This window comes from Streptomyces sp. NPDC050439 (assembly GCF_040655335.1).
Classification (GTDB): domain Bacteria; phylum Actinomycetota; class Actinomycetes; order Streptomycetales; family Streptomycetaceae; genus Streptomyces.
Genome location: NZ_JBFAJT010000015.1, coordinates 1 through 115,343 on the forward strand (window position 1 = coordinate 1; position 115,343 = coordinate 115,343).

At 68.0% G+C, this 115,343-nt stretch carries 95 protein-coding genes and 13 pseudogenes (1 of these 108 running past the window's edge); 47 read left to right on the forward strand and 61 right to left on the reverse strand.

Annotated elements, in window-relative coordinates:
- Positions 1–542: 542 nt before the first annotated feature.
- From AB0I66_RS41170 to AB0I66_RS41185, 4 genes and pseudogenes are all read right to left on the reverse strand, one after another.
- Positions 543–1,034 carry a hypothetical protein gene (locus AB0I66_RS41170; RefSeq protein ID WP_363213224.1) on the reverse strand — a complete coding sequence of 164 codons (492 nt, stop codon included), beginning with the start codon at positions 1,032–1,034 and terminating at the stop codon, positions 543–545.
- A gap of 572 nt (positions 1,035–1,606) precedes the next feature.
- Positions 1,607–2,632 (reverse strand): hypothetical protein, encoded by a 1,026-nt coding sequence (locus tag AB0I66_RS41175; protein ID WP_363213225.1) that lies wholly within the window; start codon positions 2,630–2,632, stop codon positions 1,607–1,609.
- 92 nt (positions 2,633–2,724) lie between these two features.
- A pseudogene (locus AB0I66_RS41180) lies at positions 2,725–3,425 on the reverse strand (IS5 family transposase); the annotation flags it as partial.
- Between the two features lie 93 nt (positions 3,426–3,518).
- Positions 3,519–4,391: an immunity 49 family protein gene (locus AB0I66_RS41185; RefSeq protein WP_363213226.1), complete on the reverse strand. Its 873-nt coding sequence runs from the start codon at positions 4,389–4,391 to the stop codon at positions 3,519–3,521.
- A 537-nt stretch (positions 4,392–4,928) separates the two neighbouring features.
- On the opposite strand from AB0I66_RS41185, the gene AB0I66_RS41190 reads away from it, so the two are divergent.
- Positions 4,929–6,377, forward strand: a complete 1,449-nt coding sequence (locus AB0I66_RS41190; protein ID WP_363213322.1) for an MFS transporter — start codon at positions 4,929–4,931, stop codon at positions 6,375–6,377.
- A gap of 1,017 nt (positions 6,378–7,394) precedes the next feature.
- On the opposite strand, the gene AB0I66_RS41195 is transcribed toward AB0I66_RS41190, so the two are convergent.
- The 6 genes from AB0I66_RS41195 to AB0I66_RS41220 form a co-directional block, all read right to left on the reverse strand.
- Positions 7,395–7,784: a hypothetical protein gene (locus tag AB0I66_RS41195; protein WP_363213227.1), complete on the reverse strand. Its 390-nt coding sequence runs from the start codon at positions 7,782–7,784 to the stop codon at positions 7,395–7,397.
- Positions 7,785–7,970: 186 nt separating this feature from the next.
- On the reverse strand, positions 7,971–8,153 hold the full coding sequence (locus AB0I66_RS41200) for a hypothetical protein (protein WP_363213228.1): 183 nt from the start codon (positions 8,151–8,153) through the stop codon (positions 7,971–7,973).
- 49 nt (positions 8,154–8,202) lie between these two features.
- Positions 8,203–8,895, reverse strand: coding sequence for a helix-turn-helix transcriptional regulator (locus AB0I66_RS41205; RefSeq protein ID WP_363213229.1), 693 nt, complete (start codon positions 8,893–8,895; stop codon positions 8,203–8,205).
- Between the two features lie 521 nt (positions 8,896–9,416).
- Positions 9,417–11,081: a tannase/feruloyl esterase family alpha/beta hydrolase gene (locus AB0I66_RS41210; protein ID WP_363213230.1), complete on the reverse strand. Its 1,665-nt coding sequence runs from the start codon at positions 11,079–11,081 to the stop codon at positions 9,417–9,419.
- A gap of 31 nt (positions 11,082–11,112) precedes the next feature.
- Positions 11,113–12,636: an AMP-binding protein gene (locus AB0I66_RS41215; protein ID WP_363213231.1), complete on the reverse strand. Its 1,524-nt coding sequence runs from the start codon at positions 12,634–12,636 to the stop codon at positions 11,113–11,115.
- Complete coding sequence (locus AB0I66_RS41220; protein ID WP_363213232.1) at positions 12,633–13,994, reverse strand: MFS transporter; 1,362 nt, start codon at positions 13,992–13,994, stop codon at positions 12,633–12,635. The genes AB0I66_RS41215 and AB0I66_RS41220 overlap by 4 nt, the downstream gene beginning before the upstream one ends.
- 763 nt (positions 13,995–14,757) lie before the next feature.
- On the opposite strand from AB0I66_RS41220, the gene AB0I66_RS41225 reads away from it, so the two are divergent.
- The 3 genes from AB0I66_RS41225 to AB0I66_RS41235 all read left to right on the forward strand — a co-directional run bounded on the left by AB0I66_RS41225 (position 14,758) and on the right by AB0I66_RS41235 (position 17,673).
- The gene (locus tag AB0I66_RS41225; protein ID WP_363213233.1) at positions 14,758–15,633 is read left to right on the forward strand and encodes an SDR family NAD(P)-dependent oxidoreductase; all 876 of its coding nucleotides are present in this window, start codon (positions 14,758–14,760) and stop codon (positions 15,631–15,633) included.
- A 155-nt stretch (positions 15,634–15,788) separates the two neighbouring features.
- Positions 15,789–16,979, forward strand: a complete 1,191-nt coding sequence (locus tag AB0I66_RS41230) for an acetyl-CoA C-acyltransferase (protein WP_363213323.1) — start codon at positions 15,789–15,791, stop codon at positions 16,977–16,979.
- A 52-nt stretch (positions 16,980–17,031) separates the two neighbouring features.
- The gene (locus AB0I66_RS41235) at positions 17,032–17,673 is read left to right on the forward strand and encodes a TetR/AcrR family transcriptional regulator (protein WP_363213234.1); all 642 of its coding nucleotides are present in this window, start codon (positions 17,032–17,034) and stop codon (positions 17,671–17,673) included.
- Positions 17,674–17,768: 95 nt separating this feature from the next.
- Here AB0I66_RS41235 and AB0I66_RS41240 read toward each other — a convergent pair whose 3' ends face one another.
- From AB0I66_RS41240 to AB0I66_RS41250, 3 genes are all read right to left on the reverse strand, one after another.
- Positions 17,769–19,400, reverse strand: a complete 1,632-nt coding sequence (locus tag AB0I66_RS41240) for a carboxylesterase family protein (RefSeq protein WP_363213324.1) — start codon at positions 19,398–19,400, stop codon at positions 17,769–17,771.
- Between the two features lie 5 nt (positions 19,401–19,405).
- Complete coding sequence (locus tag AB0I66_RS41245) at positions 19,406–20,764, reverse strand: MFS transporter (RefSeq protein WP_363213235.1); 1,359 nt, start codon at positions 20,762–20,764, stop codon at positions 19,406–19,408.
- Between the two features lie 228 nt (positions 20,765–20,992).
- Complete coding sequence (locus AB0I66_RS41250) at positions 20,993–22,759, reverse strand: GAF domain-containing protein (protein WP_363213236.1); 1,767 nt, start codon at positions 22,757–22,759, stop codon at positions 20,993–20,995.
- 1,264 nt (positions 22,760–24,023) lie between these two features.
- On the opposite strand from AB0I66_RS41250, the pseudogene AB0I66_RS41255 reads away from it, so the two are divergent.
- Positions 24,024–24,503, forward strand: a pseudogene (locus AB0I66_RS41255) (GNAT family N-acetyltransferase); the annotation flags it as partial.
- Positions 24,504–24,561: 58 nt separating this feature from the next.
- Here the strand turns inward: AB0I66_RS41255 and AB0I66_RS41260 are convergent.
- Positions 24,562–24,756: pseudogene (locus AB0I66_RS41260) on the reverse strand (arsenical-resistance protein); the annotation flags it as partial.
- Positions 24,757–25,785: 1,029 nt separating this feature from the next.
- Between AB0I66_RS41260 and AB0I66_RS41265 the strand changes: the two are divergent.
- From AB0I66_RS41265 to nhaA, 8 genes and pseudogenes are all read left to right on the forward strand, one after another.
- Positions 25,786–26,088, forward strand: coding sequence for a hypothetical protein (locus AB0I66_RS41265; RefSeq protein ID WP_363213237.1), 303 nt, complete (start codon positions 25,786–25,788; stop codon positions 26,086–26,088).
- Between the two features lie 320 nt (positions 26,089–26,408).
- On the forward strand, positions 26,409–26,630 hold the full coding sequence (locus AB0I66_RS41270) for a hypothetical protein (protein WP_363213238.1): 222 nt from the start codon (positions 26,409–26,411) through the stop codon (positions 26,628–26,630).
- 1 nt (position 26,631) lies between these two features.
- Positions 26,632–27,006 (forward strand): fic family toxin-antitoxin system, toxin component, encoded by a 375-nt coding sequence (locus AB0I66_RS41275; RefSeq protein WP_363213239.1) that lies wholly within the window; start codon positions 26,632–26,634, stop codon positions 27,004–27,006.
- Between the two features lie 1,183 nt (positions 27,007–28,189).
- Positions 28,190–28,322: pseudogene (locus AB0I66_RS41280) on the forward strand (IS5/IS1182 family transposase); the annotation flags it as partial.
- A gap of 101 nt (positions 28,323–28,423) precedes the next feature.
- Positions 28,424–28,861, forward strand: a complete 438-nt coding sequence (locus tag AB0I66_RS41285; RefSeq protein WP_363213240.1) for an NfeD family protein — start codon at positions 28,424–28,426, stop codon at positions 28,859–28,861.
- A gap of 33 nt (positions 28,862–28,894) precedes the next feature.
- On the forward strand, positions 28,895–29,998 hold the full coding sequence (locus tag AB0I66_RS41290) for an SPFH domain-containing protein (RefSeq protein WP_363213241.1): 1,104 nt from the start codon (positions 28,895–28,897) through the stop codon (positions 29,996–29,998).
- A 482-nt stretch (positions 29,999–30,480) separates the two neighbouring features.
- Positions 30,481–32,016: an alanine/glycine:cation symporter family protein gene (locus AB0I66_RS41295; RefSeq protein ID WP_363213242.1), complete on the forward strand. Its 1,536-nt coding sequence runs from the start codon at positions 30,481–30,483 to the stop codon at positions 32,014–32,016.
- A gap of 219 nt (positions 32,017–32,235) precedes the next feature.
- Positions 32,236–33,534, forward strand: a complete 1,299-nt coding sequence (gene nhaA / locus AB0I66_RS41300; RefSeq protein ID WP_363213243.1) for a Na+/H+ antiporter NhaA — start codon at positions 32,236–32,238, stop codon at positions 33,532–33,534.
- Between the two features lie 34 nt (positions 33,535–33,568).
- Here the strand turns inward: nhaA and AB0I66_RS41305 are convergent, their stop codons facing one another.
- From AB0I66_RS41305 to AB0I66_RS41315, 3 genes are all read right to left on the reverse strand, one after another.
- On the reverse strand, positions 33,569–34,165 hold the full coding sequence (locus tag AB0I66_RS41305; protein ID WP_363213244.1) for a hypothetical protein: 597 nt from the start codon (positions 34,163–34,165) through the stop codon (positions 33,569–33,571).
- 68 nt (positions 34,166–34,233) lie between these two features.
- Positions 34,234–35,484: a cation:proton antiporter gene (locus AB0I66_RS41310; RefSeq protein WP_363213245.1), complete on the reverse strand. Its 1,251-nt coding sequence runs from the start codon at positions 35,482–35,484 to the stop codon at positions 34,234–34,236.
- 233 nt (positions 35,485–35,717) lie between these two features.
- Entirely contained in the window at positions 35,718–36,053 is a 336-nt protein-coding gene (locus AB0I66_RS41315) for an STAS domain-containing protein (RefSeq protein ID WP_363213325.1), read from the reverse strand.
- Positions 36,054–36,621: 568 nt separating this feature from the next.
- Between AB0I66_RS41315 and AB0I66_RS41320 the strand changes: the two genes are divergently transcribed.
- Positions 36,622–37,683: a helix-turn-helix domain-containing protein gene (locus AB0I66_RS41320; protein ID WP_363213246.1), complete on the forward strand. Its 1,062-nt coding sequence runs from the start codon at positions 36,622–36,624 to the stop codon at positions 37,681–37,683.
- 85 nt (positions 37,684–37,768) lie between these two features.
- Here AB0I66_RS41320 and AB0I66_RS41325 read toward each other — a convergent pair whose 3' ends face one another.
- The 3 genes from AB0I66_RS41325 to AB0I66_RS41335 form a co-directional block, all read right to left on the reverse strand.
- Entirely contained in the window at positions 37,769–38,938 is a 1,170-nt protein-coding gene (locus tag AB0I66_RS41325; RefSeq protein WP_363213247.1) for a SpoIIE family protein phosphatase, read from the reverse strand.
- Positions 38,939–39,219: 281 nt separating this feature from the next.
- The gene (locus tag AB0I66_RS41330; RefSeq protein WP_363213248.1) at positions 39,220–39,633 is read right to left on the reverse strand and encodes a hypothetical protein; all 414 of its coding nucleotides are present in this window, start codon (positions 39,631–39,633) and stop codon (positions 39,220–39,222) included.
- A gap of 72 nt (positions 39,634–39,705) precedes the next feature.
- A complete protein-coding gene (locus AB0I66_RS41335) occupies positions 39,706–40,215 on the reverse strand; it encodes a nitroreductase family deazaflavin-dependent oxidoreductase (RefSeq protein WP_363213249.1) in 510 nt (169 codons plus the stop codon).
- Between the two features lie 749 nt (positions 40,216–40,964).
- Between AB0I66_RS41335 and AB0I66_RS41340 the strand changes: the two genes are divergently transcribed.
- From AB0I66_RS41340 to AB0I66_RS41350, 3 genes are all read left to right on the forward strand, one after another.
- Positions 40,965–41,588: a hypothetical protein gene (locus tag AB0I66_RS41340; protein WP_363213250.1), complete on the forward strand. Its 624-nt coding sequence runs from the start codon at positions 40,965–40,967 to the stop codon at positions 41,586–41,588.
- 86 nt (positions 41,589–41,674) lie between these two features.
- Complete coding sequence (locus tag AB0I66_RS41345; protein ID WP_363213251.1) at positions 41,675–43,699, forward strand: SPFH domain-containing protein; 2,025 nt, start codon at positions 41,675–41,677, stop codon at positions 43,697–43,699.
- A 106-nt stretch (positions 43,700–43,805) separates the two neighbouring features.
- Positions 43,806–48,674: a DNA repair ATPase gene (locus AB0I66_RS41350; protein WP_363213252.1), complete on the forward strand. Its 4,869-nt coding sequence runs from the start codon at positions 43,806–43,808 to the stop codon at positions 48,672–48,674.
- A gap of 104 nt (positions 48,675–48,778) precedes the next feature.
- On the opposite strand, the gene AB0I66_RS41355 is transcribed toward AB0I66_RS41350, so the two are convergent.
- The 3 genes from AB0I66_RS41355 to AB0I66_RS41365 form a co-directional block, all read right to left on the reverse strand.
- Complete coding sequence (locus tag AB0I66_RS41355; protein WP_363213253.1) at positions 48,779–49,459, reverse strand: hypothetical protein; 681 nt, start codon at positions 49,457–49,459, stop codon at positions 48,779–48,781.
- Between the two features lie 85 nt (positions 49,460–49,544).
- Positions 49,545–50,075: a MarR family transcriptional regulator gene (locus tag AB0I66_RS41360; protein ID WP_363213254.1), complete on the reverse strand. Its 531-nt coding sequence runs from the start codon at positions 50,073–50,075 to the stop codon at positions 49,545–49,547.
- Between the two features lie 35 nt (positions 50,076–50,110).
- Complete coding sequence (locus tag AB0I66_RS41365) at positions 50,111–51,190, reverse strand: PP2C family protein-serine/threonine phosphatase (protein ID WP_363213255.1); 1,080 nt, start codon at positions 51,188–51,190, stop codon at positions 50,111–50,113.
- A 146-nt stretch (positions 51,191–51,336) separates the two neighbouring features.
- On the opposite strand from AB0I66_RS41365, the pseudogene AB0I66_RS41370 reads away from it, so the two are divergent.
- A pseudogene (locus AB0I66_RS41370) lies at positions 51,337–51,477 on the forward strand (MerR family transcriptional regulator); the annotation flags it as partial.
- Here AB0I66_RS41370 and AB0I66_RS41375 read toward each other — a convergent pair.
- The 7 genes and pseudogenes from AB0I66_RS41375 to AB0I66_RS41405 all read right to left on the reverse strand — a co-directional run bounded on the left by AB0I66_RS41375 (position 51,455) and on the right by AB0I66_RS41405 (position 59,574).
- Positions 51,455–51,727: a hypothetical protein gene (locus AB0I66_RS41375; RefSeq protein ID WP_363213256.1), complete on the reverse strand. Its 273-nt coding sequence runs from the start codon at positions 51,725–51,727 to the stop codon at positions 51,455–51,457. The pseudogene AB0I66_RS41370 and the gene AB0I66_RS41375 overlap by 23 nt on opposite strands.
- A gap of 61 nt (positions 51,728–51,788) precedes the next feature.
- Positions 51,789–51,986, reverse strand: a pseudogene (locus AB0I66_RS41380) (transposase); the annotation flags it as partial.
- A 49-nt stretch (positions 51,987–52,035) separates the two neighbouring features.
- Entirely contained in the window at positions 52,036–55,155 is a 3,120-nt protein-coding gene (locus AB0I66_RS41385) for an alpha-mannosidase (protein WP_363213257.1), read from the reverse strand.
- 64 nt (positions 55,156–55,219) lie between these two features.
- On the reverse strand, positions 55,220–56,398 hold the full coding sequence (locus tag AB0I66_RS41390; protein ID WP_363213258.1) for a glycoside hydrolase family 76 protein: 1,179 nt from the start codon (positions 56,396–56,398) through the stop codon (positions 55,220–55,222).
- Positions 56,399–56,450: 52 nt separating this feature from the next.
- Complete coding sequence (locus AB0I66_RS41395; protein ID WP_363213259.1) at positions 56,451–57,308, reverse strand: carbohydrate ABC transporter permease; 858 nt, start codon at positions 57,306–57,308, stop codon at positions 56,451–56,453.
- Between the two features lie 2 nt (positions 57,309–57,310).
- Positions 57,311–58,264, reverse strand: a complete 954-nt coding sequence (locus AB0I66_RS41400) for a sugar ABC transporter permease (protein ID WP_363213260.1) — start codon at positions 58,262–58,264, stop codon at positions 57,311–57,313.
- Entirely contained in the window at positions 58,261–59,574 is a 1,314-nt protein-coding gene (locus AB0I66_RS41405) for an extracellular solute-binding protein (RefSeq protein ID WP_363213261.1), read from the reverse strand. The genes AB0I66_RS41400 and AB0I66_RS41405 overlap by 4 nt, the downstream gene beginning before the upstream one ends.
- A gap of 288 nt (positions 59,575–59,862) precedes the next feature.
- Between AB0I66_RS41405 and AB0I66_RS41410 the strand changes: the two genes are divergently transcribed.
- The 7 genes and pseudogenes from AB0I66_RS41410 (at position 59,863) to AB0I66_RS41440 (ending at position 65,736) form a co-directional block, all read left to right on the forward strand.
- Entirely contained in the window at positions 59,863–61,578 is a 1,716-nt protein-coding gene (locus AB0I66_RS41410; protein WP_363213262.1) for a class I mannose-6-phosphate isomerase, read from the forward strand.
- The gene (locus tag AB0I66_RS41415; RefSeq protein WP_363213263.1) at positions 61,575–62,579 is read left to right on the forward strand and encodes an ROK family protein; all 1,005 of its coding nucleotides are present in this window, start codon (positions 61,575–61,577) and stop codon (positions 62,577–62,579) included. The genes AB0I66_RS41410 and AB0I66_RS41415 overlap by 4 nt, the downstream gene beginning before the upstream one ends.
- A gap of 185 nt (positions 62,580–62,764) precedes the next feature.
- On the forward strand, positions 62,765–63,748 hold the full coding sequence (locus AB0I66_RS41420; protein ID WP_363213326.1) for a LacI family DNA-binding transcriptional regulator: 984 nt from the start codon (positions 62,765–62,767) through the stop codon (positions 63,746–63,748).
- A gap of 100 nt (positions 63,749–63,848) precedes the next feature.
- Positions 63,849–64,220: pseudogene (locus AB0I66_RS41425) on the forward strand (alpha-mannosidase); the annotation flags it as partial.
- Positions 64,220–64,921: pseudogene (locus tag AB0I66_RS41430) on the forward strand (MFS transporter); the annotation flags it as partial. The pseudogenes AB0I66_RS41425 and AB0I66_RS41430, both read left to right, overlap by 1 nt.
- A 133-nt stretch (positions 64,922–65,054) precedes the next feature.
- Positions 65,055–65,314 (forward strand): annotated as a pseudogene (locus AB0I66_RS41435) (transposase); the annotation flags it as partial.
- A 50-nt stretch (positions 65,315–65,364) separates the two neighbouring features.
- Positions 65,365–65,736 carry a hypothetical protein gene (locus AB0I66_RS41440; protein ID WP_363213264.1) on the forward strand — a complete coding sequence of 124 codons (372 nt, stop codon included), beginning with the start codon at positions 65,365–65,367 and terminating at the stop codon, positions 65,734–65,736.
- Between the two features lie 363 nt (positions 65,737–66,099).
- Here the strand turns inward: AB0I66_RS41440 and AB0I66_RS41445 are convergent, their stop codons facing one another.
- The 11 genes and pseudogenes from AB0I66_RS41445 to AB0I66_RS41495 form a co-directional block, all read right to left on the reverse strand.
- A complete protein-coding gene (locus AB0I66_RS41445; RefSeq protein ID WP_363213265.1) occupies positions 66,100–66,972 on the reverse strand; it encodes an NmrA family NAD(P)-binding protein in 873 nt (290 codons plus the stop codon).
- A gap of 59 nt (positions 66,973–67,031) precedes the next feature.
- The gene (locus AB0I66_RS41450; RefSeq protein ID WP_363213266.1) at positions 67,032–67,607 is read right to left on the reverse strand and encodes a helix-turn-helix domain-containing protein; all 576 of its coding nucleotides are present in this window, start codon (positions 67,605–67,607) and stop codon (positions 67,032–67,034) included.
- A 194-nt stretch (positions 67,608–67,801) separates the two neighbouring features.
- On the reverse strand, positions 67,802–69,175 hold the full coding sequence (locus AB0I66_RS41455) for a tryptophanase (RefSeq protein WP_363213267.1): 1,374 nt from the start codon (positions 69,173–69,175) through the stop codon (positions 67,802–67,804).
- Positions 69,148–70,404: a tryptophan dimethylallyltransferase family protein gene (locus AB0I66_RS41460; protein WP_363213268.1), complete on the reverse strand. Its 1,257-nt coding sequence runs from the start codon at positions 70,402–70,404 to the stop codon at positions 69,148–69,150. The genes AB0I66_RS41455 and AB0I66_RS41460 overlap by 28 nt, the downstream gene beginning before the upstream one ends.
- A 348-nt stretch (positions 70,405–70,752) precedes the next feature.
- Positions 70,753–72,105, reverse strand: a complete 1,353-nt coding sequence (locus tag AB0I66_RS41465) for a cytochrome P450 (RefSeq protein WP_363213269.1) — start codon at positions 72,103–72,105, stop codon at positions 70,753–70,755.
- On the reverse strand, positions 72,102–72,707 hold the full coding sequence (locus AB0I66_RS41470) for an ATP/GTP-binding protein (protein ID WP_363213270.1): 606 nt from the start codon (positions 72,705–72,707) through the stop codon (positions 72,102–72,104). Before AB0I66_RS41470 ends, AB0I66_RS41465 begins: the two co-directional genes overlap by 4 nt.
- The gene (locus AB0I66_RS41475; RefSeq protein ID WP_363213271.1) at positions 72,682–73,071 is read right to left on the reverse strand and encodes a DUF742 domain-containing protein; all 390 of its coding nucleotides are present in this window, start codon (positions 73,069–73,071) and stop codon (positions 72,682–72,684) included. Before AB0I66_RS41475 ends, AB0I66_RS41470 begins: the two co-directional genes overlap by 26 nt.
- Positions 73,068–73,466, reverse strand: a complete 399-nt coding sequence (locus tag AB0I66_RS41480; RefSeq protein WP_363213272.1) for a roadblock/LC7 domain-containing protein — start codon at positions 73,464–73,466, stop codon at positions 73,068–73,070. Before AB0I66_RS41480 ends, AB0I66_RS41475 begins: the two co-directional genes overlap by 4 nt.
- Entirely contained in the window at positions 73,463–74,662 is a 1,200-nt protein-coding gene (locus AB0I66_RS41485; RefSeq protein WP_363213273.1) for an ATP-binding protein, read from the reverse strand. The genes AB0I66_RS41480 and AB0I66_RS41485 overlap by 4 nt, the downstream gene beginning before the upstream one ends.
- 519 nt (positions 74,663–75,181) lie before the next feature.
- Positions 75,182–75,574: pseudogene (locus AB0I66_RS41490) on the reverse strand (transposase); the annotation flags it as partial.
- A 171-nt stretch (positions 75,575–75,745) separates the two neighbouring features.
- The gene (locus AB0I66_RS41495) at positions 75,746–77,122 is read right to left on the reverse strand and encodes a hypothetical protein (protein WP_363213274.1); all 1,377 of its coding nucleotides are present in this window, start codon (positions 77,120–77,122) and stop codon (positions 75,746–75,748) included.
- Positions 77,123–77,259: 137 nt separating this feature from the next.
- Here AB0I66_RS41495 and AB0I66_RS41500 point away from each other — a divergent pair, with 137 nt between their 5' ends.
- From AB0I66_RS41500 to AB0I66_RS41530, 7 genes and pseudogenes are all read left to right on the forward strand, one after another.
- The gene (locus AB0I66_RS41500; protein WP_363213275.1) at positions 77,260–77,388 is read left to right on the forward strand and encodes a hypothetical protein; all 129 of its coding nucleotides are present in this window, start codon (positions 77,260–77,262) and stop codon (positions 77,386–77,388) included.
- A gap of 527 nt (positions 77,389–77,915) precedes the next feature.
- Positions 77,916–78,509: pseudogene (locus tag AB0I66_RS41505) on the forward strand (asparagine synthase-related protein); the annotation flags it as partial.
- 116 nt (positions 78,510–78,625) lie between these two features.
- Positions 78,626–79,057 carry a hypothetical protein gene (locus AB0I66_RS41510; protein ID WP_363213327.1) on the forward strand — a complete coding sequence of 144 codons (432 nt, stop codon included), beginning with the start codon at positions 78,626–78,628 and terminating at the stop codon, positions 79,055–79,057.
- 67 nt (positions 79,058–79,124) lie between these two features.
- Complete coding sequence (locus tag AB0I66_RS41515; RefSeq protein WP_363213276.1) at positions 79,125–81,014, forward strand: ATP-binding cassette domain-containing protein; 1,890 nt, start codon at positions 79,125–79,127, stop codon at positions 81,012–81,014.
- 94 nt (positions 81,015–81,108) lie between these two features.
- The gene (locus AB0I66_RS41520; protein ID WP_363213277.1) at positions 81,109–81,525 is read left to right on the forward strand and encodes a DUF6313 family protein; all 417 of its coding nucleotides are present in this window, start codon (positions 81,109–81,111) and stop codon (positions 81,523–81,525) included.
- The gene (locus AB0I66_RS41525; RefSeq protein WP_363213278.1) at positions 81,522–81,785 is read left to right on the forward strand and encodes a DUF6313 family protein; all 264 of its coding nucleotides are present in this window, start codon (positions 81,522–81,524) and stop codon (positions 81,783–81,785) included. The genes AB0I66_RS41520 and AB0I66_RS41525 overlap by 4 nt, the downstream gene beginning before the upstream one ends.
- A complete protein-coding gene (locus AB0I66_RS41530; protein WP_363213279.1) occupies positions 81,769–82,830 on the forward strand; it encodes a BTAD domain-containing putative transcriptional regulator in 1,062 nt (353 codons plus the stop codon). Before AB0I66_RS41525 ends, AB0I66_RS41530 begins: the two co-directional genes overlap by 17 nt.
- A gap of 215 nt (positions 82,831–83,045) precedes the next feature.
- Here AB0I66_RS41530 and AB0I66_RS41535 read toward each other — a convergent pair whose 3' ends face one another.
- Entirely contained in the window at positions 83,046–83,465 is a 420-nt protein-coding gene (locus AB0I66_RS41535) for a hypothetical protein (RefSeq protein ID WP_363213280.1), read from the reverse strand.
- A 540-nt stretch (positions 83,466–84,005) separates the two neighbouring features.
- Positions 84,006–84,893, reverse strand: a complete 888-nt coding sequence (locus AB0I66_RS41540) for a hypothetical protein (protein WP_363213281.1) — start codon at positions 84,891–84,893, stop codon at positions 84,006–84,008.
- A 703-nt stretch (positions 84,894–85,596) separates the two neighbouring features.
- Between AB0I66_RS41540 and AB0I66_RS41545 the strand changes: the two genes are divergently transcribed.
- Positions 85,597–87,120, forward strand: a complete 1,524-nt coding sequence (locus AB0I66_RS41545) for an FMN-binding glutamate synthase family protein (RefSeq protein ID WP_363213282.1) — start codon at positions 85,597–85,599, stop codon at positions 87,118–87,120.
- Between the two features lie 213 nt (positions 87,121–87,333).
- On the opposite strand, the gene AB0I66_RS41550 is transcribed toward AB0I66_RS41545, so the two are convergent.
- On the reverse strand, positions 87,334–89,019 hold the full coding sequence (locus AB0I66_RS41550) for an acetolactate synthase large subunit (protein ID WP_363213283.1): 1,686 nt from the start codon (positions 89,017–89,019) through the stop codon (positions 87,334–87,336).
- Positions 89,020–89,971: 952 nt separating this feature from the next.
- Here AB0I66_RS41550 and AB0I66_RS41555 point away from each other — a divergent pair.
- Positions 89,972–90,217: a YlcI/YnfO family protein gene (locus tag AB0I66_RS41555; protein WP_363213284.1), complete on the forward strand. Its 246-nt coding sequence runs from the start codon at positions 89,972–89,974 to the stop codon at positions 90,215–90,217.
- A gap of 1 nt (position 90,218) precedes the next feature.
- Positions 90,219–90,590 (forward strand): toxin Doc, encoded by a 372-nt coding sequence (locus tag AB0I66_RS41560; RefSeq protein WP_363213285.1) that lies wholly within the window; start codon positions 90,219–90,221, stop codon positions 90,588–90,590.
- A 581-nt stretch (positions 90,591–91,171) separates the two neighbouring features.
- On the opposite strand, the gene AB0I66_RS41565 is transcribed toward AB0I66_RS41560, so the two are convergent.
- The 3 genes and pseudogenes from AB0I66_RS41565 to AB0I66_RS41575 form a co-directional block, all read right to left on the reverse strand.
- Positions 91,172–91,345 (reverse strand): hypothetical protein, encoded by a 174-nt coding sequence (locus tag AB0I66_RS41565; RefSeq protein ID WP_363213286.1) that lies wholly within the window; start codon positions 91,343–91,345, stop codon positions 91,172–91,174.
- Positions 91,346–92,278: 933 nt separating this feature from the next.
- Positions 92,279–92,392, reverse strand: a pseudogene (locus AB0I66_RS41570) (IS630 family transposase); the annotation flags it as partial.
- Positions 92,389–92,871, reverse strand: a complete 483-nt coding sequence (locus tag AB0I66_RS41575; RefSeq protein WP_363213287.1) for a winged helix-turn-helix domain-containing protein — start codon at positions 92,869–92,871, stop codon at positions 92,389–92,391. The gene AB0I66_RS41575 and the pseudogene AB0I66_RS41570, both read right to left, overlap by 4 nt.
- A gap of 676 nt (positions 92,872–93,547) precedes the next feature.
- Between AB0I66_RS41575 and AB0I66_RS41580 the strand changes: the two genes are divergently transcribed.
- From AB0I66_RS41580 to AB0I66_RS41590, 3 genes are read left to right on the forward strand one after another with little or no spacing between them, the layout of a single operon-like run.
- Positions 93,548–94,582 carry a hypothetical protein gene (locus tag AB0I66_RS41580; RefSeq protein ID WP_363213288.1) on the forward strand — a complete coding sequence of 345 codons (1,035 nt, stop codon included), beginning with the start codon at positions 93,548–93,550 and terminating at the stop codon, positions 94,580–94,582.
- A 34-nt stretch (positions 94,583–94,616) separates the two neighbouring features.
- On the forward strand, positions 94,617–95,288 hold the full coding sequence (locus AB0I66_RS41585; RefSeq protein WP_363213289.1) for a hypothetical protein: 672 nt from the start codon (positions 94,617–94,619) through the stop codon (positions 95,286–95,288).
- On the forward strand, positions 95,285–95,935 hold the full coding sequence (locus AB0I66_RS41590; RefSeq protein WP_363213290.1) for a hypothetical protein: 651 nt from the start codon (positions 95,285–95,287) through the stop codon (positions 95,933–95,935). The genes AB0I66_RS41585 and AB0I66_RS41590 overlap by 4 nt, the downstream gene beginning before the upstream one ends.
- Positions 95,936–96,191: 256 nt before the next feature.
- Here AB0I66_RS41590 and AB0I66_RS41595 read toward each other — a convergent pair whose 3' ends face one another.
- Both AB0I66_RS41595 and AB0I66_RS41600 read right to left on the reverse strand, forming a co-directional pair.
- A complete protein-coding gene (locus AB0I66_RS41595) occupies positions 96,192–96,365 on the reverse strand; it encodes a hypothetical protein (protein ID WP_363213291.1) in 174 nt (57 codons plus the stop codon).
- 105 nt (positions 96,366–96,470) lie between these two features.
- Positions 96,471–97,751: an IS701 family transposase gene (locus AB0I66_RS41600; protein ID WP_363213292.1), complete on the reverse strand. Its 1,281-nt coding sequence runs from the start codon at positions 97,749–97,751 to the stop codon at positions 96,471–96,473.
- A gap of 747 nt (positions 97,752–98,498) precedes the next feature.
- Here AB0I66_RS41600 and AB0I66_RS41605 point away from each other — a divergent pair.
- Entirely contained in the window at positions 98,499–99,296 is a 798-nt protein-coding gene (locus AB0I66_RS41605; RefSeq protein ID WP_363213293.1) for a hypothetical protein, read from the forward strand.
- A 485-nt stretch (positions 99,297–99,781) separates the two neighbouring features.
- On the opposite strand, the gene AB0I66_RS41610 is transcribed toward AB0I66_RS41605, so the two are convergent.
- Positions 99,782–100,540, reverse strand: a complete 759-nt coding sequence (locus AB0I66_RS41610) for a hypothetical protein (RefSeq protein WP_363213294.1) — start codon at positions 100,538–100,540, stop codon at positions 99,782–99,784.
- 113 nt (positions 100,541–100,653) lie between these two features.
- The gene (locus AB0I66_RS41615; protein WP_363213295.1) at positions 100,654–100,935 is read right to left on the reverse strand and encodes a hypothetical protein; all 282 of its coding nucleotides are present in this window, start codon (positions 100,933–100,935) and stop codon (positions 100,654–100,656) included.
- A 535-nt stretch (positions 100,936–101,470) separates the two neighbouring features.
- Here AB0I66_RS41615 and AB0I66_RS41620 point away from each other — a divergent pair.
- The gene (locus AB0I66_RS41620) at positions 101,471–101,914 is read left to right on the forward strand and encodes a hypothetical protein (RefSeq protein WP_363213296.1); all 444 of its coding nucleotides are present in this window, start codon (positions 101,471–101,473) and stop codon (positions 101,912–101,914) included.
- Between the two features lie 111 nt (positions 101,915–102,025).
- On the opposite strand, the gene AB0I66_RS41625 is transcribed toward AB0I66_RS41620, so the two are convergent.
- The gene (locus AB0I66_RS41625) at positions 102,026–102,340 is read right to left on the reverse strand and encodes a hypothetical protein (protein WP_363213297.1); all 315 of its coding nucleotides are present in this window, start codon (positions 102,338–102,340) and stop codon (positions 102,026–102,028) included.
- A 748-nt stretch (positions 102,341–103,088) separates the two neighbouring features.
- Between AB0I66_RS41625 and AB0I66_RS41630 the strand changes: the two genes are divergently transcribed.
- On the forward strand, positions 103,089–104,225 hold the full coding sequence (locus AB0I66_RS41630; RefSeq protein ID WP_363213298.1) for a hypothetical protein: 1,137 nt from the start codon (positions 103,089–103,091) through the stop codon (positions 104,223–104,225).
- Between the two features lie 260 nt (positions 104,226–104,485).
- Here AB0I66_RS41630 and AB0I66_RS41635 read toward each other — a convergent pair whose 3' ends face one another.
- Both AB0I66_RS41635 and AB0I66_RS41640 read right to left on the reverse strand, forming a co-directional pair.
- Positions 104,486–105,133 (reverse strand): hypothetical protein, encoded by a 648-nt coding sequence (locus AB0I66_RS41635; RefSeq protein ID WP_363213299.1) that lies wholly within the window; start codon positions 105,131–105,133, stop codon positions 104,486–104,488.
- Positions 105,130–105,306 carry a hypothetical protein gene (locus AB0I66_RS41640; protein WP_363213300.1) on the reverse strand — a complete coding sequence of 59 codons (177 nt, stop codon included), beginning with the start codon at positions 105,304–105,306 and terminating at the stop codon, positions 105,130–105,132. The genes AB0I66_RS41635 and AB0I66_RS41640 overlap by 4 nt, the downstream gene beginning before the upstream one ends.
- 393 nt (positions 105,307–105,699) lie before the next feature.
- Here AB0I66_RS41640 and AB0I66_RS41645 point away from each other — a divergent pair, with 393 nt between their 5' ends.
- Positions 105,700–105,921 (forward strand): hypothetical protein, encoded by a 222-nt coding sequence (locus tag AB0I66_RS41645; RefSeq protein ID WP_363213301.1) that lies wholly within the window; start codon positions 105,700–105,702, stop codon positions 105,919–105,921.
- A 137-nt stretch (positions 105,922–106,058) separates the two neighbouring features.
- Here AB0I66_RS41645 and AB0I66_RS41650 read toward each other — a convergent pair whose 3' ends face one another.
- The 6 genes from AB0I66_RS41650 to AB0I66_RS41675 all read right to left on the reverse strand — a co-directional run bounded on the left by AB0I66_RS41650 (position 106,059) and on the right by AB0I66_RS41675 (position 111,401).
- Positions 106,059–106,937 (reverse strand): hypothetical protein, encoded by an 879-nt coding sequence (locus tag AB0I66_RS41650; RefSeq protein WP_363213302.1) that lies wholly within the window; start codon positions 106,935–106,937, stop codon positions 106,059–106,061.
- Positions 106,938–107,732: 795 nt separating this feature from the next.
- The gene (locus tag AB0I66_RS41655; RefSeq protein WP_363213303.1) at positions 107,733–108,335 is read right to left on the reverse strand and encodes a hypothetical protein; all 603 of its coding nucleotides are present in this window, start codon (positions 108,333–108,335) and stop codon (positions 107,733–107,735) included.
- Positions 108,332–108,958, reverse strand: a complete 627-nt coding sequence (locus AB0I66_RS41660; RefSeq protein WP_363213304.1) for a sigma-70 family RNA polymerase sigma factor — start codon at positions 108,956–108,958, stop codon at positions 108,332–108,334. Before AB0I66_RS41660 ends, AB0I66_RS41655 begins: the two co-directional genes overlap by 4 nt.
- On the reverse strand, positions 108,948–109,199 hold the full coding sequence (locus tag AB0I66_RS41665; RefSeq protein ID WP_363213305.1) for a hypothetical protein: 252 nt from the start codon (positions 109,197–109,199) through the stop codon (positions 108,948–108,950). Before AB0I66_RS41665 ends, AB0I66_RS41660 begins: the two co-directional genes overlap by 11 nt.
- A gap of 445 nt (positions 109,200–109,644) precedes the next feature.
- Positions 109,645–110,337: an HNH endonuclease family protein gene (locus AB0I66_RS41670; RefSeq protein ID WP_363213306.1), complete on the reverse strand. Its 693-nt coding sequence runs from the start codon at positions 110,335–110,337 to the stop codon at positions 109,645–109,647.
- A 680-nt stretch (positions 110,338–111,017) separates the two neighbouring features.
- Entirely contained in the window at positions 111,018–111,401 is a 384-nt protein-coding gene (locus AB0I66_RS41675; protein ID WP_363213307.1) for a hypothetical protein, read from the reverse strand.
- A 320-nt stretch (positions 111,402–111,721) separates the two neighbouring features.
- On the opposite strand from AB0I66_RS41675, the gene AB0I66_RS41680 reads away from it, so the two are divergent.
- From AB0I66_RS41680 to AB0I66_RS41695, 4 genes and pseudogenes are all read left to right on the forward strand, one after another.
- The gene (locus AB0I66_RS41680) at positions 111,722–111,946 is read left to right on the forward strand and encodes a DUF6207 family protein (RefSeq protein ID WP_363213308.1); all 225 of its coding nucleotides are present in this window, start codon (positions 111,722–111,724) and stop codon (positions 111,944–111,946) included.
- A gap of 479 nt (positions 111,947–112,425) precedes the next feature.
- Positions 112,426–112,671 (forward strand): hypothetical protein, encoded by a 246-nt coding sequence (locus AB0I66_RS41685; RefSeq protein WP_363213328.1) that lies wholly within the window; start codon positions 112,426–112,428, stop codon positions 112,669–112,671.
- Positions 112,672–112,702: 31 nt separating this feature from the next.
- Positions 112,703–113,104: pseudogene (locus AB0I66_RS41690) on the forward strand (DUF664 domain-containing protein); the annotation flags it as partial.
- 428 nt (positions 113,105–113,532) lie between these two features.
- Positions 113,533–114,345, forward strand: a complete 813-nt coding sequence (locus tag AB0I66_RS41695; RefSeq protein ID WP_363213309.1) for a pentapeptide repeat-containing protein — start codon at positions 113,533–113,535, stop codon at positions 114,343–114,345.
- Between the two features lie 145 nt (positions 114,346–114,490).
- Here AB0I66_RS41695 and AB0I66_RS41700 read toward each other — a convergent pair whose 3' ends face one another.
- Positions 114,491–114,673 (reverse strand): hypothetical protein, encoded by a 183-nt coding sequence (locus AB0I66_RS41700; RefSeq protein WP_363213310.1) that lies wholly within the window; start codon positions 114,671–114,673, stop codon positions 114,491–114,493.
- Positions 114,674–114,798: 125 nt separating this feature from the next.
- Between AB0I66_RS41700 and AB0I66_RS41705 the strand changes: the two genes are divergently transcribed.
- Positions 114,799–115,343, forward strand: the beginning of a protein-coding gene (locus tag AB0I66_RS41705; RefSeq protein WP_363213311.1) for a pentapeptide repeat-containing protein. 715 nt of this gene lie beyond the right edge of the window; the window shows 545 of its 1,260 coding nt (coding positions 1–545); it begins with the start codon at positions 114,799–114,801; its stop codon lies off the right edge, out of view.

Here is a 115,343-nt window from a genome sequence, read left to right on the forward strand (position 1 = left end):
CGGTGAGGTACACACCGTGGCTGTTCGGGCAGGGCGATGGACCGGGTTCCGAGGCCGCGCGCGAGATGGCGGCCCGACTGGACCGATGCTTGCGTAATGAGTTCCCAGATGTAGAGGCCACCGCCCCCGGCATGTCCGGACCCCAGTACGGAGATCTGTGGACGTCGACGACGCCACCACCGTGGACCCGCCGGCCCCGCTGCAGCCGGTGCCGACGCCGCTCGCCGTTCTGTTGCTACGGCAAGTGGATAGCATCAGGGCCAGAAACCGATACCGCGGATCCGGCCGACCGAGGACAGGGGAGGCTGGTCGACTGCATCGGGGGAGCAGCACTGTCGCACCGGTCATAACCCACGGCGCCCGGGGCGGTCTCGCCCGCCCCCGTCAGGGCGTTGTTCACCTCGAAGCCGAGCTCCGCAAACGAGCAGGAGCATGGCGGTGGTGGTGGCGGTACGAACGCGTATTGGAGCCCCCAAAGTTGAGCGAGTCGGGACACCGTAGGGCGGAAGCGGCAGGCGGGGGAGGGGGTGCGCCCCCGCGACCTACTGCTCGGCGACGCGATAGCTCGCATGGCCGGGATCGGTCTTCATGATGAGCCCGGCCTCAGCTACGTCTCGAAGGGCCTGCCGGGCGCGCTTCTCCTGCTGTCGTCGATCACCGTCTCCGCACCCCGCGTCCTGCAAAGCGGTGCCGGCGCGGCTCGTGTCCCAGGTACCGCCGAGGGCGCGGATGACATCGGCGAGGACCTCCGCGTGCGTCAGGAGGAGAGTTGCCCGCTCTCGCTGCGGGGGCCCGCTCGTGCCGGAGTTGGGTTCACCGAAGGGCGCTGGCCCGATAGCGGAACAGCCGCTCGTGCTGGGGCCACCGGTGGCAACGAAGGCGCTCTTGCGGCCGTCGGGCATGCGGAGGAGTCCCGGGCAGGCGCCTCCGAGATCCACTCGCGACCCTTCGTCGAAGAGCCGGACGCTGCCGGACCAGGTGCTCTCCTCGTCGGACTCGTGGCTGTCCGTGCGCGTCGGGTTGCACCGCAGCACGAGAGATGCGGTGACTTCGACTTCAGGCTCCGTCCGGGAACACGACCGTGGCGGGACCGACGTAGCGGATCCGGCCATCGCCCGGGTGGAAGGGTGCTCGATCCGTCATGGCGGGAGGGTAGCGCCAGGCCCCTTTTGATGACCCCGTAATCGAGAAGGCCGCACGTAACGTTCCGCAAAGCGCGGCGTGTTGGGGGGGGGACAGAGTGGGGTGCGAGGTCCCTTCATCAAACGGTTAAGACGTGAAAATTGAGACGGGCAGGAACTGGATGACATGCCGGCCCTGCTGCCGCAAGTCTGGCTGCACTGGGATCACCAGACCACAGAGGCCGGCGATGCGAGGGCCAACAGCAGTGCATCCGCATGAACTTCCTCATGATGCTGCCCCGACGACAGCGCGTGCTCTGGAAGTCGTCGGAAGCCAGCACTACACCGGTCGCGGCGGAACCATCGCCGACACGCGCAAACACGCCGCCACCTTGGCCGCTGACCGGGACCCTGAGCCTTGCGACCACCCGGCGTCCGGGCGTGCAAGCCCGCACCGTGACGCCCGGCTGCACACCGCGGACGGGCTATGTCATCAACTCGATGTGCGGATGCTCGGGATCCGCCGGGCAGACGAACAGGTGCTGCCGGTAGCCGCTGCCTATCTGGACCCCGGTCGCGTTGTAGCCACGGTGGCCGGGATAGGGTCCGGCACCTGGGTGGGGGTGCGGAGACCAGCTGTCCCCGGCGTCGTCCCCTTCCTCGAACGTGGCGACGGTCATCAAGACCTCCATGCGCGTGCCGCACTGGGAGCAGGGCTGCCTGCTGGGGTCGGTGGAGTCCCAGGCAGGCCAGCCGCCGACCTTCCATCCCGGCGCGTTGGACAGCACACAGTCGTAGTACGTGTCCGGGTCCATGTCTTCGGCTGCTGCCTGCGGCACACTCCACTGCTTGAGCTGCGCCCGCAGTTCTTCGCTCAGCTCCAGATGGTCGGGGTACTCGGTGATCTGCTCCGGTTCGAGCACGCACGGCTCCGGTAGATAGCCGTCGAACTGCACTGCGGGCGGCTCGGGAGGCGTGTCGAGGATGTCGGTGACGGAGGTTGCCGAACGCCAAAAGAGCAGAGTCCTGGGCATGATCGGATGATCGAAGGGGCACCACATGACCTGCAGCAGGTCATTGCCCTCCGGCGGGCTCAGATCGGGCACATCGCGTACGTACAGCTGCGCGACGGGCAGCATCGCTACGGGACCCTCGCACGCCTGCACCGCCAGCCTCACCGGATACGTCCGAGGGGGCCGGATCCGCTCGAGAGTCTTCCGTTCCTGCGCAGTCAGGTCCCGGCCGTGCGCGGCGGCGAAGATCCCTCGCTCCAGACGCAGATCCGCCGGGGACTGGGCCGGGTTGATGCCGTCCACCACATGCGGTTCCTCGCAGTGCGGCCACGGCTCTTCAGCGGGCCACAGCAGCGGCCCGCCGATCGAGCTGTCGTGCCACGTCGGCGCCCCAGGGCGGGGGTGCAGACGCGTCGCCGTGCGGGCCAGCGGGGCCAGTTGGGGAAAGACCTCGACCACGTCGATCGGCCGCGGCGGAGTGACAGGAGTGACATTCATGAACGCAATCTTGCCAACCGCCTCTGACAACAGCCCTCGTGGCCACCCCACGCGGAGCTCCGAAGTGGGTGATCAGGCAGGTGGCGAGGGCCGAGGAGGGCTTCGTGGATATCGTCGCGTCGTTCCCAGCGGATGCGGGGACGGCGGAAGCCGTGCAGCCAGGCGATCGTGCGCTAGACGACGGAACGGAAGATGCCCAGGCCAGAGGCGTGTTCGACCCCTCGTTCGGCGATCACCGGGCGAATGCTGCGCTGCCAGAGCAGACGACGGTACTTGTCGGCCACCGCCGGAAACTTGTCCATCAAGGGCAGCAACTGCGTGATGTCGTTGCGGGTTCCGCCGGTCAGCTACACCGCGAGCGGGATGCCCTGGCCGTCGGTGACGACGTGGTGCTTGCTGCCCGGCCGTGCTCGGTCGGCCGGGCTGGGGCCGTTTTTCGGCCCCGTCGGGCCGCCCGAACATGCAAGGAGTCGATCACCGCCCGGGACCAGTCCAGCTGGTTCTCGACCGCAGCTTCTCCAGCAGCACCGCGCGCAACTCGTCCCAGACACCGGCCTCGTTCCAGGCCGCCCGGCGCCGCCAGCAGGTCATTCCCGAGCCGAAGCCCTACTCCTGGGGCAGGTACTCCCATTGGATACCGGTGCAGCACGAACAAGATGCCGCACAGGGCCTGCCGGTTCGGCACCCGCGGTCTGCCCTGCACCAGTTTGGGTCCCGGCTCGGGCAGCAACGGTTCGGTGAGCGACCACGGTTCATCCGACACGATCCATGGCCGCGACTGACGTTTCGCCACAACCAGACCAACGAGCGGACAGGCCAAGAGTCACATGATCAACCGCTTTTGTTAGAACCAGTTAATGAGGAGGCGCCTTGCGGCCGATGAACGTCATGTGGGGAACTCGCCCACCCAACCGCGCTGCAGCAGGTGCTGGGGCAAGTATTCCGATTCGACGTCGATCGGAATTCCTCCGTCGTAGGCGAGGCAGGCGATGGCCAGCGGTCCCAGGGCAACGCTTCCATCAATGTCCGCTTTCCGGTCATCGTTCAGTGTCCAATAAGCCTTGTGCAGCTTCAGGGCTTCCAGAAGGGCGGGGCTGAAGCCCTCCTCATCCTTACGTATGAGGCGGTAGAAGAGAATGATCGGTGGGTAGAGCAGGCCATCCAAGAGATCGCGCGGAGCGATCCGCGCCACGGCAGGATCCGACGCCTGGAACGTGGCGGTGAGCTTGTCCACCAGTCCAGGCCTACGCAACCAGTAGGTCTGCAGGGTGTCTACCCAGTGGTAGATGTACTCGTCGTACTTTCCCTCGCGTGCGCGCAATCGCTCCAGGGGGATCTCGCACAGTTGCGTCATACGAGGCTGATCACGGCAGATGACAGCAAGCCAGTAGGCCGTCAGCCAGCTTCCCGCATCGGCGGTCGGCATCGGACCCACGGCTGGAAGGGTTCGCATCTTCCGGTTGATGCGGCACTCGAACGGGCCCTCAGTCGTCGTCGTCACGGCAAACAGGGCTGACCCCAGTTGCATCGCATTGACCGTGGCCTCCCATGTCTCCAACGTTGCCGCTCGGGGATCGACCACACAGTGAGCGCGCATCACCAAAAGCCCGGTATCGAAGTGTGAGTCGATCAAGCTCGCGGAACCGGCGGAGTCCGCAAGGTGATCGATGCCGTCCACCAAGTGAGCGCCGAGGCTCTGCGCCAACTGTTCGGGGTCAGGTTCCGCCGACAGGTCATGCCGAAAGACTTCTACGGTCACGAAAGGGTCCCCTTGCTGAAGTCGAACTATCGCGAAGAAGTATTCCTTGCTGCCTTGGGACACCCTTCCGCCAGGTTACGCAGGAGTAAGACGTGGGTGGCCGCCGCTTTCTCGGGCTGGGCAGGGCTCGATCTTGGCCTGGTCGAAGCGTGCGGAGCCGGTACCGAGGCGCCGGGTAAATCCGTTTGCGTCGCCGGCCGGCTGGCCTACTCTGTCGGAGGTCATGTGCGGCGGGGTCCCTGCCGCACCGTTCGGCGCGTAAGGCGTCGATGCGTACCGTGTGCCTGGTCGGGAGGAGGTGGGAAACATGGACTGGAACTGGACAACGAGTGTTGCGGCCATAGTTGCCCCCGGCCGTGTGCCCCCGTTCGGCGCGCGGTAGGACTCTTAGCCCCCCTTTGCGGCAACTCATGGTGGTGTTCGCTGCTCTCGCGATCTGTTGTGTCGCGTCACGGGGTGTAGGACCGCGCGTTGGCTCCTACACCTCCGACACAGAATGTGATCGCCTTGACCAAGCAGTCCTCCCCTGGGGACACCGTGCCCACGCCGGTCCCCGACACCCCCGCGCACGCGGCCGAGTTGCCCGATCCGAAGCGGTGGTGGGCCCTGGCCGTCATCGCGGGCGCCCAGTTCATGGTGATTCTCGACGGCACGATCGTGAACATCGCCCTGCCCTCCGTCCAAAACGGATTGGGCATGTCGGACGCGAACCGGCAGTGGGTGATCACCGCCTACTCTCTGGCCTTCGGCGGCCTGCTCCTCCTGGGCGGCCGGATCGCTGACCTGGTCGGCCGCAAACGCACCTTCATGATCGGCCTGGTCGGCTTCGCCGCCGCCTCCGCGCTCGGCGGCGCGGCCCAGGGTCCCGGGACGCTGTTCGCGGCGCGGGCCCTGCAAGGGGCCTGCGCGGCCGTCCTGGCCCCCTCCGCACTGTCCCTGCTGACGACGACGTTCACCGACCCCGCCGAGCGCGGCAGAGCGTTTGGGATCTACGGGGCGCTCGCCGGGGGCGGCAGCGCCATCGGGCTGCTGGTGGGCGGCCTGCTCACCCAGTACGCGACCTGGCGCTGGTGCCTGTACGTCAACGTCCCCATCGCGCTGGCCGCCCTCGGCGGCGCGCTGGCCCTCCTCAAGGACCGCCCCGGCCAGCGCGGGGTGCGCCTCGACGTGCCCGGCGCGCTGCTCGCCTGCGGCGGGCTCGTGGCGATCGTGTACGCCTCCAGCGACGCCGAATCCGCAGGCTGGGCCGACCCGTTTGTCCTGGCCCTGTTCGCGGCCGGTGTGGTCCTGCTTGCCGTCTTCGTGTGGTGGCAGTCCCACGCCAAGCATCCGATGCTGCCGCTGCACATCGTCAGGGACCGCACCCGAGCCGCGGCGTTCGTGACGATGGGCCTGGCCACCGTCGCCATGTTCGGCGCCTTCCTGTTCCTGACCTACTACCTCCAGGCCATCCTGGACTACTCACCCCTACGGACCGGACTGGCCTTCCTGCCGATGTCCGTCACGATCGTCATCGGCGCGACGCAGATCGCCGCCCGGCTCCTGCCCCACACCGCCCCCCGCAACCTGATGGCCCCCGGCATGCTCCTCGCGGCCGCCGGCATGCTGCTCCTGACCCGCCTGAGTGTGAACTCCGCCTACGGCACCGGGGTGTTGCCCGCGCTGGTGCTGCTCGGCCTGGGCATGGGACTGACGTTCATGCCGCTCTACGCGACGGCGACCGCTGGGGTCGCCCCGAAGGACGCCGGGGTGACGTCCGCGACCGTCTCCACCTTCCAGCAGATCGGCGGCTCCCTGGGCACCGTCTGGTTGAACACGCTCGCCACCTCCGCCGCTACCCGCTACCTCCACGCCCACCCCTCTGGAAGCCGGGGCCAGGGGGAGGGCATGGTGCACGGCTTCACCGTCGCGGCCTGGTGGTCGGCGGGTGTCCTGCTCCTTGCGGCGTTGGTCGCGGCCATGGCCACCACGCCTGAGAGCTCCTAGCGAAATGATCTCCGAGGTGGTGGGACCGCTGCGGACCGGATGGTGTTCCAGGGCATCGTGTTCGCACTTCACACCCAGACCGCCGGGGAGTACCTGCCGCGGGAACTCGGTTGCGGCTCCGGCATGACCTGCTGACGCCGCTTGGCCAAGTGGACCTTGTGGGCCGACGCGGGTGTGTGACCCCGGCTGCACGAGGTCCTCCTCGCCGAGCTCCGCAGCGCGAACGCGCCGGACATCGCGGGCCGGGGCATGTGGTCCCCTGCCCCGCGCCCGGTTGCCGCCCGGCGGCGCCTGGTGGTGATGCTGTGGAACGGAACACGGGGGAGCTCCCGGAGAGGTTCGAAAGGGCCGATGCCTGCCCACCGGCCTCGACCGGCTTGCCGATCACACCGGCCCGACCACGGTGAAGAACAGGTAACGAAGAAGTGATCGGGGTGCGGTAGCCGCTACCGCACCCCGACCACAGAGATCCGGCCGCCACAAGCCGTGGCGATGGTGAGGGATGCGCATCGTTCACGGGGCAGGCGATCAGAGGGCCATCGACCGTGGGCGGTGCGCGTAATCCCTCCTGCGCACCGGCGGATACAGCGCATCGCCCGGAGTGCGCAATCGCGTCGTAGGAGCTCGGCGCCCGCATGGCGATGGCCGGTTGCGGGTGGCCGTCGTTAGGGCTTACCGGCGAGTGCGCAGTCTGCCGACCATCGCGGTCCACGCCCGGCAGCCGGGCCACCGTCGTCGGCTGCGCAATGCTGTGACCTGCGGTGGTCGGGCCGGACGGAGAGTGGGCGGGGCGATGACGGCACCGTGTGGTCGCCCTCTACCACCACCTCACAGGGCGAGCCCCCGTAGGTGACCACTGCGCATCGCGGTGCGCAGCGGAGCCCTTCATGAGGCCCTGTACCGACTGACGGCCGCTGAGCGCCGCATGGACCGCAAACAGCCCCCGCTCATGCGCGAATACGACCTGATCAGTGGCCTCACCGGTCTGGGCGCCTATCTCCTGCCCCGCGGCCGTGATCACGCCCTCGAGCACAGGTGCACCTTCGTGTCGTGCTTCTTGGCGAAGGGCTGCACACACGCATCCCCGCTCGGGGCCCCTGTGATGCTGCCCGACGGGAACGCTTCGTTCGGGCCGCCCTCGCTCTTCTTCATGCCGCCGCTGTTGTAGGAGGAGGCGAAGGCGAACGCGTCACAGTTCAGCTTGTCCGCCGCGTCGTTCAGCGCACTGGCGTCACCGTTTGCCGCAGCCCACCCCGTGGGGCAGATGCGACCCCGGCTCGTGGAGTTCTGCGCACTGTCACCCATGTAGTACAGGGGCTTGCCCTTGGCGCCAGCATGGTTGGGCAGCTGGGTCTGGACGAGCCATGCATGCGCCGCAGCCTGCGGGTATCGCTTGGCATCGAGCACGTAGGTGGGGGCCGAGTTGACGAAGACACAGCCCGTGGTCCCGTACTTCAGCTTGAAAGTATCGCAACGGATGTGGTCCAGATCAGGGTTGCCCTTCGCGTAGCCCTTGCTCCACTGGTGGTTGAACTTCTGAACGCTGCCGGGCGAAAGGACCTGTCCTTCGATCTTGACGTCCGGCTTGAACAGCTAGGACGTGTCCAGTGCGGATGAATCCCAGGTGTACTTCGTGGTCAGCGACGCCCTATGCGTGTCGCCGGGCTTCCAGGTGGTCGAGGCCGTCCAGTCCCCGTCCTGGGGCTCGATCAGCTTGCACGAGCCCTGACAGCTGGGGCCGATGAAGGCAGACAGGCTGATGCCACCGTCGAACATCCGCGATCCTGACACCCTCGAGGGTGAGGGAGCACGCGGGCTCCGACGCCTACCTGACGCCCTTCAGCTGCTCCCAGAAGTGCCCCACGATTTCCTCCAGGAATTCCCGACCCCCGGCCTCGCCCCCCGCGTCACCTGCGCCCCATCCCAGCGTCGCCACCATCTGCCCCTGGTAGTTGGCGTGCAGCCGCGGGAGCACGCCCTCCAGAGCAGTGCGCGGCATGAGCAGGAGCTTGGCGAGCGGGCGTACGTATGCCTGCCAACGGGTCGTCACCGCGCTCTGAAGGAGCTCCGCCAGTTCCTCGTCGCGTCCGGCGGCGGTGGCGAACTGTTGGGCGGACAAGCCGAGTTCGGTGGCGAGTGCGGCAGACTGGCGCTCGGTGCCGTGCCACCGGCGCGTCTCTTCCATCCGTGCGTACGCGTCGACGCCGATCCCGATCCGCTGAGCCAGGTCGGCGGCCGCGAGCCCGCGCGCCGCGCGGTGCTCGCGCAGGGTGCGGGGTGCGTGCTGGAGATCGCCGGAAGCGCACCACAGGACTCCGGCCAGTGCGATCAGTTCACGTGCGTCGGGGGCGTGCATCCCGCGCTCCCAGGCGACCACCAGGCCCGGACTGGCCTCGATTCCGTATTGTGCGTACAACCCGTACGCGACGTGCTCGGGGCCCATTCCGAGTGCCTCGCGCAACCGGCAGGCGGCGAGGCCGTCGAAGGGCAGGGCGTTGAACGGTGTAGTGGGGTGCACGGGCACACCGACCTCTCACTCCAGTTGCCGCGACTGCCTGCAACGCATCCACTCGCCCGGTGGCCCGTGCCTTCGGGCCCGGGGTGACTCACCCTCTCTACGATCACCTCAACACCACCGAGCTGGAGCACGCCGAGCGGACCGCGCACCACCAGGGGTATCCGTACGGCGGGGGCAGGGTTACACATAGGTACTTTTTCGTGGGTTACAGCCTCACAAGCACAGGACCAGGAAGATCTACGAAGGTGGCCCGTACGGCCCACCCGGGCCTGTCCGGCAGCCGTGCGGGGAGATGTGACACAGCTGCTGACCGGCTTGCACGGGTGTCCGTCCCAGAACCGGGCCCGGCGCGCGCGGTGGCGGGCGCATCCATTGGCTGGAAAACGGGGTTGTCGCCCGCCGTAGAACGATCGGTGATTGGTCGCCCTTTTGCCGCGACCCGGTCCGCGGAGGAATCGCGGACCGGCGACGCCCGCCCGCATCCTCGTGACGTGAGGTGCGGGGGGCTGGATGAGAGGTGTTCAGGCGGCGCACTCGAAACTGCTGGCGCTGTTAGGGGCCCCGGTCAGGTATTTCGGCCAGCGGGGGTACTCACACAAGGGGCGAGTGCGACCGTTGGTCGCGTCGGTGACGACGGGGTTCTTGGGCTTTTGGTCTTGTTCGGACCAGGCTTCGAGCGCAGTGAGGGAGTCCCAACTGGCGGCGAACGCCGGGCTGCCGGTGTTTGCGTGGTTGGCGCCGGGGATGACGTAGTACCGCATGAACTGCTGTGCCGTGTCTTGTCCGACCGTGTTGGTCACCCGCGTGTAGTAGTCGCGCGTCGAACGTTCCGAGACCAGTTCGTCGGCTGCGCCATGGAGAAGCAGCAGTTTGCCGCCGGCCTGCTGGAAGGGGCGCAGGTCAGCGTTGTTGCGGTCCTGGATGGTGGACAGTTGGCTGATCCGTGCGAGCCACGGGCCTGGCTGGCTCGGATTGATGGCCAGAAAGTTCTGGGCGGGATTTCGGGTCAGGAAGTACTTGGTCCACTGGTCCCAGTACTGCATCCCGAATCCGCTGGTGAGTGGCATGGGGGTGGAGGGTGCGGTCGTGCCGAGTCCCAACAGCGGCGTCCTCATGTCGGCGCCGGAGAGGAACGGGAATCCGGGGTAGCTCTTCTCCCCGCTGGCGACCTTGTAGGGCCAGCTCCAGGACGAGGAGACGGCGGTAATCGCGGCGATCTGGCGGTCGGACAGGCAGGTCGGGCCGCTGTCGCCACCGCCGGGGCAGCGCAGGGTCTGCGGGGTGAAGTTACAGGACTTCGGGTCCGATATGACCTTGTCGGCGAGTCCGTCCTGACCGTCGCAGGCTTTGATGACGCTGTTGTAGAGCAGGGTCTGCTTGGCAGGGCTGGGGAAGGCGCCGGGTCGGGCCAGCTGCCGCGTCGCGTGACCCAGGTAAAGCGCTTCGGCGAGGTTGTTCCACGCCGGGTAGGCGGAGATCACTCCGTTGAAGGCGGTGGGCCAGCGCTGGGCGACGACCAGTGCTTCGCGGCCGCCGGTCGATCCGCCGGCGAAGTACGTGTGCGCAGGCCCCTGCCGGTAGTGCTGCTTGATCAGGAACTGAGCCGCGTCGTGGGTCTTCTTGAGCGCATCGCCGGCTGAGAAGTTGCGCAGCGCTTCGTCATTGACGGCGAAGGATCCCTCCAGCGACGAGAGGGGGTGCCGGGTGGGGTTTGCCTGGTGGCCGGAGTCGCTTGCGTAGGTCGCATATCCGCGGGACAGCGGGGTGCCGCCGCCAGACGGCCCGAAGGGGACGTTCGCCCGGATGTCGGGGATGGTTCCGTTGAAGCCGCCCCCGCCGAACATCATGGACCGTTGGTTCCAGGTGACCGGCAGCGCGACCCGCATGAGGATGTAGGGGGTGGCGCGGTGGCTCGGGGCGAGCGCGGCGTCCACACGACAGTAGGTGACGCTGGTACCGCTGACGGTCTCGGTGATCTGAGACGCCGCGGTCACTCGTCCGCCCCGGGTGGGTAGGGAGATTACGCTCGCGGGGATCCACACTCCCGTCAATGCCGCACAGCCGCCTCGGGCTGCGGCGGGTCCGGCCTCGGCGGTGCCCCCGTAGATCAGGGCGCCGATGACGGCAGCGAGGGCGGTCAGGGTAATCCCTACCTGTGCTAGTGGACTTTTCTTTCTGGCGTGCATGGCCTTGCTCCTCCGCAGTGGGGTGTGTGCGTCAGGACCTTGCGTGGCGCTGGGCCTTGGGCGGGCGGCCGACTATCGGCTCGGCATCGGTGATGCGTTGGGCACGCAGTTCGGACCTGCGGACCTTGCCGCTCGGATCCCGCAGGGAGTCGTGGACCAGTTCGATGGTCTTGGGCAGCTTGTAGCGAGACAGACGCCCGTCGAGGAAGGCGCGGATGTCGTCCGCTGTGACGCCTGCACCCTGTTGCGTGTGGACGATCGCGTGGAGTCGGTTGCCGGTGTCGGTGTCCGGAAGGCCGATCACGATCGCGGTCAGCACCTGCTCGTGTTCGACGAGTGTGGCTTCGATCTCCGCCGGGTACACATTGACGCCGCCCACCGTGATCATGTCCGAGCGGCGGTCGAGCAGGTACAGGTAGTCGTCGGCGTCGAACTGTCCCATGTCGCCGAGCGAGGACCAGCCGTCCTGCAGGGTGGGTTCGGCGCCGATGTAGCGGTAGGTGGGGTCACTCCCCGGAGTGACCCGCATGTATATCTCGCCGGAGACGTTCGGCTGCGTGATCTCGGCGCCGTTGTGGTCGAGCAGTTTCATCTCGCCCCAGGTCACCCGTCCCACCGAGCCGGGGTGGTCCAGCCATTCGTCGCCGCGCAGGGTGCATCCGGCTTCGGCCTCCGTGCCGCCGTAGAGTTCCCAGATCCGTTCCGGCCCCAGCCAGGTGATCCACTTTCGTTTCAGCCAGGCGGGACATGGTTCGGCGCAGTGCCACACGGAGCGCAGCGAGGAGAGTGCGTACCGCTCGCGAACGTCGTCCGGCAGGGCAGTGATCCGGCGCATCATCGTGGGCACCAGATATACCCAGCTGACGTTGTACTCGTCGATCGCGGCGAGGGTCCGTTCGGCGTCGAACCTGGTCAGCAGCGTCACCGAGCCGCCGAGGAACAGCGTCGAGAGGGCGGTGACGAAGGGGGCGTTGTGGTGCAGCGGCGCGGTGATCAGCGCTTGCTGTCGGGGTTCGATGCCCCACATGCCGGGATCGAAGCCAGAGGTCACCGCGGCGCGGCCGGACAGGATGATTTTCGGGCGGCCGGTGGACCCGCCGGAGGTCGGGGCCTTCCACGACGGGGCGATGGGTGCGTCCACATTGTCGGCGGGCTGCCCCGCCGCAAGGCTGTCGATGCTCACCGCACCCGTGCGTCCGCTGACCTCCCCACCGGATTCGGTGACCACCGCGGCGGGGTCGGAGAGGTCCAGGATCGCGTTCAGCTCTGCCGGTTTCATCCGCGGGGACAGGACCTGGGGGGTGGCTCCGGCTTTGTAGCAGGCGAACACGGCCAGGATCAGGTCCGTCGAGTTGGGCAGCAGCAGGGTCACGATCCGCCCGGTGACCGCCGCGGTCTCCAGCAGACCCCGTGCGACCTGGTTGCTGGCGCGGTGCAACGCCGTCCAGGTAAGCGCGTCGGTGTCGGCGCGCACCGCTACGTCGTCGCCGATCTCGGCGGCGTACGCTCCGGGGATCTCGGCCAGCGGGAATCCGTCCTGAGGAAGAAACGTCACTTGATTACCTCCGGGTCGCGCTCGATGGCGCGGGTCGTGGGGGGAACGGCGGGAGTGGCTGCGCCGTCCTCGTGGCGCAGCGCGCGGCGCAGCGCGAGAGCGAGGGCGCCGCCGATCAAGGACACGACGATGACGATGGAGAAGCCGGAGGTCGGGTCACCCGAATCGGATTCGGCCAGACCGAACAGGTAGGGCCCCACGAATCCGCCGGTCAGACCGATGGTGTTGATGAAGGCGAGGCCGGCTGCGGCGACGATGCCCGACATCCGGGCCATGGCCACCGACCAGATGACGGGCAGCGTGCCGAAGATGATGGCGGACATGACGCCGATCAGCGTGATGCGTACGACGGGCGACGACACGGCCAGGAACAGGGCCGCGATCGCTGCGGGAGCCGCGGCCAGGATGCCGATGGTCAATGATTCGCGTGGGGCGCGGCGGAAGACGGCCGGTACCACGAGCACGCCGACCACGCCTCCTATGCCGGTCACGCCGCTGAGCAGACCGATGAGGATCGACCCGCTCACGTCCAGCGACTCGATGATCGAGGGCACGTTGAACGTCACGCCGTTCATCGTGATCTGGTTGAGGAAGTAGATGAACCCGATGATCAGAATGAAGGGCCTGCCGAACGCCTGACCCATGTTGCCCTTGAGGAGGTGTCCGGCTCGGGGATTGTCCTCCTGCTCCGCCTGCTCGCTCAGCGCCGCTGCTTCGTCCGTGCTCAGCCAGTGCGCATCGGAGGGCACTTCTGGCAGGAAGGCCAGCACCACCAGGCCGATGGCCATCGTGATCAGCCCTTCGGTCAGGAACATCCACTGCCAGCCGTGCAGTCCGGCCAGGTCGTCCAGCTCCATCAGGCCCCCGCCGAGCGGACCGCCCAGGAGCAGGCCGAGCGTGGGCGCGAGGTAGACGAACCCGACCGCTGTCGCGCGGTCCTTCTGCGCAAACCAGCGGGTCACCATGAACATGATCGCCGGGTAGAGGCCGGCCTCGGCCGCGCCGAGCACCAGCCGCCCTATGTAGAAGGTGACGTCGTTGTGGATGAACATCATGAGGGCCGTCACCGCGCCCCAGCTCAGGGCGATGCGTGCGATCCAGCGCCGCGGTCCGACCCGGTACATGATCAGGTTGCTGGGAACCTCGGTGAGCGCGTAGGTCAGGAAGAACAGACCCGCGCCGAGGCCGAAGGCGGCCGCACTGATGCCGACGTCCGCCTGCAGGTGGGTCTTGGCCAGCGCGATGTTCGTGCGGTCGACGTAGGACATGAAGTAGGCGATGCACAGGAGCGGCAACAACCGCAGCATCGCCTTTCGGCTCGCGGCGGCATACAGGCCGCCGACGGCAGGAATCGACATTCTTGTCCCCATGGGGTCAGGCCCGGACCCGGGCACTCAGTGGTTCACCGGCTGCGCGTGTCTGCGGTCTTTGTGACAGCTGATGTGCGTCGTACGGCACAGCCATGTTTCCGGTGAGGTTAGGGCGGCTGGCCCTCCCTGGGAGATGGAAAAGCGTCACACTCTTTTCCGTGGGCAGGTGTGCAAACATCACACCTGTCGAGCTGCGCATGGCACCGAAGGATTGCGGCGCGGCTCACGATGTCGTCGGCGAGCTGACCATCACCCCTGTAGGCCCGGGCAGGTTGCTGATCGATCGCCGAGGGTGGGTGGCGCGCCCATGAGCCGATCGGACACGACCGCAGGTGCTGCGACCTCATGTGGCGCCTTCGAGCCATAGGGATGTCTGTCGGCGCAGCGCCCGCGGGCACGTCTCACCCGCATTCTCGCCAACCCTCGCCTCTGGGGCGGCGGTTGCTAGTGCCGGCTCAGCCGCCGCCCGGACTCATGGCGCCGACCGACCCCGCATCGACGCCCGCCCGAACCGAAAGCAACTTGATCGACAGCTTCCGTGAAGGCCTCGACGACTGTCGTGTGATGACGCCGTAGCTATGGGCGCTAACCGTCGAGAGGTCGCCTCTTCATCCGGCGGCCGCAAAGCAGGTGGTGCGCGCGAGCATCTCGACTGCCCCCGCAACTCTTGACGCTGATCGCCTCCATGAGCATGATACCCAGTAGTATCCCAGGTCAGAGAGGCCGAATTATGGATGGATTCAAGGATCAAGTGGCCATCGTCACCGGCGCGGGCGGGGGGCTGGGCCGTGCTCATGCACTCGCGCTCGCCGAGCGTGGAGTGCGGGTGGTCGTAAACGACGTCGGAGGTGACGGCTCGACAGCCCGTGCCGTTGTTGCCGAGATCGTCGACGCCGGCGGTCAAGCGATGGCCAGCAGCGCCGACATCACGGACGTCCCCGCCGTGCAGCAGATGGTCGAGAACGCCGCGCAGAGGTGGGGACGCATCGACATATTGATCAACAACGCTGGAATCCTGCGCGACAAGAGCTTCGCCAAGATGCAGTTGTCCGATTTCCGCAAGGTGATCGACGTTCACCTCATGGGCTCTGTCCACTGCACGCAGGCGGTCTGGCCGCACATGGTCGAGCAGGGCTACGGCAGGATCCTCATGACCACCTCGGCGTCGGGAATCTACGGGAACTTCGGGCAGTCGAACTACGGTGCGGCCAAGTCCGCGCTGGTGGGCCTCACCAACGTGCTCGCCATCGAAGGAGCCAACAAGGGAATCCGAACCAACGCACTGGCCCCTACCGCCGCGACGCAGATGACAGACGGGCTGATCTCCGACGAGGCCGCTGCCAGGCTCGCCCCGGAGACGATCGCACCCGGCGCGGTCTTCCTGGTGTCCGCGCAGGCACCGAACGGGGTGATCCTCGGGGCCGGGGGCGGCGTCTTCGCGGTTTCGCAGATGGTGGAGACCCAGCCGGTCTTCCTCTCCGAGTCACAGCGCACCGCCGAGGTGATCGCGGCCCGCTGGGACGAGATCTCCGACGTCAGCAACCCCCACGTTCTCGGGTCCGCCTTCGACCAGACGAACCTCTATGTCGAGCTGGCTGAGCGCGAAAGCGATGACACCCCGGCCTGACCGGCAGGCGGGGAAGCACCACGGCAGACAGCTTGCGTTCGCGCACGTGCGCGCATCCGGCGATGCGGCATCACGAGTCGCTCGTCAGACGTGCCTACGCCCGCAAGCTACGGCCACCGGCATCGCGCACCACCCGTTTGGTAGAGGCAGGAATTATGCGAGAAGCAGTAGTTGTGTCCACAGCCCGCACTCCGATCGGCCGGGCCTATCGGGGGTCCTTCCGCGACACACCGGGGCAGACCTTGGCGGCCCATGCCATCGCCGCGGCAATGGAACGCGCCGGCATCGCTCCGGGCGAGGTGGAGGATGTGATCCTCGGCTGCGCCATGCAGGAGGGCTCGACCGGCTACAACGTCGCCCGGCAAGCCGCGCTCCGTGCTGGGCTCCCAGTCTCGGTTCCCGGGATGAGCGTCGACCGGCAGTGCGCGTCAGGCCTCATGGCCATCGCCACGGCAGCGAAGGAAATCATCACGGACGGACTTCGAATCGCGATCGGCGGCGGCGTGGAGTCCATCAGCCTCGTGCAGAACGAGCACCGCAATTCCTTCCGAACGCAGGATCCCTGGCTCGTCGAGCACGGCTCCGACGTGTACGTCTCCATGCTGCAGACGGCGGAGAACGTGGCCGAGCGCTACGGCGTCACGCGCGCGGCACAAGATGCCTATGCTCTGCAGTCCCAGGTCCGCACCGCGGCCGCGCAGCAGGCCGGGCTCTTCGCCGCCGAGATCGTGCCCTTCTGTGGCACCAGGGTCGTCGACGGCGACGACGGCGATCCGGTGACCGAGGAGTTCCGGCTCGAGCTGGACGAAGGCAATCGCCCCTCCACCACCGCGGGTGGACTGGCCTCTTTGCGGCCGGTGCTGGCGGACCACGCCGGCCATGCGGCGACGATCTCGGCGGGCAACGCCTCGCAGCTGTCCGACGGCGCCGCCGCGGTCGTCCTCATGGAAGCCTCCGAGGCCGCGAAGCGTGGCCTGACTCCGCTCGGAACCTACCGAGGCATAGCGATCTCAGGCTGCCGACCGGACGAGATGGGCATCGGGCCCCTGTTCGCCGTCCCCAGACTGCTGGAGCAGCATGGGCTCAAGGTCGAGGACATCGACCTGTGGGAGCTGAACGAAGCCTTCGCCTCACAGGCGCTGTACTGCCGCGACCAGTTGGGCATCGATCCGGAGAAGTACAACGTCAACGGTGGCGCGATCGCGATCGGACATCCCTACGGCATGAGCGGCGCCCGCATGGTCGGACACGCGCTGCTCGAAGGACGACGCCGGTCCGCCCGGTACGTCGTGATCACCATGTGCATCGGCGGCGGCATGGGCGCTGCGGGCCTCTTCGAACTCTGACCCGACCAGTTATGCTGCGCGCCGGCCATGGCAACCACCCCGGAGAAGCACGATGACAAGCGCACAGTTCAGTGTCGACGAGACGGCACGTGACACGGCTCGCACCCAGATCCTCGACGCGGCCGCCGACGTGTTCCAGCGTCTGGGCTTCGACCGGGCCACCATCGACGACATTGCTGATGCCATCGGTGCGACCAAGGGGAGGGTGTACTACTACTACCGGTCGAAGTTCGACATCTTCCTCGCGGTGTACGAGCACGGCATGCGCAGGGTGCGTGAAGCTGTCGAGCCGCTCGCGGCCGGGCCGGGCACCGGCCTCGAGCGGCTGACAGCCATGGCCGTCGCGCACACCGAGAACCTGATGGTCGACCTGCCGTACCACAACAGCGTCCACCAGGGTGTGCGCAGCCAGGCAGCGTCCGCACTGAAACCGCGCCAGCGTGAGGCTCTCGCGGAACTCAATCAGATCCGCGCCGACTACGAAGAGTTGTTCCGACGCGTGGTGACCGAAGGCATGGCGGACGGGAGCCTGCGTCGCGAGGACCCGAAGCTGGCGACACGCGTCCTGCTGAGCAGTCTGAACGCCACGGACATTTGGGTCCAGCAGCGGCCCGGCCAGAGCACCGGTGAACTCCACGACCTCGCGCTACGGGTCGCCCGTCTCGTCATCGGTGGACTCGAATGGAAGGAGTAGGTCGGCGACTGTTCACCGTTGGACACATGCGCGGTGCCCGGTCCGGCGCCATCGGACGTTATCGTCCGTGCGGCGGCGGGCCGGGCACCCTTACGTCACCCGACAGGTGGCGCGGACCGCACCTTGGAGGCCCGGTCCCCGGCGTCGAAGACGACGCTGCCTGGCCACTGCCGCCATTGCGTGCCCAGCCCGGCGTGCTGCGGTGTCCCCGTGCGGACGAAGGTCTTGATGCTGTCCATCATCAGGTGTGACAACCGCACCCGCCCCGGCTCGTTCTTGCGGCTGAACGCGAAGGTGAACAGGCCCTCGTCGAATGTGTGGAACACGAAGGGCAGGTCCATGGCGTGGGCCGCTCCATACACCTGATCGAATGGTGCCGGTTCCTGGTTCCAGGCGAACTGGTAGTAGTAGACCTTCTTGTTCCCGGCGGCCTGCACCGAGGCGAGGGAGTCATGGGTGATCCCGGTGAAGATCAGGTCGGTCAGGTTTTTCGCGCTCTCGTTCCAGCCTCCGGTCCGGTCGACGGGGAGGTAGGCGTCCGTGATGAAGTCGCGCACCGTGAACGGGGAAGGCTTGTCAGGGTCGAAGAAGTACTGGGCGGTGAAGCGCTGGTAGTCGGTCGGGCGGAACGCGCCGATCGACGAACCGAACAGTTTGCCCTCCTCGAGGGTGTTCCCGGCGAGAACGGGGACGTTGCGGAACCGTCCTGCCTTGATCGCGGCGTGGTAGTCCACGGGCAGGACAGTGCCGTCCGGGATGACCGCAGGCGGGTCGCCGACTCTGGCGCCCAGGCGCACCTGTGCCCGGATGATGTCGTTGGCTGCCATCGAGCGCAGTCGGCGCACGACGGCCGCCGGGTCCGCGCTCGCACCGCCTGTTTCGCTGACAAGGCCGTTGGCGTAGGTGCGCGCCTTCTCGGGGGTGGTGAACTGGAGTCCGCCACTGAGCGGGATCGCCTTGTCCAGCAGCCCTTTGCTCAGTGGGGAGACCATGAGAGCCCAGACGTTGACGGCGCCGGCGGACTCGCCCATCACCGTCACGTTCGAGGAGTCTGCGCCGAAGACCGCGGCGTTGCGGTTGACGAAGCGCAGGGCCTCGATCTGGTCCAGCGTGGCAAAGTTGCCGGAATCGTTTTCCCGCTGACCCGTTTTCAGTCCCGGCAAGTCGAGCCAACCGAGCGCCCCGAGACGGTAGTTGACGGTGACCACGACGGCGTTGGCCCGTCGTGCCAGAGCGTTGCCGTCGTACATCGGATCGGCCGAGTAGCCGACCACGTTGCTCCCACCGTGGATGAACACGATGACCGGCAGTTTCTTGCGGGCGTTCGCGGGGCGGAACACGTTGAGGGTAAGGCAGTCCTCGGACCCGACCGGCTTGCCGAGGCCGTCGCGGATGTCGAGCCCGTAGTGCGGGCCGGACGGTGAGGGACTGAACATGCGTCCTTGCTGGACGCACCCTTGCCCGAAGTGCTTGGCGTCTCGCACACCGTTCCATGGCTGGTGCGGGACCGGGGCCTTCCAGCGACGTTGCCCCACGGGGGGCTTGGCGTAGGGGATGCCCAGCCAGGACTGGGTCCCGGTCGACCGGGTTTGATCGAGGCCGCGGACCTTCCCGAGGTCGGTCTGTCGCACCATGGACGCTGCTGCGGGTACCTCGTGGGCCGATGCCGTGCTCGTGGACGTGGCCGCCAGGACCATGCCAAGGAGAAAGGCGCAGACTCGTCTCATCGGCGTCACCGCCGGCCCTCCATCTCAAGACCGTGGACTGCCTGCGTGCCCGGCGACCCCTTTTGGTCCTCGTTGCGGACCATGCGCCGCAGCAGGGGAAGGAGCAGTACTCCCAGGAGCGAGCCTCCGATCAACACGGCGTGCCCGCCCGTCTCACTGCCTCGCCCCTCGGCAAAGCCGTACAGGTAGGGGCCGGTGAACCCGCCGAGCAGACCGATCATGTTGATGAAGGCGAGACCCGCCGCGGCCATGAGTCCGGACATCCGCGCCATCGCGACCGACCAGTAGAGCGGGAGGACCCCGATCAGAAGCATCATCGCCAGGTCGATCAGCAGGATGCGGGCGACGGCACCGTCGGCGAGGGTGTAGCCCACGGCCACGAAGACCGTGGCGATGGAAACGCCGTTGAGGACGCGGAGCTCACCGGACGCCCGACGGTGCAGCCAGGGTATGACGAGCACTCCGATGAGGGCGCCGATGCCCGCGCTGCCGCTTACGAGCCCGATGAGGAATGAGCCCTTGACACCGAGGTCTTCCACGATCGACGGGAAGTTGTACTGGATCGACACGCTGTTGAGCTGGTTGGCAAAGTAGATCAACGCGAGAACGATGATGAATGGCCGACCGAACGCCACCCTGGCGTTGCCCTTCAGGGTGGCGTGCGCCGGGGCCGTCCGCCCGACCGCCCGCTCGTTGAGCACCTCGGCCTCTTGTGGCGAGAGCCATGGCGCATCCGACGGCTTGTCGGGCACCCAGCGCCAGACGACGCCCGCGATCACGATCGTGATCGCGCCCTCGATCAGGAACATCCACTGCCAGCCGAACAGCCCTGCTGTGCCGCCCAGTTCCATGAGCGCGCCGCCCAGCGGACCGCCCAGGGCAAGGCCGGCACATACGGCGAGGTACAGGATCCCGACCATCGTCACCCGCTGCTTCTGCGCGAACCACATGGTGACGACGTACATCAGGGCTGGGTACAGGCCGGCCTCCGCCGCTCCCAGGAGAAGCCGGACTATGTAGAAGGAGAACTCATCCTGCACGAACATCATGCAGGCACAGAGCGTGCCCCAGGTCACTGCGATACGGGTGATCCATCGTCGCGGCCCTACCCGGTGCATGATCAGGTTGCTGGGCACCTCCAGGAGCGCGTAGCTCAGGAAGAAGATGCCTGCACCGGTGCCATAGGCGGCGACACTGATGCCGACATCCGCTTCCAGCGAGGTCTTGGCCAGGCCGACATTGGTGCGGTCCACGAATGCCATGAAGTAGGTGAGGCACAGAATCGGCAGAAGGCGGAATGCGGCCTTTCGGCTGGCGACCGCGTGAACGCGGTCGGTGTCGTCGTGTGTGTGCTGCTGGCTCATGACAGGTGTCCCGGGGTTCGAAGCCGGATGCTGTCTTCAGCCACCAGACGTGTAGCTGGTGCGATTCTCACGAGGGCTCCCTTGGTCAGGCGGTCTCCGCGCTGCCCGATGTGGTGGCCGTCACTGTAGAGATCCACGCACGGTGTTATGAGGTATGTGTCATCCACACTTGCCGCAGACTTGGTGGAAGGAACAACCACCACGATTGGAGTCTCTGCCGCACGGGCGTCACGACCGCACGACGTGCCTGAGCCGCTCAAGGCGGGTCGCCAGACGCAGAGACAGATCGTCCACGGCCCGCCAGTCATAGCCCAGGACCGCGGAGATCCGGTCGAGTCGCTTGAGCAAGGTGTTCAGATGAACCTGGAGGACATCTGCGGTACGACGCAGGTTGCCGTCGTGGTGGAAGTAGACGTCCAGAGTGGCGACCAGTTCGGTCGACCGGCTGGCGTCGTAGGCCAGGAGAGGGCCGAGGGAGTCGGTCAGGAACCGGTCGAGTTCGGCCTCGCGGTCACCGTCGAAGACGAGGGCGTAGAGGGCGAACCGGTCCGTCGCCGCCCCCAGGTCGGCCCATCCGAGGTGTCGGGCGACCGCCATGCAGCCTGTGGCGCGGAAGAACGACCGCGCCCAGTCGCCGCCACCGACCCTTTCACCGAGGACCATGACGGATCGTCCGAGTTCTGTACGGAGACGTTGTTGCACGGCGCGAGCGAACTGCTCGGCGTCCTCGGCGGCGGTGATGAGCGTGGCGTGACCCAGATGCTCCCCCGCCAGCCCGGCCTCCTGGCGGGCGACGGCGTGCAGGTGGCGGACGAGTTCGCCCGCCGGCATGCCGTGAGCCTCGACGTTGACGATCACGTTGAGCGCATCGAGGTCGATGCCGCGCGAGCGGGCCCGCGTCCGCTGCGTCACGCTCAGGGCGGGGCCGGCAACGATCAACTCGGTGAGCAGTTCGTCGCTGAGCCGCTCGGCCGCGTCGGCGGCAGCGTTGTCCTTGAGGATCAGCAGTCCGACGACGTGCGTCGCGAGCTCCAGACTCCGCACGTCCATGGCGGAAGGGTCTTGGCGTTGGCTCCACAGCACGGTGCCCAGGAAGCTGTCGCCGGCCCGGATCGTCGCCGCGCTGTGCCGGCGGTCATCCCCACCCGTCGTCGTGGCTGCGCGCCCCGTACTGCGGGCCCGCTCGATCACCTCGGCAAGCACCTCGCCTTGCGGCTCTTCGCCCAGCGGACTTTTTGCCTCGCTACTGCGGGCGAGCAGGCTGCCGACGCGGTCGAGAATGACGACCTCACCCCCCAACTGCTCGGCTAGTTCACAGGCCACCACCTGGGGCTCGCCGCCCGCAAGGACGACCTCGGTCAGCGCCTCGTGCACCGACTGGGCCCGCTGCATCACCACCATCTGCTCCTCGATGGTCCGGTAGGCCGACTGCAGCTCGGCCAGTGCACTGCGGCTCTCCTCATAGAGCCTCGCGTTGTCGAGGGCGACCGCCGCGTGGTCGGCGAACGCGCTGAGCAGGGCGATCTCGTCAGCGCGGAAGCGGCGCTCGCTGCGGTGGGCGGCGAAAAGGGCCCCGATGACCTCGTCCCGCACGAAGAGGGGGACTCCCAGCAGCGCGACCAGCCCCTCGTTTCCGACCACCGCGTCGAAATCGGGGTCGTGTCGTAGCCCTTCGACATTGCGGTAGTCCCCCACCCAGTGGGGGGCGCGCGATTCGGTCACCTTGCCGCCCAGTCCGACGCCCGGCGGAATCCGAGCAGAGCGGAATGCGGCCGAGATGGTGCCCTCGCTGGCAGTAATGCGCAAAGACCCGGTGTCGTCGAGCAGGGACAGATAGGTGAAATCGGTACCGATCAGGTCGTGGGCATGCCGGACGATGGACTCCAGTACGTCGTCGACGTCGCCCAGAGCGGTCAAGGACCTCGCCGTCGCGTACAGAGATGCGAGCTCGCGCTCGCGGCTCGGGCGATTGTTCGCGTCTGCTCGTTCGTCCATGTCCCCTGCGTCGTAGGTAGAAGGGTGGCGGCACACACACTGTGTGCCGCCGTATTGGAGCGGTGGATTATCCATCCCCAACCAAGGTCATGGGGCACGAACATGCCCTCTCAGCGACTGCAGCGACCCGAAATTCACGTATGCGCGAGTACCAAAGAGCCTATCGTCGCGCCCACAGAGAGGCGGGCGCCTCGGTAGGTGGGGGCGCTGGTGAGGGGCGGCGCCGGTGAGTAGCCGCGCGATCGCGAGGGGTGGGGCGTGCGCTGCGCGTGGAGTGAGCTACATCCCTGTTTCCAGCACTGTCCGTGCAGCGTGGATGAAGCCAGTACTGAGCTTGCTCCGCTTTGACGGACACCATCGGTGTGGTGGTCAGGCGGCGAGTGCGGTCTCATATTCGGCGGGACTGCGGTAGCGGAGGCTGTTGTGGAGCCGGCGCAAGTTGTACCGGCCCTCTGCAGGACCGCGTCCAGGTCGCTGCTGTCGCCCGGCAAGCACCCGTAGAACCTCACAGGCTTCGCCGAGTTGGATGGCTTCGGCGCGGTAGCCGAGAGCGATGCACTGGATGGCAAGGTTGCGTTGGGCGGCGCCGGCACTTCGGGGTCGCGGGCTTCGTCTGCGAGCCCGTAGGTGTGGGCACCCCGCGGTATCAGCCGTGCGATGTATGGCACCTGCGGGGACTGGGTGTATGTCCTGGAGGACGGGTTCGCCGCTACCTGGTATTTCGGCTACAGAGGGGTGCCCGCCGTAGCGCCCCTGGTGGGTGAGGAGGTCATCTGTCTCACGCTGAATCACCACGATGCCCCAGCTCTGCTCCTTCACGCGCCGGGTGATGGCCAGACCCGGCAGGCGGAGTTCGGAGAGGCCGCCGAGTGGTCTCCGGCACTGGAGGCTGCGCTGCGCGCTGCAGACGCGGTGTTCCCCTCGGCGTATGACGGCTCCGGTACCACTGCGGAAGAGGCGCAGCAGTACTTCGAAGAGCACCGCGCAGAGCTCTCCCCGGCCGTGTTCGCCGCTGTGGGACGGTACTGCGGCCTTCACGATCGACCGCGGCATGGTCGAGGCTGGAATGCTCCCGCAGGCCAAGATCGCCTTGCCGACAGTCTGGCCCCGCGACCGGTGGGGGCGCCCCTTGCAGCAAAGGCCAGGGCTCCGGCGATGAGAACTTGTCCGAAGCCGAAGGCGGCGCCGAGCAAGGGTGGGCAGAGGAAACGGCTTTGCGCGCTGCTTGATCGGCATGGATGCTGGCTCGCTGGAGGTATGGAAGATGAGCAACGTCGTATTGAAGCTGTCAGATCGTGATCTGGTACACGCGGACCTGGCGTTGTGCGGCTGGGCAGGGTCTGACCACCACCTGGCCGGCATCGCCGAGCAGTTGGAGCGTGTCCGGCTCGGCGAGGTCGACTACCTTGCGGTCTGCCCTGCAACGGACATCCCCGTGGCGAAAGGAGGCGTTGACTACCAGGTCAAGAAGGGGGCCGGCACTCTGTGGCAGCTGGCAGTCCACCCCGCACTGCAATCGTGCGGGATCGGAACGTTCCTTGTTGAAGCCGCAGAACGGCGGATCAGGAACCGCGGTCTGCGATGGTCCGAGCTCGCTGTGGAGGAAAACAACCCCCGGGCACGTGCGCTATACGAAAGGCTGGGTTATGTCGCGTATGACCGTCAGCCGGACTCGTGGGACGAGCAAGCCCCTGATGGAACGTTGCGCCGCTACGAAACGATGTGCACATTGATGCGGAAGGACTCGCGTAGCTCCGGGATGACTCAGCGACCGCGGCGTCCCAGGTCATGTAGCCCGGGACGAGCCAGCCGGGCAGCAGGTCGAGGTAGAACCAGCCCAGCAGCCCGAAAGCCAGGACCTGGTATACCGAGTTGAGCGCGACCAGGATGGCGGCGGCCTGGCGGTCGCCGCAGGCGAGGTCGTTCCAGATGCAGACCATGGCGATGCAGCGGGCGAGTCCGACGATGATCAACCCGGTGCGGTACCCGGGCACTTCCAACCACGGTGAGGGCGTTGAGGCCGAGGACAGTCCGCGCCGGTCGCTACGTTGACGGCGCCGACCTGCTTGGACTGCGGCGTTCGCTCGTGATCTACGCTGACGAGCTTGACGAGCTTGACGAGCTTGACGGGCGCATGACGGGGACGGGGGGCGGGCGGGGCGGAGCCGGTTGTGGCAGGCGACGGCATGTGGCGGGATCGGACTGAGCCTGTACGCGGGCTGGCCGACGGCCGATGATTTTCGGGATCGGGCGTCGAGCGAACGGCAGATCAGCCAGGCCTGCGACGGGCTCGCCCCGGGGGCCGCGGTGAAGGACTTGCAGGGCGGGATGGTCCGGGCCAAGGCCAGGCACCAAGGCCTCCTTGACGCGCGGTCGCTGCCCAGTGACTGCGTGATCTACCGGGTCCCCGGCCTCGGCAACTCGCAAGGACTGTTCACGCTGACCGCCGCGAGCGGCGGCGTCAGGGATGCACCCTTGCACGAGATCGGCGATGCGAACCTCCTCGCCCCCTTCTACGACAGGGCTTCCAGCCTCGTCGGCAAGCGGACGTCGGATGTCACCGCCGGCGCAGGCCATGCCGAGCCACGGCCGATCGGTGACGGCACGCTGGGCTGGTATAAGGACGCCCGTACCACTGTGCGGGTGGTGTGCGGCCCCACAAGCTGTAGCTCGGCGCCGGCCCTGCTGAACATCACCGCCCGCGCCGACTACGAAGACGTTTCAGCGGATGACTGGCAGCGGCTTGCCCGCCTCGCGCACTCCGCCGCGGCGAAGCTGGCCGACCGCACCGGCTGCACGACCCGCCTTCGTCCCCTGCCCGCTCCACTTGGCGCGGCCAGCCCGAAACTGCACCCCGCACGGACCGTCGGCGGCTCCTGCCGCTGGTTTGCAGACCACCTGCACGCGCGCGGCCAGGACCGGCTGCCCGATCGCGCGCTGGGTGCTCCCACCCGGCACAGCAATCCCGCCGAGACCTGCCTCATGGCAGTCAGCCCCGCCCAGGTTAAGAAGGTCGCCCCCCCCACGTGGAGGTGGAGAACCGCAAGGACGCACGCAGCGCGCTCACCTTCGCACCCTGGTGGCTGCGCACCGCCTCCTTCGTCGGCCCCGAGGTACAGACCGTCGGTTCCCGGGGACTCGAGCACAAGAGCCAGATCAAGGCAGGTACCGCCGACGGCAACCTCGACGGTGTCTTGTGGGCCTCGTCCGTCTCTGACGGCAAGCCCGCCCTGCACACCCTTGCCTCCAACTACACCTACACCACGGTGCTCAAGCCCACCGACCTATCCGCCCTCTTTCGCGCTTACGTCGATGACTTCACCAAGTAGCGCGGCTGCACCCACGTGGCCCTCCCCGACGTCAAGGACTTCGCCACCTCTGACTCCGCCCACGGACGAGACAGACCGTCTCCACGGGCTGGAATACCACGCACTCCGCATACGTGACGGGTGCGAGCACTCCGAACTGACCTGAGCCACGCCGATCTGGCACGGTACGGCGAAAACGACAGCCGCCCGCCGGTGTGAGTCAGCGCTGCTCGCCCTGCAAGCCCAGTAGGCAGAAATGGCGCCTTATGGGAGAGATGGGCGCCGGCATAGCGCTGCCCATTTCTTGCCTGTCCGACAGCCAGAGCGGCTACCGTAGAGGTATGCCCAAGGAGATCCGTTTGCAGATCGACGATGAGACCTATGCGGAACTGGTGCGTCAGGCCGCCGGCGGCCACGTCGAGCCCGACCGCTACGCTCAGCAGCTGCTGACCGCCGATCTCGCCCGTCCTCGCTTCAACGCGGCCGCCAAGGCCTTCGCCGCCGAGCACGGCCCGGCCTTCGCCGCAGAGTTCGGCACCAGCACTACCAGCACCGCGGCCTGACGTGGCCTTCGTCCTCATCATCGACGAACGCTGGCTCCTGGAAGCCGCACAGACCCTGGTTCCCGGTGATCCAGACGTCACCGATCACGGTGCGATCGGTGCCGCGGTAGCCCGCCACCAGCATGCCGTGATGGGCACCCTGGTCTACGACGCCCCACACCACCGCGCTGCGGCGCTCCTGCACTCCCTGGCCAGGGTTCCGGCGTTGGAGCACTCCAACGAGCTGTTCGCCGCCCAGGTCGCCTACGCCTATCTGCACGCCAGCGGCATCAAGGCCGAAATCAGCAGCAAGGACGCCATCGCCCTGGTCGCGGGGGTCGTCGACGGGCGTCTCGGCGTACGTGACGTGGCTGCGGCGCTCAAGACCTGGATCTGACCGGCGCCACCCCGGCCTGTCCTCGGCCCGGGTGCATTCCTCTCGCTGTCAGATCTCACTGTGTCGCCAGGGTTCCTGCCATCCCGCCCACGCCGGGGCCGGCAACGAGGACAAGGGGTGTCGTTCTCGCCGGCGGGGGTGCGTGGGGCCTTCGCGGATAGCGATCGATCGTGACTGAGTACAAGAATTCCAAGTCCCTCGCCCGCAAGCTGGCCGCGCGTGAGGGGATCTCCTACACCGCTGCGCGCCGCCGCCTGCTGGAGCGGACCGCTCCCAGCTGTGTGGTCGCGACGTATGCAGTACCTCGTTACCCACGTGGCGCGAGGTGCCGCCTAAGCCGCTGGCAGTGCGGGTTGCACGGCGTTGTTGATGTGGTGGCAGAGCAGGCGCTGACTCTCTTCTCCGCCCACGAACGTTCGCTCGGTTGTTCAGCGGTTGGGGCCCCGGGTGGACCCGACCTGTTGTTATTCGCTGCGGACTTCGGCAAGTTCGCGGCATTTAGCGGTTAGCGACGTCGGGGCAGGCCTAGGTATTGCGCCATCGCCGGTAGACGTGCGGCCTCTGGGCCAGCACAGTGCGGCTCGGGCGGTGGGAGCTGCCAACGACGAAGGCTTGTAAGGGACCGAGCCGGGGTCCGACGGGTTGGCCGCGCTGGCGCGCTGGCGCGCTGGTCGCAGGTTTGCGGCCAAGGCGCCAGCGAGGTTCTCGAGATCACGCGCTTGACGATCGGCGGAAAGGGCGTTCACCGAGCAAGGCGCTCTCCGCTAGGTATCTGGATCCTTCTGCGGTATCAGAGCCAGGGGGGGCTTTCGCAACGCCTCGTCCAGGAAAGTCGATAGGGCTCTTTAAGATTCCCCACCCCCTGCTCAGGTATCGACAGACCTGCTCATCTCGATTCCCCACCCTGGGGATTGGCTGCGGTACTGACAGAGTTACGTCGTGCCGGTCTCGGTCGAACGGACGAGAGCACTACGGGGCTTTGGGAGAAACTGCGAACCGAGATGCTCGGGGTTTGGCATGCGAGTCGAGGCGGAAATGCGATGAGCCTGATCGTGGCGTTGACCGCAGTGTCATTCTCCGACCTGGGCGCGCATTGGTCGATCGCGGTCAACCTGCTTGCCGGTCCTGCTCGTCTCGGCGTTCAAGACCGTCCACCACGCTGCTTCGCGACGCACACTTCACGAGTCTGTCCTGGCTGTCGGGCTACCACCGCCTCTGCCCCCGCTACGAGCGAAACCCCCGCAACTACCTGGCCTTCCTCGGACTCGCCGCCGTCCTGTGGTGCTAACAAACGCCTCATCCGCCTCACCACGTAGGACACCGTCGTAATGAGCACGAACGTCAGCTCTCGTGAGAGTTCTGCGCGGCGTTCCGGAAGGTAAATTGGAGGGTAAGGCCCCTAGAGGAGGGCGATTCCATGCCGTGGTACGTATGGCTGCTCGCCGCGGGGGTCCTGGGTGCCGCGGAGTTCTTCACCCTGACCCTGGTCTTCGGATTGCTGGCGGGCGCAGCGGTGGTCGCCGCCATCGTCGCCGGCGTGGGCATCGGCATACTCGGCCAGCTCGTGGCCCTCGGCGCCGCGGCGGCAGCGGGTCTGCTCATAGCCCGCCCTGTCGCGCTGCGGCACCTGGCGCAGCAACCCCTCATGCGTGACGGCAGTGACGCTCTGATCGGCAAGCGGGCCGAGGTCCTGCAGGAAGTCACCGCGACCCGCGGCCTGATCAAACTCTCCGGCGAACAGTGGTCCGCCCGCGCCCTCGACGAAAGCCTGGTGATCCCGGTGGGAGCGCTGGTGGACGTCATGGAGATCGAAGGCGCCACGGCCGTCGTCTACCCCCGTGAACTTTTGCCATGAACGGCTGAACGTACGTATAGCGACGGAGGCACAGTGGATCCCGTTGTCATCCTCATTCTTGTGGCGGCCCTTGTTGTCGTCTTCCTTGTGGCCTCCACCGTGCGGATCGTTCCGCAGGCGCGCCGCTACAACATCGAGCGCTTCGGCAGATATCGCCGGACGCTGCAACCGGGCCTGAATCTGGTCCTGCCGGTGGCGGATCGCGTCAACACCAAACTCGACGTACGCGAGCAGGTGTATTCGTCCGACCCCAGACCGGTGATCACCGAGGACAACCTCGTGGTCAATATCGACACCGTGCTCTACTACCAGATCACCGACCCGCGTGCGGCGGCATACGAGGTAGCTGACTACCTCCAGGCGATCGATCAGCTCACCGTCACCACCCTGCGCAATGTCATCGGCAGCATGGATCTGGAAGGGACGCTCACCGGGCGTGAGGAGATCAACGCTCAGCTCCGTGCGGTTCTCGACGATGCCACTGGGAAGTGGGGAATCCGGGTCAACCGCGTTGAGATCAAGGCCATCGATCCACCGACCACCATCAAGGAAGCGATGGAGAAGCAGATGCGGGCCGAGCGTGACAAGCGTGCGGCCATCCTGCACGCAGAAGGGGAGCGCCAGGCCAAGATTCTCACCGCGGAGGGCACGAAGCAGAAGGACATCCTTGAGGCACAGGGCACGCAGCAGGCCATGATCTTGCGCGCCGACGGTGAGGCGAAGGCAGTGGAGCTCGTCTTCCAGTCCGTCCACCGCAACAATGCCGATCCCAAGGTCCTGGCCTACAAGTATCTCGAGACGCTGCCGCACCTCGCGAGCAGCGACAACAACACGTTCTGGGTGATCCCAGGGGAGCTGACCGAGGCGGTACGCACCGTCAGTCGTGCATTCGGTGATGAGTCGACTCCGGGCGCTCCCAAAGCGGCGCAGCCTGAGGAAGCAGGCGCCGCCGACACGGACGGCAAGTCGGACGACAGCCAGGCTCCGGAGCTCGACGCAGCGTCGACGCTCTCACTCGACGCTGCCAGGGCCGCTGACGAGGCCGAGAAACAGGCCGCCGCGGCGGTGAGCGACGCCAAGGCCGAGGCCGAGGCCGCGCAGTCGCCCACGCGCCGGGGGCAGACCTCCGGCGATTGAGGCGGACCAGCAGCTCTGCCTCCTGCGGAGCTCGCGACGTCGGAGCGCGCACGGGTGCTGAGGAGCCGCTGCCCGGCGGCCTTGCCTTGGCAGCGATGTGGTTTCGAGCGGGACATCGACATGGTCGTTACGTTCTACGCTCCTGACCTGCGGAAATAAGTGCACGATGAACGGACAGCCTGTCCGGATAACGGTCGCGTCACGCTTGCAGGGCTTTCGCCGAGTCGCCTCCTGATATGTGACGTGTGTCACTCTGTGTTCGGGTGTTCGCGTGGTAGGAATGCGCAACTCCGCAGGTGGTGGCACTCCTGTCGCCTCCGCGGAGCGTCGGCAACACCGGCAGTACGACCAAGGTGATCACGTTTCGCGTCCGCGGAGCCGACCCCCGGGTCGCCGATCGGACAACGGCGTTCGCTCAAAGCCCGCACATCCACTGGCGCAGTCCTCCCCGCGCGCCGGTCCTGCGCCATCGAGGTTTTCCCGTGTCTCTCGATTCCTTCACTCAGTCCGTGGACGATGCCGTCAGCGGCTTCTTCGAACCAATAGCCAGCACGCTGGGCGAGATCGTCTTCTACTCCGTCCCCGTCGCAGGCGCGGAGCTTCCGCTGATCGTGGCGTGGCTCGTCGTGGCCGGCCTGGTCTTCACCGGCTGGTTCGGGTTCGTGCAGCTGCGCAAGTTCCGGCTCGCCGTCGACGTCGTGCGCGGGAAGTACGACGAGGAGGGGTCGACCGGTGAGGTCAACCACTTCCAGGCGCTGACCGCGGCCGTCTCAGGGACCGTCGGCCTCGGCAACATCGCCGGTGTCGCCGTCGCCGTCTCCATCGGCGGAGCCGGCGCCACGTTCTGGATGATCCTGTGTGGTCTGCTCGGCATGGCCACCAAGTTCGTCGAGGTGACGCTCGGCGTGAAGTACCGCGAGGTGCATGCCGACGGCACGGTCTCGGGCGGACCGATGCACTACCTGCCCAAGGGGCTCGCCGAGCGCTTCGGGACGCGGGGCAAGGCCTTCGGCAAGGTGCTCGCGGTCCTCGCCTCGTTCATGATCCTGTTCTTCGGCCTCTTCGGTGGCAACCTCTTCCAGGTCAACCAGTCCTACGCCCAGCTCGTCTCGGTCACCGGCGGTGAGGACGGTGCCATGGGCTCCTCTGCGGGCGCCCTCTTCTTCGGCCTCCTGATCGCCGCGATCGTCGGCATCGTGCTCCTCGGCGGCATCCGCTCCATCGCCTCCGTCACCAGCAGGCTGGTGCCCGCCATGGCCGGCATCTACATCGCCGCGTGCCTCATCGTCATCGGCGTGAACGTCACCGCCGTGCCCTCCGCGTTCTCCGCCATCATCGAGGGTGCCTTCAACCCGCAGGGAGTCGCCGGCGGTATCCTCGGCGCGCTGATCATCGGCTTCAAGCGGGCCGCGTTCTCCAATGAGGCCGGTCTCGGCTCGGCCCCGATCGCCCACTCGGCCGTCAAGACCAAGCACCCCGCGAGCGAGGGTCTCGTCGCCCTGCTCGAGCCGTTCATCGACACCGTCGTCATCTGCACCATGACCGCCCTGACCATCGTCATCGCCAACCCCGCCAGCTGGGCGGCGGCCCGCGAGGACCAGTCCATCGGCGGCGTCACCATCACCTCCGACGCCTTTGGCACGGTCCTGCCCTGGTTCCCGTACATCCTCACGGTCGCGGTGCTGCTCTTCGCCGTCTCCACCGTGCTCACCTGGGGCTACTACGGCCTCAAGGCGTGGACACATCTCTTCGGCCGCAGCAAGGCCAGCGAGACGACGTACAAGGCCCTCTACACCGTCTTCGCGGTCGCCGGCTCGCTGCTGACGCTCCAGACGCTGATCGACATGGCCGACGCGGTGCTGTTCATGCTCGCGGTCATCAACATCATCGGCCTCTACTTCCTCGCACCGGTCGTCAAGCGCGAGCTCGACTCGTTCCTGACCTACGTCCGCAAGCGCGACGCCGGCCTGGACACCGACGGCGCCGCGGACGAGGAGCCGGCTCAGACCACCGTCTGACCGTCCCACGGCCCGGCTCCGAAGGGGCCCGCTCCCACCTCGCGCCTTGGTGGGGGCGGGCCCTTCCCGTTCCAGCAGGTGAGAGACGCCTGGTGAGGCTCCCGAGCACCCGTTAGGGTGTGAACAACGCGTCAAGACACGACGCTGGTGTGCCGGGAAGTCTGGTCGGCGTCCGAGGGCCCGTGTGCCCCGATGTAGATAAGCCCCGGAGGCCCTTTCATGACGCCGTCACGCCCACGCAAGCCCCTCCTCGGTCTGCTGCCGTGGACGGAGCGGCAGACCGTCACCGAAGCCCTGCGTACGGAGACCGTCGGCGGACTGGTCCTCCTCGCCGCGGCTGTCGTCGCGCTCGTGTGGGCGAACAGTCCATGGAGCGAGGCGTACACGGGTATACGCGACTTCCACTTCGGGATACCCGCCCTGGGCCTTGACCTCTCGGTCGGCCACTGGGCGGCCGACGGCCTGCTCACCATCTTCTTTCTGATCGCCGGAATCGAGCTGAAACGCGAGCTCGTCGTCGGTGAGCTGCGGACTCCCGCCACTGCCGCCCTGCCTGTCATCGCCGCCGTCTGCGGCATGGTCGTACCTGCCGGCCTCTACGCCCTCACCGCCACGGTGGGAGGCGGAAGCGTCGACGGCTGGGCCGTACCGATGGCCACGGACATCGCCTTCGCCCTCGCGGCCCTCGCCGTCATCAGCACCCATCTGCCGTCCGCCCTGCGGGCGTTCCTCCTCACCCTCGCAGTCGTCGACGACCTCGGCGCCATCCTCGTCATCGCGGTCTTCTTCACCGCCGATCTCAACTTCTGGGCGCTGAGTGGGGCGTTCGCCGGGCTGGTCCTCTTCTACCTCCTCCAGCGCCTCCGGATACGCGGCTGGTGGTGGTACGCACCGCTGGGCATCGCCACCTGGGCGCTGATGTACAACTCCGGAGTGCATGCCACCGTCGCCGGCGTCGCCATGGGCCTCATCCTGCGCACCGTCCGCGACAAGGGTGAGAAGACCACACCGGCCGCCCGCGTCTCCCTCCGGCTGCACCCCGTCTCCGCAGGCGTCGCAGTCCCACTCTTCGCCCTTTTCGCCGCAGGTGTCACCGTCTCCGGTGATGCCTTGACCAGGGTATTCACTGATCCCGAGCCCTTGGGGGTCGTCATCGGGCTCGTCGCGGGCAAGATCCTCGGCGTCTTCCTCGGCACCTACCTCGCCGCACGCTTCACCCGCGCCGAGCTCAATCCCGACCTGGCGTGGGCCGACGTCTTCGGGCTCGCCGCCCTGGCCGGCATCGGCTTCACCGTCGCCCTCCTGATCGGCGAACTCGCCTTCCCGGCCCCCGGGGAGGCCGAACACATCAAGGCCGCCGTCCTCGTCGGGTCATTGCTCGCAGCTGCCCTCGCCGCGGTACTTCTGCGCCGCCGCAACCGCATCTACAAGCGGTTGAGCGAAGAGGAAGATCGCGACGAGGACGCAGACGGCATCCCTGACATCTACCAGAGGGGGGTTGCTGGCAGCGGGCGATGACCCGGCAGAGGGCTGCACACTCCATGCCAGGGGCTCATCGAGGGTGTTGAGGAGGCCAGTCCACTCCTGCGGCCGCCAGCTTCGCGCCGTGCTTCTTCCGTCGGCTTCGCGTGAGGGGCAGGCCGATGAGGTACAGCACGAAAAGGGCGCCCCAGAGGCAGCCGACAACACGTACGCGATCGCTGGTGTAGCCCGAAAAGCCGAGGAAGACGGCCGCGAGGATCAGCAGCGCGATCAGGTTGCCCAGGACGCGGGCGTTGTAGCGGCTGCAGGCGTCGAGAATCATCCGGGAGTGCAGGAGATCCACTTCGGCCTGGGCCCAGGGGAGCGGGCGCAGGCCGCCGCCGGGCTTCATCCCTGGGAGCGCGCCGCCGTGCAGCAGGTCGGGGTGATCGAGCACGGTGGCCTGCGCGCGCTTGCGGGCATCGCAACGGCGGCGGAAGGAGAAGTACGGATGGTTCGTCGCACCAGTCCCCGGCGCGTGGCCCGCGTAACGGTAACCGAGCTGTTCGGCGACGTACGCGAAGGCTGCGAACGATTTGGTACTGAGGGCATACGGCCGCACGGAATACTCGATGTCACCACGGGACCCTGCCTTCAGCAATCCCTTCAGCATGCGCTGCACGTCCACGACGGTGCCGCCTCCTTGTCCGACGAGGGTCGGGGTCGTCATCCGCGAGCATGAAGTGGTCGGCGAGTTCACGTGCCGACACGGCCGGTTTCCTTGCCGGTGCTGAGTGGGGCCTTCTCTGTGTCAACGCGCTGGCCCGGTACGTCGGCGAGGTCATCGACGTGGAAGAGGCGGGCGATGGGTACGTCGGTGCTGCTGTGGGCGATGATCGAGAAGGCGATACAGACGGCGATGAGGGTGAACGCCTGTTCGCCTTGCGGAATGCTGGCCTGCAGAACGAGCAGCCCGTAGACGACCGAGGCGAAGCCCTTGGGCCCGAACCAGGCCGCCACCAGTTTCTCCTTGCGCTCGAAGTGGGTCCCGATCAGGGAGAGCAGCAGCGAAGCGGGCCGGATCAGCACGATCGCGAGCACCACGGCGGCGTATCCGCCGAGTGTCAGGTCGCCGAAGAGCTGCGGCGTCAGCAGTGCGCCGAAGACCAACAGGGCTGCGAACTTGGCCAGTTCGGCCAGTGCTTCCCCCAGCGGTTCGAAGGCTGTCTTCGCCTCTGCCGAGCGTGCGGTGAGCACCGCGCCCGCGGAGAAGGCGGCCAGGTAAGGATTGGCGTGGGTGAGGTGGCACAGGGCGTAGAGGATCACGCCGATCGCGAGCGGGAGCAGCGGTTGCAGTCTCGGTTCGGCCCCGAGGTGGCGGAAGCGTACGAGTTCGATGACCGCCATCGGGAGGACGACACCGAATACGAGCCCTAGCAACAACTCCAGACCGATTTTCCCGAGCGATGCCTCCGCATCGCCGGAGGTGGGGCCGGCTGCGGCGATGAGGATCAGCACGATGGGAAGAGCCAGACCGTCGTTGATGCCGCTTTCGACGTTCAGCAACTGCCGCAGCTTGGAGGGGACTTCCTTGCGTCCCACGATGGCCGATGCGAACACCGGGTCGGTGGGCGCGAGAACCGCGCCGACCAGGAACGACGTCGTCCAGTCAAGGCCGACCAGGTAGTGCGTGGCCAGCGCCATGAAGAAGAAGGCGAGTGGCATGCCGAGACCGAGAGCGCGGGCCGGGTTCTTCCAGTTGGCGCGCAGCTTGGAGAAGGAGACGTGCATGCCGTCCGTGAACAGCACGGCGAACAGGGCCAGATCGGCCGTCACGGACACGATCTCGCTGTCCGGCGTGATGTGGATGAGCCCGAGGAATCCATCACTGACGAGCGCGCCGCCGACTAGGAAGAGGAAGGAGGTCGACAAGATGGTGCGGGCCGCGAGGCCGGACAGGAGCACCGCGATGAGCAGTGCGACTCCGAAGACGACGATGAGCACCATGGCCGGGATCCCCGATCAGTAAAGAGAGCTGTCTCAAGACCGCCGACCAGGCTTCCCGGCACACCGCTGGGAACCCTACACGTTCTTGATGCGGCATTGACAGGTTCTTGACGGGCATCTGGGTCGCCAGGAGATTGCCGGAATACGGCATGGCGGGGTCACGGACGGGCCGCCGGATTCGAAGATCTTCCCGATCGCCGCGGTGTACTGGCCGGGCAAAGGGAAGAGCCCATTCACCCGTCGGCGTCAGGATCTCGTAGCGCTCGGTAGAGGCCGACCTCGCGCAAGGTGGCTTCCACCCTGCCTCCGGCATGGGTGATGACGAGGCGGGAGCCGCGGCTCCGAGCGGCGCGGAGGGCCGTGAACAACGGCGCGGTGCCTGCCGGGCTGAGGTAGGTCACCTGTGTCAGATCTACCTCGAGCACTTCCGGCCCGGCGCTCAGTGCGTCCAGCAGACGTCGGCCCGTGGCAGTGACGCTCCGATCGTCGATCTCACCTCGCAGCCGAACGACCTCGTGGGCACGCCAGGGTCTTGGCCTGGACCGACGGCGACGGCGGAAGCGGGGCATCGGCACGGTGATCTCCACAGGGCAGGGAAACGCGTCCGCCGACCAGGCTTCCCGGCACACCACGGTCAGCCTAGAGGCCGCGCGGCTGCTACGCCTGTTGTGCAGGGCCGTCCCCCGTGGCCTTTGCGACCACGTGGCCGGTGACGTTCCGGTGCGGGCGAGCGGGAGCGAGGGTGCTGCGTTCCGGCAGCAACAGCGCTCAAAGGATGCGCGGTTGTGGCCATGCGGTGGGTGTAAGGCCTACGGCAGGGTCGTGGGGAGGGTACCGGGGCCGAGAACCACGTTTCTCGGCCTCCGGGAAAGGGCCACCTGGGGCAACACGAAGACACGGAGTGAGGATGCACCGACTCTTCTGCAGCCGAGGGGTCCGCTCCGTGTCGACCTCGCGTCCCACGTCCTGCACGGCGGCCCGGATCGGCGGCTCCTTGTGACGGCAACGCCGCCCGGCGGGCCGGCTTGCCCGGCCTCCTTGCCGTATCCGGGCACCGGTGACCGGGCCGGTTGGCACATGCCGCCACGCGATGCGCTAGAAAGGCGTTACCAGCGCATCAGGAATTCAGGAGCGGGCATGGCAGCAGGCGAAATACCCGAGGAGTATCTGGACGGGTATGCCCATGTGCTCGCCGACGCGGCGAAGACCGGGCGCAGGCTGACACGCGACGAACTGGAGTTGCGCCGTGCTCTGGGGGAGCGGGCCGCCGACGCGGGCTTCGGACTGCGTGCGCTGGTGGGTGTGCACCTGGCAGCAACCCGTGCCCACTGGCCGACGACGGACTCAGCCTCCTATGACGGCGTACTCGCCGCTGTGGAACAGGCCATCGACGCCTTCGCGGAAGGCTACGAGCGGGCCCAGCGGCTGGCCGTCCGCCAACAGGAGGCGATCCGGCGCGAGTTCATCGATGACCTGCTGTACGGCCGAAGCGATCTGGGACTGCTCGCCGAACGGGCAGAGCGGTTCGGTCTGCGGCTCTCCTTCGCACACGCCGTTGCTGTGGCCCAGGGTGCAGTCGCTTACGAAGAAGGCGACCCCGCGCCCCGCGAGGTGGAGCAGGCGCTCATCAGCCGGTTCGGCGACCGCAGCATTCTCCTGACCACCAAGGACGGACGCCTGGTGTGCGTCGCTCCGGGTGATCAGCACGAGGTGCTGCGGTACTTCGCCAAGCAGGCGTTCGCGGCCACCGGCGGTGGCCGCGTGGCCATCGGCCGCCCGCAGCCCGGTGCGGGCGGCGTGGTCCATTCCTACGAGGAAGCCCTGAACGCCCTCGATCTCGCCGAACGCCTTGACCTCGACGAGCCCGTGCTGCACTCCGCGGATCTGCTCGTCTACCCCGTCCTCACCCGCGACCGGCAGGCCATGGCAGAGCTCGTGCTCGCTACTCTCGGCCCACTGGCGAAGGCCCGTGGCGGAGCGCAGCCGCTGATCGACACGCTCACCGCGTACTTCGACTCCGGGTGCGTGGCGGCGGAAGCGGCCCGTCGACTCTCGCTGAGCGTGCGCGCCTTCACCTATCGCCTGCAGCGCATCCACCAGCTCACCGGCGCGGACCCAGCCGACCCGGTCCATCGCTACACCCTGCAGACCGCTGTGATCGGCGCACGGCTCCTCGACTGGCCGGCGCAGGAGTTCTGAGAGCCGGGGACGGGCTGTGGGGCCGCAAAGGAAGTCCTCTGCCGTCTCACGGAGTGCCGGCGCGGCTCACCGCCGCCGCGGCCATTTAGGCCAGAGCCTGATCGGCTTGTGGCCGTGGAGGGGCGTCGAGCCAGGTCGGTGGGCTGCGGAGCGCCGTCGTGACGTGCTGGAAAGGGCGTTCTTCTTGCTGGAGAAGGAGCAGCAGCGCTTCGTCGCGCAGGCCGCTGAGTCCGCTCGCCGCATGCCGGTCGAGTTCGGTCACCAGGGCGTCGAGTAGCGCCGCAGGTGGTCGGTCGCCCAGCGCTTGTGCCAGCTGCAGCAGTGGGAAAGGGGAGCCGTCCTGGTCCATGGCGTAGCCAATGCCGTCGGTGTGGACCAGGAGTTGCTGGGTGTTTCGAAGGGTGAAGGACGTGGTGAAGACCGTGCAACCGTGGGGCACGAGGCTGAACAGTCCGAGTGGTGGCAGCGGGGCGAGGGGGCTCACCTCCCGGACGCGCCCGCCCTCGCCGCCGAGGACGAGTGGCGGCGGGTGCCCGCAGCACACGAATTCCCCACGGCCGTTGTGGAGCGTGATGAGCAGTGTCTTGGCGAATCGGTCGGAGCAGGCGTCGAGTTCCGCGTCGAGGCGGCGCGTGATCTCCGCGAGGCTCGGCTCGCTCGCGGCCAGATGCCTCCAGCTCTCGAGTAGATGGTCACCCGCGACTCGAGTGGCGTCGTCCTTGCCCATGAGGTCGGCTACGAGGATGCGCGTTCCGTACGGTGTTTCCCGCACGTCGCACATATCGGCCACCATGGTCGTGCGGTTCGCCTGTGGAAGGCTGCACAGCGCCATCGTGGCTTCGCCCAAGTGGAATGTTCGAGAGGTCCGCGGGGGCGTCGGCATCGGCGCTGTGGGTCGGGGCGAGGCCGGTGACGAGGACGGGGCAGCTGAGGGGGTCTCGGCGGAAGGGGAGCCGGGGGGCGTCCGTCTGCGTTGCAACTGACCGGTGACGCAGGTCAGGAGGACGATGTTGATGATCGTTGCGAGCATCACAACGGGGCGGTCACGCCAGTCCACCATGCTGCTCACCAACGCGCCGGTCAAGGCGAGACTGCCGACATAGTAGGGCTGACCTGCTCGCTGGGGCCCGGACAAGGCCAGGAAGATCGCGGGGACGGCGACGAGCCCGACCACGATGCCACTCCGCTGCTCGTGGAAGGTGACGTCCAGCGAGGTGAGCAGAGCTGTGAGTGCCGCTGGGGGGAGGTAAGCCATCCACGCCATGTTTTCAACGCTTTTGTGAAAACGCATCGCACGCTCCCTCCCGTATGTGAGGCACATAGTAATGAGCATTGGGCGAAAGCAGGGCGGGAGTCCAGTACTGCGCAATTCTGATCAGTGACGCCCCGGTGTTCGTCCGGACCACCTCCGAGGCTCTGCGGGGCGCCCGCGGACGCCGATGACCGCGTCGGTCCAGGGAAGGCTCCGCCGGGGCGGAGACTCAGGGCTGGTGCGGTGGTTTGCGTGTGCTGAAGAAGCATGCCGGGTTGTCCTGCTCATGGGGAAGGAAGTGTCGGGGGCAACCCGTCTGACGCTTCCTCGGTCTGCTGGAGCGTGACCCCACCCGGGAGGTCGCTCTCCGGGCCCGTCCCGCTGGGCGGGCGGGAGAGCGCGGCCAGCATGGCGATCAACACGACGGCGGCACTCAGTACGCCCGAGGCGCGGCGCACTCGGCCCCAGCCGTCCAGGTCGTGCCAGGCGGGCTGGTCCTGTGAGGGCGCGGGCTGCCAGAGTTCGCCTATGGCCTCCAGGGCGTTCGGCGGGGGCTGTTGCGGCGCGCGACCGGTTTCCAGCCGTTGTGCCGCAGCCTCGATCCGCTCCTGCGCCGAAGCCTCTTGGGGGGCGGTGCGGCGTATGTCGTCCTCGCTGTCCTGCAAGAATCTGTGCCACATCGCGTCCGACTGGTCCATTGATCTGCCGTCCCCCGATTCCTGTGTGCTGCCAGTCTGTTGCTCTTGGCTGCTGGCGTCCCGTGAAGTCCGTCAGGGCAGGTGCTGGTCGGGCGCGGCGTCGAGGCGTACGAACGGGATGTGACGGCCGGCCTGTTGGTAGGAGCGAGTGCTGCCGTCTACGTCGAAGCCCATGAAGGAGCACAGGCGGCGTGCGGTGCGGGGGTGGGCCGGGGCGTAGCGTGCCATGACGTCTCCACCTTCTTCTGAGCTGAGGAAGTGGGCGGTGACGGCGTAGTGGTGGTTACCGATCTGAATGGTGGTCTTCGGGGTGGTGCGCAGGTTCTGGTACCAGGCGGCGTTCGGGCCGAAGCCGGAGGCGAGGATCAAACGGCCCTCCTCGGCGTTGTAAGCGATGACTTCCAAGACCACACGCCGGTCCAGGCCGCTGGTCCGGCCGGTGTGATGCAGGAGCAGCAGGCGCTTCCCGAACAGCGGACCGAGGCCCACACGGAAGAAGGCGATGGGGAGTCTCGCGAGGCGGCGTCGCCAGCCTCGCGGAACGGGAGGACGCTGGTGCGGCAAATGCTGAGGTGTCGTCATGATGTCGCCTCCTCGGGCTGCCCCCATCGGACTCGATGGTGTGACGGATGTCGGGTCATGATCTTTAGTCTATGCAAGCGTTGCATAGACTAAATCATGGACGCTCGGCGCAGGAGACTGTTCCAGGCGGCTACCTCCTGCGCGTTGCCTCGTACTCCAGGTGCCGGTGGTCGGCAAAGTCGCGACGGCCAGGCCGAACACGCAGGCGATGAGGCGGCCAGGGTCCAGCGCAGACGGTAGGGGAAAAGCGAGCCGAGCCAAATGCCCCGCCCCGCGTGGCGCCCTGAAGGCAGACGGAGCCTCCGTGCGTGGACCATTCCAAGACGGCGGTTCGCCCGCCGGTCGCGAGAGCAAGCGTGTGGTCGTCCGGCAGGAGCCGCAACCCCTTTGGCCCGTGTCGTCGCCCGAACCCCCACCCCTGTCCGGTCGTTGGTGGTGGCAGAGAGTGGGCCGAGGGTGCACACAGCGGCGTCGGCGAGCTCTCCACGTCACGGCGGGGTGCCGCCCGCTCCAGCTGTTTCGCAAGGCCCACCGTCCGCCGGAACCAGAGGTGCGCCCCCCTCTCCGGGGAGTGCCGTCCGGCATTAACGGCGCGTAAAGATTGCCGCTTTCCGGCAATGCGCCAGTCGTACAGGTCGAGCCAGGATGGTGGAGGCAGGAACGGGGGCGAGTTCGGGTGCCGGGTTCCGGAAGCGGAACCCGGCAGCCGGACACGCGTCCGTCAGCACTGACGGGCAGGGGGATGGGCCATGAAAGAGCTTCTCGGCGCGGCCGCGGGATTTCCGGGTGTCGTCTTCAGCGCCGCCCTCCTGGTCGTTATCGGCTTCTGGCTGCTCGTGCTGCTCGGTGGCTTCGACGCGGACGGCTTCGACGCGGATGCCGACATGACGGCGCTGGGGCTGGGCGGTGTACCGGTCGCGGTCCCTGTGTCCCTCGTGGTCGTGATCGGCTGGTTCACCAGCGTGACCGGCTCGGTGCTGCTCGGGAGGGCCGGGATCGAGGGCCATGCGCGTCTCGCCGCCGACGGCAGCGCGTTCTTGATCTCTCTCCTCATGGCCTGGCTGCTCACCAGATGTGTCGTACGGCCGCTGGCCAAACTGTTCCCCGATGAACCCGGGCCGTCCCGGCAGGACTTCGTCGGATCGACCTGCGTCATCCGCACGGGGCGGGTGGACGCGGGCTTCGGCCAGGCGGAGGTCACCGCACGGGACGGCTCCACTGCAATCGTCCAGGTCAGGCAGCAGGGTGCGGACGCCCTCGGTGCGGGCAGTACCGCGCTGCTCTACGCCTATGACGAGTCCGGCGAGTTTTTCTGGGCCGCGCCATACGAAGTGGCGCTCGACCCCGGTCCCGGCAACGTCGGCCGCGCCTGAACCACGTCCGTCCGCACCGAAGGCCGCCCGGCCAGGCGCATGCCTGGTGCGGCCCGTAGATCTCCTCACCTTTCTTAGGACTCCACATGGATGCCATCACTCTGGGCATCGGCGTGTCAGTCGCCGCTGTCCTGTTCATCGTCGTCGTGCTCCTGTTCACCGTCACCCGCTTGTTCCGCAAGGTGGAGCAGGGCAAGGCGCTGATCGTCTCCAAGATGCGAAAGGTCGATGTGACGTTCACCGGGCAGGTCGTGCTGCCCGTGCTGCACAAGGCCGAGGTCATGGACATCTCGGTGAAGACCATCGACATCATGCGGACCGGCAGGGACGGTCTCATCTGCCGGGACAACATCCGCGCCGACATCCGCATCTCGTTCTTCGTACGGGTCAACAAGACCGTCGAGGACGTGATCCGGGTCGCGCAGGCCATCGGCACGGCCCGGGCCAGTGATCAGAACACCCTGCAGGAACTGTTCAACGCCAAGTTCTCCGAGGCCCTGAAGACCGTCGGCAAGCAGATGGACTTCGCCGACCTGTACACCAAGCGCGATGAACTGCGCGACCGCATCATCCAGGTGATCGGAACCGACCTGAACGGCTACAGCCTGGAGGACGCGGCGATCGACCACCTCGAGCAGACGCCGCTCTCCCAGCTCGACCCGTCCAACATCCTGGACGCGCAGGGCATCCGCAAGATCACTGAACTGACGGCGGTCGAGCACGTACGCACCAACGAGTACACACGGCACGAGGAGAAGGAGATCACCCGGCAGAACGTCGACGCCCGCGAGGCCATCCTGGAGCTCGAGCGGCGCCAGGCCGATGCGGAGATCAAGCAGAAGCGCGAGGTCGACACCGTGCGGGCCCGTGAAGAGGCCGAAACGGCACGCGTCGTGGAGGAGGAGCGGCTGCGGTCGCAGGGCGCTTTCCTCGCCACCGAGGAGAAGCTCGGCGTGCAGCGCGAGAACCAGGCCCGTGAGGTCGCCGTGGCGCAGAAGAACCGCGAGCGGGTCATCGCCATCGAGAACGAGCGCATCGAGAAGGACCGGCTCCTCGAAGTGATAGCCCGCGAGCGGGAGACGGAGTTGACCCGGATAGCGGCCGAGAAGGAGGTGGAGGCGGAGAAGCGGGAGATCGCCGAGGTCGTCCGCGAGCGCGTCGCCGTCGATCGCACGGTCGCCGAGCAGGAGGAGTCCATCAAGAAGCTCCGCGCGGTGGAGGAGGCGGAGCGCGAGCGGCAGGCCGTGATCATCGCCGCTGAGGCGCAGGCGCAGGAGGGTCTGGTCAAGAGCATCAAGGCGGCGGAGGCGGCGGAGCAGGCAGCCACTCACCGTGCGGCGGAAGAAGTCACGCTGGCCGAGGCCCGGTTGAAGGCTTCCGACCTCGACGCGCGGGCCAAGCTGCGCCTGGCGGAAGGCGTCCAGGCCGAGGCGGCAGCGAAGGGCCTGGCCGCCGTGCAGGTCCGCGAGAAGGAGGCCGATGCCATCGAGAAGGCGGGACGAGCGGAGGCCGAGGCCACCGAGGCCCGCATGCGTGCGGAGGCCGAGGGCGTCGAGGCCAAGCTGAAGGCGGAGGCCGCGGGCCTCACCGACAAGGCGGCCGCGATGGCCGCGCTCGACGAAGCGTCCCGCACACACGAGGAATACCGGCTGCGTCTGGAGGCGGAGAAGGACATCCGCCTGGCCGGCATCGAGGTACAGCGGCACATCGCCGAAGCGCAGGCGACCATCCTCGCCACCGGTTTGGAGAGCGCGGACATCAGCATCGTCGGCGGCGAGTCCGTCTTCTTCGACCGCCTCGTCTCCTCGATCTCGCTCGGCAAGGGCGTCGACGCCTTCGTCCAGAATTCCGAGACCGCGCAGGCCCTCGCCGGACCCTGGCTGGACGGCACCGCGACCTTCACCGACGACCTGGCCAAGGTCATCGGCTCGGTCTCCACGTCCGACGTGCAGAACCTGACCGTGTCCGCGCTGCTGATGAAGCTCATGAACGGCGGCGGCGGGCAGACCGGCCAGCTGCGTGAACTCCTGGACAAAGCTGGACAGTTGGGATTGGCCGACATGCCGATCATTGAACTGAACGGCACGCACAGCGGCTCGTCCACGAGCTGACACCGACCGGCCGGGGCCGCTGCACGGGGGTCAGCGGTCCCGGCCAGACTCCTCCCTCGCACATCCAGCTGAGACATCACTGACGCCACACGGAAGGAAGCCGGACATGGACACCCAGACCGGGGCCGAGGCCGAGGCCGTCCCCGGCACCGGCATGGACGCGGGAACGTATGAGGTACTGCGCGACCGGCTCGTGGCGCAGGCCCGGCAGCTGGCCGAGCGCGCCACCGCCCTCAACGAGCGCCGCGTGGCGGCTTTCGGGTCCACCGAGCTGATGCTCACCGGCAGCCAGAGCATCCGCACTGCGCACCAGTGCCTGCCCCGCGACATCATCGCCATCGGCGATACTCTCCTGTTCGGCCACAACGACCTCACGGCCGCAAAGCCGGAGACCGTGATCGGTGACGTCTTCGCCCTGCACGACCGCGACCTGAACCGGCTGGCTGACGACGCGGTCCCCGGCCTCCTCGACGACCCCGCCTTCGTACGCGAGTTCAGCGCACTCTTCCGCTACTACCGCGAGGCCAGGCTCCTCCAGCTGAGGCATGTGGAGGGCAAGCTTCTCGCCGTGTTCCAGACCGGTGAGAAGAGCGAGGACATCCGCGTCCTGCGCTGGACCCTGACGGCCGACGGCCGCGCCGATTTCCTGGACGCGCGCGGGGAGCGGGACCATGTCTTCCCGCCGTCGCACGACTTCGAGTGGACGGTGACGACCCGCGACAGCCATGTCCTGGGCCGAAACCCGCACATCTCCATCAGCGGCGAGATCTTTGTCGCGACGGTCGGCGGCTCCCTCACTCTCAAGATCGACGACGACACGGAGACCGGTCACGGGGTCTACGAGGAGCCGGTCGACGAGCCGCTGCAGTCCCTCGCCGACGCCGACGTGGAGCACGCACGCGTGGGCGCGTTGATCCTGCTGCGCGTACGTCCCTACAAGGAAACCGTCTGGCGCCACCTGGTCTTCAACACCCTGACCAGGACCGCCGTACGCCTGGACGGCATCGGACAGGCGTGCCGCCGCCTCCCCGAGGACCAGGGCATCGTCTTCCCCGGCGGGTACTACCTGGCCACGGGGGCATACAAGACCTTCGACGGCCTGGACACCGCCGGACTCGAATTCGAGCGGATGACGCGCTCACCCAACGGTGAGGACGTCCTGTTCGCCTTCCACGCGCGAGTGGAAGGGCACAACCTCCTGCTGCCCTACAACATGATCCGCAAGGAGGTGGCCACCCCGCTCTCCTGCCACGGCTACGCGCTCTTCGGGGACGGCGCGCTGATGGTGCTGCGCGCCGGTCGTTCCGACGAACCCGCTCGTGTGCACCCCCTGCAGATGTGGCAGTCCCCGTACGTCGCCGATACCCATACCTCAACCGGCTCGGACGACGGCGAAGGGCCGCTGGCCCGCATCGGCAACGCAGATCTCGTACGCGGCGTGTCCGACTGCCTCTCCATCGCCCGTGCCGTCACCGAGACCACGCCCACCGCGGGCGTGTACGAGGCGCTCGTGGCCTCCTGTGTACGCGCCGCCGACTCCTCCCACTGGCTCAAAGACGCGGAACTCGGCGACCTGCGCTCTGTGGTGGAGGCCATACGCTCCACCGCCCAGCAGGTACTCACCGAATTCGAGACCGTCCAGACCCTGACCCGGCAGGCCGCCGATGCCCTCACCGAATCCGCCGCGCGCGTCGCCGCCCTCGTACGGCGCATCCGCGGCGAGGCGCCGCGCACAGCGACCGAGTGGGTCGAGCGGCTCACCGAACTACGGCACGCGCACGGCCACTTGCTGACGCTGAAGGAGCTGCGATACGCCGACACACACCACATCGACGAGATCGCCGGCGAGCTGGCGGGCGACATCTCCTCGGCGGGGCAGCGCGCCGTCTCCTTCCTGAAACGCGCGGACGCGTTCGTCTCCCACCATGCCGAGCTCGAACAACTGACGGCCGACGCCTTCGGGATCGGCACGGCCGCAGAGGCCACCCCGATCGCCGGTCGCCTCCAAGAGCTCACCGGGCAGCTGCAGACCGTCACCGAGGTCGTCGCGGGACTGGACATCGGCGACGCGACCGTGCGCACCGCCATATTGGAGCGCATCGCAGAAGTCATCGCCGGCATCAACCGGGCGCGCGCAGCCCTCGATGCCCGCCGCCGCGAACTGACCGCCGACGAGGGGCGTGCCGAGTTCGCCGCCGAATTCTCCCTGCTCGGCCAAGCCGTCACGGGCGCACTCTCCACCGCGACCACCCCCGAAAGCTGCGACGACCAGCTGGCCCGCCTGCTGCTCCAACTGGAGAACCTGGAGGGCCGCTTCGCGGAATCGGATGAGTTCCTCGGCGAGCTGGAAGCCAGGCGCGCCGAGGTGTACGAGGCGTTCGCCTCCCGCAAGCAGGCCCTCGCCGACGCCCGTGCCCGGCACACCGAACGCCTGGCGACCTCTGCGCACCGCGTCCTGGAGACGGTCTCCCGGCGCCTGACCACACTCACCTCCAGCGACGAGATCAGCACCTACTTCGCCTCCGACCCGATGGTCGGCAAGGTCCGCCGCACCGCCGAGGAGCTGCGTGAACTGGGCGATCAGGTCAGGGCAGAGGAACTGGAGGGCCGCATCGCGGCCGCCCGCCAGGAGGCGGCCCGCTCCCTGCGCGACCGCACCGAGCTGTACGCCGACGGCGGCCACACCATCCGACTGGGCCGCCACCGATTCGCGGTCAACACCCAGCCGCTGGACCTCACCGTCGTCCCGCACGGCGACGGCATGGCCATCGCGCTGACCGGCACCGACTACCGCTCGCCCATCACCGACCCGTCCTTCACCGAGCTGCGCCCCTACTGGAATCAGCTGCTGCCCACCGAGAACGACGACGTCTACCGGGCCGAGTACCTGGCCGCGCGGCTGCTCGACGAGCACGGGGCACAGGCGTTGCACACCGAGGACGACCTGTCCGCCCTGGTCCGTTCCGCGGCAGAACTGGCGTACGACGAGGGCTATGAACGGGGCATCCACGACCACGACGCGACGCAGATCCTGAACGCGTTGCTCCGACTGCACGACGCGGCAGGACTGCTGCGCTACACCTCACGCGCCCGAGCGGCCGCGCAGTTCTTCTGGGCGTATGACGCTATGGGGGAGGAGCGGGAATTGTGGCGCCGTCGTGCGCTTTCCCTGGCGCGGGCCCGCGACACCTTCGGTCTCGCCACGGCGATCGAGGACCTTTGCGCCGAGCTGGCCGCGCGTATGACGGGCGATGCGGAGGCCGCGGCCTACCTCTTCGAGGAGCTCACCACCGGGCCCGCCGGCTTCGTCGTCGCGAGCCAAACCCGCACTCTCCTGGACAAGTTCCGGCGCGCGGTGGACAGCTCGGCGTATGACGACGACCTGAACGCCGTCCACGGCCCTACGGCCCGGCGACAACTGGTCCAGGCGTGGCTGAGTTCCTACTTGAGTGCCACTGGTGAGAGCGGCGATCTGGAGGAAGCGGTGGCCGTCGAGCTGTGCCGCGACCTGGAACACTACGACTGCACCGCCCAGCTCACCGAGACCGTCCGGGATCTGCTCGGCACCCACCCCCGCATCGGCGGTCGTGACCTGCCGGTCCGCATCGATGAACTCATCGGCCGCACACGTCGGTTCCGCACCGTCACCACACCCGGCTTCCGCGCCTACCAGTCCCGCAGGGCAGACCTCGTGGCAGTTGAACGCGCCCGCCTGCGCCTGGACGAGTACCGGCCCAAGGTGATGTCTTCCTTCGTGCGCAACCGTCTCGTCGACGAGGTGTACCTGCCCCTGATCGGCGACAGCCTCAGCAAACAACTGGGCACGTCCGGCGGCCTCCTGTTGCTCGTCTCGCCGCCCGGCTACGGCAAGACGACCCTCATGGAGTACGTGGCCGACCGGCTCGGCATGGTCCTGGTGAAGGTCAACGGACCTGCCCTCGGCCACGGGGTGACCTCACTCGATCCTGCCGAAGCGCCCAACGCGACGGCACGCCAGGAGATCGACAAGGTCAACTTCGCCCTGGAGGCGGCCAACAACGTCCTGTTGTATCTGGACGACATCCAGCACACCTCGCCCGAACTCCTCCAGAAGTTCATCTCGCTGTGCGATGCCCAGCGCCGTATGGAGGGTGTGTGGAATGGCACCGCACGCACCTACGACCTGCGCGGCAAGCGCTTCGTGGTCTGCATGGCGGGCAACCCCTACACCGAGTCGGGGCAGCGCTTCCAGATCCCCGACATGCTCGCGAACCGCGCCGACGTATGGAACCTTGGTGAGGTGCTGACAGGCAAGGAGGACGCCTTCGCCGTCAGCTTCGTCGAGAACGCCCTGACCGCGAACCAGGTTCTCGCCCCGCTCGCCGGCCGTGACCGTGGCGACCTGGACCTGCTGCTCCGCATGGCCGCCGACGATCCCACGGCGCGCGCCGACCGTCTCACCCACCCCTACTCCACGGCGGAACTCGGCCGGGTCACCGCGGTGCTGAGGCACCTGCTGACCGCACGAGCCACCGTTCTCGCGGTCAACGCCGCCTACATCGCCTCCGCGGGCCAGTCCGACGCGACCCGCACCGAGCCTCCTTTCCGCCTCCAGGGGTCCTACCGCGACATGAACAAGATCGCGGCGCGCATCGACCCGGTCATGAACGACGCCGAGCTCAACGCCGTCATCGAGGATCACTACACCGGCGAGGCCCAGACGCTGACCTCGGGCGCCGAGTCCAGCCTCCTCAAGCTCGGCGAACTCCGGTGCACTCTCTCCCCGGAGAGCGCCCGGCGCTGGGCGGAGATCAAGGCGGCCCATGTCCGCGCGGCCCGCCTCGGCGGCCAGGACAACGACCCGATGACGCACGCCGTCGCCGCTCTCGGCCTGCTCGCCGACCGCCTCGCCGCGGTCGAAGGGGCCATCACGCGGGCGGCGGACCCCCGCAATGCCCTGGCCAACCCGACAGCCCGGCACGCCAAGGGGACCTGAACACGCCGTACTCGTGAGGCAGGTGCTGCAATCGAGGCCGGTGCATGCCCGCCGTCACCATGTCTCTGTTGATAGATCGGCGGGTGGAGTGGCTGTCGCGGAGGTCAGCGGAGTATCGCCTGGTCATTTCTGCCCGTCGGGGCGCCGGAATCCTCGTACGACGGCGTACTCAAGCGGAAGGAGCGCGCGACAGCGACGGTGCTCACCGCCACCAGCACGACGGCGAGTACGCCGAGCTCGGCCAGTGGCTTCCCGTCAGGGCGGGGGCCCTCCGCCCCTCTCGGCGCCACCCGGCCGAGCGGGTCGAACACCACGGCGAGCGTGTCTCCCGGCTGGGTCGACTCCCGGCAGCCCCGCCAGATGCGTACGCTCAGGGGAGATCCATCGGACCCCTGCACCGAACAGAGGTACCGGTCCCGCCCGGCGGCCGGCGTGCCCGTCCCCTCGACCCCGGTGACCACTGCCTGCCGTTCCTGGCCGCGGTGCCCCAGAACGAGCCCGGCGGCCACCTGGGGAGTCAGCAGGGCCAGGCACACGCCGAACAGGGCGACGATCCCCACCAGAGCTCGGCCGGCCCGGATGGCGAACAAGTAGCAGGCGAGCAGGCAGGTGACGGCGATGCCGGCTTCGCCGCTGCTCAGCGCGGGCGGCCCGACCCACATCCCCAGGGCCCCGGTACCGATGACGGCCCCCGCGCCGACGGAGCCGACAACGAGTCCCTGGGCCGTCAGCCATTTGGGAGGCAGCCCCACGAACTCCGCCGGTCCCCACACGAAAGCCCTCATGTGATCCAGCAGACCGGCTTCTCGCCCGGTCGGTTGCCTGCGCAGCCGACGCATCCGCTCCTCCCCTCGGATCGGTCCCGTACAGTCAGGCGCCGCCCGCCGAGACGTCGGCCCACCCGAGCGGATGCACTTCCGGGCCGTCCGTGTGCGGGGCGGGAGGTTCTCCCCCCGCGTTGTTGAACGCGTTCAGTGCTTCGATGAGCGAGGCGCGCTGCTCCGGTGCGAGGCGCTCGACGATCGCTGCGATCTCGGCGCGGCGCCGCCCCGTGACATCGGCGACGGTGCGCATGCCCTCGTCAGTGAGCCGGAGCAGGGTCTCGCGGCGGTTGGCGGGGTTGATCTGCCGGTCCGCGAGACCGGTGGCGATCAAGCGGTCGATCATTCGCATGGCGGTCGAGGGCGCGACGTGGAGCAGGTCGGCCAGAGCCACCAGTTTGGTGGCTCCACGACTCGAAAGGACCACCAGCATGCGGAACTGGGGGAGCGTCACCCGCTCCTCGACCTCCGCGAGAGACCGGGCGGACACCGCCACCAGAAGCCGTGAAGCGGTCAGCACCGCACCCGTCACCGCATCCACATCATCCACGCCCCCGCACGGGGCCCCCTGCTCGGCCATGGCCCCCTTTCTACCGTCGGCGGAGACGGCTGTGTTCACCGCCCCGCCCCCGCGTGTCTGTGGTAGCGCAGCAAGAGCATCGCTGCGTCGTCGTGCGGCGGGCCGTCGCCATGCCGCACCAGGTCCGCCCGCAGCGCCTCCAAGGCGGCTCCCTCATCAGGGTCTTTGAGCAGGAACGCCCGGTCCTCCAGCGGATAGAAGGAGCCTGCCGCATCGCGTGCCTCGGTCACCCCGTCGGTGTAGAGCAGGACCTGCTCGCCCGGAGCGAAGCCGACGCGGTAGGGGACCGGAGCATCGCCACCGTGTGCGCCAAGACCGAGCGGCAGCGCGAACTCAGGTGGGGTCGGGAAAAGAACGCCACCGTCCTCGCGTACGACCATGGGGGCGGGATGACCATAGTTGAGGAAGACCACGCCATCGCCGTCCAGGCTCACCTCGGCCAGTACAGCCGTCACGAACTTCTCGTCCCCCAACTGCCGCGAGACACTACGCTCCAGCCGCTCGCCGAGCCCCGACAGGTCCGGTTCGTCGTACGCCGCCTCCCGGAACGCGCCGAGCACCACGGCCGCAGTTTCCACCGCCTCAAGTCCCTTGCCCTGCACGTCACCGACGATCACCCGCACCCCGCGCGGCGAGGAGACCACCTCGTAAAGGTCCCCGCCGATCTGCGCCTGCGCGAGGGCTGAGGTGTAGGAGACGGCTACCCGCAGCGGGCCCGCACTCAGCGGCACCGGGCGCAACAGCACGCGCTGCGCCGCCTCGGCGATGGAGCGGACGCTGTCCAGCTCCGCCTCCCGGCGGCCGCGCATCACGGCAGCGGCGATGCCCGCGACGGTCACGCCCGCGACCGACGCCATGGCCGTGTACCCGCGACGGGTCGAGAACAGTCCGTCGTACAGCCCAAGGGCGATGCACAACAGCAGTGCCACCGCGCCGATCAGCGCAGTACGCCGCCAAGAGCCGACCAGCCCGGCGAAAGCAGGCCCGAGCGACACCAGCGGCAGGAACCCCACACCTGGCCCCGCAGTGAGGTCCACGGCGGTCACGACCGCCATCACCATGACCGGCAGCCACGCGAGCACGATGGAACCGTGCTGCGGCTTGTTCTCGATCATGACGCTCCCAGTGACGTGTGGCGACGCTCAAGAACCGCCTCCCCGGGCGCTCCTTCCCCCATGTTTTAGACTATGCAAAGGTGCGCGCGTCGAAAGAACTTCACAACTGCCCGTTATCTGATCGATGCTGACAGGCGGACCTCGGGCGCGAGTCCCTGCTGGAGCGCGTGTGCGGCTACGAGCAGGACGCGTCCGAGCAGGTGGAGAAGCTGCGTACGCAGCTGGCACGCGCCGAGGAGTTTGCCGCCACCCTGCGTGAACGCCTCACCCGCGTGACCGCCCTCTGAGCTTTTCCCCCCGAGGCCGCGCCTCGGCAGGGCGGTTGGCCTGACCGGCTGCGGATTCCGGGCTCGGCGCCGGGTCTGGGAACAGTCTCTCGAGGTGGGCGCGCAGGATCTCCATGGCCACACCCGCAGTGCGCTGGCCGACCAGGACGCTGGTGCCCAGACCGTGGCTCAGCGAGAGCAGGTGGGCGGCCTCCATCGCCGCATCCCGCTGCCAGCCCAGTGCGCCTTCTCGCTGGGCCTGTCGCAGCACTGTGGCCAGCTGTCCCTCGAGGCGGTCCGGGCCGGCGACGAATGGCTGCGCGGCCAGTATTGAGGCGGTTGAAGCAGCGTTCGACGACGTTGCGGCGCCGGTAGGCCTGCCTGTCGAAGCCGCACCGTCGTTCGCGGCGTCGTGCCCGCCCGGCAAGTTGGTCGGCCCGTTCGGGAATGGTGGCTTTGATACCGCGGCGCCGCAGGTGTGCGCGGATCGCCCGGGACGAGGAGCCCTTGTCGGCGACCACCTGGTCGGGGGGCTCCGTTCGGCCGCGCGCCAAACGGAGCCCTTCGATGCGGGCAACGTCAGTCAAGGTCGTGCGTATCCGCCGGCGTCAGCAACACTGCCGTGGTGCCGAGCCGCGGCACGGGTACCGGCAGGGAGCCGTCGGTGTCGGCCTGCAGTGCGGGACCCGCGGAGCCGAGATAGTCGGTGGACGTCGCGGCGGTGACGGGGAAGCCGGGCGTGAGTCGGCATGTGAGAGGTTCCTCGGCGAAGGACTGCAACCGCACCAGCAGGCGTCCCGGTTGCGGCACCGTCAGGCCCACGACCCGCACGTGTGGGTCATCCAGTGCCAGCAGCGCGAGGGAGGCGCTGGGGTGGGGTTCGGGGGCACGGCCGGCTCGTACGGGTATCAGTGGCCGGCTGCCGACGGCGGCTGTGCGCATGCCGAGCACCGCACCACCTGCGGCGGGTGTCTCCTGCCATCCGACGCTGTAGCGGAAGACGTGGTCGAAGGCCTGCTCCGAGGGGAAGTTGGTGTCCCAGATGTTGTTGTGAACCCACGAGAACACCGTGCCCGGCTCCTCCTGGGCCAGTGACTGCGGGTAGGGCACATACGGGATGGCCACCCCGCCCACCTGGATCAGCGGCGCATCCCGGGTGGCCAGGGCGGCGCTGGTGCCGTCCTCCTGGAGGCTGACCCAGCGGCGGATCGCCCGCATGTGCCGGGCCGAACCGGGCACCGTGGGCAGCCCCGTTCCGGTCACTCCACCGGTGGCTTCCATCCGTAGGACCGGAGAACGCATCGCGAAGGGGAAGGCGAAGAACGCACTCTCCTTGGTCAACGTCGCGGCCTTGTCGATCCGGTTCTCCAGGTCGATCCGTGCACTCGCGTGCGGCAGGTGGACCTTGACCCGCAGTCGCCGGGTGCCGGCCGGAGCGCACTCGTAGACCAGCGTCTGCCCGGTCGCGTCCGACGTCCGTTCCACCAGGGCCGCCGGGGAAGCCGTATGCCGCGTGGCCAGCAGATGCATCGAGGCGTTGGCCGTGGTCTTGCTGGACTGGTGGTTGAATCCGCCGGCCGTCGCGTACTCGTCGTACAGGTAGCCGTTGAAGCCGACGGTGGAGTCCTGCCGGACCAGCTCGGCTCCCGTCCGCTTGTCCAGGATCGAGTCGATGCAGGCGGACGCCAGGTCGACGTGGACGCGCAGGCACTCGTTCTCCAGAACAGTGGGGGCTTCGTCCGGTGTGTGCTCTTCCTTAGGGCGCCCGGCCGACAGGGCGGACTCGACGTCCACGCGTACCGCGCCATGGGCCGGTACGTCAGCCAGCCGGAACAGGAGGAAACGCCCGGCCGCCCGGTGCAGTTCGTTGCTCTGCTCCTCCTGCGTCACCTCCAGAGGTGTGCCGTCGCGGGAGTCGACGACCCGCACCGGGTCGTCGAGGGGCACGGTGCTCTCCGGCAGGAAGAGGCGGACCGCCTCGGACCGCTGCCAACTGCACGTGTTGACGATGTAGTAGCCGGCGAGCGTCCCCGCGCGCGGAGACAGCCGTTCCCCCAGTGCTGCGTTCGCGGAGTCGAGCAGCGTGCGGGCGCCGTCGTGGGCGTGCAGGGCCTGGGCGTACTTCCAGTGCCACTGCCGCTCGCCCGAGGCATGGCCGTGGTCGCCGTGCGTCCAGGGGTCGCCCGCACCCCAGGTGTGCTCGTTGAACAGGGAGGCCGCGCGGTACACCTCAGGCGCGGCGCCGGTGATCCGTGCCGCGTCCGGTGCGCCCAGGATTTGGGCGTAGCCCGCGACGGTCTGTGCGTCGGCGAGCGCCGCCTGCCCGTCGCGCGTGGCGGCCAGCGGCACGGCACCCGCGCCGACGCCGTCGACCCACCAGTCCGTCCAGTCGCCCTCGAACGTCTCGAGCCGGTCGCCGAGGCGTTCCTCGGCGTCCTTGAAGAAGTCCTCGTTGCGTGAGGTGCGCAGGACGGGGAAGGCCCACTCCTCGTTCCACCTGCGCACGGTGTCCGCGATGATGCGGCGCGGCGGTCCGTTGTCGGCGAACTTGCCCAGGACCCGCAGGTGCAGGATGTCCCACGGGTAGGGGTCGCCCTTGAACTCCTCGTCCAGGATGGGGAATCCGGGGATCCCGCGACCCTCGTGCGGATACTGGTGACTGGCCAGGGCAGAGAGATAGTTCGGGAGTAGATCGTCGACGCGGTCGAAGGATTCGTCGAAGCCGAGGATCGACCCCTCCATGTAGGCGAGGCCGTGCGGGGTGTCCGTGCGCCACACGAGCACCTCGCTGCCGCTGGGGGCCCGCCAGCGGAACAGGCGCGGCAGATTCTGGCCCCCGACGTGGTGCGGGACCGCTCGTCCCGCCCAGTTGTGGGCGACCGAGAGATAGCGGATCCCGCTGGCCGCCAGGACGTCGGGGAGCCCGACGACCTGACCGGGCACGTCTGTCTGCATGGCGGTGGTGATGTCGATGCCGTGCTGGTCCCGCAACTGGCGTATCGGGCGCAGCAGTTCGTGCAGCTCGTCGGTGGAGCAGGTCTCGGTGTGCAGGTTGAACGGCATCGCGGCCAGCTCGATGCGCCCCTCGCGGACTCGGTCCAAGAACTCCGCGACTTGTCGCGGCGGCCGGTTCTGTGACCAGTTCTCGTAACTGAAGAAGCCCTCGACCGCCCAGCGGAACTTCGACGCGTCGGGCCATTCGTCCGTGGTGCGGCACAGTTCGAGCAGGGAGTCGAGGTACTTGCGCCCCTCGGCGAGCACGGTGCTCTGCGGGTCCGTGTAACCGATGTCCAGGTGGGCGTGCTGGACCAGGTGCAGCGTCCAGTGGCGCTGTGGGGTCAGCAGGACCTCGATGCTCTCTCCGTCGGCCAGCTCGGGCAGCTCGACCAGGACGGTCGTGGGCGTGTCCGCTTCCGGAACCAGGAGGCGGGTGTCCGCCCCCGGCCCCGACAGGACCTCGCAGCGCAGGGTTTGGCCGGCAAGGGTGGTGACGCGGGCGCGGGTGAGCGGTCGGCCGGCCGTCACGCGGACGGATTGCAGGAGGCCGCCCGCCCCGTCGTGCCGAAGGAGGGGTTCGCAGGAGATCGTGATCCGGTGTCCGCCGAGGGACCCCTCGGCGGACACCGCGCGCTCGCGCAGGATGTCTCGGGCCATGTTCGAGTCCCACCAGGAGGGACGGGCAAGTGCGGGGCGGGGCATGGGAGAGGTCTCCACTCGTGTGTGGTGCCGGGGCGTGCTGTTCGAGGCGTGGGGCGACGAGGGGTCAGGAACGGTCGGTGGCGAGCCCGGCGAAGATCTGGATCATCGCGGACTGGTGGAGGGTTTCGGCCTGTGCGTCCGGGGCGTGGTCGCCGCCGCCGGAGGGCTGGAAGCGGAACAGGCCGTCGGAGGGTGTCCGGTTGTCCTTCCAGGTCCGATCGGCGTAGGCGGCGGCCGTCTTGCGGTACTCGCGGTTGGGTCGTACCTCATCGAGGATGCGGAGATTGTCGAAGTAGAAGGCGTTGAAGATCGCCGGCTGGTCGTGCAGCCGGTCCGCCTGGTTCCAGTACGCGAGCGAGCCCTCGGCGTCCTGGACTGCGCGGTCGAGGTATGCGCGGTCGCCGGTGGCGCGGTAGAGCGTGGTTGCGGTGCCGATCATCGCGCCGGAGTTGTACGTCCAGAGGGTCTTGTTGGTGCTGCCGTCGTCGTCACGGCTGTTGTCGTACAGACCGGGGGACCGGCGCAGGCACGACCAGTTCCACTCGTACCACTTCTTCGCGTTCGCGAGGTAGTGGTCTTCGCGCTCGATGGCGTAGAGCTCCGCTGCCAGTTGGGCGGACAGGCCGGTGACGTTGGCTGCGCGCATGTAGTCGTCGGGGGAGTCGACCCAGTGCATGCCGCCGACGCACGGCTTGGCCGGGTCGGTGTCCCATGCCCGGGTGACGACTCGGTAGGTTTCCGCTGCCCGCTCGAGGTAGAGCTTGTTGCCGGTCGTCCGGTACTGGTCGAGGAAGGTGAGTCCGACGACGGCATTGTCGTCGTAGAAGACGTCGCCGCCCTGGTCGAGCGGTGCGGGCAGGTAGGAGTCGTATCCGGGCCTGCCGTCGCGGGGGTTGAAGTAGAGCCGCAGGGTCGTGAACCGCTCGGCGGCGTCACGGTCGTAGCGGTCGCCGATGCGCGGCAGTTCGGACATGTCGACGGTGGCGGCGGCCGCCTCACGCAGGGGCCAGAGGTATGAGTGGGCGTTCTCCTCTTCCGTGCGCGGCGTCTTCTCCAGGTACAGGCCGTGCTCCTGCGGTCCCTGGTAGAGGTGCTGCTGGAGGGAGCGGTAGCTGGCCGTGGCGCGTTCGGCCCAGGTGGAGGGAGCTGTCTGCCGGTCGCTGTCGGCCGCGGCGGCGGGGGTGGCCCACAGCGCTCCGGCGAGGACGGCGAGGGCCAGTGCGGCGGGGAGGGGTGTTTTCACCACGGGCTGCCTTTCAAGAAGGTGGATCGGTGAGGGGCGGAAGGAGTGCGGCTCAGCCATGGAGCTTGAGGCTGCTGACGAAGAAGCGCTGCGCGGAGAAGAACAGGACGACGGTCGGCAGCGAGACCAGCAGCGCGCCGCCGAGCACGACCGGCGGCCCGACATTGGAGTAGTTGCCCTGGAGTTCGGCCAGCGCGGCCATGACGGGGCGGATGTTGCTGCTGGTGGACAGCGTGATGCCGAACAGGAGGTCGTTCCAGACGGCGACGAACTGGAAGACGAAGGCGGCCACCATGGCGGACCGGGACAGCGGCAGGTGAATCTGCCAGAGAATCCGCCACCACGAGGCACCGTCCATCCGGGCGGCCTCGATGATCTCCGGCGCGAGGGTGAGTGCGAAGTTGCGCATGATGAAGTACGCGAAGGGGATGGCGATCGCCACGTACACCAGGAACAGCCCGAGCTGGGCGTCGTAGAGCCCGGTGTCGGCGTAGGCCAGAAAGAGGGGGCGCAGGAAGACCTGGAGCGGCAGCAGGGTTCCGGAGTAGATCAGCCAGAACCACAGGGTCCTGTGCTTGACCGGCATGATGACGGTCGCGAAGGCGGCCGTGGTGGCCACCAGGATGGCGGCTGCGGCGCTGGTGACGGCGTAGAGGAGGCTGTTGCCCATGGCGGGTCCCAATTCCGCCTGCGTCCAGGCTTGCGACATGTTGTCGAAGAGGCCGAACCCCTGCGGCCACCAGTGGGGCGCGCCTCTGTAGTCGGCGGTGGGCACCAGGGCGTTGACGATCAGCAGCCAGGTGGGCAGTGCCCACACCAGGGAGATGATCACCAAGGTCGTGTTGCGTACGATCCGGCCTGCCGTGGGCCGCGGCCGTGGGGCACTTCTGCGCGGGGTGCGAGTAGGCATGATCAGTTGCCTTTCGGAGTCAGCTGGCGCCGCAGGTACAGCCACGAGGCGAGGAGCACGATCGCGGTGAGGACCACCGCGACCGCCGCGCCTGCTCCGGGATGCAGGGCGAGGAAGGTCTCCTGGTACATCGAGACCGCGAGCGTCTCCGATTGCCGGCCGGGCCCTCCCTGGGTGAGCACCCAGATCAGGTCGAAGGACTTGAGGCCGCCGACCAGGCTGGTCCCGACGACGATCACCGACACGGTCCGCAGTTGGGGCAGGACGACGTACCAGAACTTCCGCCAGCCCGCCGCACCGTCCAGGGAGGCGGCCTCCAGGGTCTCGGGCGGGATGGTCTGCAGGCCGACCAGGAAGAGGATCACCGCGACGCCCGCCGCCTGCCAGGTGTTGGCGATGATCATAACCAGTGTGTTGCCCGGCCATTCGAGGAGCCATCCCTGGGCGAGTGCATCGAGGCCGAACGCCTTGAGTACTTGGTTTGCGGCGCCGTCGGTGGTGAGGACGAAGTTCCACACCACCGCGACGGCTGATCCGGACAGGGCATAGGGAAGGACGACGAGCAGGCGGGCCACGCGGGACCATCCGCCGCTGTGCGTCAGTACCGCGATGGCCAGGCCGAGCATCATCGGCAGGGCGACTGAGCCGACCACCCACATCAAGGTGTTCTGGATCGAGCGGGTCAGTGTCGGATCGTTGAGGAAGAGGAGGTAGTTGTCGAGTCCGGCGAAGCCGGAGATTCGCCGGTCGTCGAAGAGGCTCCGGTAGACGGTGGTGGCGAACGGGAGCAGCAGCAGTGCGCTCACGAAGAGCACGGCAGGGGCCAGGAAGCCGGTCGCGGCCAGCTTGCCCGCCGGCCGCCGGGGGCGCGTGGGTGTGGGGGCTGCGGAGTGCGGATCGGGGGAGGAGCCAGGACCGGGAAGCAGCGGTCGCCGTTGTTCGACGGAAGAACTCATGCTTCGTCCCTCTCCCATGCGGCCCACTCCTTCGCTGCCCGGCCGGCCATGCTGCGCAAGGTGGCGTGCGGGGAGGATGCGCCGGTCATGAAACTGCCCAGGTCATCGGTGTTTCCCTGGATGAGGTTGGGCGGGCCGGACTCGCCGTAGCGGGGAAGCTGTGCCCAACGTTCTTTGCGTGCGCGCTCTTTGAGGCTCGCCATCACCGGGTTGCCCGGCCGGGAGCGCGGATTGGCCGAGGCGTCCTGCAGGAAGTCGGTCCACACCTGCTGGACCTTCGGGTCGAGCCAGTGCGCCGCGTTGGCCATCGCCGCGTCGTGTGAAACGGCCTTGCGCGGGACGGCGAGAACACCGGACTCGGTGATCACGGAGCGGCGGGTGGATGTTTCGACGGGGGGCAGAACGAAGGCGTCGAAGTCCGCGCCCGGCTTCATGCCCGTGGCAGCGATGCCCTGCGACTGCCATGAGCCGTGCAGGAACATGCCGACGCGCCCTGCCTTCAGCGCGGCAGGACCGTTGTTCTGGTCGAAGTCCGCCGGCGTCATCCAGCCTTTGCGCATGAAGTCCTGCCAGATCTGCAGCGCCTTGTGCGCCTGCGGGTCGGTGTACTGCGCCTTCCCGCTGATCAGCTCCTTGTAGAAGTCGGGATCCACCTTGCTGACCAGCTCCTGGAACCACTCGTAGGCGGGCCAGTTACCGGTCTGGGTGGCAACGAAGGGGATGACTCCGGCCTTCTTCAACACTGCGGCGTTGTGCAGCAGCTCGTCCCAGGTGTCGGGAGCCCGCAGCTTGTGCTTGCGGAAGAGCGCCGTGTTGTAGAACAGCACGTAGTACGACTCGTAGAGCGGTATCCCGTAGACGGAGCCGCGGTAGGACATCGCCTCACGGGCCTGAGGGGTGACCCACTCCTTGTCCTCGTAATCGGCCCATATCGAGGAGAGATCGCTGAGCTCCCCGGTACGGGCCAGCGACTTGAGGAAGTAGCCCGAGGCCCACTTGATCATGTCGGTGGCCTTGGTCGTCTGCAGCGAGATCTGCGTGACCTGCTTGTACGACGTCGGGTTCGGATTGGACAGTGGCCGCAGCGCGTAACCGGTGAGTTTCTTGAGCTCCTGCCCGGCCGCGACATAGCCCTGGTCCCAGGTGGCGTTGTCGTTGGCGAGCGAGGTGGTCCCCGGCTTCACCGCGGTGCTGTCGCCGCGGGCGCAGCCGGCGAGCGCGACCGCGGCGCCCGCTCCGATGCCCGCGAGGAGGCTGCGGCGGCCGAGCGGGTGGGGCGGCCACTGCGTCGCCCCGCCGATTGATCTCATGGGTGCCCTTCCCTGCGGATCCCGGCCGGGATCCCTGGCTCTGGGGTGTGATGGGTGAGAGGGCCTGACGCCCTCCGCGAGAGATCTCGCCGTACCGCACGGCATCGGCGGTTCGGATGGCCAGGATGTTAACGACACCATGAGGCCGAAACAAGACTCTGTTGCGGGAATCCGTCTGCGCACCGCCACTGTCAGCAGTTATGACTTGTCGCTGAGCGGCAATCTTGTGCACTCTGATTGGTATCGATAACATTCCGGCTGCCCCCGCTCACCTCTTCTGGAGTACCTGTGCACTCAGAGCCCCGCCCCTACGAACGCAACCCCCGCTACCCGGCGGCCACCGGCACCGTGGTCACAGGGTGGAACGACGCCGCGGCGACCCTGCCCGACCGGCCGACCGTGCTCGCCCTGGACGGACCAGCAGCCCTGGACTGGAACACGGCAGCACAGGGCCTCGCCGCCGCCCTGCGCGCCCAGGGCACCGAGGTGGCGGTCCTGGATGCGCGCGAGCACTGGTCACCGGCAGCCGTCGATCAGCTGTGCACCCCTCACGACGGCGGCGACGCATTCTTCCTGGCGCTCGCCGAGTTCACCATGGCCGACCTCTTCGAGGGCCCGCTGCACGTCAATCGGCCCGCGAGCGGAGTTCTGCTGGTCTTCGGCCCCGGCTCCGCCCTGTGCTCACCCGACCTGCTCTGGTGGGCCGACCTGCCCAAGCGGTACGCCGAGAGCGCAGTGGCCTCCGGAACACTGCCCGTGGGCGTCAACCTCGGGCACCCCGACACCCCCGGCGAACTGCGCCGCCTCTTCTACACCGACTGGCCGGTCGCCGACCGCCACCGCGACGCACTGGCGCCCACGATCGACCGATGGGTCGACGTACAGAACCCGCAGGCCCCCGCCTCCCTGGACGGCGAGGCCTTCCGCGCCACCCTGACCGCCCTCGCCCAGCAGCCGGTGCGCACCCGCCCGTACTTCAACTCCACCGCCTGGGGCGGAAAGTGGGCCGCCGAGCAGCTCGGCTTCGAGCCCGAGGGCGGCAACACCGCACTGGGCTACGAGCTGATCGCCCCCGAAGCCGGGGTGCTCGTCGGCCAGGACGCCGAGGCCCAGGTGGAACTGCCGTTCCAGCTGCTGTGCGTCCTGCATCCCGAACGGTTCCTCGGCGCGGACGTGCACGCACGCTACGGCACCTCCTTCCCCATCCGTTTCGACTACCTCGACACGGTCGGGGGCGGCAACCTCTCGCTGCATTGCCACCCGCAGGAGCAGTACATGCGGGAGAACTTCGGCTGGTCCTACACCCAGCACGAGACCTACTACGTCACGGCGAGCGACCCCGCATCCCAGGTCTTCCTCGGACTGCGGCAGAGTACAGACGTGGACATCCTCCGTAAGGAAGTCGAGGCGTCGGCGGCGCACGGCACGCCGCTGCACGTCGAGGACCACGTCCAGACGTTCCTTGCCGACCCCGGCCAACTGTTCATGATCCCGGCCGGGACCCCGCACGCATCGGGCGCGGGCAACCTCGTGCTGGAGATCAGCGCCACGCCCTACCTCTACTCGCTGCGCCTCTACGACTGGCTGCGCCGCTCCGACTCCGGAGTGCCCCGGCCGCTTTCGCACACTCACGCCTTCGCCAACCTTGACACCGACCGGCGCGGCACCGAGGTCGTCGAGGACCTCGTCCCACAGCCGCGCATCCTGCGCGAAGGCCCGGGCTGGCGCGAAGAGATCCTTGGCGCACTGCCCGAGATGTTCTACGCGGTCCACCGCCTCGTACTGGAGGGAACGGAGCCGGCCGACGACGACACCGAAGGCCGTTTCCACATCCTCAACGTCGCCGCCGGTGACGGCGTGGTGGTGGAGACCGCCGACGGCCGGCGCCACGACCTGGCGTTCGCCGAAACCCTCACCGTGCCCGCAACCGTGGGCGGATACCGTCTGCACCCGCTCGGCACACGCCCCGTACAGGTCGTCAAATCCCTGGTGAGGCCGTCATGACCCGGGTGCCCGTGCTGGAGATCGGCGGCACACATGTCACCGCCGCCGTGGTGGACATGACCCACGGTGTTCCGGTCGCCGATTCCCTAGTGCGCAGGCCGGTGTCCGCCGACGCGAGTGCAGCGGAGATACTCGACTCCTTCGCCGCAGCTGCCCGGCACACGGCAGCGCCCGCCGACGCGCCGTGGGGCGTCGCCCTACCGGGGCCCTTCGACTACGCCGCCGGGTTCGGACGCTTCCGCGGCATCGGCAAGTTCGAGTCGCTGCACGATGTCGACGTCGGCGCGGAACTGCGCGAGCGGCTGCCCAGTCCGCGCACCATCCGCTTCCTCAACGACGCCGACGCCTTCGCCATCGGCGAGCACCACGGGGGAGCCGCAGAAAAGCGGAGCCGGTCCATGTGCATCACGCTCGGCACCGGCGTCGGGTCCTCGTTCCTGCTCGACGGACAGCCCGTCACCGAAGGTCCCGCCGTGCCGCCCGACGGCCGGGCCCATCGCATCACCGTCGATGGGCTGCCGCTGGAGGAGGTCATCTCGCGACGGGCGATCCGCACGCGGTATGCCAGGGCCGCGGGCCTCGCACGAAGGTCCCGGGGCCCGGACGTCAGCGACATCGCCGCACTGGCCCGCACCGGGGACCTTCGGGCCGCAGCGGTGATCCTCGAATGTTTCGGCACGCTGGGGCGTGCCCTTGCGCCATGGTGCGGCGCCTTCCGGGCGGACGTGATGGTGGTCGGTGGCTCCATGGCCGCATCCTGGGACCTCATCGGCCCGGCGCTGCGGAAGGGTCTCACCACCGCAGCCGAGGCCGCCGGGCACGAAGTGGCTGCCGTCATCGCCGCCATGGACCTGCGCACCGCCAAAAGGCCTCACGACGCTCCCTTGATCGGCGCCGCTCACTGGGCCCTGGAACGTCGGCCTCAGGGCGAGGGGCGGGAGACCGGAGTCGTCGCGCCCCGCCCCGCACCCGTTGACTCCGGCTGCGTGGCTCCTCCGTGAGGAGACAGCCGGGCCTCGCCACAGGCCGGCACCGGCCCGGGCGGACGCCATGGGAGGCGGAGAACTTCTCTAGAATGACGGCGCCCGCAGCTCCGGCAGCCCGCCGATGACAATGACCCTGCGAAGGCACGAAGGAAGGACCGGCCGTGGCGCAGCACCGACCGAGCGACGCCGCCGCGCCGACGATGCGTGATGTCGCCGCTCGCGCCAAGGTCAGCGCGATGACCGTCTCCCGGGTCCTCAAGGACGACCCCCAGGTCACCGAGGCCACCAGGCAGCGTGTGCTGAACGCCGTCGACGCGCTCGGCTACCGGCGCAACGAAACCGCCCGCCGTCTGAGGGTCGGTGGCAGCGGGATGATCGGTCTGGTCGTCACCAACCTGGCCAACCCCTTCTACTCACGGCTGGCGCTCGGTGTCCAGGAGGTCGCCTACGCGCACGGCCTGCGGGTCCTGCTCGGCAACACGGCCGAACAGGTCGACCGGGAGCGGGGGTTGGTGGAGGATCTCGCCGCCAGCCAGGTCGACGGGATGATCGTGGTGCCCGCGAGCGGCAGCCACCGGCACCTGACCCCGGCCGCGCTGCGCGGCATGCCCCTCGTCCTCGCCGCCCGGCCGCCGGCAGGCATGGAAGCCGACTGCGTCCTGGTGGACGACTTCGGCGGAGCCGAGGCGGCGACCGCCCGGCTCATCGAGGACGGTCACCGGCACATCGGGTTCCTCGGCAACCCGCCGGCGCTCTACACCGGCGCCGAACGATTCCGCGGCTACTGGGCCGCGCACGAGGAAGCCGGCCTGGAGCCCGACGAGCGCACCATCCGCCGCGGACCTTCCGACGTGGCCGCAGCCGAGCGTGCCGCCGTGGCGCTGCTGCAGCAACCCGATGCCCCTACTGCCCTGTTCTGTACCAACAACCGTCTCACCCAGGGTGCCGTCCGAGCCGTCCGCACCCTCGACGTTCCGGTGTCGCTTGCCGGATTCGACGATTTCGACCTCGCGGACGTCCTCGGGCTCCCGCTGACGATCGCGTCCTACGACGCCGACGAGATCGGGCGCAGGGCCGGCCAGATGCTCATCGACCGCATCAACGCCGGTCCCGGCGCCGCGCTGCCCGTGCGACGTTCCATGGTCCCCATCGAAGTCATCCGGTACGGGACCCACCACACCTAGGCCTTCCGCCGTCCGCCCCCCTTTTCCCGGGACACGGCTGTCCCACGACGGGCTCGGCGGGCCAGTCTGCCGCCATGCGCGGAACTTTGGACGGAGTCATATGCACGACGACCGCACGCTGACCGAACGCCGGCTCGCCCGGGTACTCGACCAACGCCTCAGGCCCGCAGTCCACGCACGCTGCCTCCCCCTCGAAGTGAGCGCCCACCACACCTTCGGTGAACCCCTCCCGGTGAGAGAAGGTATCGCCGGGCCCTACGAGCCGGTCGCCACCGGCACCTCCTGGGGGCCTGCCTGGTCCACGAGTTGGTTCAAAATACGCGGCACTGTCCCCGACGACTGGGCGGAGGAGAGGGTCGAAGCCGTACTCGACCTCGGCTTCGCCGCCACCCAGCCCGGCTTCTCCGCCGAGGGGCTTGTGTACCGGGCGGACGGGACACTGGTGAAGGCGCTCAACCCACGTAACACCTGGCGCACCCCCTGCTGCCGCTGCGGGTCCTGTTCGACCGCAACCGCGGTGCCTCCTACCTCGCCATCCTGATCAGCGGCACGGGCATGTTCGGCGTTTTCCTGTTCCTGACCTACTACATGCAGCAGACCCTGGGATACACCCCGGTCAAGACCGGCCTCGCGTTCATGCCGATGGTCGCGGCGCTGATGCTCACGACCGCACTCGCCAACAACCTCCTCCTCCCGCGCATCGGCCCCAAGCCGGTCGTGCCCCTCGGCATGGGCCTCGCCGCCGCCGGGCTGGTCTGGATGACCGGACTCGACCTGACCAGCGGCTACACGGCACACGTCATGCCCCCGCTGATCGCGATGGGCCTCGGCCTCGGCCTGATCATGGCCCCTGCGATGAGCCTGGCCACCTCCGGCGTCGCCGCCGAAGACGCCGGCGTGGCCTCCGCCACCGTCAACACCATGCAGCAGATCGGCGGATCCATCGGCACCGCCCTGCTCACCACGCTGTCCGCGAGCGCGGCCACCGACTACCTGACCGGCAAGAACCCCAAGGACCCCGCTGTGCTCGCCCAATCCGCCCTGGAGAGCTACGCGGCCGCGTACTGGTGGTCGGCCGCGTTCTTCGCCGCTGGCCTGGTCCTGAGCGTTCTGCTCTACCGCCGCGGCGTACCCAATCAGGATGAGAACGCCGCCCCCGTCGTCCACATGTAACCCCGGACGAGGCCGCGGGTAGCGGACGCGGCCCCCGGACGGCGGCGGGCCAGGGGGCGGGCCGGCGCCGTCCCTCACGGTGGCCGTCAGATGGATAGGACCACAACGTCGTCGTGTTTGCCGCTGCTCGCGCGAGCGGCCAGCGAAACCGAACAGACTCACCCCTGCCCGGGTCGTCGCGGGTTCAGGAACCTGCGGGCGAAGACCGGCACGCCAGCCGGTGCACCGAAACCAACTCGCCCCGGCCCCGGACGCCCACTCGGATCGAAGAACCGCCACCCCGCCACCTGTCATGACGTGGGCCGGATCCTTGCGATCGGCGAGGCATACAAACCACCCGCCCACCACGAGGTCGGCACGAAACCCCGACGTATCACGCCAGTTCCCAGCTGACGAGCGTCCGCCTACATCCGGTCCTGACGCCATCAAGCAGGATGGGCAGCATGGACGCGAACAGAAGCCGGCCCCTCGATGGCCTCGTGCGCTGGAACGGTGAGCTCTCCGAACTCATCAGAGATGCCCGGCACAGCGAACCGACATCAACTGTTACGTTCCGCCGTGCCCACGCCGTATCCGCTGTTGAGAAGGTCACTGCAGGACTCGCCAGCCCAGGTCAGCTCGTCGACTGGGGACAGGCCCTGCACTTCGAGGAACAGGTGCACGTCGAGGAAGCACACCGGGATCTGCTGACCCAGTTCCTCGTCGAAATCTCGACCCCCGAGCTGTTCGAACCAGTCACCCGTGAAGTCTGCCAACGGTGGCTACGTGTCCTACAGACATCGATGGCTTCCGATCCCGAAGTGGCCGGACGTTAAATTACAAGCTCAGAAGCTGTGCCATGTCTCTTGATCTGTGACCGTCGGTAACGGCCGGGAGGCCAGAGGCGTCTGATGCGGCCATGGCAGGGGGCCGGACGCGGGAAGACGTTCCTTGTAGTGGTGATGCGCGGTGGGCCGAACTGTCGGAACGAGGCTTGAGGAACATCGGAACGGAGACCGGTGCTAAGCCCTCATCGTCCCTGGTGGGCGGCCCCCGTCGTGCAACTGTCGGCCGGGAACGCGTTGACCGCCCGCGCGGCGGCCGACGGCTTCCTCGGGTCGCTCCGCAATACGATCCGCCTCCGGGTGACGTCCGCCGCTGATCGGCACCAGTGCGCCTGGCTCCGGATCCGTCTGGACTCAGGCCGTGGGACCGAGGTTCTCCCTCGCCCACTCCTCCACTGTGGTTCCGGGGCGCCCCAGAACGGTCTGGACATCGTCGCGGACGACGGCCTCAAATCCCATGTTGCCGAGCACTGTCTGGCGCATCGTCGCGACAGCGCTCTCCATGTAGAGGCGTTCGGCGGCTGAGGGGACTGAGCTCACGTACGCCGCCAGGTCGTCGGGGCCCGACACCGAGCACGTGATCTCGGTTCCCAGCACCTCGCTGAGGGTCTTGGCGACCTGCGGACCTGTGGCCATTTCCGTGCTCAGCCAGTAGTTCTTGCCTCCGTGTTCGTCCGGTCCCTCGCGCAGCGCGGCAGCTGCGACCGCGGCGATGTCGGCGGCGCACACCCATCCGCGTGCGCTCTCCTGCCAGGGGACGTTGAACGAGCCGGTCTCGGCGACCGTGGACAGCACCGTGTCGGTGATGACGTTGGGGTGCAGGTGCGTCCACGCGATCCCGCTGGCCTCGATGTAGGTCTCGATGAGCTCATGCCAGCTGTAGTGGGGAATATCGTGGCGTCCGGCGCTGAAGACGCCGAGGTGGACGATGTGGGCCACCCCGGCCTGCGCGGCGGCGTCGACGAACGTCTTGCTCTGGTGGAGCATGTCCGCGGTGTACCCGGTCAGGAGGAAGACCCGGTCGACCCCGTCCAGTGCTTCGGAGAAGCGCTCGGGCCGGTCCAGGTCCAGCAGGACGGCTTCGCGCCCCTGCGCGCGCCACTGCTCGGCGACATCGGCGCGCCGTGTCGCGAGGCGGACCGCAAGTCCCTCGTGGTCCTTGTCCAGTTCTTTGACCAACTGCGATCCGACGGTTCCGGACGCGCCGATGATGAGGGTCGTTGCCATGGGGGTTGCCTTTCAATTCTGCGTGCGCCCCGTCGCCTCGTTGGTGCGACGGGGTGGGGTCAGGCCGCGGCCGCGTTCTTGGTCAGCGCGTCCATGAGGAGCTCGACGAGCCGGTGGGCCTGCTCCCTGGTGCTGTGCTGTGCCGAGGCGGCGGCGCTGCCCACCAGGAGCAGGGCATCGCCCGGGGTGATGTCGGCGCGCAGGGAGCCGTCCCGGGCTCCGGCGTCGATCAGGGTGGTGACGGCGTCGTTCAGGAGCGTGTGTGTATGGGCATAGGGGTCGGCATCGGAGGCGAGGGCCGCATTCAGGGCCGCGCACATGTTGCTGTTGGCCATCGCGTGGTCCAGAAAGTGATCCAGCCATGCCCGGGTGGCCTCGGCGCCAGTGTGCCGGACTGCCAGGTCGCCGGCCTTCTCGCACACGAGGGCGATCTGCCGTGTGTGGGCGGCAACGAGGAGGGCCTCACGTGTCGGAAAGTGCCGGTAGAGGGTGCCGACTCCGACGTCCGCCTGCTTGGCGATGGCGGCCGGCGTGGCCTCCGGGCCCTGCTCGGCGAAGGCGTGTGCGGCGATCTCCAGCAGTCGCTCGCGATTTTGCAGAGCATCGCTCCTGGTCCGGCGAGGGGCGGCGGGCATGCGGCATCCTCCTTCGATCACCCCGACTCATCTTCCGGAACGCATTCCGTTTAAAAGATTAAACGGAATGCGTTCCGCTAAAACTGTACACCCTGCTCCGGAGGATGCCGCGTGCGCGATCCGGGCAGGCGTGAGCAGTGGGAGCCGGCGCTGCCGACCCCCACTCTTGCGCGACGCGACGTGTCGAGTAGAGATCAGCCGCCGGACTGCACGGGCTCCAGCTTGATGCTGAAATGGCGAAGGATCGGCGACTGACCCACGATGCGGTAGCCGTGCACCGATTCGGGGTTTTTGGCTATGTCGGCCAGGGTGGCGGCGACATGGTCGTAGTGGCTGCGGGTGTAGACCCGACGGGGGAGTGCCAGCCGCACGAGTTCATAAGGTGCGGTCTTGATGGAGTTGCCTTGTTCGTCCTCTTCCCCGAGGTACAGGCTGCCCAGCTCCGCCGAGCGGATGCCTCCGCGTCGGTAGAGCTCACAGACCAGTGCGGTGCCCGGGTACTGGTGCGGGGGGATGTGGGGCAACAGCCGCCCGGCGTTGACGTAGAGGGCGTGCAGGCCTGCCGGCTCCACGATGTCGACTCCGGCCTCGCCGATGCGCGCGGCGAGGTAGGCGGCTATGTCGGCGCGTTCGGCGAGGTAGGCCGATTCGGTGACTTCCACAAGTCCGCGGGCCATCATGTCGAGGTCACGGCCGGCCAGGCCGCCGTAGGTGGTGAAACCCTCGGTGGCGATGAGCAGACCCGCGCACTTCTCGGCGAGTTCAGGGTCCTTGAGACCGATGAAGCCGCCGATGTGGACGATGCCGTCCTTCTTCGCGCTCATGACGCAGCCGTCCGCAAGGCGGAAGGCTTCCTCGGCGACCTGCCGGGGGGTGCGGTTGGCGTAGCCGGGCTCGCGCTGGATCACCAGCCAGGCGTTCTCCGCGAAACGCGCGGCATCCAGGATCAGGGGGACGTCGTGGCGGCGGCACAGTTCGGCGGTCCGGTACAGGTTCTCCATGCTGACCGGCTGGCCACCGCCACCATTGTTGGTGATGGTCATCAGCACGGCCGCCACGGGCGCTTGATGCGCGTTCTCCAACGCCTGCTCAAGGGCGATCAGGTCGATGTTGCCCTTGAACGGGTAATCGCTGTCGAGGTCCTTCGCCTCGGCGCAGGGCAAGTCGTAGGCCTGGCAGCCGGTCAGTTCGACGTTGGCGCGGGTGGTGTCGAAGTGGGTGTTGGACAGCACGCTGGTGCCGGGCTTGAGCAGGGCGGAGAACAGGATGCGCTCGGCTGCGCGGCCCTGGTGTGTCGGCAGGATGTGGGGATATCCGGTGAGTTCGGAGACGACCTCGTGCCACCGGTAGTAGCTGCGGCTGCCGGCGTAGGACTCGTCGCCGTGCATGCCCGCGGCGAGCTGGTCCGCGGAGATGGCACCGGTCCCCGAGTCGCTCAGCAGGTCGATGGTGACCTCGTCGGCACGCAGATCGAAGGGGTTGTAGGCGACCCGCTTCAGCGCGGCCTCGCGCTCCGCTCGGGTGGTGAACGCGATCGGTTCTACAACTTTGATGCGATACGGTTCCACGAGACTTCCTTTGGTGCGGTGTGCGGGATGGCATGATCGGCAGCCTTGCGACCGGAGTTCAGAGCGCTCTGGGTGCGTTGTGCAGCTAACAGGCCGACTTGCGCGTACTGCTCTGTCGGCGCCCTGGTCAGATAGGCCTCTGAGGACAGATAGGCCGTGATGCGGGGCTGCCGGTTTCGCTCGTACACCAGAGCGAGGTAGGCGATCAGCCCCACACCGTCGGTGAGCTGTCGCTGTGTCAGAGCGCGCAGGCTCCGGCGCAGGACCGTGGGATCCATGCCGAACCGGGTCAGCAGGGCGGTTGCCCGGTCGAGGGCCTCCTCGTCGTCGCGCACGTAGTCACGGACGGGGATGTGGAGTGTGAAGCCGCTGGGGTCGCGGTCGCCTTTGGTGAAGGAATGGCAGGTGAGCGCGGGCCGCCGCAGCAGGCGCGGCGTACCGTCCCCTTGCTGCCCGGATGGCGGGAGGGGTCCGGCGGCCGCGTGGAAGAAGTGGCGGATGTCTGGCGCTTCGGCCCCGGAGGCATGGCTGAGCGCGCAGGCGTCGTCGGCCGACATATGCGGGTGCTGCACGTAGACCTTGACGCGAGGTGAATCCCAGGAGCCCAGGTCCAGTGCGAGGAACGGATAGCCCGCCGCGGGGGGAAGCTGCGCGAAGGCCTTGTCGTAGCCAAGTCGGCGTAACGCCTCTTGCACGGTGTGTGCAGCGTGCTCGGGTCCGGCGGCGGAGGGGTTCAGATAGACCTTGACGCCGGGGACCCCTCCCGCGCGCAGATCGAGCGCGTACCACAGCGACAGCGGCCCCTGGGCCGTAGCGGGGAAGAACAAGTCGTGCAGGGCGTCGAGTTGATGGGTGGAAAACTTCCAGCGGGCGGCCATCGCGTGGATGGCCTCGAGTCCGGCGCGGCCGCTGTCGCCCATGTCCTCGTGGGTCCATCCGGGCTCCACGAGCACCCGCAGTGCCGGGGCGGCGTCCGACGTGCAGGCCAGGGAGAACTCTACGGGGGTGTGGTCGTCGGAGAGGAAGCTGGGCGATGCCGGGGGCAGAGACAACGGCCGCCGGACGGAGTCCGCGAGGGAGTCGAGCAGGACCTGCCCGTACAGCGCGGTGTTCGCTTCGCTCAGGCCCACCGCGGCGCCCAGGCGCTGTAGTTGACCCAGCACGTGATCGCCGAGCGTGGCCTTACCGGGTTCGTCTGCCGGTATGCCCGCCTCCGGCTGGGACATCATCGCGTTCCTCGCACGGCACGGCGCAAGAAGCCTCTGTACGGCGCGGAGGCAGGGAGACGTGCTGCGCCAACGAGGCGGCAGACGAGGGCCGATCCGTCGTAAGCCACGGGTATTCGGCCCTGCGCCTTTTCGGGGTCGTCGCACCCGCACGAGTTCCTGCTGCGGGATGTGGTGCGCCGCTGGCCCGGCCGGTTGCCTGCGGAACGGGGCGCGGAGGTTGCGAGGTTCACTGCCTCTCCTTCATCTCGTGTCACTCCAGACACTCCGCGCTGTCCTACCCCAGCAGTTGATCTTTCATGCAGGCTACAACAACTGCCCGTGTCGCCTGCATCACAGGGGGTGCACCGGCTACTGGCCCGTCAGCCACCTCACGAAGCTGCTCCAGCGCGCCGGCTTGCCGGTGGCCTGCGCCTCCGCGGGCGCGGGCGTCGGCGCCAGGGGAGGATGCGCCTGGTGACCAGGGGACGCGGCCGTCGGCTCAGGCGCGGCCGCGGGGCGCGGGGTGACCGCACCGAAGCGGACGGGCAGGCTGGCCAGAGCTCGGTTGAAGGGGCCGGGCCGCCAGGCGAGGCTGTCCGCGGGGACCGCGAGTTCAACGTCCGGCAGCGCATTGAACAGAGCCTCTAGGCCCGTCAGGGCGATGAGCCTGGCCGGTTCCTTGGACGGGCAGGCGTGTGGACCTGCGCTCCAGGCCAGGTGACCGCGGGTGTCGGCCCCCTGGTCCGCGAGCGCCGTATTAGCGGCACCGAAGGACACCAGGACCAGCTCACCGGCGCGGACCTTGTCGCCGGCCACGTCTGTGTCGGAGACCGGGTAGTGCGGCGCGTAGTTGGACATCGGCGCATTGCGCCACAGGGTGTCATCCAGGGCCTTGTCGAACTGCCCGTTGCGCGCGTACTCCTCAACGGTCAGCATCGTGTAGAAGGCGTTGCCGATGAGGTTGCCTTCCGGTTCGCCGCCCGCGCCGAGGAGCAGCACCAGCGTGTGCGCCAGTTCCTCGTCGGTCAGCTGTGCCGGGTGCTGCATCAGGTAGGACGTGATGTCCTCCCCGGGATGGGCGCGCTTGAGTGCCACCAGCTCGCCCACCGCCTGGAGCAGGACCTGGCTGGCCTGCTCGGCATTGACGCCGTCGAACATGCCGGAGATGCCGAACAGGACCCGGTCGCCGATCTCCGCCGGGCAGCCGAAGAGTTCGTTGAAGACGTACAGGGGGAGCTGTTGCGCGTAGTCCCTGAGAAGGTCGGCACTGCCGCGAGCGCTGAACTGGTTGATGAGGAACTGGGCGGCCTGGTTGACGATGCGGCTCAGCCGGCTGTTGCTGACGCGGGCGAAGCTCTCGGTGATGGCCTGCCGCAGCCGCACGTGCTCGGCGCCGTCGGTGAACATGCAGTTCGGCCGGTAGGCCAGCAACGGCAGGACCGGGCTGTCGGGGCGGATGAGGCCCTCGTTCAGCGCACGCCAGCGGCGCGCGTCCTTGCGGAAGGTAGTGGGATCCTGCAGCAGCTCAAGAGCCGCGTGGTAGTCGGTCACCAGGGTCGCCTCCACGCCGGGCGCGATGGTGACCGGCGCCGTGGGGCCCAGCTGGTGCATGTAACGGTAGTACGCGTGCGGGTTGGCGGCGAACTCCGGGGTGTCAAGGGATATGCGCTGCCCACTGCCGTGTGCGGGGCAGCCGGGCGGAGGTACGGGAGGGGTTGTCATGCGTGCTCCAGGGCGGCGCGCTCTTGCAGATAGCGGACCATGGTGATCAGGGCGTTGACGGACGACGCTTTGTCGCGCGCGTCGATGGTGACGACCGGGGTGTCGGGCAGCAGGTCGAGCGCCTCCCGGACTGCTTCGGGGGTGTGTACCGCGCTGCCGTCGAACTGGTTGAGGGCCACGGCGAAGTCGAGGCCGTAGCTTTCGACCAGATCCATGACCTCGAAACTGTCGGCCAGCCGCTCGGGGTCCACCAGGACCAGGGCGCCCAGCGCTCCGCGGGCCATGTCGTCCCACAGATTGACGAACCGCTGCTGGCCCGGTGACCCGAACAGATACAGCACGATGCGCTCGCTGAGGGTCAGGCGACCGAAGTCCAGGGCGACCGTGGTCGTGGTCTTCCCCTGCACTCCCTTGAGGTCGTCGACTCTCTCCGAGAGGCTCGTCATCTGCTCCTCGGTGGACAGCGGCGCGATCTCGGAGAGTGAGCCGATCAGAGTGGTTTTGCCGACGGCGAAGTGCCCGACGACCAGGATTTTCACCGCAGTCTGCTGTGCACCGCTGCGCACGTAGGCGTCCTCAGACAGAGAGAGCCTTGAGACCATCGAGCACCTCCTGAAGCAAGGCCTTGTTGGCGAGACGAGCCGAGGGCACCGGCGCACGGGTGACTAGATAGCCCCCCTCGGCGAGGGAACTGAGCAGCACCTTGACGACACCCAGAGGCAGCTGAGAATGGGCGGCGATCTCAGCGACCGAGAGGTAGCCGCTGGAGCACATCTCCAGGATCTGCTGCTCCTCGGGCGAGAGCCGCTGGGGGCGCTGCTGATCATCGGTGGATGTCGTGACGAGAGTGATGAGGGCGAACGCGCCCTCGTCGAGCAGGTCACGCCCACGGGTGATGACATAGGGCCGGACTAATTCTCCGGCCTCGGACACGAGCTCGGGCTCAGTACGGTCCGGATCCGTCATGAGGTGACCGTGTCGGTGCGGCGGCCGGTCGACATGGCCTTGCCCAGTCGGCTGACCAGCTGCTGCATCCGATACGTGATGTCTCCCATGTCGACCTCGGCGGACGCTGCCACGGCGAGGTAGGAGCCACCTCCTGCTGCATTCAGGAACACCCAGCCACCGTCGAACTCGATGAGCGTCTGGCGCCAGGTCGTGCCGTCGTCACCGCAGAAGAATCCGACGGACCGGCTGAGCGACTGCAGTCCGCTCACGGCGGCGGCCACCTTGTCGGCGTCGTCCCGGCCGATCTCCGCGGTGCGGGACATCTGCAGGCCGTCAGCAGAGATCAGGACCGCGTGCAGGGCATGGGGTATCGCCAGCGCGTCCTCGAGCATCCAGGACAGTTCGTCGCTCACGGGGCATCGAATCCTTCGTGTGTATCGGCAGGAGTGTCGCGTTCAGCGGCCGGTACCCCCGCACTTCGGCCGCTGAGAGTGCCGCGCTGAAATGCGCCCATGGCCGCCACCCGTGCCTCCGCCGACCGGGCCGGCGGCGCAGTCGCTTCATCGGGCTGGTTGTCCGGCACGAGTGCCATGGCGCGGCGCTTGTTCTGTCGCCGGGGCAGGTCGCCCGCTGTCGTCACGGGAGCCGAACCGCTTTCCCCTGTGCCCGCGTTGGCTCCTTGCGCTGCGGCGGGCCTCGCGGGTTCCGGCATGTCGGTCAGCAACTCCTTCGGCACCATCACCACCGCTCGGACGCCGCCGTAGGGAGAAGTGCTGTCGATGGTGACGGTGAACCCGAAGCGCGCACACAGCGCACCGATCACCGCGAAACCGAACGCGGGAGGATTGCCGAGTTCGGAGACGCTCACCGCAGACCCACTGGACAGCAGAGCTGTGGCGGCCGTCTTCTCTTCCTCGCTCATCCCGACGCCTGCATCGTCGATCACGATGCACATGCCCTTGGGCACCGTCCGCACTTCGACGTCGACCATGGAGGACGGCGCCGAATAGCTGGTGGCGTTGTCGAGCAGTTCGGCCACCGTCAGCGCGACCGGCTCGACGGCGCGGCTGGTCACCGCGATGTCCACCTGCGAGGCGATGTCGATGCGCTGGTAGTGCCGGATACGGCCCTGAGCTGCGCGGATCACGTCGTAGATGGATGCCGCATCCCGCTGCCGGCCGAGCCACCCGCCGCAGAGCACGGCAATGGACTGTGCACGCCGGTTGAACTGCGAGTTCATGTGGTCGACGTCCAGCAGATCTCGCAGCACGGCCGAATCGCCGTACTTCTTCTGCAGCCCGGAGATGGCCCGCTGCTGTTCCGCCGCGAGGCCCTGAAGGGTCTGCATCGCAGACTTCAGTACGGTATTGGTGGCGTTCTCCGCCTCTTCCTTTGCCTGTCGGACCACCTCGTCGTAACCCCTGCGGAGCTCTGCGATGGTGGACTGGAGGTCAGCGTGGCTGCCCTGAAGTTCGGTCAGATCGCTTTCGAGTCCCCGCTTCTGACGGCGCAACGACTCACTCGTTTTTCGCTGGCGAACGACCACCATGGTGGCGACAGGGACGCCGGCAGCGAGCGCCCAGACCGTCGGATCCTGCAAAATTGTCATGTGACTCTCTTTGAGCGGCTGGAGTCCAGCTCTCGGAATCTATCCATGCGGACTCTCGACGTGGGCAGTCTTCACCACCCGGAGAGCCCCCTGACTGTAGCCAAGCCGAGGAAAAAGCCCACGTGGCATGTGCCCGCGATCGTAACACCAAACGATCATGACACTTTGTCAAGTACGCCACGCCGTGGCCGTGTTGGCGAAAAAGCCATGCTCAGTTCAGTGAAGGAGATGTGAGCGTGACGTGGAGACTCACAGCAGCCGGCCGCGCACTGCGTCGCCCAGCGGTGTGCTGTCCGAGTTTCCGCAGCACAGAGAGCCCTCACCTTGTGACCGGATGCCCGCACCGGCACACCGGCCGGCAAGGCGAAGCGCGGACGAGAGGCGTCCGCTGAGCGCAAGATGGCTAATTTGGGCGCGGCTGGGGAGCGTGGGGTGTCGACGCAGGCGTGCGCGCAGCGGGGCATCAAGTCACCACGCCCTGGTGGACCTTGACGCCCTCGTGGGCCTGGGATTTAGAGGTCAGTAACAAAGACGTTGGACGTGTCGGTGGGTGATCAGGCAGGCAGCGAGGCTGAGGAAGACTTCGTGGATGTCGTCGCGCCGTTCCCAGCGGGTGCGAAGGCGGCGGAAGCCGTGTAGCCAGGCGATCGTGCGCTCGACGATGTAACGGAAGATGCCCAGGCCAGAGCCGTGTGGCTGGCCTCGTTCGGCGATGACTGGGCGGATGCCGCGGTGCCAGGGCAGACGGCGGTACAGGTCGTAGTCGTAGGCGCGATCAGCCAGCAGGGCGTCCGGCCTTCGCCGGGGCCGGCCGACGCGTCCGGCGACAGCCGGGATCTTGTCCACCAGGGGTAGCAGCTGCGTGACGTCGTGGCGGTTTCCGCCGGTGGGCGACACCGCGAGCGGGATGCCCTGGCCGCGAGGCGGACCAGGCCTCGGGCGGCCAAGGCCTGGGCGAGCACGGTCTTGCCCGAGCCCGTGATACCGGCCAGCAGCACGGCCAGTGGCACTGACGTGCTCACAATCATCCCCCCGTCGGGCGGGTTCGTGCTGCCATTGTGGCCGGTCGTGGCCGGTGTTACGTCAGGCGTCGGCCAGGAAGGCAGTGGCGCGTGCGTCGAGTTCCGCGGCGGGGCGGATGCCGCGGGCGCGGAAGCGGCGCAGATCGCGCTGCATGTTCTTGACGGCCTTGAGGGTGCGGACGGAATGGACGCCTTTCATATGGTCCATGGACCGGTTCCATGTGTCGCAGGCCTGCTCGATGCGTCCTTGCTTGAGTTGCATCTCGGCTTCGGCGACGAGGTCGAGGGCGACGATGCGGGCGTAGGTGATGGCGGGGCGGGCGGCAGCGGCGCGGCCGAACTCTTCGGCGGCCCTCTTGTGCTCGCCGAGGGTCTCGAAGACTTTCGCGGCCCGGGAGTGGACAGAGGCTCGAGGTGGTCCCCAGGCCAGAGCCCAGAAGGGGACGTCGTCACCCTGTTCCGTGGCGAGCAGGGTGCGGGCCCTGTCTGTCTCGGCGAGGGCCGCTTGTCGCCTGCCGGTCTTGGCCAGGGTGTGGGCGTGGACGATGCAGAAGAGTGCCTCGGTCTGGACGTCGACCTTGCCCTTGGCGCGGTTCAGGCCGGTCTCGGCGAGGCCCTGGCAGTGCTCGGGCCGGTTGAGTTTGAGCCCCTGCATGGCCATGGTCCGCATGACGAACCCGTCCTGGCCGATCAGCCCGCCCTCGGCGGCGAGGGCGTAGGACTGGAGGTAATAGCGCTGCGCCAGCGCCTGGTTGCCGGCGTCGTAGGCCTTCCAGCCGACTAGGTGCACGCCGCGGCTGGCGGCCGACAGCATCTGCTGTCGTACCTCGTCGGTGCGGAACCGGCCCCGGCACAGCGGGGCGACGTCGTCGCGCAGGTACTGGATGAGGGCGCTGCGACCGTGCTGTCCGCCGTGACGTTCGTCCATCTCGGAGAACAGGTGGACCATGTCACGCACCGCGGCGACCTCAGCCATGCCGACGACGGCACCAGTGCGGGCGCCAGCCTGGGTGCGTGAGGCGATGTCGACGACGGAGCCCAGCGGCAGGGCGGCGGCCGCCACGGAGTAGGCGGAGGTGGCGAGGAAGTTGCGTCGGTCCAATTCGCCTCTCCACATCGGCATCAGGGCGTCGATCGGATCGTCGCCCAGGGATAGCCCAATGCTGTCATCCTCCATGCCGTGTGCGGGCCCCGGACCGATATCTTCGGCCGTGAGGAGCCGTCCGAGCCTGCGGGAGAGCGCGATGGCCAAGTATCGCCCGGTGCGGGAAGCCGGGATAGCGCCGGAGATCCAGTGCTCGACAGCAGACTTGTTGGTTCGTAAGCGCTCACCGTGCTCGACGGCCACGGCCCGCACTGCTGCGGCGAGGACCGCATACGTCAGCCCCGAATCGGCGACGAGCTGTCTCAGCTGGTAGTTCGGCGTGCGCTGGGTCATCGGTTCCCGCCCTCGTATACCCGATATACCGCTCTGCGTGCTGTCCACGCTACCCGCCAACCCTCTCGCGCACTTCACTAGTTGGTGAAGCCCGGTGACGTTGTGTCGACCGGGATAGGCCAAGGAAGGGGATCGCGATGCAGGACCAGACGTGTCCGTGGGAGTCCGTGTTCGCTGGCCCGGAGATCACTGCAGTGCCGGGCGGTGAGGCCCGCTTCGATGAGAAGGCCGCGGACACCTCGGACCAGGGCCGGTTCGAGGACTGACGGTTGATTGCACAGCGCCACCAGGGCCCGCGCCTGGCCGAGAGCCGCGCGGGCCCCGTCGTCTTGGCGAATACAGAAGGAGTTCGGACATGCTGAAGTGCTCGGTCGACCTGCGCACCGTCGCGGGGCCGTGGCAGTGGAGCGGTGCGGAGACCGGTTGGGCCCGGGGCGAGGACCGGATCCTGCCGCTGTCCCACCCAGCACTGGAAGCACGGTCGGTCACCGACGATGCCAGAACACTGATGGTGGTGCGCGAGCGGGCCGCCGGCCGGGCCTCACTGCTGCGGTCGATCGGGCCGACACTGGTGGACGAGGCGGCGTACGAGTGCGCTGTCCAGGAGTGCCGCACCTGGCCGGTCCAGAGCATCTGGATTGAGGCGGGCCCGCAGGGCGTGCGACTTCAGACGGGGCTGGGCGGGGTGTGCCCGCTCTATCTCGCCTACACGAAGGGAACCTTGACCGGGTCGTGGGAGCTGATGGATCTACGCGCGTGCCTCTCTGCCGGCGCGCTCAACGAGCGGGAGGTGATGCGGCTGCTGGTCGGCCGGCCCCGTTACGGCCACGGCACGCTGTTCTCCACCGTCAAGCGGCTCTCTGAGCACTCCACCGCGTACGCCGATGCCCAGGGACTGCGCCTGACCTACCCTGCCGCCGCCGCGCATGCCCTGCCCTCCGAGCTGGCCGAGAACGCTGACGGCGCGGCGCTGGTGGATGCTTTCGAGTCGGTCGTCGACCATGTCCTTGCCCGCCGCCCCCTCGCCCCTGGCCGCACTGCAGCGCAGCTGTCGGGCGGGATGGACTCCACCAACCTCGCCATCTCCCTCGCCCTGAACCACCCCCAACTGATCACGCCCTGCGCCATGCTGATCGGCGGCGACGCCGGAGGACAGCAGGTAGCCCGGCGCCGCACGGTGATCGGCCACTTCGGCTTCGCCGCCGATGTCACCGTGCCCGCCTCGGCACATCCGCCACTGTTGCCGGCCGGTCTGCGCCGCTCGCACCCTGAGGCGATCAGCCCGTTGGACGAGCCGCACCTGGAGGCCGCCGACGCACTCGCCCGGGCCCTGCGAGCCCGTGGGACCACCACGGTGGTATCCGGGTTCGGGGGCGATGAGGTCGCCTGCACCCGCCCCCCCCCGAAGGCGGCACCAGGCCGGCACCGTCGGCCCCGCAATGGTGCGGCGAGCGCGTCCGCGACCTGCTCGGCGAGGTCAATACCGGCATCGCGCCGCCCACCGTGGCACCGGAGACCGCGCTGGTCGCCCTGGAGGTCGCCACTCCACTGCTCGCCCGCCGCGGCCTGTGGACCCTCGCCCCATTCACCGACGCCGACCTGGTCCGCTTCGGCCAGCGCCTGCCGACGGTGTGGAAGAAGGACAAGCTCCTCCTGCACCAGCGCCTGGCCACGCGAGGCCTGCCCGAGTTGGTGGTGACGCCGGCGCTGCGGGAGAACTTCGGCCACTTGATGAACCGCGCGGTGCACGAGTACGCCACCGGCCTGCTGCGCGGGTGGGGCAAGGACCTGCACCTCATCGATCTGGGGTATCTCGATGCCGCGGTGCTCGCCGAGACGGTCGAGCGGGCCGCGCTGAGCCCGGCCGAAGCGGCCCCGTATCGCACGGGACTGTTCCTGATCACCGCCGTCGAACTGGCCCTTCGGGCCCTGTAGACGTCCTGTCCATCACACGGGCGACTTCGGCTCAAAGGGCCCCAGAGTCTTAGGTGGACACACCAGGATGGGGCGGGTGACGCAGTCCTCACCCGCCCCGAATTCCTCCGGCTCCCCGCAGCACGTCGGCTACCAGAGCGACCCGCGCTTCGAGGACATCGCGAACGCCTCCTGGTGGGCCATGGCCGCCCGCCTGCCACGCACGATCGGCGCCGCCACACGGCTGGGCTGGGCCGTTGACCGCCCCGCCGTGCTCTGGCTCGCGCTGTGCCAGCTCGTCGTCGCCCTCGCCTCAGCCGTCGCGCTCGCCGCGCTGCCCGGTGCGATGAACCACCTCTTGACCGGCGGACCGGTCGCCGACCGGGTGAGTGCTGCCACCGGCTCGCTGATCGTCGTCGCCGTCGCCACCGGGGTGCGGGCCGGGGCGGACGCGCTCGCCGTCTACGCCGCCGCCCGCCTGGCCCCGGAAGTCGCCACCGAAGCCGACCTGCAGATCCTGGTCGCCACCCCACAGGTGGAGCTGGAGGCATATGAACGGCCCGGCTTCACCGACCGCCTCCAGGCCGCCGGCAAGGGCGCCGAGGCAACAGAGACCCTCATCGGCGACGCCCAGGCTTTGATGTCCGCCCTCGCCCAACTCATCGCCGCGGCCTCCGTCCTGACGATCCTGCACCCGCTGCTTCTGCCGCTGCTCGTCCTGGCTGTCGTGCCCAAGGGCGCGGCCGCCATCACCACCGCCCGCATCCAACACCGTGCCGACTACCAGAACATCTCCGACAACCACCTGCGCTACCTGGTGCGCTACTACTCCACCAACCAGCGCACCGCCGCCGAGGTCCGCGCCACCACCATGGCCGGCTTTTTGACCACCTGGTACCGGCAGATCACCGACCGAATCAAAGCCACCCACCGCCGCGCGGCCCCACGCGTCCTGCGCGTCACCCTGCTCGGCTCCACCCTCAGCGGACTGATGCTCGCAGCCACCTGGGCCGCGCTCGGGTGGCTGGCCGCCACTGGGCGGATGGAGCTGGCCATCGCCGCCACCGCGGTCATCGCGGTCCGCACTTCCACCGGCGCCCTGACTTCCCTGGTCATGGCCGCAGCTCGGCTCTTTCGCACCTCCCTGTACCTGGAGGACTGGCAGTCCTTCCTGCGCAGCGCCACAGCCCTACGCGCCGAACGCGGCACCACCAGGATTCCCACAGGGGCACCCGCACAGATCCGCGCCGATAACGTCTCCTACACCTACCCCGGCGCCGACGTCCCGGCCGTCGACAAAGTCAGCCTCACGCTGCGCCGCGGCGAACTGATCGCGCTGGTCGGAGAGAACGGCTCGGGCAAGACCACCCTCTCCGCCCTGCTCACCGGCCTGCGCGTTGCAAACACCGGCGGCAAGGTGACGTGGGACGGTGTGGACCTGGCCGAAGCCGATCCGCACAGCCTCTGGCCCCGAGTGGGCCTGGTCCCGCAGGACTACACCCGCTGGCCCATGAACCTGCGCGACAACATCCACCTCGGCCAACCTCGCACCCAGGACGACGCTTTGCTCCTGGCAGCCGCGCGGGCCGCCGGCGCGGACAGCGTCATCGGACAAGTCCCTTACGGCCTGGACACCCTGGTCGCGAGCTCCAACTGGGGTGGCACCGACCTGTCCGGCGGCCAATGGCAGCGCATCGCGGTCGCCAGAGCCTTCTACAGGGAGGCGGCCATGCTGATGCTGGACGAGCCGACCTCCGCGATGGACGCCCGAGCCGAGCACCTAGTGATCAGCCGGTTCAAAGGGCTCGCCGAAGGCCGGGCCGCCGTCTTCGTGACGCACAACCTTGAGAACGCCCGGATTGCCGACCGGATCATCGTCCTCGACGGTGGCCGGGTGCATGAAGAGGGCACTTGGCAGGAGCTTATGGATCGTGGCGGGCTTCTCGCCGAGCTCTACAAACTGGCACAGGACCGTTGAGGCTAGACACTGCACCGCACCGCCGGACAGGCGGTGAGCCGGTCCTGGGAGGGATTGGGGTTCAAGTGCGCGCGTGATTCGGTAACTTGAGTGCATGGCCGATCCTCCGCTTCCTGCCCCGCCTGACACTGGGCGCGAAAGGGTGCGTGATTGGTTTCGATCGCTGTCCCGGCTGAATCGTGCCCAGTACTGGTTGCTTACTCGAGCTGTCCGGTGGGTTGCCGGGTTCGGCGCGCTCTACGTCGCGGGCGCCCTCGTGCTGGGCTGGACGACCGCATACGAGGTCATGATCGGCATCACGTCTCCCAGCGATACCGCCCACCCAGGGTTGGCAGTTGTGTTGTCGCTGACCGGATGGCTGCTGGTGCCTGCGTTCGTCGGAGGCGCGGCGGGCTATCTCGTCAGCCGTGAGATCGATAGCCGGCGCACTACGCCGGAGCCCGAGGTCATCGACCGCATGCGCAGTGAGGCTGGCGGCCCTGGTGAGCCGCCGGCCGGTGGCGCGGTATGAGATCCCTTCTCGAGCTCAACGCCGCGGGTGGGGACGAGCGCCGCTTCGTTGAGGAGTATGTGACCAAGCCGCACGGCGGCGACTGGTCCCTGGCCAAGGATCACTGGACGCAGACCATGCGCCACATCGCCGACCGGGTGAAGGAGCTCGAGGACATGAAGCCTGACGAAGCCGCGAGATACACAGAGAACTTGTCGCGCACGCTGGCGATGGGGCTGGCCCAGGCCTATAAATGCTGGGCTTGTGGCAGCAGCCGATGAATCGCGCACGCAGGGCTACGGTGAGGTCATGACGCAAAGAGTCCCGGCAGAGCAGGTGATACGCGAAATGATCACTGCTGCCTGTCCGGACGCCGCGCCCGAAGAGGTCCGCGAGCTCGCCACCGACGTAGTCGATACAGGTCTCGTAGAGCAAGTGAGGCCGGCAGACTTGCGACGAACGGCTGCCAAGATCGCCGGGACGGTGCGCAGCGATACCCCAGCGCGGCTGGTCGAGTTCCGTGTGCTGACCGCCGCCCTCCGAGTCCAGGTGCATGGCGCGGACAAGACCCCTGCAGCTGCCAAACAACGAGCTGTGCTGATGGGAGTCCTTTTGCGCGAGGGCCAAGCCAGCAGCGACCAACTCATCGAGGACCTTTGGGGGAATCACCCACCGCAGAACCCCTTGGTGGTACTCCGGACGTACGTGTACCACGCGCGCAAGGCTTTCGCTGTCCACGACAGCCCGGATCTCTCTGCGGCCAGCCGCAACATCCTGCAGACGACTGTCGGGGGTTACGCGTTGAACATGGAGCTCGTGTCCAGCGACCTCCAACGTGCCCGGGCGCTGGAAAAGCAGGCCCGGCGTGAACAGCAGGCAAGAAGCTACGAAGGGGCTCACGGCACGTTGGACAGAGCCTTGGCGCTGTTTGAAGGCAGGCCTCTCACCAACGAAGCGGGCGCCTTCGCCAAGACTCAAGGAGCCCTCCTCGACGAATGGCGACTGTCCTTGGAAGAAGATCTGCTTGATCTAGCCGTGAAACTCGGCAAATACGCGGAAGCCACCGCCCGGGCCTGGGCGCTCACTGCCGCGAACCCCTTGCACGAAGACTTCCACCGACTTCTCATGACCGCCCTGCATCGCAGTGGACGTCCGCAGGCCGCACAGAGGGTGTACTCCAGCTTGCGCAGCCGATTGGTCACCGAGCTCGGAGTCGAGCCCAACAGCGAAGTCCAACGCCTCTACCAGCAGATGCTCAAGGACGGACTGCAGCGAGATGGCTCACCGTCCCCCTCTGAGCATGACCCGGCAAGACGAGGGCCATAATGGGGGCACAGGGGCGGGCGTGCGGTGGAGGGCGTTTGGCGCGTGGTGATGTCGGGAGGTTCTTCGCGGGTAACCAGGTTCGGGTCATGTGGCCGTGGCTGCGCGGTCCCGGGCGGCGGGAAGCACCAGGCCGTGCTTCACCCGCATACACGGGCCGGTTTGTTGCCGCCGTCGGTGGGCCTTGTCCTGTGCCGGGATTCTTGACTATCGAATCCTCAGTCGCTTCCTTCAGTGGGCTGGTGTGGCTGGTGCTGGGGAAGGTGTGTGATTGTGGCGCTTACGGCCAGTCCGAGGGTGATTCCGGCTGCGGAGGCGATGTTCTGTGTCCAGGCTTCGTTGAGGGAGTCGGGTAGGAGGGTGTTGGTGAGCCGGCTGGTCGCCCACAGGACTGTTACCGCGGTCAGGGCGGCTGGCCAGCGGTGGCGTACCGCGTCGATGATGTCGCCGTAGAGCAGGAGCAGCAGTGCCATAGCGAACATTGCGTCTAAGGCGAGCGCGGTGAGTCCGGCCCCCAGGGCGAGCGCGAACAGCCAGAGCCCGGCCAGTTGCCGGGCGAAGGCGGGCGGCTGGCGTCGTGTATCACGCGGGGGCCCAAGAAGCCGCGTGAGGTGCTGGATGATCGTGTGCTTGTGCATGGCTGGGTCCCCATCCCCCCCTGGGGTGGCCGGCTTGTGCCGGCGCTCAGTAGTGGGACGCACGGGAGCGGGACGCGGTTGTGGTGAAGGACCGCAGCAGGTGATCCCCCCGGGGGAGGGGCTGTTACTCTTTGCTGGTGGTGACAGCCCGGCTGCCGCCTGGGCATGTGCGGCCAGCCGCGTGCTCTGCCCGCGGGCAACCAGGCCGCTTCAACCACACCTGTACCCCGGCTCGTCCGGTGTCCCTGGTGACCGCTTGCCACCTTCGGCTCCTGCGTGACGGAACGCTCCGGACCCGCCCAGATCCATGATCACCTCTGTCCCCGTCTCCCGGGTGATCCGCAGCCGCGACCATGCCTCCTGCTCGCCCTCCAGACGGGCAGTCAGCCGGACGAGCTCCGCTTCGAGTGCCTCCATCCGGGTCCGGGCCGTCGCCTTTCGCGCCTCCAACTTTCCGGTCAACGACCTCATCAGTGTCGCCTCCGGCACCCTCACGGTAGGGATCCGGCCAGGTGGCCGCCTCTCATGCGCGGTTGTAGGTCAGTTCGCGCGTTCGTAGGTGAGGATGGTTTTGGGGTGGTTGCCGATCGTGCGGAGGCGTAGCGGGCCGTCGGGGGATTTCACGTCGAAGGAGAATTTGGTTTCCTTTGGTGGGCAGTTGAGGGTTGTGGTGCCCTGTTCGAGGGTGAAGTTGCTCAGGGACAGGTCGTGCTGGTCGATGCCGGAGACAGTGGCGCTGCCCTTGCATCGCGGGCCGGTGCGGGATTCGATGACCATGCGTGCGCGCCTGTCCGGTTTGACTTGGTGGAGGGTCAGCTGCTGGCTGCCGTCGGTGGCTTGCCATCGGCCCACGAACCAGGGGTGGATGGGCTTGTACGTGGTGGTCGCCTGGGCGAATCCGGAGTCTTTGCGCCAGGTCAGTGTGGTGGTTTGCAGCATGCTGGGATCGATGAAGTCGACTCGGGTGCCGCCGTCGCGGATGCGGGCCTTGGGCCAGGTGGTGGTGTTTTTGGTCGGGTCGGTGGTCCAGGAGGACAGGTCCCCGGTGGCGACGGCCGCGATCACCTCCTGTGGTTCTTCGCCGTCCCGGCAGTACGCGCCGAAGCCGGCCGCGAGCCATACGGTGTCCCGGTACGCTTTTGCCCTGATGCCGTGGCACGGTGGGGTGCCGGTTTCATAGACCGTTTTTGGGGCGGACCAGGCCTCGTCCAAGGTGTGGCGGTGCTGTGCCTCCAGGCCGCGGCGGGTGAAGCGCAGGGACAGCTGCCGGCCGTCGGACAGTTCGAGGACGGTGTGGTCCTCGTCGCCCTCGACGACCCGTGAATCCGGCTTGTCCTCCGCATTGCGGGGGGACTTGGTGTGCTGCGTGCTGGCGGAGGGTTTGTTGTCCGATGGCCCGGCGCAGCCGCCGAGGGCTGCGCCGAGCATCAGCACTGCTCCCGCCCATGCCGCTGCGTTCTTGGTTCTCATGCCGTGTCAGCTCTCCTGTGGGCCGTGCCGCGATGCCCGGGCCGGTGGGTGGCACGAACGCGGCGATGCTAGTCGGTAGGCGGCCCGCCCCGCTCGGCCCCCGGCACGGAACTCGCCGGAACCTCCACACCGTGGATGTGGTCGAAGGGGTATACCGCTACTTCGGCGCTCCCCGGTTGTTGGCGTGGCTGCATCACGGCCCGCTTCGTCGTCGGAGCCGAAGTTCCGGTCCTCGTAGCCGGTTACCGGGGGGATTCCTTCCGGCCGGGCTGCCGGTACAACGAGGTGCTGCGGCTCAAGGGCATCACCGGTAGGACGGGTGGTGCCCGGGGCGCCTGCTGTGTGGGGGACTGCCACTCGATCTGGATCAGGGGCCCGGGCCCCTCCCAGCACCGTGGGGTAGTCGGCTTGAGTGAATCCGTCGGCAGGCGGAGCGTGTCCGTGGTCGCCGGTAAGGGGGCGACTACCTACTGGCGGTGTGCTGGGATGCCGCCTGCAAGAAGGTCTCCAGCCTCGGCCTCGGCCATGGCCTCTCCTCTTGCGCCCGCTTTCCCCGGCTGCGCGCACGAGGAGAGTCTGTGCCGCCCTGCCGTGGCATTTCGCCGGCGTGGGGTAGCCGGTCGTGGTGGGGTTCGGTCTGTCGAGGAGAGGAACGTCTTTTATGCGTGCTCGGAACATTGGCGCGTCAGCCGCCGCGGCGTTGGCGCTGGTGGCCGCCCGCGACCTCGTGCAGAAGAAGCACGCACTGCTGAGGAACTTTCCCGTGCTGGGGCATGCCAGGTATGTGCTGGAGAGGATCGGTCCGGAGCTGCGGCAGTACGTGGTGACGTCCAACGATGAGGAGCGGCCTTTCAGTCGTGATCAGCGCCGTTGGATTTATGCGTCGGCGAAGGAGGAGAACAATTATTTCGGGTTCGGTACCGACAATGATGTCGAGCATGGGCAGGGTCATGCGTATGTGAAGCAGCGTACGTTCGCCTCTCGGCTGCCCGCTCTGCCCGATCTGCGTGATGTGCAGGCGATGTTGCCTTCGGCGAAGGTGCTGGGCGGGCCGCGGGGCCGTGTGAAGGCGTTTCGTCCGGCGAGTGTCGTCAACGTTTCGGCGATGAGTTTCGGTTCGCTGTCCGGTGCGGCCGTGACGGCCTTGAACAAGGGGGCGGCGCTGGCCGGGGCGATGCACAACACCGGTGAGGGCGGTCTGTCGCCTTACCATCTCAATGGTGGGGAACTGGTCCTGCAGATCGGTACGTCGTACTTCGGCTGCCGTGATGAGGACGGGAGGTTCAACCTCGATGACCTCAAGGCGGTGGTCGCGAGCGGGCCGGTGAAGGCGATCGAGATCAAGCTCTCGCAGGGTGCGAAGCCGGGGCTGGGCGGCTTGCTGCCGGGTGCGAAGGTGACCGAGGAGATCGCGGCGATCCGCGGTATTCCCGCGGGCCAGGACTGCGCGTCGCCCTCGCGGCACACCGCGTTCAACGACGTGGACTCGATGCTTGACTTCGTGGAACTGCTCGCCGCGGAGACCGGATTGCCCGTCGGGATCAAGTCCGCCGTCGGGGAGATGGGCTTTTGGGAGGAACTGGCCACTTTGATGGAGCGAGGTGACCGAGGGGTCGACTTCGTGACCGTGGATGGGGGCGAGGGCGGCACCGGGGCTGCTCCCCTGATCTTCGCCGATTCGGTGTCCCTGCCGTTTCGCATGGGCTTTGCCCGCGTCTACCGCGTGTTCGCCGAGCACGGGCTGAGCGACGACGTCACTTTCATCGGCTCGGGCAAGCTGGGCCTGCCCGAGAACGCCGTGGTCGCGTTCGCGCTGGGCGTCGACATGGTCAATGTGGGCCGTGAGGCGATGTTGTCCATCGGCTGCATCCAGGCGCAGAAGTGCCATACCGATGCATGCCCCACCGGCGTCGCCACCCAGAACCCGTGGCTGACGCGTGGTATCGACGCACCCTCGAAGGCGATGCGGGCCGCGGGCTACCTGCGCACCCTGCGCGGGGAGTTGCTGAGGGTTGCGGGCGCCGTCGGCGTGGCCCATCCCGCGCTCATCACCCCCGCCGACATCGACATCCTCAACGGCGACTACGACGCCCGCACCCTGGCCAGCGTGTACGGCTACCAGGACGGCTGGGGCTCGCTTAGCCCCCAGCTCGCCGATGAGATCACCCACCTGCTCACTGCCTGAGCCCGGTCTTTGCCCCCGCGTCGGGTCTGCGCAGAGACCACTGCCGCCTGCTCAGCACGCGACGTCACCAGTGGGCGCAGTCCTGTCCGGGGCGGTCCTCGGGGCGGTCTTGGGGGCGGTCCTGGGGGCGGGATGCTGCGCGCGAGGCGTGACAGCGGCCCCGCGCGGCGCGGCCCGTACGGGGGGTGGGGCCGCGCCGCGCGGGCGGGCGGGTCAGAGCGCCGAGTCGAGGTGCCCCAGGTGCTCGATGAGGTTCATGTTCTCGGCGTAGTCCACCGGGCAGTTGATGATCGACACGCCCGGGTCCGCCAAGGCCTCACGCAGCGTCGGCAGCAGCTCCCCGGCGGTCTCGATGTGGTAGCCCTTCGCGCCGAAGCTGGAGGCGTACTTAACGATGTCCGGGTTGGTGAAGTCGGTGTTGGAGCTCTCCCCGGCCTCCAAATCCATCTTCCACTTGATGAGCCCGTAGCCGTTGTCCTGCCAGATCAGCACGGTCAGCGCAATGTTCTCGCGGACAGCCGTCTCGATCTCCTGGGAGTGCATGAGGAACGAGCCGTCGCCGACCGCCGCCAGCACCTTGGTCTGCGGCCTGGCGAGCTGCACCGCGAGCGCGCCGGGCAGCGCGAAGCCCATGGTGGACAAGCCGTTGGAGATCAGGCAGGTGTTCGGCGCATAGGTCGGGTAGAGCCGGGCCATCCACATCTTCAGCGCGCCGGTGTCGACCAGCACGATGTCGTCGCGGCCGAGCGCGGCGCGGGTGTCGGCGATGACGCGCTGCGGGGCCAGCGGGTAGCGCTCATCCGCGGCGCCCTGCTCAAGTTCCTTGGCCAGCAGCGCGCGGGTGGCCGCGGTGTCCTTGTCGTCGATACTCCACCGCAGGCCCTCCAGTGCGGTGGCCAGCGCGTCGAGGGAGGCGGCGATGTCGCCGATGATGCCGACATCGACCGCGTAGCTGTCGTCCACCTGAGCCGGGAAGCGGTGAATGTGGACGATCTTCTTGTCACCGCCGGGGTTGATCCGGGACGGGTCGAACTCCTGCAGCTCGTAGCCGACGGCGATGACGACATCGGCCTGTTCGAACCCGAAGTTGGTGTAGTCGCGCCGCATGAAACCGAACGTGCCGGTCGCACACGGATGGTCATCGGCAATCACGCCCTTGCCGTGGAAGGTGGTCGCCGCCGACACATCCAGTGCGCCAGCGAACGCCGCCAGCGACTTTTCGGCGCCGCCGCGCGCCGCGCCGTGCCCGGCCAGGATCACCGGCCGGCGGGCCTGACGCAACAGCGCAGCCGCCCGCTCGATCTGCTTGGGGGACGGCGCCTCGGGCTGCACGACATCCCGGCGCAACGGACGCAGACCCGCGCCGTCCGCCGCCTCGTCGACATCCTCGGGCACCGCGAGGTAGACCGCGCCGGGCCGCTCGGACTCCGCGGTCTTGAACGCACGCCGCACCATCTCCGGAATGGCCCCGGCGGCCGGGACGCCCGCCGACCACTTCGTGATAGGGGCGAACATGCTCACCAGGTCCACGAACTGGTGGGACTCCTTGTAATTGCGCTCCTTGCCCACCTGCGCGGAGATCGCCACGACGGGCGTGCTGTTCGTCATCGCGTCGGCGACGCCCAGCATCAGATTGATCGCACCGGGCCCCAGCGTCGCCGACATCACACCCGCCGAGCCGGTGAGCCGGCCGTACATCTCCGCCATGAACGACGCGGCCTGCTCGTGCCGGACAAGGACGTAGCGGATCTTCTCCGAACGGGCCAGGGCATTGGTGAAACGGATGTTCTCCTCGCCGGGCACACCGAACACCACCTCGACGCCCTCGTTCTCCAGACAGCGCACCAGGAGTTCGGCCGCTCCGTCGGGGGTCTGCTTTGGGTGCTCGGCATCGCTCACGCTGATCGTGTCCTCTCCCGGGTTGCGGCCGCGCCGACGGGCGCACCGCTCGCTCATCTACCCCGGCCCACCGCTCAGACGCCTGCGGCCCGGGTCTGACGAGCCAGACCCTCAGATTCCTGATCGCCGCCCAGCGTTCCTTGTCGGCAGAGACCGCAGCCAGAATCTGGCGGGTACTGGACGCCATTGCAGAGCATCGGTGCTGCTCAGGCCACCAGTTGGCCACCCACCGATACGACTTCAGGGTGTTGAGGGTGTTGTAGGAACGTGAATGCGACGGGCCTGTGCAGGGCACCACGCGCATCGCCGTGCGGGCCTGCCGGATCGGCGGCATCGACATCGAGGCGGGGCAGAGGGTCGTCGCCTTGCTCGCGGCGGCCCACCGCGACCCGGCCGCCTTCGAGTGGCCGGACGACCTGGTGCTCGACCGCTCCCGAACCGTCACCTCGGCTACGGGTGGGGGCCGCCCTCCTGCCTCGCAACGACGGCCGCCCAGGCGGGCCTGCGCGCCCTGGCCGCGGCCCTGGCTGGGCACTCCGTCCGCCTGGAGGCCGCGGGCGACGGAGTGCGGCGGCGTACCGCGACCACCCTCCCCCCTTGTTGGGGAGGACTTGATCCAGAGATCGACCAGGAAGCCGTTGGTCGGATCACCCCACGCCGGTAGGGAGGACGATCTGGTTTCCATCAACCAGGCAGCCGAGTACGGAACATCCCCCCACGCTATTGGGGAGGGCCAGGGCGCTCTTGGATGCTGCCGGCTCTGGCATCGCGGAGTCCACGGGCAGTGTGAACCTGCCTCGAAAAGCCGGACCATCGTGCGCCTCCGCAAACCTCCCCGGCCAGGCCGTGTCGGCGCCAGTCGCACGGAGTGTGAGGGGGCCGACCGTCCCGCGCCAAGGGCCTTCCTCAGAGAACCACCCCCGTGCTGTACGCTTTGCTGTACGGTCGGAGTATGTCGAAGTCAGTGACGATCCGGGTCCCCGAAGAGCTCCACGCGCAGCTTCAGGCGCGCGCCGAGACGGAAGGCACGTCGGTGACCTCACTCATCACCGAGGCCGCCCGCAACGCCGTCCGGGACCCTCGCCTCGAGGACGCTGCCGACGTCTTCCGCGCCTTCATCACCGAGAACGCGGACGCCTTCGATGCGGCGTTCCCCGACGACGCACCCGCCCGCACCGACGCCACGCGAGCCGCCTGAGATGGACCTGTCGATCGACATCCGCTGGCTGCTGGAACGCCAGGCCGAGGTACTGCCCAAACAGCCGGAGATCCACGACTTCTCCAACCTGGTGGCCGCCGTCGCCAAGCACCGCGTCAACACCCCGCAGGTCGGCACCGTCGTCGACAGCGCGTGGCGGGCTGCAGCCCTGATGTACGCCATCCTGCGGCTGCATCCGCTCCCGGCCCGCAACGCCCTGTTCGGCGCGGGCATCGCCACCGCCTATATGAGCGCCGCAGGCGAGACCCTCGATCCTCCGTACGGCGCCCTTATCGATCTCGCGCGGGATATCGACGCGGGCCGCGCCGACACGTATGACGCAGCAGACCGCATCCGCTCCTGGCGGATCTGAGACCGGGCCACCGGCAGCAGCCGGATCGGACTCCCCCTGCAAAACGCCCGGTATGCCGCCGCCTGGCGGCCACGGCACTGCTGGGTGTCTGTACGGATCTGTCTGACACACGGATGCTGGTACCGCCCTCTGGGCGGTACCAGCATCCGTGGTGCGCCTCGCGCCAACGGGGCCGCACGTTATCCCTGTCCAGTTTGTGGTTGGAGCCGAGCACTCAGGGGGCTTGCCGCCCGAGAGCAGCTGCTGCCGGATGGTGACATCGCGGTTCAAAGCGAAGCAAGCGAAATCGGGGCAGGGGTGAAGGAACGAACTCGGCGTCGGGGGGAGTCGGATTCGCTCCAGTGTGCGAGCAGGTAGGCGGTTCCAGGTCAGGCGGTTGGGCCTTGCCTCTGTCATTGCCCCACTGCGTCAAGAGGGCGTCCCGGACCCGTGCTCACGCTTTTGGAGGGTGAGACAGGCATGCATCAACGCGGCGTGGAAGGCGCTCGGGACTGGCACGATGCTGTCCGCCACGCGTTACTGGGCGGCGCCAAACGCCCTTAGCTGTATACGAGTTGGAGCTAAAGCGCGGTGTCCGGTGGTCAAAATGCCGCCGGACACTGCGAGCGGTCCAGCAGACTGGGCATGCCCTCCTGCTCGAACCGCCGCCGCCGGCTGTAGGTGCCGTACCGGGCCATGACCTCACCGATCGGAGAACCGCCGAGCACTTCGCGGACAGCCCGGTAGCGGTACTCGGCCGACTGCTGTACATCCACGACTCTGACGGAGGCACCCCTGCCGCACTGGCAGTTGGGAGATGGCGGCCGTTCAGCCGAACGTGTCAACGATGTCCAGAGCACGAACGGTCAAGCATCGCCTGAGACCTCACACTGGCAGCCGGAATCGCCGCATAGGTGAGGAGAAGCCACGGAGGGGCTGCGACCGGTGGTGGTCATGGGTGATCCTGCGGGGTGTGCTCCCCCAACCTGATACGCAGCCGGGAGCGGCGCGGTCTGCGCCTGTGGCCCGTTGGTATCGCGTTGTCCTTATCCTTCGTTGCTGCGGTCGTGGTCGCCGCCGGGGTGTTCTTGGCCGGGTGGGACCTGCGCGGCGCCCGCGGCCTGAAGACCGAGCGGCGCCTCGACGCCTCGACGCTCTTCGATCTTATGAAGCTGTCGTTCGGTGTGGTGGCCGGAGCCGGTGCGTTGGTCGCCCTGGTGGTGGCCTACCGTCGCCAGCGAGTGGATGAGGACGGCGCGTTGCGCGAGGCGACCCGGCTGCACACCGAGCGGTTCACCACTGCGGTCTCCCAGCTCGGTGATGAGACCGCGGCGGTGCGTCTGGGCGGGGTGTATGCGTTGGCCGGGCTCGCTGACGACGCCCCTACCCGGGGCCTGCGCCAGACGTGCCTCGACGTGCTGTGCGCGTATCTCGGCCTGCCCTACACCGCCGAGACCGACCTCCCGCCGCACGACGTTCCTGCCCGGCATGCCTTCTTGGCCGGACAACGGGTCCGGCACACCGTCATCCGCCTCATCCGCGACCACCTGCGGCTGCCGACCGAGCATCCGCACTCCTGGCGCGGCCACGACCTGGACTTCACCGGCGTCGTCTTCGACGGCGGCGACTTCAGCGGCGTGGTGTTCTGCGGCGGCACGGTCGACTTCTCCGGCGCGCAGTTCTGCGGCGGCACGGTCCACTTCAACCGCGCGCACCACCGGCGTCTGCCCGCGCCGCCCCCAGGTGCGGGCCCGTGGCGGGGTCATCCCGAACCCGGCCTCATCCTCGAAGACGATGAAGGCGCCCAGCGCCGCCGCAGTCATTCCGCCTGCGGCCACACGCCCTTCTTCCACAACTGAACCGCGTGCTCGTCGCGTTCCACGGCCCGGCGGGCAGGCGACTGCCAGGACCAGCCGTGCCGGTGCAACAACCGCCATACCGCCGCCGGCGAGACCTCCACGGCGAACTTCCACAAGATCAGTGCCCGGATGCGGGCCAGGGTCCAGCGCTGGTCTTCCCAGCCGTGCACGGCCGGCCCCCGGGCCAGTTCCTGTTCCAGCTCGGCGAAGCGTCCGTCGCTCAGCTTGGGCAGTTTCGGCGGCCCGGCGGAGGCCAGCGCGGCGGTGCCGCCCTGGCGCCAGGCCCGCCTCCATCGCTCCACCGACCGCTCACTCACCCGCAGTTGTTTCGCGATCGCCACGTTCTTCTCACCCTGTGCGAACCGCTTGCCGGCCTCGAACCGGATCTGTTCCCTCAAGCTCCGTCGCTCGGCGGTCAGCCCGCCGCCCTGTGCGTAGCGCATACCACCGGCCTACCGCAGGGATCATCACCCGTCACCCACCCCGACAACATCCCGAACAGATCAGTAGTCCGGGTCAACGCCGTCGGTGGCCGGAGCCACCCCGCTACCCCTGGACCAGATCTCGTCGCCCGCTCCAGGACACGTTCCAGGAGGCACAGCAGGTCGAGGCGAGTAAGCGGAAGATGATCGTTCACACGTTCGTTTCTATGGCCACGCCGACACCATGGGTACCGGTGTATTCCCGCGGCACCGGCGCCCATGGGCGGGCAGCACCGCCCGTGGAGGGGGCTAGTCGCGGGCGGTACACCCTGTCTCCACCCTTCGGCGCCAGCGAAGGGTGACGGGGTGAACGCCTGCGCATCTTCGCTACGTCACCTAGCTGCCGCTGAAGAACGACGGACTCCGGCGTATACCGCAGGGTTTGAATACGTATCCGCTACCAGCTCCGCGCCCCGACATCGCCGTTGCGGACGTGCCGCCCTTCGGTGCGAGGGGCGCCCCCCTTTTCGGTCTGAGCATTTAGACCGTGGGCGCCCGACATGTCCTGCGTCACATCGTGAGTAAAGGATCTCCTCCCGAATAAATGCGCACGTTCCGGAACTGACCCTGCCGCCGGGGCAATCCAGCCGTTAGCCTGCAAGAGTGCGGATGCCCCATCCGCCGAGGGGGGTCTGCCATGTCAGGTGGAAACGGGGACACGCGCGGTGATCACGCCCGCCAAGTGGGCCTGCTGTTGCGTGAGTTGTATTTCAACCGTACGGGCGTCCTGCTGCTCGTCATGAGTCTGGCCGCGGCCGGAATGTATGCCCTGTCCGTGCGCAGCACGGGGCGGACCGAGGAATTCTGGATTGCCCTCGCAACCGGTGTTCTCGGCGCGGCGATATTCGCCTTCGCCCAAGTCGCCCTCACCACGCGGCAGTACGAGCGGTTCCTCGGGACCACCGTCAAGGACGCCGTGATCGCGGAGATAGCGAAGGCGGGTGAGGAGCTGACCCGCACCTACCGGTCCATGCAGGAGCAGTACGTACCGACCACGCAGTACCCGGCAAGCCAAACACCGGACGTCCGGTTCAACCGCGACGTCAACCTGAGCATGCGCTCTTCCACGCAGTACACGTTCCGCGGCCTCACCGGGAAGTACGCGATCTGCCGCCTCGCCTCCCTGAACACCATCCCCAGGGACGTCCGGCTCATCATCGCGGACCCCACGCGGCCCGCGGCCATGGACAGCCGGGCACGGCGCGAGATGGCCTACCGCGACGGCCTGACTTTCGAACAGGCGCGCCAGGCCCTCGTCGACGGAGTGCACCTCACCCTGGTCGGCGCCTATTTGACCCGCGTGCGCTTCGACCGCTGCGAGATATGTCTGACGGCCGACCCGAACCTGGACCGCGTCGAGATCTTCGACGACGACATCTATCTGGCCCTTTTCACCGACACGGAGAACGAGACCTTCCCTTTCCCCCTCGGGCTGCGCTTCAACAAGGGTTCACTTCTGTACCAGACGAATCAGCGGGAATGTAGTCGGCTGCTCGCATCGCCGTACGCGATCAAGTTCGAAGTCCCCAAAAACCTCTCGGAGTTCGAATACTGCGCCTTCCTCCAGCAGCTCGGCGTCCAGCTCAGCCATGCCGCGTTCCTGGAATTCCGTGACCGGTACGAGGAGTTCCTGCGGGACACCGCGCCGCAGATGATGACGGCGAGCGGCTGAGGTCCGTCGGGTACGCGAAGGAGCACGCATAGCGATGACGCAGGCCCTCCCCGAGGTGTACGAGCTGGCCCGGTCCCTCGAACGGCTGGCGGGTCCCGACGACGACGGCGAGCACGTCCGCGCCGCCCTCGCCGGGTTCCACGGCCGCCTGGAGGCGCTGCGCCGCAGCCTGAACCGATTACCCAGGACCGCGTTCGAAAGCATGCTCGTCAACTCCCGCGAGACGCCCACCCACTTCAAATGGAATCTCTACCGTGGCCCCTCCTCCGGGCTCACCCTCTGGCTGCACGAGTACAAGCCGCCCGACCTGTTAGACGCCGCCTACGTGGAAGCTCCGCACAACCACCGCTACGGCTTCACCTCGCTGATCCTCACCGGCGGCTATCTGCACACGCGCTTCCTGGTCGAACCCGCGGGCCGGGACCGGGCGCGCGTCACCGAAGTCCGCCCGGAGTTCCTGGCGCCCGGCGCCACCTACACCCTGACCCCCGACGACTGGCACAACGTCACCCGCGCCCGCGAGGGCACCGTGACCCTGATCGCGCAGCAGCGCCCGACGCGCGCGTACAGCACCTCGCTCAGCACGCCATCCGACACATCGCTCGACGCACGCACCGGCACGCTGCGTCATCACTATCCTGTGGAAGCCCGTTGGCGCGCCTTGCGTTCGGTACTGGGCCACCCCCACGAGAGGAAGAGCCAGTGACCGCAAAGGACTTCGAGACTGGGCGTGTGGCCACGCTGCGCGGCATCGTCCGCAAGCTCTGCGCAGAGCACGACGACCGCCTCCCTTTCCACGGTTGGCACCACATCGCCTTCGTCACCGCCAAAGGGGTGGAGTTCGCGCGGCGCAACGGCTCCGACACCGAGATCGTGGCGGCCGCCGCCCTCGTGCACGACCTCAACTACCTGGTGCGCAAGAACTCCGAGCCCTCCGCGGGCGAATCGCTCCGCGCGGACCAGCTGCGCCGCAGCGGATTCACCCATGCGGAGATCGACCGCATCGAAGCCGTCATCACCGAGTCCCACACCGCGTCGCGCACCTGCGAGATCTCCCCCGAGGGAGCGGCGCTCAGCGACGCCGACACGCTCTTCAAGGCCGTACCCATCACCCCCGTCGTCCTCTCCCACCGCTATCTCGCGGAGAACGACATCAGCCTGGGGCAGTTGGCCCGCAAGATCGTCGACGAGCAGGCGCCGCTGGTCGAGGAGGGCATCTACTTCTACGACCCGGACGCGCGCGACCGCTACCTGCCGTGGGCGACCGCCAATCTGGACCTGTGGAAGAGCCTGCTCGACTCCCTGGACGACCCGGACGTCAAGGAACTGCTCAGGTCCGTCAACGTCCGCTGAGCATCAGCTCGTTAAGGCCGCGGGGCGCCCTGCGGGCGGGGCCAGACGGAGGCGAGCAGCGCGCCGATCAGGGCGAGCAGCACCCCGAGGGTGAGGCGCCCCCTAAAGGGTGTTGCACAAGGGTCAGCCAGTTGTAGCCGCGTGTTATGTCGAGGTACCACACGGGGTTGGGCGCCCATGCGTCGCGCGAAAGTGCGGGTGAACGCCAGGCTATAACCGCTGGACCTCATGGTGCGGTTAGGAATCTTCTCGCACATCATCCATGCAGGTCGATTGCCATGCCGAAGACGTTGCGAGCCTCGATCGCGCGATCTTCCAAGATCGCCTTCAAGTTGTCGCTGGCGGTGGCGCGTGCAGTGGCGCGAGTGAAGTGAACTACGAAGGCGGATAAGTCGGTGCGTCGGTGGAGCAAGGCCTCGATCGATGGCATATACGCCTCTCCTAATAGGACTCCGTTATGTCTGTCTCTGTCTCGGTCTTGGTGTTCGCGTGGCCAGGGGCTGATGGCAGGTGGTGCAGATGCCGGTCCAACACCTCAGGGTGTTCTGAAGGGCGTCGAGGATTTGGTAGAGGGTGAGTCCGGCCCGGGCGCTTTTGGGGACAGGCGTCGTTCGGTGAGAAAGGCATGGGCGGCGGTCACGAGGGTGACGTGGTGGTGCCAACCGGGCCAGGATCGGCCTTCGAAGTGGTCCAGGCCCAGACCGTGCTTGAGTTCGCGGTAGTCGTGTTCGATGCGCCAGCGGACCTTGGCCAGCCGCACCAGATCGGCCATCGGGGTTTCCGTCGCCAGGTTCGACAGCCAGTATTCGGTGGGTGCTTCGGCGTCTTCGGGCCATTCGACCAGTAACCAGCAGTCGGGCAGGACCCCGTCCCACCAGCCCTGATCGGCAGAGGCAGCGGCTTTGATCGGACGCTCGACAGCTTTACCGGCTGGCCGGACACGGACAGCCGCGAAGCGGGAACGTAGCTCCCCTCGCGAGCCATGCCGCCAGGTGAGCGTGGTGAACGACGCTGGCTCGAGTCTTGCGGCGAGGGCCGCCACTGAGGGTGCGGGGCCCCGGTAGCGGGGCTGGGGCCAGCAGCCGACCGTCCCCTTGCGAGCCGGGGCTTGAGGTTTGGCATCGAACGGGTGGACCGTCACATCGGCGCGGATGGCAAGCACGTAGGCGAGTTGCCGGTCGTCGAGTGCGGCCCGCAGGTGTGCGTTGGTGCCGTAGGCGGCATCGGCCATCACTGCCGGCGGTGTCATGCCCCAGTCGGCGAGGGTGTCGAGCATGTCCAGTGCCAGACGCCACTTCTCCCGGTGTGTGACCTCGGGCGGGACGAGGGTCTTGGCCCGACGGTCGCTGTCCCGGGCCCACTCCTGGGGAAGGAACAGCTGCCATTGCAGCGGGCAGGAGGCGGTGTCGCTTGCCGCGTGGACGCTGACGGCGACCTGGCAGTTGGCGCGTTTGCCCAGGGCTCCGCAGTACTGCGGAGCCGTCGCGACCGACATCCGGCCGTCCTTGGGCACCGACACATCGTCGATCACCCACGCCGCCGGGTTGACCAGGGGCAACAGACGTTCATTGATCCGCCGCTGCACCGGCACCGGATCCCACGTCGACTGGTTCACGAACTGCTGCAGGTTCTGCTCGTTGCCGTCCGGCAGCCGCGACGCCATCGCCTGGATCGACTTACGAAGGCCATCCAGCATCAGGCCCCGCAGATAACAGTCACCCTTGGCCCGCTGGTCCTTACGCGGCACCGAGGCGAACACATCTGCCACGAACAGCGCCAACGTCGCCCGAACACGGTTCACTTCATGCGCGTCCACCCATCCAACATGCTCCTGATCAGGGGCATCCGGAAGACGTAACGGAGTCCTACTAGCCACAGAGCGGGTTTTCGTATGGCTCGCTGGGTGCGGCTCTGGTCGGCGTGGGCATGCAGCCAGGGTTCCCAGCCCAGCCCCCCAGGGACTCGTGGTGCGAGGTCAGTGCTGATGTATTGCGCTGCGAGAAAGGCGAAGTGCAGCTCATCGGTGTACCTGGTGCTGATGAGGTACGAACTGAACGGGATGATCACCAGCAGTCCGGCTCTGCTTGGCGAGGCAGCAGCGAAGCTGAAAATAACGGCAGCTGTGGTGAGGTGAAGTGCCATCAGGGTATGAGCAGCGGTACTGCGGCGCGCGATCTCCTGTCGAAGGGCGACGAACTCGGCTAACGGGCCCTCGTGTCCGGTCACTGCAGCCTCCCCCATACCCGGAGGTTTCCCGCCAAGATGATGAGATACTCCGGCCCGGTAACCGCGTTGGCCTTGCGAGTGCCGGTGACCGAGGAGCTCTGCGTAAGAACTGGTCTCCAGGCTGAGGCGGGCTGCAAGACGGTGTGGGCGGCGAGGCTGGCGGTGCGGGCGTCGGATGCCGCCAGTCTGCCTGCAGCGAGGCCTGGCTGACGACCGGTCCGCCGCCGGGGACCGTGGGAGGATCTGTCGCCCGGGCGTAGATTGACCGAGCAGGTCGCGGTGACGAGGACCTCAGAGGCCGTGGTCAACCCCGCTGTGCACGTGAGAGGTTGATCGCGTGGACATCGACATAACTGTCGCGCTGATCGGTGCGATCGGTGTGGGCGGCACCATCGTCGGGACCTTCGCCGGCACGGTGTTCGGCGCCCGTATCCAAGCCCGCGTCGGACACGACCAAGCCCAGGCTGCACGCGACGCAGCGACCACCACCGCAACCGCCGCGGCGCGTCAAGCAATGGTCGAACGCCGTTGGGCGATCCTCGCCGAATACCTCCGCGCAGCCGCCGCCCTCCACGAGAGCGCGAATCGGCTCTACGCACTGAGCGCGGATGTCCGAGTCGCTGGAAGTCTGATCACCGCGGACGGACCGGCTGTTGAAGCCGACGTCGAGGAGCGGCGGCATGCCCTCCTCTACGCGTACGCCGAGGCCGAGCTCGGCGCACCGGCCGAGATGCGCCCCCTGATCTTGGATCTGAAGGGCAGAACGTTCTCGCACGTCGAGCAATCCATCAGGGGCAGGGATCTCATCTACGCCCATACAGTCCTGCGCGACCTCGCCGCCGCGCAGGGCCGCGACTCACCAGCCGGTCGAGCACACCTCGCCGTGACGACGCCGTCCGCGCCGCATCCGGTCGACGACACGACACTGGAGGACCTCGCGCGGTGGCGTACTGAAGCCGCGAGGACCTTGGAAGCGGTCCGCGAACTGACCTTCGAGCAGCGCCATTTGCTTGCCTACCTGCCTGATGAGGACCAGACCCTCATCATCATCGAGGCCGGGGACCGATACACAGAAGCATGGGACGCGCTGGTCAGCGCCGCACGCCAAACCCTGGGGACCGACCGGACATACTGATGGTTCCACAATGAGGTCCGGAGGCGGCGAAGGCATATGAGGCTGCAGGCCAGTTCGAGCAGGGCTTGCTGGCACGGTCCCGCTCGTCGCGGCCCTCCCAGGAGAGCCCCACTCGCTGACGGTTGCCCCATCACGTGCGCAGTCACCGTAGAGGCGCCGCCCCACGGGCGTCCGACGTGGCTGTCTCACGCAGGTCGCTGCTGGCTGCGCTCAAACAGCTCCAGGAGGAGCGACACGCCGGTTGCCGTGAGACCGCCGCCCGGGGGGCAGCGGTCGGGGCCTGGTCCCGCAGCTGTCACCTTGGCGTGGTTGCTGTGTCTGCGGGCCGGGCCGGCGGTGTGTGCGAGGGGTGCGCACGCCGTCTGAGCGGCGTGGACGGCTGTGCGGGCTCTGCCGGCAGCCGTAGTTGGGCCGGGCACGGCGGGCGGGCCTGTTGGCGGAGTGCCTTGTTGCACGTGGTGGTTGCTGGCGGGTGGGATCGTGGGTCAGGTGGTGGTGATCAGGTCGCTGAGGGGCTGGGCGGTGTCGGTGCCGGAGTGGCCCAGGGGTGCGTCGAAGCTCCAGACGAGGAAGAGCAGGAAGACGATGAGGGCGCTGAAGGTGGTGGCCAGGATGAGTTCGCGGGCGGAGCGGCGGATCTGCAGGGTGTAGAGGAGTGCGAGGGTGATGACGGCGCCGGCGATGAGGCCGAACCACAGGGCGCCGGGCAGGGTGGTGCCGGCGCTGTCCAGGCGTTGGTGGCGGGCGTCGTCGGCGGCTGCTACCTGGTCCAGGAGGGGCTGGTAGGCCTGGGCCTGGAGCTCGTTGGCCGGGGTGTGGTGGGCGATGTCGCCGCGGATGCGGGCCAGCAGGTCGGCGCCGGTGGTGTCGAGGGGGGTGTCGTCCTTGAGGGCGGGCCATTCGGTGGTGACGGCGTGCCGGGCGTAGGCGTCGATGTGGTCTTTGACCTGATGGCGGAAGGCGGCCGGGTAGACGCTAAGGCGCTGGTCGACTTCGTAGAGGGCCTGGGCTTCGCGCTGGACGGTGTCCTCGGCGGCGCCGCGGGCCTCCCAGACGCCGGCGATGGCCAGGCCGAGCACGATGGCGTAGACGACGCCGACCATCATGACCATGTATTCGAGCACGTCCGGGGTCTGGGAGGTGTCCTCGTCGGCGTCCACGCGGCGGTGGCGCATGAGGGTGGCGGTGATGACAAGGACGCAGACCAGGATCGAGGCCAGGGTGTAGACGAGCCATTCCGGCACAGCACAACTCCAGGACGGATGAGCGGGCGAGGGAGCGGGCGGGGGAGCGGGCGGGAGGGGGAGAGCGGTGTGGGGTTGTGCAGTTTGCCCGGACGCGGGCCGCCTCGTGGCGGTCAGCCGCGGCGGGAGCGGGGTCGCAGGGCGGCCGCGGCCAGGATGCCCGGCAGGGTGATGACGAGCGTGGTCATGGTGGTCGGCATGCCGGCCGGTACCGGGCGTGAGGGACCGCCGGTGTAGTGCGGGCGGGGCACCCACCCAAAGGCCTTTGTCGCCGCCGTCTTGGGCCGCTCCGCGACGGGGGCCGGGGCGGGGGCAGGGGCAGGCGGCGGGCCGGTCGGCGGCGCGGACGGTGCCGGGGGTTGGGGCGCGGCGGCTGCGATGTCCGTCCGCTGCACGAGCGGGGGCACCGGCGGCCGGGGCGCAGGCGCGAGGTGTGGCACCGGAGCGGGCTTGGACGGCGCCGGCGGCCCCGGCGGCGGGGGTGTGGACTGTGGCGGGGGTGTGGACTGCGGCGGTGGAGGGGGCTGGGGATGGCGGTGACTGAGCTCGACCCATACATCCGGGGCACACACCACCAGACGCTCCCCGGCCGCAGTGTGCTCCACGGCAACGGCCGCGCCCTCGTGGTGCGGCAGTGGGCACAGCGCCGCGGCAGCTCCCAGACCGATACCGATCCAGCCGCCCATCCGCCACCCTCCCCGCCACGCCCTGACCTGCCCCGCTCTTGGAGCAAGCCGGGACACCGCCGCCCTCTGGCGCCGGCATCCCGATCAACGATCATGAGTCGGGGCGGTCACGGATGATGCCGCTCGTGTTCACCGCCACCGTGCCGCAGGTGCGTTGAGGCGTCCGGCCTCCCGCTCACCGCCGCCCAGCGCGGCCCTGAGTGGATGCTCCGCTGGGGCTGCCTGCCCTGGTGCGTGACCGACCATGCCGCACCCTACGCCGCGGAGTGGCACAGCGCCTTGCCGGCCGAAACCAAGCTGCGGAGACGCCGCAATCGACCCCAACGGACGCAGCGGGAAGGGCGACGGGCTGCCGTGGCTGTCCGCGCGGGTCGTCGTCAGCAACGACCAGCTGCAGGCGTACGGCCGCCACACCCAGGTCTGGCTGGACTATGGCCTCCATACCGGCGAGTTGAGCCCGGCCGAGGCGCGCGGGGCCATGCAGGAGATGCGCTGCTTCGTCGAACGGCTGGAGCACGTGGTCGAACAGGCGGAGGACGTCGCGCAAGCCGACTTCGAGGGCGACCCCGAGATCGCGCATCTCGACCGTGAGGCGTCCGACCGCCGGACCCAGGCTCTCCGGAACTCGCCTGAGTGGACAACTCGGTCCACCTCCACGACAGGCCCAACGACCAGGGGCAGTTCGTGAAACTGGTGCACGCACTGAAGAACCTGGACCAGGCTCCAGCCTGGTCACGCACCGCGCCCGATCCCCACACGGGTGCTTCCCGCCTTCGGGGCTTGCGCCGCCAGTGATCGGCTATTGGAGCTTGTTGCGCCCTGTGGTGGGGGAGGGATTGGCGCGACGCCCGCGGGCGATGCGGCCGGGCCTTCCGCGCCGTACCGGGCCCTGCACACCGGCCGCGCGCCGCGCCCACTTCGCGACCGTCTCCTGGGGCACGCGGATGTAGCGCATCGAGGCGGTGACGGCGGAGGCGCAGGCGGGCATGCCGCAGTGCACGGGGGAGGCGTCGATGCCCAGCAAGGGGTAGGTCATCGAGGCGGGCGGCAGGTACTGGGCCGCGCAGCCCAGGCACACATAGATCTGGCGGCGGGGCGGGTCGGTGTCGTGCATGGCTCTCCCTGGTGGTGCGGGTGCCGCCGGTGGTGCGGTGTCAGCTGATGCCGCTGCCGTTGCAGGTGCTGCAGGGTCCTGTCCATCGGCGTTCGACGGGGACCAGGTTGCCGTCCTTGTCGGGCTCCGAAGTGTGTTCGATGTGTTCGGTGACGCGGTCGCCTCCGCAGGCCGGGCAGGGCTGCACAGGCGGCTGTTCGTCACCGGACACGCTTCCAGCATGGACGCTCCAGGGGGTCTGCGTCAGCCCTGCGGCCAGATCCGCCCCGTTTGCCGTGAGCCGCTCGCGCCAACAGGCTGAGCGTGTACCTGTCGGCGACGGCGGGGGCAAGAGAAGGGGCGTCGCGTGGAGTTGGGGTTCGTGCGGCTGTTGCGCAGAGGAATGCCTTTCGGTACGGCGCGCGAACCAGGTTCTTGGAACAACCCGTGGAGGACTTCGGTGAGTTCGATTATGGGGGCGTGCGGCGTGAGGTTCACTACCCCGCCCGGCCTGTGGTCGCACCCTGACCGTCGCCGACGTCGCGGGTCGGTGGTGGCCTGCCGAGGCCCTCTGGCAGGTCACCACCGGACCGCCGAAACACGGCGGGACCGCGAGGGCCCTCTGCGCTTGTGTGAACCCCACGAAGATAGAGATGGCGTCGGCCGGACCGCGGAGGTCGTGGAGGGGGTGACGGCGTGTCAGCGGTATCTGGTGAACTGGCTGCTACAGGGCCGGGGGTGCTCTCTACGGGTCGCAGGGGGTGGGAGCGTGGAGGTCGAGGCGTTCTTCAGCAGCGGGGACGGCTGGGCCGAGCTGTGGGTGCTCGATGTCGAGCTGATCGAGTCGCTGCGGTTCGGCCCTCCGGCCGGCCGCACCGACCTGGAGGTCGCCGTCGCGCTGACCCGGCTTCTGGAGTACGACTTCGTCTCCCACGGCACCGACGGCAAGGGCAGACACCTTGATGACGAGAACGTTCCCCTCGTCATCAAGGCTCACCGCGCCGTCCTGGAACGCCTCGCTCTGAAGCCGCCCACCTGGCCGTTTCGGACGTTCGACGGGCCGCGCGGCTTCGGCACCTACTGGCGTGACAACGACATGCGAGGCAGCTGGCAGGCCCGCCGGGACTGCATCGAGCAGATCCTCGGGCCGACCCGCGACGCGCTGGAGGATCTGCAGGAGCTGGAGTACGAACGCCGCTTCTCCAAGGGGCCGTCGGGCACCTTCAAGAACCTGATCTTCGCCGCCGACGGCGCGAAACCGCAGATCGTGCTGCGCGACGCGGTGAACAACGATGTGGAAATCGTCCGCCACGCCGACACCTGTCTGGTGTTCACCGACCCCCTGCCGCCGCACGGCCTTACGTGGCGGCAGATGGTCGCCTGGTGGATGCACAACCACCAGCCCGACGCCGACGAGGAGAGTGCCGCCGACGCCCTCTACCGGCGTCTGTACCGGTCGCTGGACTCACCGCCCGAACAGCTCCTCATGATCACCTACTGTTCTCGCTATGCCGAGGATGGAGGCTTCGACCTGCCCGCGCTGATCCCGCAGGTCTACCTCCACTACGACCCCTACACACGGCGCAGCGGCAAGCAGCCCGGGGCGCTCTACCGGCAGAGGATGGATTTTTTACTCTTGGCGCCGGACCGCTCGCGCATCGTCCTCGAGGTCGACGGGGTGCAGCACTACGGCCGTCCCAACCCGCCCGACAAACAAGGGCGGGTCACTCATACCGCCACGCCGAAGCTGTATGGGGAGATGGTTGCCGAGGACCGGCGGTTGAGGTTGGCCGGATATGAGATCTACCGCTTCGGCGGCTGGGAACTGTCCAGGCCGGGCGGTGAGCAAGTCCTGACGGACTTCTTCACCGAACTCCTCGCTCGCCATCAGAAGCCGACCCTGTGACGGTAGCTCCCGGGGTGCTATGACCAGACCGGTGCCGGGCGGTCAAAGGAGCATCGGCGGTCTCGTTGGCGCAGTCGCACGGCGATACACCCGCCGCTCGGAACATGTACGCGTCGGCGGACAGGACGGTCAATGGCACGGCGCCCTGGCCCCGGACGCCGGAGCACCCCCGCCTGTGCCCCGCTGTCGCCTGAGCGCTGTAGCAGCCCTGCAACCAGACGTGATCGCAGAGATCCACACGTCCCCCGGGCGGCAACAATCTAGAGGTGCAATTCTCGGGTCGTTGGCAGGAGGCCCAACTCGCGGGCGGTGCGCAGGTCTTGGTAGGCCGTCGCCCGCTCGACTCGGGTGCCGGGACACACCCGGTCCTTGATCACTTGCCGGATGGACATGCTGTCGGGTGCGTCCCACACGATCTGCGCGGTTGCCTCGATGCGAGGCAGATAGATGCTCCACCATTTCGCTCCCGTACGGCGCCGGAGCTCTTTGACCAGCGTGAGTTGCGCGCCGGGCATGGCATCGCTGAGCCGTCCGATCGGCGGCGGGGCCCACTGGGCAGCAGCCCACTGCCAGCCTGACTCGGTGCGCCGGACGGGGCCGTAGGGCATACCGGCCAGCGCCAGAGGCACAGCGAGTCTCCGGGCGCAAGATCGGATGAGGTCCTTCTCCCCGTCCGAAGCCGCGCCACTCACGGTGGTGGCGTTCTCCGGCTCGATGAACCCTCCGCGGTCGATCTCGAGCGCGATGCACATGTCGGCGCCCGTCGCGTTGCAGCGCATCCAGATGCGAAAGCGGGGTGGGAAGGCATGGCCGGCGACCGTGACCAGGCCGTCAGCGAACCACGACTCGTCGCCATCGTGGGGAGAGGAGGGCTCGACGCGTAGTCCCTGCGCCCAGTAGCGGTTCATTCAGGTCCCTGGCTGTAGTGGTCCCTGAGTTCGCTGAACAGCAGCAGGCACAGTGTGGTGGTCGTGGCGAAGGCCACGCTGGCGTCCCGGGCTGCCGTGGTTGCCGGTCCGCGGTCGATGACAACAAGGATCACGGCCACGGCGGACGCGATCAGCCCGAGCAAGATGGCCACCAGTACACGGTAGTGAGTAACAGTCACGGCCTCACTCTGATGCCAGGGGCTGTGCCAATCCAGCGATGGGCGGTCTACAGAACCACGGGCCAAGAATTGGACAGCCTTGGACCTGCGCAGATGCATATCTTTGCGCGAGAGCGGTTGCCGCAGATGGCGTCCCAGCGGGTGGTGTAGCGAGGGTGTGGAACGCGCGGGCGTCTGTTCGGGGCATGCACCCGTTGAAGGTGACTGCTCCCTCAGCAAGGGCGGGCCATCGCGCAAGTCTCCGTGATGAACGGCCAGTTCAACCATGGAGGACGCGATGGCCCTGTCTCAGTCTGACCTGATGCGGCTGCTGGAGTCGATACGTACGGCCGACGGGGTCGGGGCGTCAGGGTTGCGTGCGAGCGCATGCTGCAGGAACTCATCGGGGCCGAAGCGGCCGAGGCCGTAGGCGCGGAGGCGGCGGTTCTCCCGCCGCAGCGCGGCCAGTTCCTCGCGCTCACTGCTGTCAGTCCGTTGCGTTCGCCCGCGTCGACCCCGGCCTGTTTCGCCCAGTCCCGCACCGCGGTCTCGGTCAGTTCAAAGTCCTTGGCGATCTGGCCGAACGAGCGGTCACCCCCACCGGCATAGCCCGACGATCCCAGTCTTGAACCTCCGGCTGAACGAGCGGTGAGGTTTCTTTTCCCCATGTTCTCCGTGATGGACATCCTCCCGGGGCTGAACCTCTGATCTCGAATGTCCGTCGAGGAGCAAACTCGCGATGCCCGCTATCTCTCTACGGTTGTCGTGAGTTGAATCTGGGTTACAGCTCGTTGGATCAGTTCTTTACGAACGGGGTCCCAGAGAACGTAAATGCCGGATGACTGTCCTAGATACAGCATCTGCCGGGGTTCATCGATCACCTTGCCGCTCGAATTCAAAAACTGAGCTTCGACTGGGCGGACCCGGACGCCCAGCATGTATGGAAGTGTGGTGGAGTATTCTCCGGCAGCTAGTTCATCTGCATTTCGCGCCATCACCTGACCGAGAGCGTACGCAGCCCCTGCCGTGACCGTCAGGATGAGGAAAGCGCCTGCGAGAAGTCGACCGATTCCGTGAACTCGAGACAGGAAGATGACGGTCAGGTAGATGAGCCCTGTGCCCAGAAGCCACAAGGGCCAGCGGGGAAAGCCCGGGGTGGTGGCAGGACTCTCGGCGTAACTCATCAGTACCCATATGAGCCCGACCGTCATGCTGGCGAGCAGCTTGCGCAGCCAGGAGTGCCGTTTAATGAATTCCCCCACGCCTCCGAGGAGTGGCTCGCCCCAAGCGGAAAGGAAGGCCATGGCGGGCCACACAGCCAAGGCCGGAACGACGAAGAGAACTGCGAATACGCCGAAGGTCACGACTGCCCGTGTAGCCAAGACTGCGACATCCAGGCCAACCTCCTCGGGAGCGAGTCCGCCAAACCGTTCGAAGAATCGGTCCACTGCCCAGTATTGAATAAGGGTTAGTAGGGCTCCACCGATTGCAAGCGCGGCCGCGAAGTGCTGGAGGACATGCTTCAGGCCGAGCGGATTGCGCTCCGAGTTCGCGTTGGAGCCCGCATCTCCATGCGTAGTTTCCGGCATGCCGTCCCCCATTGAACCGATCTTCTGGCCCGCCAACGGTATATTGCGATCGGCCCCCGGCGATCCGTTCCACATACCCGGCGAGAGACCTCCGGGGCCAGCTCCACGTTTGGCAGGGCTCAACGATCGGGATGAGTCAGCACGATACGCGCTGCGGTGGCTCGGTCCTTCTGGTCGGTGAGGGCGAACAAAGCCATCAGCACGCTGGCCGCGGTGATGTGCCCCAACTCGTCCACGCGGGCGCCGGGCAGCGAGTGCACCCCGCCCAGGCGCACCGCGGCGGACTACTCGCCCAGCTGGGATACCGCGGTGGTGAACCGTTCGGTGTGCAGCGGGCGGCCTCGCGCAGTGCGCCGTGCACGTCTACCCGCTGGCGGCAGTAGGCCACGCCCAGGGCGATCAGCGCGCCTGCCCCCGTCGATGCTCCGAACGCGAGCTTCACCAGGTCGAAGAGCGTCTGCGAGGCAGGTTGACGCTGCTCCTTGAGACCCCGGGCGCCGAGCAGGTCCCATCCCGCGAAGAACACTTGCGGCGGCGATGGTGAGTGTAGTGACGAAGGCCAGGGCGAGGCCGACGTTCCACGGCTGCAGGCCGTGCCGTTTTCCGGCGTCGGCGTATCTGATCGAGGATCACACCGCGGGGCCGCCCACGATCGCCCCCGCCCGCTGCGCTGTGCGCCGTCTGGTCTGCGCTGCAACCCAAGGGAGGCTCTGAACTGCGGTTCTCACAAGTGCGCATACTTTACTCAGCTACTCACTCATGCACTCCGTTTGTCTCGCCACCGTCACCCTCCGCCGCGCGGGACGGAGCGGCGTACGGTCGGGTGGGGCGTCACCGTACGGGGACGGGCAGGAGGGACATCTCGCCGTCGTCGGCGAACAGCCGCACCGCCAGGGCCTTGGCTTGCACCAGCAGGTCCTCGAGCAGTGCGAAGTGCTCGGGAAGGCCGGCAAGGTCCGCCTCGTCGATCCCCTCCATATCCGCGATGCCGTCCTTCACGCACCCCACGTGGCGGCGGACCATGTCGAGCGCGCGCAGCGTGGTCGGGCCGTCCATCGCCCGTTGGCGGGCAGCGCCGGCCAGGATCCGCAGCAACCCGATCGCGGCTTCCAGATGAGCAAGGTGCTGGGGCTCTTCAAGTCGGCACCTCAGCATCCGTGTCGCGCGCCCCGCCTCGGCCAGGACATCCAAGAGCTCGGCCAGCAAAGCGTTCTCGCAGTGCGCGGCGTCGGCGGACCGCTGGTGGGCCACCATGTACACAGCCGCCGCGTCGGCGAGCAGGGTGGAGGGCTGCGCGCGGGTGTACTGCGCGCGGGTGTGCAGCGCGCGCTGGCCGGCGGTCCGGTCGAGGCCGCCTTCCACTGCGGCGAGCACGGCGTCGTCGGCCCCGGCGAGCAGGGCGTCCAGGGCGGCATCGCTGTCGTAGGCCGTCATCGTCCGCCTCCGTCACGCTCATTGAGCAGCAGCTGCTTGAGCCGGGCCCGGGCCCGGCAGAGGTTCTGCCGCACCGCTGCCTCCGTCATGTCCAAAATCCTGCCGATCTCGGCGGTCTCGAACCCGTCGAGGACCCAGGCCAACACCCGGCGCTGCAGCGGCGGCAGCCCGGCCAGCGCCGCATACACCCGGGCCTCTTCCTCCCGCAGCTGCACCGCGGTCAGCGGGCACACCCCGCCGGGCAGGTCCGGGATGTCCGCAACCGGCTCTTCGCGCGCCGGGCGGCGCAGGTACTGGCGGTAGGCGACCCGCCGTAGCCAGGCGGGCGGGTGCGTGATGAGCGGCCACCTGGTGAGAGCCTCGGCGAAAGCGGCCTGGGCCGCCTCAGCCGCCTCATGCGGCGCCGCGCCCTGCCGCATCAGGTGACGGACCAGCGGCCCCATCTGCTGCTCGTAGCAACGGGTGAAGTCCTCATCGGTCTCCCGGGCGGGCCGCGGTGGTGTCGCCGTCGGCGTGGGCGGCGGCATCAGCGCCGGGCGCCCCACCCGGGACGTCCCCTTGATCTCCACGGCCACGAAGGACGTGCCGGAGCGGAAGTAGTAGTCCCCGAAGTCACCTTGCACGGGCTGACCCGCCCTTCGCACCGACCTCGACGCGCAGCTGCCCATCGGCCCGCGTCTCCACCAGCACGCTACCGGGCGGCAGCAGCCGCACCCGCTCGCTGGCGCCCTGCTGGTGCACGCGGGCCAGCTTCACCCGGGCGCGGCTGCCGATCCACCGGTACAGCACCCGCGCACCGGCCAGGACCACCAAGCCCCCCAGCGCCATCACACTCTCGATCACGATCCGGTCCTCGCCGTCCACGCGGCGCCTGGTGCACCGCTTCTGCAGGTAAGTGCACCAGAGCCCCGTATCTGTGACATCGCCTCCCGCACCAGGCACCAAGCCCCGCCCGCACCATGCGCTCGCCAACTCCATACTGATACAGGGCGGCTGCGGCATCGGCGTGGTGTACCGCTACGCGCAGGCTCTCGACGCCGGTTGCTGCTGGGTGCAGTGGCCGGCGTGACCGTGCCCGTGCTGCAGCCTGGCGGTGCGTCGGCCCGCCGGTCCGACCGTCTGCGGCGTGGAGCCAAGGCAACCGCCGCGCGATGACGGGCATCGTGCCGGCTGCACGCACGGCTCTCGCCGCCTTGTTGAACGTCCTGCGATGAGCGCGGCTTGAGTCTGGAACCGTCACTGCTCTCAGCGTGGAAGTGGGCGGACAACACCACCGGGCCCCGGCTCTCGGAGCCCAGGCTGGTGCGGTTTAGCGTGCGAGTTGGACGGCGATGGGTGTGTTGGGGCAGCGGGTGGTGTTTTCGGCTAGGGCGGCTTCTTCGCTGGGGTCGATGGTGAGCTTCCAGCGGGTTTTGACGGCGATCCACTGGCTCACGTACTTACACCGGTTGCCGTCGGCCGGCGGCATCCAGGTGGAGGGGTCCTGGTCGGACTTGCTGCGGTTGGATGTCGCGGTGACGGCGATCAAGGCCCGTGTGTCGCCGAGGTCGTTGGCGTAGGCCTGGCGCTCGGCTGTGCTCCAGTGTTTGGCGCCGGAGTCCCAGGCCTCTGCGAGGGGGATGCGGTGGTCGATGTCGAGCTTGGCGGGCCCTTCCACGTACTGGTCGTCGTACTCCGAATACCAGCGGCCCCCGGTCAGCTTGCACCGGGGGCCCTGGTCCGGGGCACTGAGCGCCTCGGCCTTGAGGACCTCGGCCCGGGTGGTGCAGCCGTCCTTGTCGGCATCCACCCAGTGCTTGAACGAGGAGCGCTGATAGCCGGAGCGGTCCTCATCGGCGATGGTCAAAGACTTCAGGGCCACCTGGAGCGGCTGGGTGAGCCTCTCCCCGGCCCGGGGAGCCGGAGCCGGGTTGCCGGCGGGGGAGGCCTGAGCGGTGGCGGCAGGGATGATCAGAGCCGCGGCGGCAGTGAGCAGGACAGCGGTGCGGGCGATGACGGGCACAAGTCTCCTCGAAGGATCACGAAGTGTTCGTGATCTTCGTAGCGAGCCGGTGCTCCCCGCCGTGCCGTAGAGGGCGTTGGTGTCACCCGCACGGGCGGTAAGTCAGACCGCAGCACTGACGGCTCCGACGCCGTGTGTGCGCTGGTGACGTTGAGTGGTCTGTGAGCGGAGGCCTACTGGCCGCCCGCCTGCACGGTTTTTCACGAGCCGGGTAGGCGCGGGCCGCCGGGATGGTGGCCTTGCTTTGGTGTTCTGTGCGGAGGAGGGCCCGCAGGTCGGTCACCGACGTGCCGTACGTGACCTGCTCGAGCCTGTTGATTTTCGAGGGGACCAGTCCAGGGCGCTTGCCGCCTCCTTGTGGGTCATCGCCGTTCTCTCGCGTGCCGGCTGTGTGGCTTTCCATCGTCATGAGGCGCCCTGGCCGAGGTGGCGTCGGCCTGGGGTCGAACAGGGGATCGCCAGGATGGCTTGATGCGGTCGGGCTGGCCAGGCTCACCCCCGCTTGCCGAGCCACGAACCGCGTCGCGCACCCGCTCGATCGAGATCTCGTCAACTCCTGTATCTCCGGGTGCCGTTGGTGTTTCTCGGTGGTGAGGGTTCGCGCACCGTGGAATGGCCGTGAGAGCGTGGGCAGGCTGGTGTCCTCCGTGGCGGGGGGTTTTGGTGGTGCGTGTGAGGGGCTACCGGTTTTGGGTGGTGGGCGCGGTGGTGGAGTGTGCGGGTTTGGGATCAGCGGGTGTGTTGCTGCTGTCGCCCGGCCCGCCGGTAAGGGCCAGTAGCACCAGAATCAGGAGCAGGAAGCCGCCCCCGGAGCCGGTGGCGACGGCGACGGTGCGGGGGGATATGGACCGGTGGTGCCCGCGGACGTGCGTGCCGTCGGCGCGGGAGTAGGGGGCGACGTAAGTGGTCGGTCCGGTGGCGGCCGGCCCGGGCCGTGACGGACTGCGCCGCGCAGGGGCGGGGGAGGGGGACGTATACGACTGCGCGGCGCGGGGCCGGGTGCGGCGGTGGTGGCCTTTGACGTAGGTGCCGTCGCGGCGTCGGTGGGGACGTACGTAGGTCACGAGCGGGTCCTCGGCGGAGAAGGGGGCGCTGGCCCAGAAGGAAGCCGGGTGTTCGTCGGCCGTTCGTTAAACGGTAGCGGCGCCCACTGACAAGGCCCGTCCGCCAACTCGGCGCCCCTACAGGGGCGTTGGTGATCGCCCGGCGATTTCCGGCCGGTGATCGCAACGCCGGATGCTCACATGGAACACGGCAGGGGGATGCCTCTCGCGCAGGAGTTCCAGGACGCCGGGCCGATGCCGCACGGCGGTGGCGGTTCTCGGACGGGTGAACCGTGGGATAGATGCGAACTGCCGCTGCCCAAAGGGGCGTCGGTGCAGGCATGACCCGTCCTGCTGCGCATCTCGTTCATTCCGGCTTGGCCCGCATCACGGTGGAGGCCGCAGACGAGCAGACGGCGCTCGCCGTGGCGCATCGCCTGGTGGCCTGCCACAACCTCACCGGGGCCTCGGAGCCTTTCCGGGTGCCGGGCCAGGAAGGGGTCTGCGTGCGTATGTACGGCGACGCGGTGCCGCTGTCTGCTCCCGGCGCGAGGGCCGGCTCGTAGCTGGCTGCGCGCTCATCGCGGCCGGATCTGCGTGCTTCGCTCTGCCCGGGAGCCAGTTGGGGCAGGGGCAGGGGCAGGGGCTGTCGGGGTGCGGGGAGGCGTGGCCGAAGAAGCCGGTCCTCTCGTCGCGGTGGGCGCCGGTGATGTGGCCGGGCGGGTGGCCAGGGCCTCATTGCCGGGTGGAGTTTCTTCGATCTGGGCTGCGCGCGTGGCGGCGCCGGCGGCAGCGTCGGCCAGGGCGCTGGTGGGCGGCCTGGCCTTGTGGGATGGCTGTGGGGCCGGCAGCACCTACCGGGGCGTGGGGGTGTGGTCGCGCCCGGGCTGTGGCCCTGCACGAAAGGGATGGCCGGGTGAGGGAAGGCAGAGCCGATGGCTGCTCCCGGTCGTGCCGTTGATCGACAGGGAGGGGCGGGCGGCCTGTCGGGGGCGAGGAGGGGGTCTCGTGGTTGAGGTGGGTGGCGGGCTTTTGGCGGGCCGTGATGGCCAGTTGGCGCCGTGCGTGGTCGCCTCGGTTTGGTCTCGGGCGGCGGCAACCGGGAGGGGCGGGTCACGGGCCCCCAACCGCCGCAACGGCCACTGGGCCCCCCATCGAGGCGAAGTGGCTCGAGGGAGAGCTCGGCGACGGCGAGTTCGAGGACGATTTCATCGTCTTCGTCATCTGTGACGACATCGGCGACGGCTGCGACGGCTGGGAGTTCCCCGGCAGCACCTACACCATCACCTGAGGCTGACGAGCGTGGGGCAAGCCCACGGGGCGACGGGCTTGGCGAATACGACGGGCGTCGCCCGCTGACCCCGACGGGTACCAACCTTCTCGGCCTGATCAAGCACTTGTCGATTTTGGAAACCAGGTACTTCGGCGAAGTCTTCGACCAGCCATTCCCTGAAGCTATGCCCCGGTGGGACAGCGCCGAAGAGCGCGACGCTGATCTGTGGGCAACAGAGCACGAGGCACGTGCAGAGATCAACGGCCGTTACCGCCGTGTCTGGGAGCACTCCGACGCGACGATCAATAAGGGGAGGACGACGGCTGACGAAGCGTCGTTCGCCGGCACTGGCCGACAGGAACCCCGCTCAGACATGGCCGACAACACGGTACAAAAACTGGATGCCTCCGGTGATCCTGTCGCGCACCACGCGCAGCGAGATACGGAGTGAGGGGTTCAGCCCCATCGGAGCCCAAATGGGGATCGAATATTCCCATGCCTGAACGCCGTCCCCGCCACTTGCGGCCTCGCCGGTCCTCCGGCCGGACATCTCAGAACAGGGCCCGATCGCGCGTACCTGTCGGCCAAGAGCCCACTGGGACTCGGCTTGATTGGGCTCGCCGGATCGAGTTGGTCTCCGTTCTCGTTGCCTCACTCGTGGCTGTCGCTGGTCTGTGGTACTCGAACGTGCAGAACCGCCAAGCGAACGAAAACGCCCGCCAGGACAGGGCGCTTGGTAGGGAAGGTCAGATCACCGATCGGTACAGCGCGGCAGTATCCAGCCTGGGCGAGGACAAGCTTCAGGTACGCCTGGGTGGCCTCTATGCCCTCCAACGCATCATGCATGACTCGCCCCGGGACCACCCCACAATCACAAACGTGCTGACGGCCTACATCCGTACCCACGCCAGTACTCCCCCCGCGAAGGGACGGTCGATATCTGCGGACGTGAGCGCCGCCCTCTCGGTCTTGACCCGTCGCGATGCCAGCCGCGACGGAGAGCTTCAGCTCGATCTACGCGACAGCTGGCTCCCTGGCCTCGATCTGAGCCTGCGTGATCTCGACCCCGATGGTGATTCTGGCAAGCGCATTCCTCTAGCAAGAGCTGATCTTCGCGGCGGCCATTTACCCAAAGCTGATCTAGATCGAGCTGACTTGTACGACGCAAACCTGCGCGGCGCTGATTTGAGCGGTGCGAATCTAAGGTTCGGGGACCTACACGGCGCCAACATGGAGAACACGAAATTAAACGATGCCAACATGTACGGAGCAAATTTACGTGAAACGAGTATGAGGAACGCGGACTTAGCCCGTGCCAGTTTCTCTGGGGCAAACATGTTCGAGGCAGACCTGTACGAAGCAGACCTGTTTCACGCGGATTTGGGGGGAGCGGACCTACGGGACGCAGATCTGACAAGGGTGAACCTGCGCCACGCAGTCCTAAATGGCGGCGGAAGCCTGCGCGACGCTAGCCTGCAAGAAGCGGACCTGCGCGGTGTGGACCTGGGGAATGTAGATCTGCGTCGAGCAGACTTGCGCGGTGCAGACCTGCGCGACACGTACGCCGAGGTGAAGGACGTCGTCCCAGCGTTTATCGACTCGGACACACAGATGGATCCCCGGCTAGCCAAGGATCCGGCAATCCGGGCTCGAATCGCTGAAGTCGAAGCACCGGATTTCAACTACACTTAACCGTAGGGCCGTTAGGGGGCGCTAGCATCCCTGTTGGACAACACCGGCCTAAAAAATCCACTGGGTGATCGAGCAGAAGATTCCAAGCTCCGGCAGTCCGAATAGCGCCTACATACCCAGGACGGGCAGTGCCGGCGGATGGCTCTCAGTCATGCCGGGTCGCCGCGTCGGCGGGCCACCGCTGTAAACGTCCGGCGAGCCAGTCCGCGGCGGTGACGAAGCAGAGATTGCCCCAGGCGTCCCCGGCCGGACCGGGCAGTTGGACGAAGCCAAGAAGGGCGTCCGCATGCGCTTTGGCCTGGCCGCGCGTTGCTCGTGCCCGGCTCACGGGCACCCGGTGCGAGGGATCCGGGAGGTGAAGAGCACGCCAACGGCGGACACCATCACCGATCCGGCCGTAGGGCTGCGCCAGGTGGGCGTCCCGGGCGATCCTGCGGTGTGATTTTCGATCAGATGCGCCGACGCCGGAAGCGGCGCGGCCTGCGGCTGTGGAACGTTGGCCTTGTCCTGTCCCTGACCTTCGTCGCCGCGGTCGCCATCGCGGCCGCGGTGTTCTTTGCCGGCTGGGACCTGCTTGGTGCCCGGGGCCTCAAGGAGCAGCGTCAACTCACCTCGCAGACGCTCTTCGACCTGGTGAAGCTGGCATTCGGAGTGGTGGCCGGGGCCGGTGCGCTGGTCGCCCTGGTCGTGGCCTACCGACGCCAGCGGGTGGACGAGGACGGCGCGCTGCGCGAGGCGACCCGCCTGCACACCGAACGCTTCACCACCGCCGTCTCCCAACTCGGCGACGAATCCGCCGCAGTGCGCCTGGGCGGCGTACACGCACTGGCCGGGCTCGCCGACGACGCCCCCACCGACCTGCTGCGCCAGACGTGCATCGACGTGCTGTGCGCATATCTGCGCCTGCCCTACACCGCCGAGGCCGACCTCCCCCCAGACGACACCGCCGCCCGGCACGCCTACCAGGCCTCGCGCGAGGTGCGGCACACCATCATCCG

What these genes read in the sequence shown, in the direction of transcription:
- AB0I66_RS41585 (WP_363213289.1), top strand. Translation starts at nt 94,617, where the DNA reads ATGACGCAGGCCCTCCCCGAGGTGTACGAGCTGGCCCGGTCCCTCGAA.
- AB0I66_RS41420 (WP_363213326.1), top strand. Translation starts at nt 62,765, where the DNA reads ATGCGTGATGTCGCCGCTCGCGCCAAGGTCAGCGCGATGACCGTCTCC.
- AB0I66_RS41395 (WP_363213259.1), bottom strand. Translation starts at nt 57,308, where the DNA reads ATGCCTACTCGCACCCCGCGCAGAAGTGCCCCACGGCCGCGGCCCACG.
- AB0I66_RS41360 (WP_363213254.1), bottom strand. Translation starts at nt 50,075, where the DNA reads ATGGCCGAGCAGGGGGCCCCGTGCGGGGGCGTGGATGATGTGGATGCG.
- AB0I66_RS41270 (WP_363213238.1), top strand. Translation starts at nt 26,409, where the DNA reads ATGCCCAAGGAGATCCGTTTGCAGATCGACGATGAGACCTATGCGGAA.
- AB0I66_RS41235 (WP_363213234.1), top strand. Translation starts at nt 17,032, where the DNA reads ATGACAAGCGCACAGTTCAGTGTCGACGAGACGGCACGTGACACGGCT.
- AB0I66_RS41595 (WP_363213291.1), bottom strand. Translation starts at nt 96,365, where the DNA reads ATGCCATCGATCGAGGCCTTGCTCCACCGACGCACCGACTTATCCGCC.
- AB0I66_RS41385 (WP_363213257.1), bottom strand. Translation starts at nt 55,155, where the DNA reads ATGCCCCGCCCCGCACTTGCCCGTCCCTCCTGGTGGGACTCGAACATG.
- AB0I66_RS41580 (WP_363213288.1), top strand. Translation starts at nt 93,548, where the DNA reads ATGTCAGGTGGAAACGGGGACACGCGCGGTGATCACGCCCGCCAAGTG.
- AB0I66_RS41240 (WP_363213324.1), bottom strand. Translation starts at nt 19,400, where the DNA reads ATGAGACGAGTCTGCGCCTTTCTCCTTGGCATGGTCCTGGCGGCCACG.
- AB0I66_RS41560 (WP_363213285.1), top strand. Translation starts at nt 90,219, where the DNA reads ATGGACCTGTCGATCGACATCCGCTGGCTGCTGGAACGCCAGGCCGAG.
- AB0I66_RS41210 (WP_363213230.1), bottom strand. Translation starts at nt 11,081, where the DNA reads ATGCACGCCAGAAAGAAAAGTCCACTAGCACAGGTAGGGATTACCCTG.
- AB0I66_RS41250 (WP_363213236.1), bottom strand. Translation starts at nt 22,759, where the DNA reads ATGGACGAACGAGCAGACGCGAACAATCGCCCGAGCCGCGAGCGCGAG.
- AB0I66_RS41635 (WP_363213299.1), bottom strand. Translation starts at nt 105,133, where the DNA reads ATGAACCGCTACTGGGCGCAGGGACTACGCGTCGAGCCCTCCTCTCCC.
- AB0I66_RS41345 (WP_363213251.1), top strand. Translation starts at nt 41,675, where the DNA reads ATGGATGCCATCACTCTGGGCATCGGCGTGTCAGTCGCCGCTGTCCTG.
- AB0I66_RS41315 (WP_363213325.1), bottom strand. Translation starts at nt 36,053, where the DNA reads ATGCCCCGCTTCCGCCGTCGCCGTCGGTCCAGGCCAAGACCCTGGCGT.
- AB0I66_RS41475 (WP_363213271.1), bottom strand. Translation starts at nt 73,071, where the DNA reads ATGACGGATCCGGACCGTACTGAGCCCGAGCTCGTGTCCGAGGCCGGA.
- AB0I66_RS41685 (WP_363213328.1), top strand. Translation starts at nt 112,426, where the DNA reads ATGGCCAGTTGGCGCCGTGCGTGGTCGCCTCGGTTTGGTCTCGGGCGG.
- AB0I66_RS41320 (WP_363213246.1), top strand. Translation starts at nt 36,622, where the DNA reads ATGGCAGCAGGCGAAATACCCGAGGAGTATCTGGACGGGTATGCCCAT.
- AB0I66_RS41415 (WP_363213263.1), top strand. Translation starts at nt 61,575, where the DNA reads ATGACCCGGGTGCCCGTGCTGGAGATCGGCGGCACACATGTCACCGCC.
- AB0I66_RS41220 (WP_363213232.1), bottom strand. Translation starts at nt 13,994, where the DNA reads ATGTCGATTCCTGCCGTCGGCGGCCTGTATGCCGCCGCGAGCCGAAAG.
- AB0I66_RS41620 (WP_363213296.1), top strand. Translation starts at nt 101,471, where the DNA reads ATGCCGCACCCTACGCCGCGGAGTGGCACAGCGCCTTGCCGGCCGAAA.
- AB0I66_RS41625 (WP_363213297.1), bottom strand. Translation starts at nt 102,340, where the DNA reads ATGCACGACACCGACCCGCCCCGCCGCCAGATCTATGTGTGCCTGGGC.
- AB0I66_RS41365 (WP_363213255.1), bottom strand. Translation starts at nt 51,190, where the DNA reads ATGATCGAGAACAAGCCGCAGCACGGTTCCATCGTGCTCGCGTGGCTG.
- AB0I66_RS41535 (WP_363213280.1), bottom strand. Translation starts at nt 83,465, where the DNA reads ATGCACAAGCACACGATCATCCAGCACCTCACGCGGCTTCTTGGGCCC.
- AB0I66_RS41545 (WP_363213282.1), top strand. Translation starts at nt 85,597, where the DNA reads ATGCGTGCTCGGAACATTGGCGCGTCAGCCGCCGCGGCGTTGGCGCTG.
- AB0I66_RS41450 (WP_363213266.1), bottom strand. Translation starts at nt 67,607, where the DNA reads ATGCCCGCCGCCCCTCGCCGGACCAGGAGCGATGCTCTGCAAAATCGC.
- AB0I66_RS41485 (WP_363213273.1), bottom strand. Translation starts at nt 74,662, where the DNA reads ATGACAATTTTGCAGGATCCGACGGTCTGGGCGCTCGCTGCCGGCGTC.
- AB0I66_RS41680 (WP_363213308.1), top strand. Translation starts at nt 111,722, where the DNA reads ATGACCCGTCCTGCTGCGCATCTCGTTCATTCCGGCTTGGCCCGCATC.
- AB0I66_RS41245 (WP_363213235.1), bottom strand. Translation starts at nt 20,764, where the DNA reads ATGAGCCAGCAGCACACACACGACGACACCGACCGCGTTCACGCGGTC.
- AB0I66_RS41310 (WP_363213245.1), bottom strand. Translation starts at nt 35,484, where the DNA reads ATGGTGCTCATCGTCGTCTTCGGAGTCGCACTGCTCATCGCGGTGCTC.
- AB0I66_RS41335 (WP_363213249.1), bottom strand. Translation starts at nt 40,215, where the DNA reads ATGACGACACCTCAGCATTTGCCGCACCAGCGTCCTCCCGTTCCGCGA.
- AB0I66_RS41575 (WP_363213287.1), bottom strand. Translation starts at nt 92,871, where the DNA reads ATGCGCTACGCACAGGGCGGCGGGCTGACCGCCGAGCGACGGAGCTTG.
- AB0I66_RS41525 (WP_363213278.1), top strand. Translation starts at nt 81,522, where the DNA reads ATGAGATCCCTTCTCGAGCTCAACGCCGCGGGTGGGGACGAGCGCCGC.
- AB0I66_RS41460 (WP_363213268.1), bottom strand. Translation starts at nt 70,404, where the DNA reads ATGATGTCCCAGCCGGAGGCGGGCATACCGGCAGACGAACCCGGTAAG.
- AB0I66_RS41175 (WP_363213225.1), bottom strand. Translation starts at nt 2,632, where the DNA reads ATGAATGTCACTCCTGTCACTCCGCCGCGGCCGATCGACGTGGTCGAG.
- AB0I66_RS41350 (WP_363213252.1), top strand. Translation starts at nt 43,806, where the DNA reads ATGGACACCCAGACCGGGGCCGAGGCCGAGGCCGTCCCCGGCACCGGC.
- AB0I66_RS41555 (WP_363213284.1), top strand. Translation starts at nt 89,972, where the DNA reads ATGTCGAAGTCAGTGACGATCCGGGTCCCCGAAGAGCTCCACGCGCAG.
- AB0I66_RS41465 (WP_363213269.1), bottom strand. Translation starts at nt 72,105, where the DNA reads ATGACAACCCCTCCCGTACCTCCGCCCGGCTGCCCCGCACACGGCAGT.
- AB0I66_RS41355 (WP_363213253.1), bottom strand. Translation starts at nt 49,459, where the DNA reads ATGAGGGCTTTCGTGTGGGGACCGGCGGAGTTCGTGGGGCTGCCTCCC.
- AB0I66_RS41200 (WP_363213228.1), bottom strand. Translation starts at nt 8,153, where the DNA reads ATGTTCGACGGTGGCATCAGCCTGTCTGCCTTCATCGGCCCCAGCTGT.
- nhaA (WP_363213243.1), top strand. Translation starts at nt 32,236, where the DNA reads ATGACGCCGTCACGCCCACGCAAGCCCCTCCTCGGTCTGCTGCCGTGG.
- AB0I66_RS41495 (WP_363213274.1), bottom strand. Translation starts at nt 77,122, where the DNA reads ATGACCCAGCGCACGCCGAACTACCAGCTGAGACAGCTCGTCGCCGAT.
- AB0I66_RS41330 (WP_363213248.1), bottom strand. Translation starts at nt 39,633, where the DNA reads ATGGACCAGTCGGACGCGATGTGGCACAGATTCTTGCAGGACAGCGAG.
- AB0I66_RS41325 (WP_363213247.1), bottom strand. Translation starts at nt 38,938, where the DNA reads ATGGCTTACCTCCCCCCAGCGGCACTCACAGCTCTGCTCACCTCGCTG.
- AB0I66_RS41340 (WP_363213250.1), top strand. Translation starts at nt 40,965, where the DNA reads ATGAAAGAGCTTCTCGGCGCGGCCGCGGGATTTCCGGGTGTCGTCTTC.
- AB0I66_RS41645 (WP_363213301.1), top strand. Translation starts at nt 105,700, where the DNA reads ATGCTGCAGGAACTCATCGGGGCCGAAGCGGCCGAGGCCGTAGGCGCG.
- AB0I66_RS41405 (WP_363213261.1), bottom strand. Translation starts at nt 59,574, where the DNA reads ATGAGATCAATCGGCGGGGCGACGCAGTGGCCGCCCCACCCGCTCGGC.
- AB0I66_RS41230 (WP_363213323.1), top strand. Translation starts at nt 15,789, where the DNA reads ATGCGAGAAGCAGTAGTTGTGTCCACAGCCCGCACTCCGATCGGCCGG.
- AB0I66_RS41520 (WP_363213277.1), top strand. Translation starts at nt 81,109, where the DNA reads ATGGCCGATCCTCCGCTTCCTGCCCCGCCTGACACTGGGCGCGAAAGG.
- AB0I66_RS41655 (WP_363213303.1), bottom strand. Translation starts at nt 108,335, where the DNA reads ATGACGGCCTACGACAGCGATGCCGCCCTGGACGCCCTGCTCGCCGGG.
- AB0I66_RS41500 (WP_363213275.1), top strand. Translation starts at nt 77,260, where the DNA reads ATGCAGGACCAGACGTGTCCGTGGGAGTCCGTGTTCGCTGGCCCGGAG.
- AB0I66_RS41515 (WP_363213276.1), top strand. Translation starts at nt 79,125, where the DNA reads ATGGGGCGGGTGACGCAGTCCTCACCCGCCCCGAATTCCTCCGGCTCC.
- AB0I66_RS41400 (WP_363213260.1), bottom strand. Translation starts at nt 58,264, where the DNA reads ATGAGTTCTTCCGTCGAACAACGGCGACCGCTGCTTCCCGGTCCTGGC.
- AB0I66_RS41540 (WP_363213281.1), bottom strand. Translation starts at nt 84,893, where the DNA reads ATGCTCGGCGCAGCCCTCGGCGGCTGCGCCGGGCCATCGGACAACAAA.
- AB0I66_RS41445 (WP_363213265.1), bottom strand. Translation starts at nt 66,972, where the DNA reads ATGGCAACGACCCTCATCATCGGCGCGTCCGGAACCGTCGGATCGCAG.
- AB0I66_RS41440 (WP_363213264.1), top strand. Translation starts at nt 65,365, where the DNA reads ATGGACGCGAACAGAAGCCGGCCCCTCGATGGCCTCGTGCGCTGGAAC.
- AB0I66_RS41285 (WP_363213240.1), top strand. Translation starts at nt 28,424, where the DNA reads ATGCCGTGGTACGTATGGCTGCTCGCCGCGGGGGTCCTGGGTGCCGCG.
- AB0I66_RS41470 (WP_363213270.1), bottom strand. Translation starts at nt 72,707, where the DNA reads ATGGTCTCAAGGCTCTCTCTGTCTGAGGACGCCTACGTGCGCAGCGGT.